This is a genomic window from Myxosarcina sp. GI1, assembly GCF_000756305.1.
GTDB lineage: Bacteria > Cyanobacteriota > Cyanobacteriia > Cyanobacteriales > Xenococcaceae > Myxosarcina.
The window spans coordinates 1-115,343 of record NZ_JRFE01000009.1 but is presented as its reverse complement, the minus strand read 5'-3'; the positions used below and the strand labels follow the sequence as shown (position 1 = coordinate 115,343).

The following is a 115,343-nucleotide window of genomic DNA, read 5'->3' as shown; positions in this document are numbered from 1 at the left end:
CCCTCACTTTTGATATCGATTAGTAGAGTTAGCGGTGTACCGTCGGCATAAACGCCACCGTTATCGTATTCTTCTTTGAATTCTTGCAGGGGTTCTAAATACAGTTCTTCTAAAGTTGGTAAAGTAGTTGGGTCTTCTACGGGGTCGTGTGCTACTCGTAAATTTTCATTATCGTCTGGATAAAGCCAAATATCAGCTTCCACGCTGACAAAACCATAGCTTAGAGCATCATATAGCGGATATTCGTGTTCGTAATCGTTATGAGCGTGGGTATTGGGTAAAGCCTCCTCTCTAGGAGTGGGAAGATCCTCTGAATCTACTTCATAGACAAACAGGCGAGAGGTATCGTCTTCGGGGAGGAAATAAGCTTTTAGTCCCGTCTCGGTAGTTTCCACATAGAAAGGGTTGTGAGTCATTGCCAACTCATAACCTTCTGCGTTTTCCGTCCATAGAGTAATGGGAAGCTGAAAGACTGGTTTATTGCTAGTAAGATCGACTAATTCCAATCCACCCAATTCTAAAGGTTCTTCTGTCTCCGAATCTTGATAGGTTTGAATGCCAGAAAATAAACCCAAGTTGTCTCCTACATACTGAGCGTCCTGATAGTCGATATAGTAAGAGCTATTGTCGGAACGTAAAGTTTCTGGTTCTGCGTCGGCATCGATAACGTTGAGGTCGTCATCGAGATGCCAGGTATACAGACGACGAGAACCCCAACTGACCCCATGCAGAGTATTAGTGTCGGGGTTACGGAATATGCCGCCGATGTGGTCGGGAAAAGTAAAGACCTCTGTTGCTTCCATCGTCTCTGGATCGACGCGATAAATAGTCGATTCGCTGTCGGGACGATACTCGGCGACGGGTACCCAAACATTCTCTCCATCGTAGTCTATTCCCCCTGGATGATAAATATCACCCTCACCCAAAGTAATTGAGTCGATTAAGTTGCCTTCAGTATCCAGCTTGAAGAGATGACCTTCTCCTTCTCCCGCAGTGCGATCGAGTCCATTACGTGGTTCGTCAAATCTTTCAGTGGGAGTAATAATTTCTACTGAAGAAAGAAACAAAGTTTCCTCATCGGTTTTAGTCATTCCCTGGGGATGATAGGTAAAAAAGTCTACTTCCTCGTCGCTTTGTAACTCCCACTCGCTGTTTTTATTCAGGGAGGTAAGATTATCGACAAATTTATCTTCGGAATCTCTTAGCAGAGATTCGCCGTCGAGTTTGCCTTCTTCAATATTTAAATGATCGAGAACGGTTGGTACCACATCGGTTGCAGGTGCAACTGGTGAATTGTCTAGTTCTCGATTGGAGGCAATGAACGTAGTTCTCTCAGAATCGCTTTGTTCGCCGTGGTCGAAGCCTTCTGTAGGTTCGCGTCCGTGGTCGGTAGTAACCAGAACCAACCAATCTTCATTAGGATGTTGTGCTTCTCTAGCTTCTACCGCATCGAGAATCGTACCTATATGACCATCGGCTTGGGTAATCGATTCTAAATATTCAGGAGAAAAACCCAAATCGTGACCGACAACATCGACATTATCGAGATGTACGAAAGTATAATCTGGTGCTTTATCTAAAATAAGATCGGCTACCGTTGGTGCAATAAAATTGTCTTGAGCTAGATTATCATCGCTGGGTTCTGGTGCGGTTAGTTCAAAATCGACAATGGAATCGATATCTTCTTCAAAGTAGTCATTAATAGGACCCCAGTTAACTACCGATGCCAAATAACTGTTTGGGTCGTCATTATTAACGTATTCAAAAATACTTGGATATTCGGGATTGGCTCTTAAAGTATCGTCATTCTCGACAATACCGTGTTTATTTGCCCAGACACCTGTAAGCAGAGTTCCCCAACCAGGACCACTATAGGTTTGCTCTTCGGTTTCCGTACCTTCTACACCACCAGTAAAAGATTCGATGATGTTTAAACTATCTAAATTGGGTGTAAGAGTTTCCTCTAACTTTTCTAACTGCGCTCCATCAATACCGATAACAATGGCTTTCTTTTCACTCATCACCACGTCTCCTGAAATTATTCGGTTAACAAGTTATTAGTTTTGAGATAGATTTTTTAGTAGCAATTATTTAGTATTAAATACTTACTAAAATAAATATCTGTATTAGCACAACAGCATCTTAGATAATTTATAGCCAACAAAAAACTAAGAAGTGGTTAATGTTTGTATAAGTAGTAATTGTCATTTTTAAAAAACTATAATCTAATTTTTATTAGCTATTTGAATACATCAAATAGCTACAACTAGATTGAACATATATCTTAATTAAAAGTAAAGTTTTTTATTTATTGTTCTGGTATATCTCAAGTTTTCCGCTAAATTGCGTACATGCACAAATTAAGAAAAATTAAAAATAAAATTAATTTTAGGTTAATTAAATTTGCGGTCGTTCTAAATCCTTTTGATGGTATAAGTAAATTACCAACTAAACCCCGTCCAGTTTGAAAACTGGAGTTTTGGCTCAAAATCAAATAGGCTGATTAAGAGAAGAAAAATAAGATCGATTTGATGTTAAAAGTAGATTACGCTCGTTGGAATCAAAGCAAAGAGTTATTAAGAACAGAGGCATTGGCTGCCAAACATCCTCGAACAAGAGAGAGACTGATGGCATTGTATGAAATTAGTGAAGGGAAAAGTGCTACAAAGGTAGGGGAACAAACCCGAAGAAATCCCCAAACAGTAATGGAATGGGTGCATCGTTATAATCAAGAAGGTCTCAAAGCCGTCGAGTATCAAAGAACGGGAGGAAGAAACCCTTTTTTTCCGAAACGGTGCGAAAAGATTTAGGGAATCAAATCCAGAAAGCTCTTTTAAGGTCAGCATTAGCACCACAAGAAAGAGGGAGGAAATCTCAAGGGTTTCCACGTTGGACGTTAAAAAGATTCGTCCACTGGCTGAAACAGAAGTGGAAGATAAATTGTTGTCGAGAGACAGTCAGAAAAACTCTTAAGCAGATGGGTTTTTCCTGGAAGAAAGCGAAGAAGTTGCTTAATAAAGGCAATACCGCCAAAAGAGCTGAATTTGTCGAACAAATTACTGAATTATTAGAGGATGCACTTCATCAAAAGCGATTAATTATCTATATTGATGAAGCCCATATACATTTAGATACCGATGAAGGTTACGGTTGGTCAATTCGGGGAGAAAGGTTTTGGGTCAGCTCTAGTTCTCCTGGAAGAAAGAAAGTCTCTTTTTATGGTGTTTACCTCTATAATCAGGCGCAAACCAGAATTTTTCCTTATGAGAAAGCAGAGAAAATTAATACCATTGATGTTCTCAAAAAGTTGCGAGTCGAATTTCCCCAGCAACAAATAACTGTGGTTTGGGATGGCGCACCATATCATCGTGCTAAAGTGGTCACCGAGGCAGCATCAGCAATGGACATCCATCTTCTACAATTACCTGGCTATAGCCCAGATTTTATGCCTGTCGAACATCTTTGGCAATGGCTCAGAGAAGACATAACTTATCATGTTTGTTATGACCAACAACAAGAGTTAATTTCTGCTGTTGCTGATTTTCAGCATCTAATTAATACTACTCCACTGTTTTTAAGCGATCGCTTGTGGGTTAAAAAACACCTCGATCCAGAAGAAGAAAAACTACGGTTTTCAAAGTAGATGCGGTTTAAGTGACAAATAATAGAAATTTTTGCTCGCTCTTTTAATTGGAATAAAGTAACAGATTTAAATTTAAAACTATAAGAATAAATCTAATTTACAAGACAAAAAACAATATTTTCTGTTGCGATCGCAGTCGTGATTTTAAGCTTGGCATTTGCCGAGCGCGTTACTTTGTTGCCCAATTCTTACTTACTCTGGCTATCTAAAACTTCTGGATAGCCCAATCTAACTCACTTAATACATAGCTCGAGAGATAAACAGATATGCCCAATCCAATTCAGTTAGTCATATTTGATATGGCGGGAACCACTGTTAAAGATGACAATGAAATTTTAAGGTGTTTTCTGCAAGCAACGCAAAGCAGTGGTTTGACCGCAGATCGCGAGCGTCTCAACCCGATGATGGGATGGGCGAAGAAGCTAGTATTTCAAACTCTATGGGCAGAACAAATAGGTAAAGAGCATCCAGACTACCAAAGTAAAGTAGAGACTTCCTACAATAAATTTAAACAAGTTTTAGAAGATTATTACCGCACTCAACCAGTGAAGACTACCGAAGGATGTTTGGAACTGTTTACCTGGCTCAAATCTCAAAATATTAAAATTGCCCTCAATACTGGCTTTTATCGCCAAGTTACCGATATCATTTTGCAGCGACTCGGTTGGGATCGAGGTTTAGATAGCAACTATGTTGGTTCGTCAGAGTCTATTATTCAAGCTTCGGTTACACCTTCAGAAATTTACAACAATGAAGGTCGTCCCGCACCATACATGATTCAAAAAGCCATGTACAAACTAGGGATAAAAGATCCTCAAAAAGTCGTGGTAGTAGGTGACACACCTTCAGATATTCAAGCAGGAATCAATGCTAGTTGCTTTTGGTCTATTGGCGTAACTAACGGAACTCATACTAGAGAACAACTAGAAAATTATTCCAACAATAGTTTAGTCGATTCTATTGGCGAATTACAAGCAAAAATTGATAGTTTGCGATCGCTCTAGTCAAAAAATATTTATCACTATTGCAGTTATCAAAAAATTTAAATGAACACTCTCGATCGCACGGTAAATCAAACCGATATTGCTATTGTCGGTGCTGGAATTGTCGGTTTGGCACACGCCCTGGCTTTTGCCAAACGAGGTTATAAAGTAGACGTATTCGAGCGTAATCCCTATGCTGTTGGCGCGTCAATTCGTAACTTTGGTATGATTTGGCCCATCGGACAACCCAAGGGTAAGTTGCGCGATCGCGCCTTAAAATCTAGAGAAATTTGGTCGGAAGTGGCACCCAAAGCTGGCTTTCATTTAGATCGCTGTGGTTCTTTGCATTTAGCCTATCGAGAAGACGAGCTAGCAGTTTTAGAAGAATTTGTAGCTAGTGAAGCTGATAATAGAGCGATCGCTTTATTAACACCTAATGAAATTGCCAAAAAAAGCCCAGCAGTTAATCTCGATGGTTTACAAGCTGGATTATGGAGTGCTACTGAAATGGTTGTCGATCCTAGAGAGGCAATTAAAAAATTACCAGGGTTTTTAGCCAAAGAATATGGGGTAGAGTTTCACTTTAATACGGTAGTAACAAAAATCGAATACCCTAACTTTACCGCAGCAGGAAAAAACTGGACGGCAAACGAGCATATATTTGTCTGTAGCGGCTCGGATTTTGAAACTTTATATCCCGAAGTTTATCAAAAGAGCAACATTACCAAAGTTAAATTACAGATGCTGCGAACCGTTCCCCAACCAAATAACTTTCGGATCGTTTCTCCTCTCTGTGGTGGTTTGACTCTAACTCACTATAGTGCTTTTGCCGATTGTCCTTCTTTACCCACTCTAACCAAAAGAATTGCTACAGAAACACCCCATTTTCCCAAGTGGCATATTCATGTCATGGTGTCCCAAAATGCTGCTGGAGAGTTAATTATTGGCGACTCTCATGAATATAGTGCCAATCCCGAACCTTTTGATAAAGCAGAGATTAATAACTATATTCTCGATTATTTAAATACATTTGTTCGCGTTCCTACTTTAAAAATTGCTGAAACTTGGAATGGTGTGTATGCCAAACTACCAGGAGCAACTGAATTTATCGCTCATCCCCAAGCAGGCGTTACCATTGTCAATGCTCTCAGTGGCGCGGGTATGACTCTATCGTTTGGTTTGGCAGAAGAAATAGCATTGGTGAATAACTAATCGATAGAGTAAAAACCGCTTTTTTCTTGAAAGCTTGACTGAGAAGATAATATAGGATTTATTAATCCGCCTCATGACAAAAAGATTAACAGCTTAATATTTTGTTTGCGAATCAACTCTAAGCTACTACCAAAGCAACGCTCGAACTTTTTAGTTTTTTACCTTTATTTATAGAGATTCGGAGTCAAACTAATAGATTGCTAAAATGAGTCACTTAACAAAAGTAAGAGCGACCATCCTAACAAAGTTATTACTGGAATTATCCAGGAAATAATAACCGAGTAGAAAGCTGACTTTCTAGCTGCTTCAGTTTCTGCCAACAGTTGTCTTTGTCTGGCAAGAGAGGTAGCAGTAGCGTTGACTAAACCTGTAGAAATAGCCTTTAAGTCTGCGTGTTCTTTAGCCATTGCTTCAAGCACCGCATCAAACATTTGCTCTAAATTATTTTGTTTTCCCCTTATTTTATGTATCTGCTCCTCCAGTTGTCGAGTTACCTGAGTTGAAATCGCGATCGCTTTTTCTGTATATTCCTGACTTGCTCTTTCTAAATCTTGCTTCGCTGCTAATATCTTTTCACCCGAACCACCTAATACTTCTACAGCCGCCAAATTCTGAGCCACACAGAAATAAAAATCAAACAACTCATTATCTGTAAAATACTGATTATTACTTAACCACTGATATACCCGTTGCCGAATTTCTGGCTCCTCATTTTTTAACCTCTCGTCTATCAAAGCTCTTAACTCATTTTGTTTTTTAGATAGAGTTCGATTCTTCACATAACTCACCGCTCGCTCCTCAGATTTTCAACACTAAAACCAGCAGCTTCTAAAACTGTATATACCCGTCTTAGATATCCTCGTAAGCCAGCCAACTGAGCCGTACTAAATTCCGAATACCTTCGCGCTGCGGTAAAACTGAGGGCGTTTTTATACACCGTCGTCGCCGTATCGAATCTCAATTTAGGCAAGTCGATTACCTGCAACCGATATTCGTTTACTAACTCAGGAGTAACAAACCGCTCGAAGCTTTCCCACTCTTCGCATCTTCCCAAATTACTTACCAGAATATGTCGGGCATTATTGCCCACAAACTCTAAAGTTCTTAGCAAACCCTCATAGCATTCAGTCGAATCATCTAAGACATACCAGTTTTGCAATTCTACTTCTAAATCTGTGGCAGCTTCTAGAATATCGCTCGCCGTAAGCCAGTGGTTAAACGCCTCTTCTACATTTCCTGGCAAATCTACCAATACCAATTTCTCTAAAGCCAAATCCAAAATACGGTCTGGTATTTTGAGATTTTTATCTAACTCACTAAAGCGAGTCGGCAGGGCAAATTCGGGATAGGCTTTTAAAAAACTCTCCTGTCTGTCTGCATCGACAGCATAGAAATCTAAGCCCGACTCCAAACAATAAGCCGCCTTAAGTTTAGACAGTAAAGTCTTACCGACTCCGCCTTTTTTACAGTTGGCTATCTGAATACCAGGACGAGTGGGAATAAGTTTGGTTTTGGTATCGATTGGTTTTGTACTAGCTTTCATAGTGCGAGATTATTTCTGAGTAAATAATTTATCAATCGCCGATTGTTTTCTATCAGATTTAGTATCGACCTTTTGAGTTTCTTCTGGAGATTCTTCTGGCGGTAAAACCGAACTAACACTTTGAGATATATCTTTCGCTTCAGCTTCTAACTCACGACGATACTCAGTGTGATATTGCTTGAGAGTCGCGGTACTAATCTTGACTCCCGTTTCGCTTATTGCTTTAGCCAGGTCATCATATTCACAACCTCTAGCTAGTGCCGCTTCAATTCTTAGGTGCAGTTTGGTAACTAACTTTCTTAAATATCCTGGTTGGTTTGCTTTATCCTTCGTCCTGTCGATCTTTTTTGCGATTGTCTTTTCCAAAGGACTCAGTTGAGACTGTTTCATCTGCTATTTTTAGAACCTATTATCTTTTTATTTTGCCAAATATTTATGGCGATGATTATTTAATTTAGTAAAAAAGATGTACTTTATACTAAGCAGATCTGTTTCTAGCACTTCAGAAGTATACTCGGATAATTACCACACCTAATGCACCCTTAGCTGCTTGTAAATAAAATAACAGGCTTTAACAAATAAATAATAAATCTGAGGTTTTTGGTTGAGTTTGAATATTCATAAATGTACATATTTTGGCAAAGTATAAATTCGACTATAAATGTTTTTTTGTGTCAAGATAAAACATAACTATTCAAAACCAAGCTATCAATAACTCATTGCAAGAACTACTATGGTTTGCTCGATTGGTAGACTGTATGTGCGAGTCAAAGACTATGCCCAGGATAATTACTACACTCAAGAACGAGGCTTAGAAAATAGCCAGTGGTACGGACGCGGTGCAGAACGGCTCGGTTTATCGGGTCGAGTATCGACTGAAGCCTATAACTGTGCCTACCAAGGATTGGATTTACAAGGAAACCCCCTACGTCAGAGACAGAAAGGTAAAAAACATAACCCAGGTAGAGATCTAACCCTGTCAGCATCCAAGTCAGTTTCGCTGTTAGGTTTGGTACGAGGAGAAGAATCTGTAGTTAAAGCTCACCAGAATGCAGTACAGGCTACGGTGCAATATATCGAACAAAACTGTATCTATACCAGAACGGGTAAAGGCGGAGCCAATCTACAGCAAACCGATAACACTCTCATTGCCGTTTTCAATCACGACGATAATCGCAATCAAGAACCACAACTTCATAGCCACTGTGTAGTCTTCAATCAGACACAAGGAAAAGACGGTAAATGGCGTTCGATGGATAATCGTCAGCTATACCAGCAAAAGATGACCATCGGGATGGTCTACCATCACCAACTAGCTAGAGAACTCAAGCAGTTGGGATACGAACTGACATGGAAGCAAGACGGCACCTTCGATATCTGGGGTTATACTCCAGAACAACTTCAGGCATTTAGCAGCCGCAGAAGAGAAATAGAAACCGCAGTGGGTAAAGATGCTAGTGCCGCAGCTAAAGCTAGAGCCTGTACGACTACCCGTAAGAATAAGGTGCATAAAGCGACTGAAGAACGCGAAACTTTAAAACAGTTATGGCAACAGAAAGCCGAGTCAATAGGTATCGATCATCCAAAACCAAATGATTATCAACTAGAGAAAACTTCGGATCTCAGTAACTTAGATAAACAGACTGAATTAGTAAAAGAAGCGATTGAGATTGTAAGCGATCGCCAGGTAGCTTTTCCCCGACATTTGCTACTGAGAGAATTACTCATACAGTCTCAGGGACACTACAGGCTTGAAGATTTAGAACGAGAGATTGACCAAAATAAAAGCTCGATCGAAACCAACGACGGACGCTTGACAACCACAGCAGCGATTAAAAGAGAACAGCAGATTATTAGTTTGGCTCAAAGTAGTATAAATAAACATCCTTCTCTAGCAGATAGAGAAACCGCACAGAAGCGAGTCAAAAAATTAGGACTAAACGAAGCTCAAACTACAGCCCTAACTAATTTCGTTACCAGTAGAGATGGTGTAATGCTCTGTCAGGGAGATGCGGGGGTAGGTAAAACTTACACGGTTAAAGCACTACAGCAGACGATAAACAACAAAATTTCTTTGAGAGGTTTGGCTCCTAGTGCGACAGCAGCTAACGAACTACAGCAAGGTAGTAATATCCCTTGTCAAACCCTAGATGCCTATCTAAATATTCCTAATAAATCTCTCAAACAAAATGAATTAATCGTCGTCGATGAAGCAGGAATGATTAGTAGTAGCCAGATGGCAGCACTACTAGAAAGAAGTAAGCAAACTAACTCTCGACTAATTCTAATTGGCGATACCAAACAACTCGCCGCTGTTCGAGCAGGTGCGCCTTTTAAATTACTACAGGAAAAAGCCAAATTACCCACCGTTCGCATCGATAAAAATATCCGTCAACAAAACCTTGAGCTAAAAGCAGTAGTAGATTTACTCGCCGCAGGAAATACCGAAAGAGGATACCAACAGCTACAGCAGCAAGGCAGCATTAAACAGATACCCGTAGATAGTCTCAGATTAGAAGCAGTGGTTAAAGACTATTTATCGCGAGACGAAGATAAACAGAGACAGACTCTGATTTTAGCTGGAACAAATCGAGAGAAAGCAGCCATTACCGAACGGGTAAGACAGGGCTTAATCGAGCAGGGCAAACTCGGTGGAGAAAGGATAAATATTTCCATCCTCAAAGCCAAAGATTTAAATAAATTTAACCTCACCCAAGCTAGTAGCTATGACATCGGTGATGTAGTTAAATTTCGTCAGAACTCGGTTAGGTTTAGCTCGGAATTATACTACCGAGTCGATGATATCGATAGCAAAGAAGGCAAGCTAACTTTGAGAGATAGCTACGGAACTACTCAGGTTTTAGAACTCAATCGCTACCAAAACCGAGAAGTCTTTCAATCTCAAAGCCGCCAGCTACGTTCTGGCGAAGAAATGAAGTTTACGCGCAACCAGTATCAGAACCAGCAAAAACAAATAAATGGACAGAGATTTAAAGTCATAGATGTTAAAGAAAATGGACAAATAATCATCCAGACTAAAGGCAAAAATCAAACTGTTAACCCAGACTCCCTTTTATATTCCGATTACCGTTATGCCGATACGGTTCATAGCAGTCAGGGCAAAACAGCCAACTACTGTATCTATGCTGCGGGTAGAGGTAACTCACTAACGGTAGGCAAAGAAAGTTTTTATGTAGCAGCATCGAGAGCCAAACAAGAATTTACAGTTTATACCGCTAATTCTCAGGCTTTAGGAGTGACGGTACAGCAGTCGAGAGCGCAGGAAAACGCTCTGTCTTTAATTGACAACCAAAACCTTACCAAAAAACAATCCCTAACTTCATCTCGAAGTAAAGAGTTCGAGCTGTTAATTGCTGCTAAATATTTAGTGGAACATCGAGGTAAATTAAATCCGCAAGACGGACGAGAAAAAGTTTATCAGGCTGCTGACGGCACTGAAGTTAGACGCAGTAAAGATTATCTAACTATTACCCAAAGAGAAAGCGCAATAAAATTCGACCGCAATAATTCCACTGTAAAAAACACTTTTTCAGCCAGTCAACTAGAGCATCAGGTTAAAGCCAGAACCAGTGAGATGCAACAGTATCTCCAATTCAATCGCAGCCAAACTCAAAGTTTATCACTAAGCAGATGACACAGCGCAAAAACCAAACTCCTAATTCTCTGGGAACAATAGGAACATTTATCTATTTAGCCGTACTTCTCTTAATTCTCTGGGGAGTACAAAATCAAGAAGTTGCTTTAATGCTTATCGAGCATCCCCAACTAATTCTGCCCTACCTAATAGACAAATTTGGACTACTCAAACTAATCCTGGGCGTATTGGGGATAATCTTCTTTCTCTGGCTACTGCTTAATAGTTCTAACGGTAACAATAATGTTCTGAGAGGAGCCAAAGTAGTACCCCGTCGCCAGCTAAAAAGAATACTGAACAGACAACCCAAACCCAAACAACAACCCCAGCTAAAGCTGGCAGAGATGCCTATTCCTGTAGAATACGAAAATCGAGGATTCTTCATCGTCGGTTCTCCTGGCAGTGGTAAGACTCAAGCTATCTCTCAAATGGTTGCCGTTCTCAAACAGAGAAGCGACTTTCGCGGCATCGTCTTCGACCGAGGCGGCGAAATGTTAGAAAAGTTCTATGACTCCGACAGAGATATCATCTTCAATCCCTTTGATGCCCGTAGCTGTCACTGGACTCATCATTACGAATCGGTCAGACCAGAAACGATGGCGGCAGGATTAATTCCCCTCGAATCGTCTAAAGAACCTTTTTTTGCTACTGCTGGTAGAGCGATTATGGCAGAGTTGTTCCGTCAGACTCAGAGCAATCAGGAGTTATGGACTCTGCTTCAGAGCAATTTAGCGACTTTAAGTTCGTTTGTATCGGGGACTCTAGCGGCTAGATATTTGGAAGAGAAAAAAGTAGCCACCTCGGTCTTATCTACCGTAGCTAACTACTCTGAGTTCTATCGTTCTCTATTACAACCTCAGAATAAAGCACTAAGTTTTTCTGACTGGGGTGCTAGCGATAATAGACGTTGGATTTTTATTACTTTGAGAGAAGATGAAGCCGAACTGTTAAAACCACTATATAGTCTGGTATTTGAATTGATGCTTAGGGGTTTGCTCTCTAACGAACAACGGATAAGAAAAACTGCCATAGTCATCGACGAGTTGGGTGCTTTGAATAAATTACCGAGTTTGCATCGTCTGCTCAGTGAAAGTCGCAAATATAAGGGCTGTCCGATACTGGGTACTCAAACTGAGGCTCAAATTACCAGAACCTATGGCAAAGAGAATACCAGGATTATCTTACAGGGAACCAAAACTAAGCTGATGCTAAACTGTGCCGACCCGCAGACGGCAGAGACGATGGCGGCGATTATCGGCAAGCAGGAGTCGATGTATACGACTAATAACCGCAGTCGCAGTCATAACAGAGGTGGTATGGGTAGAACATCGAGTCAGAACGAGCAGCTACGGGAGAGTTATGCGGTTTTGCCTTCCGAGTTGCAGGATTTACCCGATTTAAGGGGGTATTTTAAGCTGGCTAGTTTGCCTGCGGCGATGGTTAGGGTTAAAGTGAAGCGTTTTCCTGCTCTTTCCCAACGTTTTATTGCTTTTAATACTCAAGTCAAGAAGAAAGCAAGTATTCAGCAACAGTGGAAAAAATATCTTTGAAAATTTTGAATTTACTATTCATCAATCGGCTGACTTTTCATATTATCTAGAAGTTTTTGAAAATATCTGATATTAGATACACTCAAACTAGAATTAACTATATTCCATTGCTTATTATAAAAATAGACGCGCATCAATTCTATATCAGCTTCAAAAGTAGTTCTAAGAATAATTTCTTTGTTTATTTTTTCTACAATATAATCTTGATTGACAAATTTGTTATTTTTATTAATATTTAAAACCTCAACAGCAAGTGGAGCTAATATGTCTACTCTTTGTTTTTGCCTTTCTGCTTCTATTTTGGCTAATTGCTTTAAGTTATCTATATCATTGGAGCTGAGATTGCTTTCAGTAATACCTCCTATGATTTCTAAGATTATTTTTTGACTTGCCTCCCCAGACCATACAAGTTGGCGATCTCGAAAATCAGGGATAACTTTAATAAAAAAACGATCTTCATATCTACGAATTTCATGATATGGAGGTATCTGGTCGGTTTCATTAATATTGCAGTATTCACGAAACCCATAAGTATGACTATAATCTCCATATTTATCAACAATAATGCTAGCTAATTTGATAGCTTCTTTCTCTAACTGAAAATCATTAAGAAATTTTTGAGTAATTGAAGGTTGATAACGATGTAAGAAAACTATTTGTGCAGATGCTATCTCTTTTATAGGAAGCCTTTCTCTTCCATTAGGAGCAATATATATATCTTTTGCTTTTGTTTCATTAAAGTTAGTTTCCCAAAAAGAAGCTCCATAAACTAAAGAATCAGATATATCTGTATTATCAAATGAAGCTCGATTGCAATTAGCTTCTCGAAAGTCTGTTCTAATTATCTTAGCTCGATCGAAGTTAGCTTTACTTAAGTTAGCAGAAGTAAAATCTAATGCACTTAATGTAGTTTGTTGAAATTTTATCCCTGTAAGCTTTGCTTCAGTAAAATATGTGAATCGTAGAGAAGCTCCAGTAAAATTAGCTCCGTTTAAATTTGCACTATTGAAATAAGCTTGATTTAAATTAGCTCCGCAAAAGTTAGCATATTTGAAAGAAGAATTACAAGCAGAAAAATGAGACAATTTTGCTCCTCTCAAATCCGCTCGATCTAGATTGACTTCATCTAAAGTATAGTGAGTCAAGTCAGCACCAGCTAATTCTGGAGTTACGTGTTTATTTTTATCTCTCCATTGATTCCAGACTTTTACTCCTCGTTTCAAAATTTGAAGATGTTTTTTGTTAGGAGTAAGTATTTTTTTTTCTACGGGTACGCCATCTAAGTCGAATAGAGGATTTTCAAGCAATTCTAGCAACTCTTCAAATGAAAAATCGATCAAGGCAGCAATTTTAGGAAAATGTATTCTATCGGGTCTCTGTTCTCCTTTTTCCCAACGAGCTACGGTAGATTGAGTAACCGAGGGTTCAAAAAGCTGCCCGAAAGATTCCTGCGTTAGTTCATTTGCACTTCTAATTTTTTTAATCAATTCTGCCAGAAGTTTATCTGGTGAAAATTCTGTTGACGTACTAATGCCTATCACAATCTAGCTTTGTAAACTATAGCTATATTATCTTATCAAAAATTTTTACATACGAATAATATTACAAAAAATATATGTGTAACAACATGAATTTGCAATAAAAAAGTTTGTTGTTATTTAAAATAATCATGTGGTATTTTTAGGTAAGAATCGAATTTATCGATATTAAATTAAAAAAGCCGAGGCAAACTGGGGGGCACCGCCAAAGTACACGCTCCCTTCTGCTCTCGACTCTTTGTTGTCAGCTTTTTTAGCTGCGCTATCTTCATTTTATCTGAATATTAGCCTAGTTAATTAGCTAGCTCCAAAGAGTCTGTTTCGTTTGTACCTCGGCGATACAGAATAGGAGTTACAACCATGACTTTAATTGCACAGAAATCTTTATCACAAGGTAATTGGCTCGACAAACATGCTGCTGCGAACTTACTGAGTATTTCTACTTATACCCTTAATGTTTATCGTAAAAAATACTGGATTTTAGGAATTCATTTTCAATACCTAAACTCTAGAACGATTCGATATCATGAACAACTTTTGCAAGATTGGCTTGTTAATATTTGCGATCCTCAAGCTCATCAACGGGCAATAGAGGTGTATCAAACCTCGCTGCTTTCCAATCAAAATAAGAAACGTGGTCGCAGAGCTAGGTGATTTTCAGACTCTGGCTTAGACAAGTCTTGGTTGCAGATTCTCAAATCTAGATTTGCAACCAACTTTCTGCAAAAAAAGCTTGGCAACTCTCTTCTACTGTCATAGGTTAAGAAAAAAAATACTCCTCAGCATTTCATAATTTTTTGAGGGTATCCGAACAGCATCTAATACATCGCATTTAAACTACTTGACTTATTTGAATAAAAAAAGAAGAGAGTTGCCGACATCTCTTAAATATAGGCACTTTAATGAATAATAATTCCTCTTCGGAGCGGTCTTTCTTCCCCAGAATTGACCGAACTCAGGCGTGCGCTCAACTCACTGCCTTGGGCTATCGAGAAGGTGAAAAAGTTTTCTTGCGTTTCTTTTATCCAGAAGGGCATCCACTGAAAAATAAGGATAAAGGACGGAAATTAGAAGGCATATTTCCTAATCTCCCTTGGCAGAAAATTGAACGGCTACAAATCGAAGGTCGCGGCTGCTATTTTGTCGTCAATGGTGGCGGTCATCGGGATCGAGATGTGGAAAAGGGACGAGCGGTTTTCTTCGAGCATGACGACCTCGATAAACAGGCTCAACGCAAACTTTGGCAACAGTTAAGATTACCAGAACCAACTTTGCAAATCGATACGGGTGGTAAATCTATTCATACTAAGTATAGACTTACTACTCCCTGTTCGGTAGAACAGTGGCGGGAACTGCAAGCAGACTTAATTGAATATGTAGACGGCGATCGCAGCATCAAAAATCCCAGTCGAGTCATGCGTCTGGCGGGAGCCTATCATATCAAGCCAGGGCGAGAACCAATTCAAAGTCAAATAATTCTCAACACGGGTAAATCGTATTCCTATAAGGAGCTAAGAGGTATAATACCCAAGCGTTCAAAGTCTCAATTTCGCCCGCCAATAGTAAGCACTATACCACTATTTCTGTGTCTGACTAAAAGAGATCGCGAAGTAATCGAACATGGTGTATATCAGGGAGAACGCAACTTACAAGCTTATGCTCGTCTGGTTAATATTATTGCCACATCGGAATACTTAGATAGTATAGGACAACCCTATGAAGGTGATCCCCGACAATTATTCGAGCAACTCTGTCGCAATTGCACACCTCCCCTCGAAGCGGGAGAAATGGAATCTATTTGGAGATCGGCGCATCAAAGAGCAACTAACCCTAGTCTATCTACAGAGGCGATCGACAACTGCATTAAAGCCTGGAACCAGAGACAGCAAACTCAACAACTGCGATTGCCAAGTTCTCAACAGATTCGAGATAAGACCGAAGTAAACAAAAGCGATCCGTCTGCTGATGAGCTATCTTTAAAAGCGCAGATTATCAAGATTTTGACTAATAGTTGGGAGGAATTTAGCCAAAAAGAAGCGTTTATTGAACTGTCACGTTCTCAAAACCTTCCGCTGCGTGAAATCGAGCAGTTAGCACTAATAGTAGCTCAGGATCTCGAACGGCAAGAAAGTCGCAATGATAATGCTGGTAAAATTGACTGTCTGCTTCAAGCTTCAGCAGCATCTGTCAATGTACGTTCTTTGTTACCCGAACCTTTAGCCCAGCCTCTATGCCAATTAGCAGAATGGCTCAACCTCAAACCCGAAGTTTATTTGACTATTCTTCTTACTGTCGTATCTACTCTTCATAAAGTAGGAACTACCATCGTTTTCAATCGAGATTGGGATTTTGAGGTTACACCTAATTTGTATACGGCATTAGTAGCCGATTCCAGTCAAAAGAAAAGTCCTATATTTAAAGCCTTAATCTACAAACCATTAGGCGAGCTTCAGGCTAGAGCTAGAGAAGAGTTTCAGGCGGCGACGCTACAATATCGACTTGATGTAGAACGTTACGAAAGCTTGAAAGGAAACGAGCGTCGCGATGCTTTTCCTGAAGGAAAACCAAAAGAACCCCGTCAAAAACTTTACTTCATATCCGATGTCAATGGCGAAGGTACAATCAACCAAATACAAGCACATCCCCAGCAGGGGATTTTACGGGTTCAGGACGAATTAGCGGGCATTCTTAAATCCCTAAATCAGTATCGAAATGGAAGAGGCTCGGATGAAGAAGATTTACTCAGTTATTATGACGGAATTGGCGGTACGGTGTTGAGAGCCGACGGACTGAGAGCCGATCTACAGGGTTCGTTGTTGGGTATACTCGGTGGTATTCAACCTAATATTTTGCGTTCGTTTCTCAAAGACTGCTCTGATGATAACGGCAAGTGGTCGAGGTTTATCTTTGTACAGCAACCTCTAGCAGCATCAACCATGCAAACAGATAGTGGCAGGTTTAATATTACGCCCCTTTTAAGCAAGCTGTATCGTCAAGTTGATGCTTTACCACCTATAACCTATCGATTTGAAGAGTCGGGATTTGCCTATTTTTGCCAGGTTTACAATAGATTAGAACAACGTCGAGTTAAAGATCCCGCTTTGGGAATGCGAGCCGTTTGGGGTAAATCCGAAAGAAGAATTGGCAAGCTAGCAATTAATTTGCACGTTATTCACGAACTGACTGCTGGTAGACAACCTGGGGCGATTATACCCAAGGAGCGTATTGTCGAAGCGGTAAAACTGACTGAATTTTACATCCAACAGGTGAAAGCTCTTTACCTGGAATTTTCTCAGGCTGAAGCTTTAGCTACTCATCTAACAAAAGTAATTCGTCTGTCTAGTAAAAAAGGTTGGATAAAGGTGCGTGATGTGCAGCAAACATATAACAGCAAGTCTCGTCCCCAACCAAGAACGGTTCGTTCTTGGTTTGAGGAGTTACAGACTATGGCTAAGGGCATAACCAGAGGTAGCGATCGCGCTTTAGAATTTAAGGCTAGCTCTAACCATATAGAATAGAGTTGTAATCGATCGATAGCTTATAATTTGCCGTCTATTTTTTTGAGCGGAATGACTACTGTGAATATTTCTCTTCCTGAAGATTTACAATTATTTATTGACGAGCAAATTGCTGGTGGCAACTATAGTACAGCCAGCGAGTATATTCACTATCTCATTCGGCAAGCACAGCAGCAAGCAGAACGAGAACGAATTGAAACTCTTTTACTGGAAGGCTTAGAGAGCGGTGAGTCAGTTGAGATGACTGATGAGTGGTGGGAAGCAAAACGCGCTCGGTTGAAGCTGCGTCAGAATGAGCAAAAATGACGCGACGGATTGTAATTACTCCTAGAGCTAGTCGCGACATAGATGAATTGTTTGAGTATATTGCTCAAAATAATTCAGATGCAGCTTTACGCTTTTTCGATGCAGCGCGACAAACTTTTTCTCAACTGGCTCGAACTCCTGGATTAGGTAGAGCTTATGAGATGTCAAAACCAGAATTAAAGGGCTTGCGTAGATGGAAAATCAAAGGGTTTGAAAAATACATAGTTTTCTATCGATACTCAGAGGATTTTTTAGAAATAGTGCGAATAATTTACGCGGGAAGAGATCTTCGTAGCCTCCTCGAAGATGAAACTGACAGCTAGTGGAGTTTTAGCCGTTAGGGTTAATCGATTGAGTTTTTCTTTGATGGCGAACGCGCCTCGTTAATGTCTGAGGCGATTGGACAATCTTCCTTTATTAAGTTATTAAGTTTTTAGTTGTCAGGGTAGCTTGCGATCGCACTTTAAAATTTAAGGCTCGGAATGTGGACGCAAAAGTGGAACCTGTAGTCCACAATTAAAACTCTTACGGGGTAAGGCTTTTCACCTCTTTGTGGAACATTGGACTAAGTGGACTTAATATTATGTTTCGATCGACCAAAAATATTAATCTATACAAAGTGAGTCCACAGTGTCCACAAGTCCACAAAATGACTAAAAGTCTTTTATTGCCTGCAATACAATAGTGGACTTTTTTGTGGAACGAGTTTATAAATGTTCCACATTTTTTAGTAGATCTCTCGATCTGCGCTACTTAGCATATTTATATCAGCTAAAGTTTTAAGATCGAGGTCGGCATTTTGTAACGCTTTAACTAAGGCACTCTCGATCGCATCCCGATCTAAATAGAAACGAATTCGGCTCAAAATGATTTACCTATTTTGTGTTCTGCTATTATGCGATCGCCTTCTCGTTCGTACTAAGTTAACCCTGCATCCAATAATTACTTTTTTTTCTATTCAAGAATTTCTGGAAGCATCGGACGGCATTTTACATTTCCTGCGTAATTTTCATACAGTGTTTGAACGTCGTGACCAGTTAGTTGAGCTACAGCCACTGGGTTCATACCTCGATCTAAAGCGTGGCTAATCAACGTGTGACGGGTATTGTATGGTTTTCTATATTCAATATCTGCTTTAGCTAAGATCGATTTCCAGGCTCTGTTTCTAAAATTATGGTCATCTATTGATTTACCCCTCTTAGATTGAAAAACGGGTTTTTCTAAATCGCAATCTTGAGGTTTCATAGACTGCAAAAGCGATTGAAGCCGACGGGTTAAGGTAATGGTTCTAGCTCTGTTAGTTTTCGTGGCTTTTCTGGTTTTTCTGCTTAGGCTTTCACCAATCCAAACCGTGGAACAGTCTCGATTTAAATGTTTCCAACACAAGCCAATTGCTTCTCCCGTTCTACATCCCGTACCAAAGAGAAATTCTATAAATTCGAGATAGTAAGAGTAATATCTATCTCGTTTGAAGCCTTCAACGATGGCTTTGATTTCTTCTTGAGTGAAAGGTTTAGGCATTTGCTTGGGAGGTACTTTTACTCTCTTAACGAAAGGCTTCCAAGGATTTACTTCTATTAATTTTTGCTCGATTCCCCATTGCCAACAGGCGGAGAGCCAGACAATTTTTTGTTTCAAAGTAACAGGTGCCAATTTTTCAAGTAAATACTGATAGAATTGCTCCAAATTGTCTTGTTTAAAATCGTTAGCAAATCGCTCGGCTAATGAATGAGTAACTCTTTTGCCTTTCAAAGAGAAAGATTTCAAATGGGTTATAAGAGTTTGATATTTTTCTAAAGAACGAGGCGAAGATACTAACTTAGATTTGTCTTCGATAAACCTCAGTATTAACTCTTCGGCAGTTATAGACTCTGCTTTAGTTTCTCTAACAGTTTTTTGAGGTTTATACTTTTGCAAAGTGGTATCAAAGTTGCCCGAAATGATATCTAGTTCGACTTGCCGTGCTTTTTGTTCTGCAAATTGCCGATTGATACTGGTATCTATCAAGCCTAGAGCTGAAGCTCGTCGTTGACCAGCATAGGTAAATCTCAATCTAAGCCAGCCTTTATCGGTTTCAACTTTTACCGTTCCTTTTTTCTGTCTACCAGTTTGTCTACCAGTTTGTCTACCAGTTTGTCTACCAATAACACTCTGAGTACTTTTATTCATGGGGTTTTTCGGGGCTAAAATCTGTCTACCAATTTTCTACCAATTTTAGCTTTAAACTCCCTGAAAAACCCCTAAAATACGTTGCTTATTGAGAATGAAAGTTTATTATTTTTTTCGGGTAAAAACTACAAAACCCTCTCAGAGAGAGGGTTTTAACTGTATCGGAGCGGCGGGATTTGAACCCACGACCCCCACTACCCCAAAGTGGTGCGCTACCAAGCTGCGCTACGCCCCGTTTTCACGAATACTTATCATAACATTGTTTGGGTTAATAGTAAAAATATTCCGTAAATCCAGTTGATAAAAGTCTTATAGCTGTTTTTAATCAGTAAGAAAAGTAGCTACAGTTTAGTCTTGATAGTCCCATTTGGGTGGTTAATGGCTGTAGTTTTTTGTAATCTCTCTAAAAAGTGGTGCGAAAGTGGTGCGGTTTTTATCAATCGCTTAACGCCATGTATATTAATAACGAAGAGAGAAAAGCCAAAATTGGGATAGTTAGTTTGTCTGCCAGTAGAGATAATTCATTGACTTTATTAGTTTGGTAGGATGCCGACCTAGTGAATGTCACGCTTTGACTTAGAATGATATTAAACGTCGTGTGCAACTTTTAATCAAAGATAATTTCTTGAAAGCGAAGCGGATTATCAGAATAACGATTTAACCACAAAACAACCGTATGAGCTAAAAGTTTACGATTGATACGATTAGTAAAATGCCATAAGTCTCTAGCTCTAACAGTGTCAAAACAAAAACGTTCTGCTAGTAGTTCACCACAATGGTTTTGACAGGTAACTAAAGATTTGAGAAGCTTAACTTAAATACTTAAATACTTCTCGCAAATCATGGCAGTCAAATACATCGTAAATCTATCTGATGAAGAACGTTCTTCACTCTGGAACATCACCTCAAAAGGTAAAACGACAGGAAGAATTGTCAAAAGAGCCCAAATTCTGCTGCTGGCAGATGAAGGACATCCAGACGAGATGATTGCTACTATGTTGAAAGTGGGAGAATCAACAGTTCATCGAATCAGACAAAGGTGCGTAGAAGAGGGAGTGGAAAAAGCGTTAACAGAACGTCCCCGTCAAGGCAGTAAAGCCAAACTAGATGGCAAAACAGAAGCGTTTTTGGTGGCAACGGCTTGTAGTGATGCGCCTGAAGGCAGAAAGCGTTGGACAATGCAGCTACTGGCAGACCGTTTAGTCGCATTGAACTTAGTCGAAAGTATTAGTGATGAGACAGTGCGTAGAACTCTTAAAAAAACCAAATCAAGCTGCGGAATGCAGTCGGACGGCGCACAGCTTGAGGTTGCCTCAAGCTTGCGTCCCGACCTTGGTTAAAGGAACAATGGTGTATTCCCACCATGAGCGCAGAATTTGTCTGGAAAATGGAAGATGTCTTAGATTTGTATAGCCAACCCTATGACCCCTGTTATCCTCAAGTCTGTTTTGACGAACGACGCGGAAGCAAAGCTTCCCAGTCGTCGCTAGACGACGATCTGCGCGTACGCGCTGCCCAATTACTGAGTGAAAAACGAGTTCCTCTTCCTAGCCAACCAAGACAGCTAGAACGCTACGATTACGAATATAAACGAGAAGGAACTTGTAACCTGTTTGCTTTTTTTCAACCCTGGGCTGGATGGAGGCATATTAAAGTAACCAGCCAAAGAACGGCAATTGATTTTGCCCATTGTATGAAGGATTTGGTAGACGAATATTTTCCCAAGGCAACTAAGGTCAAAGTAGTTTTAGATAATCTTAACACTCATACTCCCGCATCACTTTATAAAGCTTTTTCTCCTAAAGAAGCAAAAAGAATTTTAGACCGACTCGAATTTCATTACACTCCCAAACATGGTAGCTGGTGAAGCAGCGCGCGGTCTTGGGGGTTTCCTCCATGAGCGACTGCTGAACCCTTTAGGGTTAAATATGGTCGAAATTGAATTTTCTGTTGTTTCCCGTCAATGTTTGAATCGACGTATTCCTGACATTGAGATGATGAAGCAGGAGACTAGGGCATGGGTTCAAGAAAGAAACCAACAACGAGCAACTGTTAACTGGCGTTTTACAAGCTTTGATGCACGAGTAAAACTAAAGCGATTATATCCTCAACTTACCTGTCAAAATTAAATTGGTCGAGTACTAGTTGTCCAATGAGTGCCGAAGGCACTCTGCCGTGCGAAGCACGTCGAAGCTCTCCAGTTGTTTCAACTAAACGGCGGGTTTTGACTAATGTTTGAACCCAGTGGCGGTCGCGAGAATCAATCAGATTAGAACGCTTTGGAGTTTGAAGATTAAGATTTTGTTCTAATAACTCTTGCTGTAATGAAGAACTAAGATAACCTTTGTCTCCAATTAGTAATCTACTAATTCCATGAATAACATCCCACAATGCTTCTCGCTCGGAGACATTAGCAGAAGTCAAGCTGAAACCAGTAATAACCCCATTAGTGCTGATAACCAAGTGTCCTCGAAAACCATAGTACTTCTCATCTTTAGCTGCACAGTATCCGAAACTCGCTTCTGCTGAAAACAGTCGGCAATTTTTCGCTCTTTGGTAATGGCACAAAGGAATCGGAAAACCGTCAATTAGATGAATTGAATCCTCAAAACCTCCTAACTCTCGCGCCAGAAGTTGCTGTAACTGCTGCTCATAGCACCATAAGTTAGCAAACGCTCCAGTCCGCGTCTCACAAAAGCTGAACGGCTTTTAATTTCGGGAAATAATTCTTGCCAATGACCTCGAAAATAATTCCCGATACCTTTGTCTGCATCAATCCTCAAAAATTCGCCTACGATTTCCATGRTAATAACTTCAYTATCGTTTAAACAAGGAGCAAATCCTCTGGCTCTAACTTGATTACCTTGAGTAATTTGACTCCATAGATCATCTACACAGCAAAAGACAGCAATGATAAAATCTTCAGTACTAAACATTGTCCCATCGAAATTAAAAACATTATCTTCTCAGATGGGATTTTCATTTTCAAATCTAAAGTTGCACACAGCGTTTTCTATACTTCCTTGGTCGAAGCTGCCAATCTAGCTTTTTTATGAATAACGAACAAAAAATTGAGAAGTCATAATAAAAATAGCTATTAAAGCTCTAGGATTACATCCATTTCTTCTAAAGTGCTTAGTTGGACAACTTTCTGACTGTATTTTGGAGCAAGCAAAATTTCAACTTCTACAACGGCATAATCAGAAGCGAGAATGTCATTTTTATTAATTGAAGAGCCAATCTGTTGTACCTTACCCTGTAGCTCTTCGGAAAAAACATCGCTAGTCACTGTTGCTTTTTGTCCTATTTTTATCCAAGCGAGATCGTTTCGCTCTACTTCTGCCACAATCATCATTTGGTCAATTTGACCGATTTCGGCAATACCTTTTTCGTTTAATGCTTCACCAGGACGAGTATGAATATTTATAATTTCTCCATCTATAGGAGCGCGAATATAGGCTAATTCCATATCGGCTTCGGCTTTAACTACAGATGCTTCAGCTTGTCTTAGCTCCCCCTGCGCTCTCTGCACCTCAACAGGACGAACTTGTGCTGTCTCTTCTAAGGTGGCTTGAGCTTCGGCTATATTGGCATTAAGAGTACGTTCCGTTTGCCCAAAAGTTTCTCTGGCTTCGTTTAACCGCTCTCTGGAAGTTTCCCAAGTCGATTTTTTACTATCTAACTCTGATGCAGAAATTGCTCCTCGCTCGAAAAGTTGTTGATAGCGCTGCCATTCTGTTCGAGCTTTATCCAGTTCGGTGACTAGTTCGGCAATAGCAGCTTGTTGAGTTTGTGTCTCGCTAGCTAATTCTGCTTCCAGATTGACGATCGCAGCTTCTTTATCTCTAACTGTATTTTGTTTTGCCTCTGCCTCAGCTTTTGCTAAACGGGATCGAGCAGCTGCCAATTGCGTTTCTGCTTTATCTACTGCCTGCTGTCTTTGACGACCATCAACAATCGCAATCATCTGTCCTTCTTTGACCCGATCGCCAACCTGTACCAGTAGCTGTTCTACCCGTACTGCTTCTAGGGAGGTAGGAGCAAATAGAGACATTATTTCTCCCAATGGTTCAATTCTAGCCATAGCGGCTATTTTTTTTATTTCAGGCAGCTTGGTTTGAGTAGGTGCAGCAGTAGAATTAGAATTCGTTTGAGGCTGAAGACGATTTAAAAAGCGAATCAAAGTTATTGCCACAAGCGATAAAATAGCAACAATAATCGCTCCCCAAACCCAGTATTTCCACAGTTTTAACGAGCTTCCTTTTTCTGGCTGCGGTTGCCGTTCTGATTCACTTTGCTCTACAGACTCAATCAAGTGCGAGTTAGATTCTCCAACTAATACTTTTTTGAGTAATTTCGACTCTATCTGTGAATGACCTTGATATACCGACCAAATTGCCCGTTCTAATTCTTCTGCTGAAGTGTTTTTGAGTAGATAGCCATGCGCTCCTGCCTGTAAAGCTTCTACGACATATTCTCGATCTTCATGGCTGCTAAGAACGAGAATTTTAGTTTGAGGAAACTGCCTGCATATCTTATTTGTGGCAGTTATACCATTCATTTCGGGCATCTCAATATCGAGCAATACGACATCGGGTTCTAGGTGTTCTACTTGTTTTATTGCGCTGTTACCGTCAGAAGCAGTTCCTACTACTTTGAGTTTGGGTTTGGGTTCGAGCAATACTTGAAGTCCTTGCCTGATGATGTTTTGATCGTCTACTATCAAGATGCGAATCATAGAAATATTTTTATTTGGTAGACAAAAGTACGTTAAGCTCTCTATTTTTTAAACACACACAATGTCAACAGAATCTAAGAAGCTTTCTTCTAAAACTTATCTGATTTTCAAGCAATTAATCTGATATATATTTCTCTCTTGATGATAATTTTTTTGCGTTTATCGAGCTAATTTCAACTCAAACATTTTGTCAATAGCGATCGCTTTAAATTTGCCGAGATCTATCTAAATTATCAACCTATAGAGGTATTTCAACGAGTTCGTACTTAGTAAGATAGAAGATAGCCGTACAACCATCTCATCTTCATCATGCAAACCAAAGTCAACCCCTATCTCGATGATAACTTTGCTCCAGTACAGCGAGAAATTACCTCAGACACACTGGAAATAATTGGAGAACTACCCCCGCAATTATCAGGGATGTTTTTACGCAACGGACCCAATCCACAATATTCGCCTATCGGACAGTATCACTGGTTTGACGGAGATGGTATGATACATGGAGTTCGGCTTCACAACGGGCGAGCTAACTATTGTAACCGCTATGTTCGCACTAGAGGCTGGCAGTTGGAACACGAAGCAGGTAAAGCAATTTGGAGCGGTCTGTTAGAGCCTCCCCAACTGGATAATCCTGATGGTCCTACTAAAAATACAGCTAATACGGCTTTGGTTTGGCACGCTGGAACTATGTTGGCAACCTGGGAAGGAGGCGCGCCTCATGCTATAGATGTTCCTACATTAGACACTATTGGTAAGTATACTTACGATGGCAAATTGTCATCTTCTTTTACCGCCCATCCTAAAATTGACCCAATGACTGGGGAAATGATGTTTTTTGGTTACTCTTTTTCTCCACCTTATCTGCAATATAGCGTGGTTTCTTCGGGAGGAAAACTATTGCGGACGGTACCAATCGAGATACCAATGGCGGTAATGATGCACGATTTTGCGATTACCGAACACTATACTATTTTTATGGATTTACCCCTGACTTTTAATCGGGAAAGGATGCAACGGGGAGAACCACCGTTAATGTTTGAAAACAATAAACCCAGTCGCTTTGGTATCGTTCCCCGTCACAGTGACAACAGCGACATTCGTTGGTTTGAAACTTCTGCTTGCTATGTGTTTCACACTTTAAATGCCTACGAAGAAGGGGATGAAGTAGTGCTAATAGCTTGTCGCATGAATTCTACCAATGTGTTGACTGAAAATACAGAATCCGCTCTTGAAGATAGTACGCCCAGATTACATCAATGGCGTTTTAACCTCAACACTGGAACTATTTCGGAAACCATGCTCGATGACGTAGCTGCCGATTTTCCCCGCGTTAATGAAAACTTTTTAGGATTAGCTACTAGATATGGTTACGCTGGTAGAATGACGGGAGGTTCGATGCCTCTATTTGACGGTGTTATTAAGTACGACCTAAATACTGGTAAGTCCCAAACCCATGAATTTGGCTCCGAACGCTTCGGTGGTGAAGCAGTGTTTGCACCACATCCAGATGGGAAAGATGAGGATGATGGCTGGTTGATTACCTTTGTTCGCGATTGCGCTCCGCGCAGTGGCAAAGCCAATCGCCACTCAGAAACTTCAGAATTGGTAATTATAGATGCTAAAGATGTTACCTCCGAACCAGTAGCCAGAGTGTTAATTCCCCAGCGCGTACCCTACGGTTTTCATGGTGCTTGGATTGACGAAGCACAGCTTGAAACTTCTTGTGGGAATTAGAGTTTTTGCTGATGTTTCTGTTTCTACTTGGCAGTAAATAATTTAATCACTCCAAACAATAGTGTCTATCTGACTACGATACAATACCCCATTAGTTATTTAAGGTGACATAAATTATGGGACGCGCAGAAAAAGTAGTATTAGCCTATTCGGGTGGGGTAGATACCTCAGTTTGTATTCCCTATCTTAAAGAAGAATGGGGAGTTAAAGAAGTAATTACTCTGGCTGCCGACTTGGGACAGGGAGACGAATTAGAACCAATCCGCCAAAAAGCTCTGAAATGCGGTGCAGTCGAATCGTTAGTAGAAGATGCAACTGCAAGTTTTGTTAAAGACTATGCTTTTCCTGCCATTCAAGCCAATACTTTGTATGAAAATCGCTATCCACTTTCCACTGCTTTGGCTCGTCCGCTAATAGCCAAGCTATTAGTAGAGGCAGCAGAAAAATATGGTGCGGATGCAGTAGCACATGGCTGTACGGGGAAAGGTAACGATCAGGTACGTTTTGATGTAGGCATTATGGCATTGAACCCCGAACTAAAAGTTCTCGCACCTGCCAGAGAGTGGGGCATGAGTCGGGAAGAAGCTATTACTTATGGGGAAAAATTTGGCATCGAATTCCCCGTTAAAAAATCTTCTCCTTACAGTATCGATCGCAACTTACTCGGTCGCAGTATCGAAGCAGGTCCTTTGGAAGATCCCATGACCGAACCCCCTGAAGAAATTTACCTGATGACCGAAGCAATTGCCAACACTCCCGACGAACCAGAGTATGTCACGATTGGTTTTGAGGCAGGTATTCCCGTCAGTATTAACGGTAATAATCTCGATCCAGTGGCTTTGATCGCGCAACTCAATCAAACAGTAGGCAAGCATGGCGTAGGACGGCTCGATATGATCGAAAACCGCGTAGTGGGCATTAAATCGCGGGAAATATACGAAGCACCAGCTTTACTGGTGTTAATTGATGCCCATCGCGATCTAGAAAGTCTAACCCTCACTGCCGACATCACCCAATACAAACGAGGTATCGAACAAACTTATGGCGAACTAGTCTATCGCGGTCTATGGTACAGTCCTTTAAAAGCAGCTTTAGATGCTTTTATTCAAAAAACTCAGGAACGTGTCACGGGAGAAGTAAGGCTAAAACTCTTTAAAGGTAACGCCACGATCGTGGGACGGCGATCGCCCAATTCGATCTACACTCCCGATCTCGCTACCTATGGTGCCGATGACCAATTCGACCACAAAGCAGCAGAAGGATTTATTTATATTTGGGGTTTACCCACCAGAGTTTGGTCGCAAAAAACTAGATAAGTAAAGGCGATCGCGTAGGGGCAAGTGATTAGCTGTCCCTACTTCAATTGAAATAGATTCTGTATTGTGATAGTAATTTATTATAGATTAGCTTGATAAACACAAAAAACTCACGATTAAAACAACATGGCTTCGCAAAGATTCGGTTTAATCTTTTTTATTCTTTCCAGTGTGTTTATTACTTTTAATTTAGGCTATCTTGCCAGAGCATTTAAGTTTTTTCCCTATCAGTTTTATACTGAAGCAGCAAAAGGTTATCAAGAAATTCGTAAAGCCAACTCAGATAAACTTCCTTGGTACTATAGACGTTTGCAGGAACCATTTCCCAAAGCAGTTAGCAAAACTGGCGAACCATACCCAGGCTTGACCTTAGTTACCAAAATCGCTGCCGATAGCAATTTAGCCGTAGACATTATCGATTTAGAAGGCAACATAGTCCATCAATGGGACATTAATTGGTTTAAAATGTGGCCCAATACCCAATACATACCAGAGAAAGATGTTCCGAAAGCCAAACCAGGAACTAATATTCACGGTATCGTGGTCATGGAAAATGGCGATATTATTTTTAACTTCGAGAGTAGAGGTTTAATTCGCATAAATCGTCAGGGAGATGTTGTCTGGAGATTACCCTATCAAACTCATCACTCGATTCACAGAGACGATAACGGCAACTTGTGGATGGGTGGACTTAAGTTTCGTACCGAAAAAAATCCTCGGTTGCCGAATATGAYCCCGCCATATTATGAGGATACGATTTTGGAAGTTACCCCCGAAGGCAAGATTGTAAGAGAGTACTCTGTTGCGGATATTTTACGTAAGAATGGCTATACTGGTCTTCTCTATCTAGGTACTCTCGGCAATGAATCTACGGCAATACAGGGTCAGGGTAAATTATTAGCCACCGATGACATACTGCATCTCAATGATGTCGAACCTTTTTCTGCCCAAACAATGGAGGAAGGATTCTTTAAGCAAGGCGATGTCATGGTTTCACTGCGTAATATCAACACAGTTTTTGTCTTTAATGCCGAAACCGAAGAAATTAAGTTTATTTCTGTCGGTCAATTCGTCCGCCAGCACGATCCTGACTTTATAGACGGTAATACTTTCTCAGTCTTCGATAATAATAATAACAACGCATCTAAAGCCAAACGCCAAAGCCGAATTGCGATCGTTTCGGCAACAGACAAGAAGGTAAAGACTTATTTCAAAGGCAGTTTAGATCGACCTTTCTTTACTAACGTCATGGGCAAACATCAGTGGCTTCCCAATGGCAATGTACTAATCACCGAAGCTATGACTGGTAGGGGATTTGAGATCGATCGCCAGGGAAATATCGTTTGGGAATATTTTAATTATGTAGATGAAGGAATAGTAGGAGTTGTAGGGGAGTTGCAGCGTTTGCACTCTAAATATACGCAAATATTTCAAGGTAAAAAATAAGGTAATAGCGCGATTTCAAAAAATCTGGGAAAATTTAATTTTCTGAGACTAAAAAAAATGAGAATTGCTTCATTTTTTAACTTGGATGTTGCTTGTAATTGCACTTTAAAATTCAATACTTTAAAACAAGTAAAGTATAAACTGGCAATCGAGTTGAAATTAGCTCGATAAACACAAAAAAATTTCACTATTAGAACAATATGGCTTCGCAAAGATTCAGTTTAATTTTTTTTATTCTTTCCAGCGTGTTTATCACTTTTAATTTAGGTTATCTTGCCAGAGCATTTAAGTTTTTTCCCTATCAGTTTTATACTGAAGCAGCAAAAGGTTATCAAGAAATTCGTAAAGCTAGCTCTGACGAACTTCCTCACTACTATAGGCGATTGCAGGAACCATTTCCCAAGGCAGTTAGCACAACTGGCGAACCATACCCAGGCTTGACCTTAGTTAGCAAAATTGCTGCCGATAGCAATTTAGCAGTAGACATCATCGATTTAGAAGGCAACGTAGTTCACCAATGGGACATTAACTGGTTTGAAATGTGGCCCAATCCCCAACATATACCAAAGAAAGACATTCCGAAAGCCAAACCAGGAGCTAACATTCACGGTATTGTCGTCATGGAAAATGGCGATATTATTTTCAATTTCGAGTACAAAGGTTTAATTCGCGTAGCTCCTAACGGAGATATTGTCTGGCGGTTGCCCTATTCAACCCATCACTCAATTCACAGAGACGATAACGGCAACTTATGGATAAGCGGTAAAAAGTTTCATACCGAAAAAGATCCTCGTTTGCCACATTTATTCCCGCCATATTATGAAGAAACAATTTTAGAAGTTACCCCCGAAGGAAAGATTGTAAGAGAGTACTCCGTTGCCGATATTTTACGCAAGAATGGCTATACTGGACTGCTATATCTAGGTAGTCTTGGTAATGAATCTACGGCAATAAAAGGTCCAGGTGGTCGCGACATACTGCATCTCAATGATGTCGAGCCTTTTTCTGCCAAAACAATGGAGGAAGGATTCTTTAAACAGGGTGATGTTATGGTATCGCTGCGTAATATCAATACGGTTTTTGTCTTTAATGCCGAAACCGAAGAAATTAAGTTTATTTCTAGCGGACAATTCGTCCGCCAGCACGACCCAGACTTTGTAGACGGCAATACTTTTTCAGTCTTTGATAATAATAATAACAACGCCTCTAAAGCAAAGCGTCAAAGTGAAATTGTCTTAGTTTCGGCAACAGACAAGACAGTTAAAACCTATTTTAAAGGTACTTTAGAGCGACCTTTCTTTACTAACGTCATGGGAAAAAATCAGTGGCTCCCCAATGGCAATTTACTAATTACCGAATCTATGCCTGGAAGGGGGTTTGAAATCGATCGCCAGGGAAATATCGTTTGGGAATATTATAACTATGTAGATGAAGGAATAGTAGGAGTTATCGGAGAATTGCAGCGTTTGCCCTCTAAATATACGCAAATATTTCAAGGTAAAAAATAAGATAATAGCGCGATCGCGCTTTATCTGGGAAAATTTAATTTTCTGAGGCTAAAAAAATGAAACAATTATCATTTATCGGTACCTTTATTTTTGTTTTTCTATTAGTTATTTTTGTCCAGCCTGCAATGGCGTATGTCGGACCTGGTACGGGAATAGCTGCATTAGGAGCTTTTATAGCTATTGTAGTTGGTGTCATCGCTGCTATATTTGGCTTTTTGTGGTTTCCTATGAAACGAATGTTACGCAAACGCAAACAGGCAGAGGCTGAGAAGGCAAAGGCAGGAGAAGCTGAATGATTCAGTGGATTGGTGCGATTTTTCTGGTTGTAGGCTTTGTTATTTTATTTCAGCTTCTGGGACTGGTAGAAAAAAGCAAAAATGTTACTGGTATTGCCTTTAAATCTCTAAATATTATCGGTTCTCCAGCACTGAGCGATGAAGAAAAAGAGTCGGAACTGCAAAAGAATTCCCGTAAGTTATTCGGATTATTTTTTATTTTAGCTGGCGGTGGCGCGATCGCTCTTTTATTACCTGTAGGAATACTATGGATAGGCGATCGCCTGGGGTGGCTTTCTCTGACTTCAGTTTTAGACACTACCTTTTCCCCTCTATTTATTATCATCAGTAGCATCATTATCATTGTCGCTCTGTTTTTCAAACCCAAACAGCAGCGTTCTACGGCTCAAACCAGCAGCTATTCTCAACTCGATCGCACACTCCACCAGTTGGCATTCAACACCTACACGGCACAAATAGCACTAGCAGATGCCGAAGATGCTCTTTTTTCCAAACAGCTTGCGGCATATCAAACCGAACGACCCGTTTTTATTACCGCACTGCCGCGAGCGGGGACGACTTTACTGCTAGAATGTTGCGCTAGCTTGCCCGAATTTGCTTCTCACCGCTACCGCGATATGCCGTTTGTAATAATTCCTGTTTTTTGGAATCGCTTTTCTAAAATATTTCAACAAAATGTCGAAACCCAAGAACGCGCTCATGGCGACGGGATGAAAATTAGCCCAGACAGTCCCGAAGCTTTAGAGGAAACGATCTGGAAAACTTTCTGGCAACGTCATTATCACCAAGATCGGATTATTCACTGGGACTACGAAGAAAACAAAGAATTTGAAGAATTTTTTCGCTCTCATCTGCGTAAGATTATCTGGCTGCGCCAAAGTAATTCGGCAGTCGCTCCGCGTTATGTATCTAAGAACAACGCCAACATTGCACGGATCGCAATGTTAAAAAAACTCTTTCCAGATTCTATTATTATTATTCCCTTTCGAGATCCCTTACAACACGCAACTTCTTTACTCGAGCAGCATCTTAATTTTTTAAATATACATGAGAGCGATCCCTTTGCCTCGGAGTATATGAGAGCAATTGGACACTATGATTTCGGACAGAATTTACGCCCGATAGATTTTAATAGCTGGTTCGACGAGCGTAAATCTAGAGATGCTAACTCTTTGGCTTTTTGGCTGGAGTATTGGGTAGCAAGTTACGAGCATCTTTTGCAAGAAAACGCCGATTTAGTAAACTTTTTTGACTACGAGGCTTTATGTAACTCTCCACAGCAAGGACTTAAAACTTTGGCAGAGGTAGTAGCAAGCTCTTATCCTGAAATGCTGATTTCATCAGCGTCTCGAATTCGTCAACCCAGATTGAAAGAAATCGATACAGGTAGTTTACCTGCTTCACTTCTACAAGAAGCTAATCTTGTCTTCAATCGCTTGCAAGAAAAAGCGGTTAACAGTAAAAAGTATCAGTAGCAAACAAACTATTGTTAATTGTAATTTTAAATTTAATATTTATTTTTTAAAGAATTCAGTAATTTTATCGGACGAACAGCTTTAATTACGGGATAATCTTGAGGATAGTTATGATATATATATTGTTCGTATTCGTACCAGTGCTTTTCTCCTTTTTCACGGTTACAGGTTTTGCAAATTACCCACAAATTCGACCATTCTAAAGATAACCAAGGATACTGCGATCGCGGTAATTTATGGTCTATAGTTTTACCGCCGCGATCGCGGTAGTTTTGGCTGCAAATTGGACAATACCAGTCAGAATGCTCTTTTACCCAAGCTTGGCTTTCAGGAGTAGTACCACATTCATAATCGCCATTAATATATCGCCAATAATTAAATTTTAAATAGTCTTGTAAGTCTTTGGCTGTCAATCTATGATATTTTTTGCTACCAATTTTATCGGCTAATTTAAATAGTTCTGATAATTCTTTATCTTCTAAATTCATTATTTTCAATTCAGATTATTTACTATAATCAATTATTTCTACTGTATTGTCGGGATATTGGTTGTCAATAATATCCGCAATTTCATCTAACTCGCGTGCAATTCTTTGATTGCGATAATTAATTTCCTTCTATCTCGCTTAAATTAGAAAATATGATAATGCGCTATACAGCAATTAACGAAAAAAGAATGAACAGTTAAAGAAGTTAAAATTTCAAAAGCGATCGCTTTACCCAAAATGTATCGACGATCGCAGCAAAATATTAAAACTAACTGTTAACTCTAAGTAGGCTTGTTAATTACTGCGTTACTAGAGTCAACTATGTTAACTTGTAATTAGTGTATACAGTATACTTAAAAATTATCTTGCGGTTGCTCGTATGAACTTAATAACTGCACCTCAACTACTCGTCAATGGCGATCGCCTCAACCAAAGTATCGCTCGTTTGGCTCAAATTGGCAGTCTGCCAAACGGGGGAGTAAAACGAATTGCCTACAGCAAAGAAGATATTGAAGCTCGTAATTTAGTAAAGCACTGGATGGAAACCGCCCAGATGCAGGTACGTATCGATGCTGCGGGTAATATTATCGGCAAATATCTTGGCAAAGATCCCAATGCCCCAGCTTTAGCAACGGGTTCTCATATCGATACCGTTCCCTGTGGTGGTCATTATGACGGAGCTTATGGAGTTTTAGCAGGTTTAGAAGCAGTGCGAGTTCTGCAAGAAAATGAGCTTCAACTCAATCGCTCTATTGAAGTAATCGTGTTTACCGATGAAGAAGGCAGCATGATTGGTTCTAAAGCAATTTCTGGTAGAGCGATCGAAGACCCAAATTATTATCGTCGTCCTGATGGTACGGATATTTATACTTGTCTTTCTAAGGTAGGCGGTAACTGGAACGCTCTCAAACAAGCCCGTCGTAGTTCGCGAGAGATAGCGGCATTTGTCGAATTGCATGTAGAGCAGGGACCGATTTTAGAATCTATGGGTAAACAAATTGGCGTAGTTGAAGGCATAGTAGGACAAAGACGTTTTACTATTACTGTCAAAGGCAGTGCCAATCACGCAGGAACGACACCGATGCAGATGCGCTGCGATGCTTTAGTTGCTGCGGCTCAGGTAATTTTAGCAGTCAATCGCCTTGGTAACACTCCAGGTCAACAGGTAGCCACTGTAGGTAAGATGGAAGTCCGTCCTAATGCGGCTAATGTCGTTCCTGGTTGGGTAGAGATGAGTTTGGATATTCGTGACTTGTCTAGTTTGCACATAGATAGTCTGCTAGAACAGCTAGAAATACATTTAGAAGAAATCGCCGTCGCCACTAATACTCAAATTAGGCTAAATTCCTGTTTGCATAACGAACCCGCTTTAGCCGAACCATATATTCAACAGGCGATCGCGCAAAGCTGCGAAGCTTTAAAACTTAGCTACACCCACTTACCCAGTCGCGCCAGCCATGACGCTCAAGAATTAGCGCAAATTACCGATATGGGGATGATTTTCGTTCCTAGCGAACAAGGTATTTCTCACAATGCTAATGAATATACAACTCCCGAACAGTGTATTCAAGGTGCTAATGTATTGCTACAGACATTGATACAGTTAGATCGGCGATAATAAATTAAATTTTAAAAGTAAATTTTTTTATAACAAAGCAATAAACGATCTAGTTTTTTATCCTGCTCATCAAATCGTTTGTTTTGTTTTTCCAAATAAAAAAGTTATTTGGCATTGTATTTTTGTATATAGGCGATCGCAACACGGCTACTTTAATGTTTCCAGCAATGGCGATCGCATTTTTGTTCGTCGGCACCCAATCCTTTTTTTTAGACATTTAGCCGTAGAAACTACCCGACCGATTCCAGTAGATTTTAACCATGTCAGTAGTTTCGCGGTGGTAAAAAGCCTTGGAGGATTTGATACTTACTTAAGTTGCAAGTATCGATCTTCCTGGGCTTTTTGATTGAAGGTTAATTACATAAGCAACTTGCGACGAAAAACAAATAAGCCCAAAAAAACAAATATTATACGGTCACATAATGACCGAGGGTTATTATATATGACAGAAAAACTTCTTTTCTGGGGAATTTTAGTATTTTTATTCGCCACGGTAGGGATTGGAATTTGGGCAGCAAAGTTAATCAAGGGAGACAGTGAAAACTATTTAGTTGCAGGACGGAGACTAATGTTACCCCTGGCAGCAGCAACTTTGATGGCGCAGTCGGTAGACTCCAACGCTACTTTGGGCAATACCGACCTGACATCCGAATTTGGTTTTTGGGCTGGTGCATCTTTACCAATTGGTTTGGCACTGTGTTTGTTTCTTACCGCATTATTCTTTGCCGAACCAATGAATCGCATGGGTTTAATTACCCTGCCAGATTTCTATCGAATTAAATACAATCGCCCAACCGAAGTAACAGCCTCACTGTTGATGGTGTTGAGTTTTTCCTTTCTCTTAGCTGGCAATTTAGTAGCGGGAGGATATTTATTTCAAGCTTTTCTCGGCACAACCTATACAGCAGGTGTAATGCTGTTGGCAATTATCGTCTTTATTTATACTGCTAGCGGCGGTTTATTTGCCGTGGCATATACCGATGCTATCCAAATAGCAATTGCTTTTATCGGTTCTATGGCGTTACTGGCTTTTATAGTATTCAACTTTGGCTTGGATATACCTGCCGATACTGGTCCTCTAGCTTTGGCACAATTGAGCGATCCTGCTGCTGGTGCGGCAATTAACTGGGCGACTCTCTTGGCTTTGGGGTTGGGAGATATTGTGGCGATCGATTTTATGGCAAGAGTTTTTGCTGCCGATAGTCCCCAAACCGCTCGCAGAGCTTGCTTAATCGGTTGCGCGGGAACTCTAATTATTGGCATTCCTTTTTCTTTGATAGCTTTATCTGCTCCCCAAATTCTTGCCGATGCAGGTATTACTCCTGACGGACCAATTCTTTTTGCCTTACTTGATGGTATCGTACCTCCTCTACTGGGATTATTAGTCATTATGGCAATTCTTTCCGCTTCTCTTTCCACAGCAGACGGAGCCATTTTAGGAACGTCGTCGGTAATCGCCCACAATATTATTGGCATTCGCCACGACGATCGCAATGCAGCAGGAGATAGACTATTATCGCTCACTCGAATCATGGCTTTTGTAATTACGGCTTTGGGAGTATTTTTTGCCTTAAAAGTACCTCAGACAGGTGTCTTACTACTGTTAGCTTTCGATTTAGGATTTGCAGGATTACTAGTTCCTTTGGCGGGAGGTCTTTATTGGTCGAGAGCAACCTGGCAAGGTGCAATTTCTTGTATTGTTTTAGGTTCCCTAACCCGTTTGATTTTCTTTGTTTTAATGCCTACTACCTTTGGAATTGACAATACTTTGTTATATATTCCCAATAGTATTTTTACTACAGATTTTGATGGCTTTCCCACACTAATCAGTCCTTTAGTAGGATTGGTCGTGTATATTGTTGTTTCTCAGGTAACTGAAGAAGGTAAACCAAAAGCTCTAAGGATTAAAGAGGAAGAAACAGGACAATAATGACAGACTTAGATAGAGATTAGGCAATAGGCATTGGTGACAAGTTAAGGAACTACCTTGTTTGTCAATCAGTTTGCAGCAGGGCGCAGATGCGCCACCTCTTTTTATCTGTGCATGACGCTGCCGCGTCCAAGTCGCGTCTAGCGACAGGCTCTCCAGCGTGCGGCGCATACGCCCTGCAAAGAAAAGATGCGCGGCAGTAGCCGCCTATGAAGAAGTTAAAATTTTATAATTAAAGAAGCAATAGAGTTTCATTTAGCAGGAATGATAGAAGATGGTGATGATATTCCTCAACCTTCTAGTTTTGTTGAATACATAGAAACCCGAATTCCTGCTTGAAAGGATTTTTAAGGCGATAATTTGGCTATTCGAGCGTTTGCTAATAAATCTTGTCTACTCTTCGACTGCCAGATTATTGCGATGCACTACTGTATCCGCACCGTTGTAGCCCAAAATAGAGCTAATGTTTGCCGAGTGTTGTCCTTTAATTAAATCTATTTCCGTACGGCTGTAATTTACCAAACCTCTAGCAACTTCCTTACCATCGAGATCGCATAGCTGCACGGCATCGGCAGCAGCAAAGTCACCCTCAACTTTAATAATTCCCGCAGGTAATAAAGATTTGCCACGACTGCTAATTGCTTTAACCGCACCGCGATCGAGATATAGTTTACCCATTGGAATTAAGCCATAGGCTATCCAGCGTTTGCGAGCATTTTCGGTTTTTGGTTGGGGTTCAAACTGAGTTCCCAAAGGTTTCCCCTCAAGTATCTCCAGCATATTTTGCGGTTGCTGTCCTTGGGTAATAACAGTTCTAACTCCCGTACTGGTAGCAATTCGCGCTGCGGCTAACTTAGTTGCCATGCCACCCGTACCCCACTGAGAACCGCTGCTACCTGCTTCTACCTGTAATTGTTGAAATTCAGTCTGACTGACCAAACTTATGGGTGTGGCATTAGTATCAGTTCTCGGATCGGCAGAATAAAGACGATCTACATCGGTAAGGAGAAACAGCCAGTCGGCTTCGACTAAGCTAGCTACCAAAGCCGAAAGGGTATCGTTATCGCCAAATCTTAACTCTTCTACCGCTACGGTGTCATTTTCGTTAACGATGGGAATCACTCCCAAATCCAGCAACTCTCTAAAGGTATTAGAAGCATTGACATAGCTGGTGCGTTCCATTAGTTCGCGGCGAGTTAACAAAACTTGGGCGATCGCCTGCTGTAAACTACTAAACATATCGTCGTAAATTCGCATCAACCTTCCCTGACCTACGGCAGCTACAGCTTGTTTGAGAGCCATTTTACGGGGTCGTTCGGTCAGGTTGAGTCTGGCGCAGCCGACACCCACCGCACCAGAAGAAACCAAAACTACCCGATGTCCCTGCGATCGCAATTGGGTTAGTGTTTCTACCAAAGAAGCAATAGTGGCGATCGCAATTTGCCCGTTAGTGCGCGTTAGGCTGGAAGTCCCAATTTTGACAACTATAGTTTGTGCAGACATAAATATTTTGAGGAGACTATAGCCAGGTAGAAACAGATCTTAGTTCTGGCGGAATTTGAGTATCTTCATTAAATTCTAATTTAGTTTCGCTATCGCCCAAATATCCAGACTCGGTAAAAGATAGCAGCATCCGAGATAAAGCAATCCAGACTTCTCTGTCAAATTCCCAATCACCTCCTCTAGAGGTATAGCAGGCAATAGACTTTAATGCCCAAAAATAGTTGTTACGAACTATCGAACCACCCTTTTTAAACGGTGGTACGTCTTCTGAGTCGATAAATAATATATCGTCTTCGAGTTTAACTTTCATGTTGCTTATTCTAAAGTCTACTGCTTCTAAATTAAACAATACTAACAAAGGCTAGCAATTGTAAGGGTTTGAAGGTTGCTAACTCAATGCGTGTATAATAATATATAAAACTTAATAATTTAGGTTAATAGGGAATGCTGCGACTGATTACTGATTTTGATGGACCGATAATGGACGTAAGCGATCGCTATTATTGTGTTTACCAATACTGTCTCGAACAAGTGCAGTTTCCCCAACAAGAAATTCAGCGACTGACTAAAGCCGAGTTTTGGCAGCTAAAACGAGCGCGAGTTCCCGAACGGGAAATAGGCAAACAATCTGGTTTAAATAAAGAGCAAGCCAGAGAATTTGCTCGACTGCGTAGAGTAACCGTACACACTTTACCTTATTTAGTACACGATAAACTCGTTGCTGGTGCCACAGAAGCACTATCTAAAGCTCGATATTTGGGTTTCGATCTAGTTGTGATGACGATGAGACGCGATCGAGAGTTGAATGCAGCTTTTCAACAATACGATATCGAACACTTTTTTGCCGAAAATCGCCGTTACTATTTATCCGACGATTTTGAAAAATCTACTGACGAACAAGACAAACAGAAGCTAATGGCAAGAGCTTTAAAAGAGTTACCACCACCAGCAGATATTTGGATGGTGGGAGATACAGAAGCCGATATTGTTGCTGCAAAAACGCACAACATCAAGTCAATCGGCGTTCTATCGGGAATTCGAGACCGCGAGCGTTTAGAACTCTATCAGCCAAATTTAATTGTCAATGACTTACAAGAAGCTGTAGAAGCGATCGCGACCTCTTATAAATTGTCTTCTCCACCATTAGCGTAAAAAGCAGCTTGCCAGCCAATATAAGCAAAATGTTACTACCGCAGCCGACTGATTGGCATCCAGATTGACAGCTAAATTGGCACTAGCCGTTCCGATCGCAATTCCCAACAATAAGGCTGCCAAACTCATCAGTACGGCTCTTCCAGAACGGTTTTCTTTGCGATTGAGGAAATAAAAGCTGGCAATAAAACCCAATGCCATCAGCAAAGGTAGTGCCGAAGCCTGGTTGTTTTGAGAAAAAACGGCAATACTAACTAATACTAGAAATACTGCCGAGGGCAGCAAAATCTCGGTTTTAGAAGGATTATCGAGAAACTGTCCCAGCCAGTCAGGAGCATTGGTATTAATTGTAGGAACGGGAATGGATGGCTTTTCCCGCTCGCGATCGGGAAAGCGAATTTTTTCAGGAACTTTAATTTTGCCTTCCTGCCGCAATTTTAAACGATCCATAATAATTGAATCATAAGCAGTTTCAACTTTTTCTAAAACATTGCTGTCATTACCGTGTTTTTCATAAAGCCGTTTTTTAGCTGCTTGAATTTCCTCAAAAGAGGCACTTTCATTGACTCCAAGCTGTTCGTATGGATTTTGTTCGCTCACAATTTGCTTTCTCCAGTCTTTAACCGATTTAGATTAACTCTGTTTGTTTGATGTTTAATTGCCCGATGATATCGCGATCGCAGTTATTTAGTATACTTGCCACCAACCAAAGCCAGGACCGATAAATCTAACTGTCACCCAGACGGCGATTGCGATCCCAATTCCCAACCAGGCTCCTGTAGTAGTCCATTTAACAAATTTTTCAGCTTGATTTTTGGTAATTGGCAACCAAGATACGACTTTAGATTCTTGCCCGTACTTTTCTCCTAATGCAGCTTTACGCCTTTTTGCTTCTCCCATAATTTTAATCAACCACTAACAATACTGTTACTCTTCGATCGTAACTTTTTTTGGCGTTGAGGGTGTATCGCAATCTCGTTCGGTTATAACTTTTTTTGCCTTTGAGAGCGACATTATTACTACAACAAAATATTAATATAATACAATGACTCTGTCTCTGCAATTAACTGACCGACGGCAGAAGAGCTTAATGGTTTTAGAGACAAATATAGCGCGATCGCGTCTGGGAAACAATAACTATCTATGCTTCGGCTAAAATTAATAATATTTTGTATTAATTATTTTAATATTACATATGGCTTTTTCCGATCGCATCTACCCTGTAGTTTGGCAACAAAATAAAGTATTGCTTATAGACCGCACTCGTTTACCGAAAGAATACAGCATTGTCGAAATCGATCGCAGTGAAGATATCATCAAAGCCATTGAAACCAAAATCGTTGGTGGTGCTTCGGCAATTGGCATCGCAGCAGCTTACGGTATGTACTTGGGAGCCTTAGAAATTGCTACCAGCGAGCGTCACAAATTTTTACAGCATTTAGAAACGGTAGCCAGAGCTTTACGTCAGACCCGCCCTACTGTAGTAAATTTATCATGGGCTGTATCTCAAATGTTAAAAGTTGCCTATGAATCTTTAGGTTCAATTGCCGAGATCGAACAAAATCTATTAGAAACAGCCCAATCGATACAGCTAGAAAACCTCAAAATTTGTCGGCAGATTGGCAACTGCGGTTTATCGGTTCTGCCAACCAAATCACAAGGCTTAAACCTTTTAACTCACTGTAATGCTGGTGCATTAGCCAGTGCTGGTTACGGTACTGCTTTGGGTGTAGTTAGAGCGGCTTGGCGCGATCGCCGCTTGCAGATGCTCTATGTTGGGGAAACTCGCCCTGGTTTTGAAGGAGCTAAACTTACTGCTTGGGAATGCCTGCAAGAAAAGATTCCCGTTACGGTGATTACCGACAGCATGGCAGCTTACTGCATGAAGCAAAAAGCGATCGATGCCGTTATTGTTGGGGCAGATTCAATTGCGGCAAATGGCGATACCGCCAATACCGTAGGAACTTATGCTTTAGCCATAGCCGCTCAAGCCCAGAAGATACCTTTTTATATCGCTGCCCCTTTTTCGACAATCGATTTTGAATTATCTACTGGAAAGCAAATTTTAGTTAGAGAGCGAGCTGCTTCGGAGATTTACAAGATTGACAGAATTAATATTTGTCCTCCAGAAGCAGAATTTTATAATCCAGATCGGGACGTTACTCCAGCATCTTTAATTACTGCTATTATTACCGAACTAGGAGCGATCGCACCCGATGGTTTGATTGAGTGCCGCGATAAGATCCTCGACGGCGAGTAAAATCATGCTAAAAGTATTTTTGTTCGGTATCGGGACTTTCCATTTTGGGCAAACCCATAGTGTAGTTGCGTACTTTTGACCCCAGGTTATAGGTAATAGTGCCGTCTTGAAGTAGAGAACGAATAAAATGTTCTAAAGTAGAACCAATACGACGCAGGTTATATTCATTTAGCTCCTTGTCATTACTTGCTTCTACTAAATCGTCGAATTTACGATAGACTTTTTGCAGTGCATCTTCACTCCAATTAAATTCATTATCTGGATCGACATCGAGAGTTAATACATTATCGCTGGGAACAAACTCATTATTTTCAACTTCAGCAGTGTAAATGCGAATGTGGCGGGTAGTAGATTTGATATACGTCATCGATCTAGTTATAAAATTAACATTCGAGAATAGAGATCTAGTTTAGTAGAGCGAACATTTATAGACCCAACTAAGCTAAAGATAAGAGGTAAAAGCGAGCTTGAAGACGCTCGTAGGTTAGACAGTTGTTATTAACTGCCAACTAATATCGATATTTTTCGTCTTCAATCTTACTTGCATTTTACAGTAGAGTTTTAAATTCGCTCCGTTTTTCTTACTGTTATATTGCTGGCAAATAAATTATTTATAAGCTTTAATGCACTCTTCTACTAATGGCTTGACTGCATCTACGTCTTTCCAGCCCAAAATTTCGGTGACTTTCTTTTCTAAATTTTTATAAGTTCTAAAAAATTCGGCTATTTCTTCTAAGCGATGAGAGGCAATATCTTTGAGAGAATTGACATCTTTGTAGCGAGGATCGTCATTAGGCACGCAGAGAATTTTTTCATCGCGATCGCCACCGTCGATCATTTCCAACATGCCAATCGGTCTAGAGGCAATTACACAGCCAGGAAAAGTAGGCTGGTCCATAATTACCATACCGTCTAATGGATCGCCATCGTCGGCTAAAGTATTGGGAATAAAGCCATAGTCATAAGGATATTGTACCGAAGCATATAGAACGCGGTCTAAAGCGAAAGCGTTCATATCTTTATCAAACTCGTATTTATTTTTACTGCCTGCGGGAATTTCGATTAAGACATTTACTACATCGGGTTTGGGTTGGGGGGGAATTAGTGATAAGTCCATAAAATCCTGTAACTAAATAACTTTAAGCTGTTTCAAACTGCGATCTGGCAGCCATGAAGCATTTTACCTGAAGATTAAGCATTAATGTTTTTTACTTTTGGTTTAGCGATCGCCCCAGGATCTTTTGAGCCTGGACTTAAATATTGGATTTTGGACAAATCGGTAGTCCATAAAATGCTCGACCAAGCTTGCAAAAGAGCGCAGATCGATGAAAAAACCTCATCCCATTAGCTGTGTAGGTTTTTCACTCCTTTGAGATAGCTTATTTCTTCTTGTTTGAGTTCTAGTTCAGATTCGCTTGAGGCGATCGCAGCCTCAGTTTTTTCTACTGGTGGTAGTGCCTGGGGTGCGGTTGAAGGTAAACATTGCCTAAAAGAACAAAACAGGCAATGTTTAGAGAAGTAATTTAGAAAAAAATTAGCTTCCAATGGGTCTGATAAATATGAAATTGTACTAAGTTGTCCATTGTTGCAAATTTCTTAAGCCTACGCTGAGTAAAATATTTCTCAGCTAATCATTTCAACTAGCCAATTGAAAACTAGCTAATTGAAAGTTCTCTTGCTCTGCATTTTGCTTTGGGTTTGTAACAGCTTTAATTTGTTCTGCCGAGCAGTTTGTAATACTTTTTACTTTTCCATTCAACCTGTATTTTATTTCACAACCTCCAGTAATACTGTTGGCTTCTAGTTTGTTCAGTTCGGCAAATTCGATTGGGAGGTCTGAGATAGCAATATTAGACATTGTGAGTCTCCTTTTTATCGTAATAAATTTTTACTGTTTACAGACAGAATGTATCTGTAAACTACAAAAAGCACTTATTTTGAGCTTCTAAATATTACTTAGGATGTGCTTTTACTTTTATGCAGATTTTTATTTTTCGTAAATTTTTTTTACGTTTAACTGAACAATTAACTTTGCACTATCTTTTTTACTTCTCATATACTGCTCTCTTAAAAGTGCGATCGCACGCTGCATTGCGCTTATTATAAGCGACAAAGGGTTGAGCTACTTTACCAGTATAGGTTTGGTCAATGGGATGTGTCAGTTATTTCCTTTTTTATATGAGCTTTAACTTCTTCGTCAGTACGACCTAAAATATTTTCTTTCAGTGGCTTTTTTATCTGGTAAGTTATTTACATGCAAGTACCCCGATCGTTATTTAGATTGCGCTCCTCAACAAAGCATTAAAAAAAGTTCTTAAATTTTCTACCTCCAACAGATAGGTTTATATACTGAGCGCAGAGTTAGTTGTATCAAATAGCCAATCCGAAAGCGCATTGTTATCGCTATCGTTAAATATAAAATCCTTTTGTCCGTCAAAATAATCAGCTAAACCTGCTTCAAAAATATTATCGGGATTTTTCAATACTAATTCTCTAGTTTCATCTTCGCTGGCAATTAGTATTTGATTATTGTTTTTAGCATCCTTATTATTATTGCCAAATACATTAGCCGTTTGCTGGTTTTTCTGATTGGCTAATACTTCATGATTTTCAAATAGTTCAGAACCTTCGATATTATTATCTAATATTGGTAAAACAAAGTCGTCGATGCCGAACTCAGGATTGGCTAATTCTGCTCCCTCTATTCCTGTCAGTTTATCGCTTATTAGATCGCTAAAGCCAAAGTCAAATTGAATATTCTGACTGATATTTTGCTCTATAATATTATTGTCATTGTCTAAAAAGCTTTCTTGAATGGCAAATTGAACGGGAGACAAATAATCTGATTCTTCGGTCAATTCCTGACTATAATCTTCATCCAGGATAATAAATGTATCAATACTTTGGTCTAATTCTTGAACAATTTTATTGTCATCGCCAAAAACTCTAACATCCTGGACACCAAATTGAGTAGAATCCAGCAAACTACTACTAGCAAAATTTTCCAGAAAATCATCAAAAGCTATACTTTCATCAAACACATAATCTGGGTCGAACCCGAACTCCCCATATCCAGATAGATCGTAAATTCTTTGTTCGGAATAAAAATTCAAACTATTACAGTTGCCTTCGACAAATGCTTGCTGATTAATAAATTGAACAGTATCTAAAACATCATCATTATTAATAAATTCATCAAAATTCCAGCTAAAATTATTACTATCAATAGATTTAGAGTTTGATGGAGAATAGTTAGAAGGAAATAAAGGAAAATCTACTGTAGTTTGATGAATGTTTTGAGAGACCTGATTATCAGTTCCAATATCGCTATCTGTTTGTATAAAACTCTGAATTCCTGTTACATTTTCTAAATCGGGGATTTCTAAGACATGGACAATAATATCTTGATTGATGACCTGTTCGATATAATTATTATCACCTTCAGGAATATCAACTTCTTGGATTGCCAGTTGCGGTATTGCATTTTCAGAGAGCGACATAAATTAACTCCTTTATTTAATCTCTAGTTAACGAATTTATCCGATTATGAGTTCCGTATATCCCATAAAACTTTAATTATTTGACATGAAAAATCAATTGTTGTTGTAGTTTGCCACTACCTTGAGTTTCCTGACTAATATGTGTTGTTTGTCCTTGAAATTCAATTTTTACGAAAGCATTAGCAGGGGTATAATTACCTGAAATTGAAACTACTTGTTTGCCTAAAGTCAAATAAGGAGACAGATCGAGTACATTGTCGTCATTCGTAAGACTTTTTATGTGTTGACCATTAAGGGATACTGTGGCTGTTAATTGAGTTTCTGGTTGTGAAGCACTGATGCTGAGTAAATTTGCTTCATTTAAATCTAATAAGCTTATATCGACTGCTGTTTGTTGCTCTTGATAAGATTTAGATGAATATTTTTTAGAGCTAATTCTTTGCTCGGTATCACTGCCTTCTCGATGTCTTTTTCTAGAGTTAATAACTCTTTCTGCCCTATATGTACTACTAAAAGATCTATCTAAGTTTACTTGACTCGCTGCGATCGATGATTGGCTATTTCTAGCAAAAATTATACTACCAGTAGCTACACAGAAAATAGCTAAACAAGAAAAAAATAAAAAGTATTTTTTATTCATAGCTATACCTTTTAAATTTGTTGCTGCTACAAATTTGAAACTATCTTTTTGACGAGCAATGAGTAAAATAAATAATCTATTGTTAGTTACTCATTACTCGTTTTTGGTAAAACTTTATTTACATGCAAGCACCTTCTATTTTCTTTTAGTAAGGGAAATTTTTAGGAGTCTGTACGTTAACAGGAGCTACCGCATCGACGCTTACTGTAGGACCATTAACTCTAGAAGAATTGCTGCGACCCCGACGAGTTTCATGACGGACTTCTTGATGCTGGCGTGGGTTTTTACCGCCTACATTAACTTGAGTAGAATTGCTCGAACTTACATTACCCGTACAGCTTTCTTCTTTTTCAAATTGAGTATTATGGGTTTGCTCTGCTGGTGTTTTTCCTATATTTAACTGAATCCCTGTATGAGACTGTACGCACTGTGCGGAAGCTGATTCTGCTATTGACAATGGTATGGCAAGTAAACTGGCAATTGTCAATAAACCTGCGTTTAAGCGAATGATTTGCATCTATGTTCTCCTGAGTTTATTATTGGCAAATATTAGTAGATATATTTGTTTGGGTTACTGTTTGTTTCGACCCACTATTGTTGCTCTGGTGAGTTGATTGAACGGTTCTCGTTCTACAGCTAAAATCATGATTTATTTGCCTTGAAGTTGATGAATTAATTGCACTATTGTTAATAGAGTAATCATCTTCTATTTCATGCTCTATAGATCGCTGTGGAACTCGCATTTGAGTATTTCCCGTATCGACTTCAATGCTACCGTTCTCTTCTTTAACAATTGTCACCTCTCCTGCTTCCATTATTATCTGTTCGGCTAAAACGATCCCTGACGAACAAGTAATTGCAATAGCGATTGGAAACACCAGTTTTTTTAGTTTCATTTCTCGTACCCCACATAGTTTTGATTAGTTAGGGAAATTAAGTTAACGACGACTGCGGCGGCTAGAGTTACGCTGATTGACAGTTTGCTCGCTTTGGTTGTCATTTCCTTCTTGTAAGGAATCTTGAAAACTATCTTGTGCATTGCCAACGTTTTCACTGCGTCCGCGACGGTTGCTGTAGTTAGATTGACTGGTTCTTTGAGTTGAGCTATTGCGATCGCCAATTTGTGTAGTTACCTGTTCCGAAGTTTGCACGTTTGCCTCATCTGCTAAAGCAGGTACAGACATTAAACCGATGGTAGAAAGAGCCAGTAGACCAATTACAGAGTTTTTCATGATTTTGTCTCCAATTTTGTTTGATTGAGTTGTATTTTTGTTTCTTGTTTACTTGTATGTCTCGGTGCATAAATTTATGCACTTTTACAGCGGACATTGACTGAAAAAGTGCCGAAATACTCTTAGAAGGCAATGTTTAACGACGACTGCGGCGGCTAGAGTTACGCTGATTGACAGTTTGCTCGCTTCGGTTGTCATTTCCTTCTTGTAAGGAATCTTGAAAACTATCTTGTGCATTGCCAACGTTTTCACTGCGTCCGCGACGGTTGCTGTAGTTAGATTGGCTAGTTCTTTGAGTTGAGCTATTGCGATCGCCAATTTGTGTAGTTACCTGTTCCGAAGTTTGCACGTTTGCCTCATCTGCTAAAGCAGGTACAGACATTAAACCGATGGTAGAAAGAGCCAGTAGACCAATTACAGAGTTTTTCATGATTTTGTCTCCAATTTTGCTTGATTTAAGTGAATTTTGTTTCTTGTTTACTTGTATGTCTCGGTGCATCAACTTATGCACTTTTACCGCAAAAATTTCTTGGAGAAGGCATTATTTCGTTCTAGCATTAATAGCTCAAACTCAATATAGAAAAGCAACTCAGGCAATCAATCAGTTCAAAATTTTCAATAGATTCGCATATGCAGAGGCGATCGCACTTTTTCGGTTAATTATTTTGGCTGCTCTATAGCCACTCATTTCTGATTTAGTAGGGGTAACTTACGATAAATTACATCACTGTCTTGATGCAGTCGCTGCACGAGGCAAAGACAAAAGGTTTGCAGTCTGGAGGCTGCCGACTTTCCTTATGGAAAAGGCGATGTGCGCTCCACGCGACTTGCTTCTTTCAGAGGCTGCGCTCGAAGTACGGCAGCGCATACGCGCAGAGCGTCGCCAGTCGTCGCAGACGACGCTCCCGCGTCGCGCACCGCGCTGCATCGCTTTTAGACTGAAGCCATTTAGTCGGCAGACAAGATTAATGAGCGTCTTTAGAGGTAATGAACAAATGTAACCAAACCAGAATAAGTAGAGGATTTATCCTAATCATTACCTCCAGAGGATTGTACAAAAGTTAAAATTAATTTGGAAAAATCCAGAACAGTCTGGGTATCTATATGTATGGCTTTCGACTTCCGCCCCCCTGTCCCAATCCTTAGTGTCTAAAAGACCAAAGTGAAGCGTCTGGGACAGAAAAGTGTTGTAGCAGTAAAGTTTATTCTCCGTTAGCCAAATTCTGATTAGTTACCGATGGTAATATTGGAGAAACAACATCTCCTTCTAATGTTTGTTGAAATTCAGGCATATTTTTACCTAGCTGCTGCATCAAACTTGCCATTTCCAAAGCGCTGAGAGCATAATTCCAACCAAGGTTACTTTTGATACCGGCTCGTTCGAGAGCTTGCTGCATCGAATCTACTGTGAGAACGCCAAAAACTACAGGTATTCCTGTTTGATAGCTAGCGGCTGCGACTCCTTTGGCTGCCTCAGAAGCGACATAATCAAAATGAGGCGTTTGTCCGCGAATTACCGCACCCAAACAAATTATGGCGTTGTAACGTTGCGAAAGTGCCATTTGGCGAGCCACCATAGCAATTTCAAAGCTACCTGGTACCCAAACGTAATCAACTTGAGTGCTATTGGGATTTACGTCAATTCCGTGACGTTTGAGACAATCTTGGCACCCTGCTAGTAATTTATCAGTCACTAAATCGTTAAAACGCCCAATGACAATTGCCAAACGCCAAGTAGATGTATCTTCTGTAAAAGTACCTTCAAAAATGGTCATGTAAATACCAGGTAATAATTTGCATATTATATTTACCAACGATCGCACATTAATTTACGACCGCGCGAGTAAGTAAACTCTGTTTTATACAGTTTAAACATATTTAGCATTTTGCTTTTTACCTGGTATGAATGAAGCGATCGCTTGAGAGTGAGAAGCAATCGCCACAAATTACGCATTATAAATAACCAAGCTGCTGGTGAGCCACTATTTCCCATCGAAGGTTCTTTGGTTCTTATAGTTAGAAACCTGAAGCTTCAGACGCAATGCGTAAAGCCTCTAAGTTTACTCGTGACAGTCGTCTTAGATAACGAAAAAATTGAGAATTGCCACTAGCACTACTAAAGCAGTCCAAATGCCAGAACCTATATACAACAGAGTTTTAGACTGCTCCCAATTTTGAGGTGAAGCGTAGGCTACAGGTACGCCAATCACCATTACAAATGAAAACAAAACTAACACGGATAATGTCAATTGAAACAAAAAAGTCATAGTTTATTCTCCTTAGACTGTCATGCAAAATTAGCAGAGCGTTTAATAAAATTTTAATTTGGTCAGATAGACTTGACTCGAACAAGAAAAACGAACCTGGTGAGAAAATTTCATCCAAAGAACGCGCTCCAATACGAGGCTTACTCTAACTTCGTAAATTTTTTTTCCTGAGTATTACGCTACCAAAAAGTGGCTACATCTGAGAAGACATATCCAATGTTGAGTATAAATAACTCTTGGAACTACCAAAAATAGATGACGTTTTTTAAAGATTTGTAAATTAAGTTTAAACTGACGCGAGCAAAAAGCTAAGGTGACTGATGAATATGGAGCGGAAACAGTTTTGCGTTAATAAATGTTAGATTCTAGAGCCAGCGGTATTTTATTACATCCAACTTCTTTACCCAGCCGTTATGGTATTGGCGATTTGGGTGAGAGCGCGCATGAGTTTGTTGATTTTTTGGCTGATAGTCACCAGCAAGTATGGCAAATTTTGCCAATTGGACCGACTGGTTTTGGTAATTCTCCCTATTTATCGTATTCGGCTTTAGCAGGTAATCCGCTGTTAATTAGTCCTACTATATTGAAAGTCCAAGGATTGCTGACGGAAGAAGATTTAAACAACTTACCAGAATACCCTGTCGATCGCGTCGATTACGATTTAGTACATGCTACTAAGCTGCCGCTACTAGAAAAAGCCTGTCGAGTGTTTCAAGAACGGGCGACTCACGAACAGCTAGATGACTTTCATCAGTTTGACAATCGCCACAACGATTGGTTGAGCGACTATGCTTTGTTTATGTCCCTCAAAGAAGCCCATAATGGAGGCAGTTGGTATCAATGGGATAAAAGCATCGCCAAGCGTCAACCCGAAGCGATGACCGAATGGGCGAGTCGTTTGAGCGATCGCATTTTTTACCATAAGTTTTTACAGTATCAGTTTTTTCGCCAGTGGCAAGAATTAAAACATCATGCCAATAGTAAAGGAATTAGCATTTTTGGCGATATTCCGATTTATGTCGCTCACGATAGCGTAGATGTTTGGGCGCATTCGGATATCTTCCACCTCGATCCAGTAACGGGTGAAGCCTCGTTAATGGCAGGGGTACCACCCGATTATTTTAGCGAAACGGGACAACTCTGGGGCAACCCCGTCTATAAATGGGAACAACTGCAAAAAACCGACTTTCACTGGTGGGTCAGACGAGTCAGAATTATGCTCGAATATGTGGATATTATTCGCATCGATCACTTTAGGGGATTTGAAGCATTTTGGGCAGTAAAACAGGGGGAAAAAGTTGCTACCAATGGCACCTGGCTCGAAGCTCCGGGAGCAGAATTTTTCACCATTCTCGAACAGCAGATGGGTAAACTACCGATTGTGGCTGAAGATTTGGGAGTAATTACCCCAGAGGTTGAAGAATTGCGCGATAAGTTTAATTTTCCTGGGATGAAAATTTTACATTTTGCTTTTGACGACAATCGCGAAAATGGTTTTCTACCTTTTAATTACGAAAATCATAACTGTGTTGTCTATACGGGAACTCACGATAATAACACTACAATTGGCTGGTTTTACGAGCGATCGCCAGAAGAGCAAGCTAGAGTAGTAGATTATTTGGGTTGCCTGTGCGATGAAGGCATTCACTGGGCTTTAATTCGCCTCGCGCTAGGTTCGGTAGCTAAAACCGCAATTTTTCCCTTTCAGGACATTTTGGGTTTGGGAGCGGATGCTAAAATGAATACCCCTTCAAAAGTAGGTCACAACTGGGAATGGCGTTGCCGTAGGGAAGCATTTAATCAAGAACTAAGCGGTCGTCTGCGCTATCTTACCTATCTTTATGGCAGGACTCCGAAGATAAGTAATAAGTAGAGAGTAGCAAGTAGCAAGCAGCAAGTAGCAAGTAGTCGGTAAAAATAATTTACCCATTACCCATTACCCATTACTTTTCTAAAGCCTAATATTACTTCCTACTCTATACCTTCTACTTTTTTTAACGAGAAATGAACGAGAGAATAGTTCTGGTAACTGGTGCGGCGCGATCGGGAAAAAGTGAGTGGGCAGAAAGTTTGGCAGCTAAAACGAGTAAATCTGTTGTTTACGTTGCTACCTCAATAATCAATCCCGAAGATAAAGAGTGGCAGGACAGAATTCTCAAACATCGGCAAAGAAGACCGAATAAATGGCAAACTGTATCGGCAACGCACGAATTGTCTGCAACAATAACAAAAGCTCTAGCTTCCGAATGTTTGTTAATTGATTCTTTAGGAACCTGGGTAGCTAATTTATTAGAATTAGATGCAGACTCCTGGTCTAAAACTAGCGAGACTTTATTGACTAGTTTGCAAACGTCTTCAGCCAAAATAATTTTAGTTGCAGAAGAAACTGGCTGGGGAGTCGTACCTGCTTATAAATCTGGTAGAATATTTCGCGATCGCCTGGGAGATTTAATCCGACAAACAGGTAGCATTGCAAATACAGTTTATTTGGTTACTGGTGGACACGCTCTAAATCTCAGTGTGTTGGGAACGCCTCTCAAATAATAGACTTCCCTTACTTAAAACATGTTTTTTTTCTCTTGAGTTGAATATTTAACTGTTTGTAATTTAAAAATTTACAGAAAAGGAGTCGGGAGTAAAAAACAAATTTGAAAAAAATATTTCGGTGCAAACAAGTTTGTAAGCCAATAGCGATCGCCGAAAGAAAACAAAAGTCTGTTTTAGGAAAAATTTGGCATTTTCAACTTACAGAAAGATAAAATAAATAAAATTGGTATTGCTAGAGAAACTCAGTGTCTTTGTTGACTTAGCAATATAAGCTTTATGTCTTCTTCTGCTATTTCCCCAACAGCCAAACTTCTCGATGGACCCAAAAAGTTTATTTTTCTCGCTAACCTACGGGCTATTATCGACCAGTTTGGTTCTTTAGATAAATACGAGCAAAAATATGGAGACATATTTTACATTCCCAAGTCGATGGGATTTCCGCCTTTAGTAATTTTTAGCAATCCCCAGGCGATCGAACGGGTATTTACTGCCAATCCTAATTTATTTGAGGTAGGCAAACAAACTTCTGCACCTGTTAAAGCTTTACTGGGAGATAATTCTTTGGTGTTATTAGATGGAGTTCGCCACCAAAGACAGCGCAAGCTATTAATGCCTCCTTTTCATGGCGAAAGAATGAAAAGTTACGGTCGGACAATGGTTGATGTTGTCAATAAAGTTATTAGTCAGTGGCAAGTCGGTCAAACTATCATTATTCGCAACTACACTCAAGAAATTTCACTGCAAGTTATTATACGGACTATTTTCGGTATCGATGAAGGAGAACGATATCTCTATCTCAAAAAAGTTTTGCTTGACTGGCTAGAAATATTTAATTCTCCTGTAAAATCTATTTTTCTCTTTTTCCCCTGGTTGCAAAAAGACTTGGGTGCGCTAACTCCCTGGGGTAAGTTTGTCAGACAAAAGCAAATTATTTATAGTATTCTGCAAACTGAAATCGATCGCCGTCGCCAAAATCTTACTTTGCAAGGAGAAGATATTTTAAGTTTGCTGCTGTCTGTCAAAGACGAAGATGAACAACCCATGAGCGATAGGGAAATTTGCGATGAGTTGATGACGATGCTGTTCGCAGGTCATGAAACAACCGCCAATACACTAGCCTGGTCGTTTTATTGGCTACATTATCTTCCTGAAGTAGGTCAAAAATTGCAAGCTGAGTTAAATAGTTTGAATAAAAATACTGACTCTAACGAGATCGCCAGGTTACCCTATCTAAATGCTGTAGTATCCGAAACCCTAAGACTCAATCCCGTCGTCGCTTTTGTCGGTCGTCAGTTGAAACAACCATTTAATCTAATGGGATATCAGCTAGAAGCAGGTACTTCTTTGTTGCCCTGCATCTATTTAACTCATCAACGAGAAGATATCTATTCCCAACCCAAACAGTTTAAACCAGAAAGATTTTTAGAAAAACAGTTTTCACCTTATGAGTTCATCCCTTTTGGTGGAGGCAATCGTCGCTGTTTGGGTTATGCCTTCGCATTGTTTGAAATGAAGTTAGTTTTGGCAACTATATTGTCTAAAGTAGAACTAGAACTTTTAGATAAACGTCCTTTAAAGTCTTTGCGTCGCGGTATTACTTTTACTCCTGCTGGTGGGGTCAAAATGAAAGTTAAAAATCTAAATTTAGACTTTTAGTTCTTTTAAAATGAGCAATTAGAAAAAACAGGCGATCGACTACAGAATTTTTCTAACTAAAACTACAGGATAGTAAAATACGCGATCGACATCGAATATGAAGCAAGATTTACCAGATTCTCTATTATCCGACACCAAATCTACTTTTTTAGCCGCACGCTACTATACAGATCCAGATTTACTTCCTCAAGAAATGCAAGCCATTTTTCGGCGAACCTGGCTTTATGTAGGAGATGCTGCCAACTTATCTACACAAAATAATGTTTGGGTAACGGAAGCCGCCAACTGTAGCATTCTAGTTACTCGCGACAATAATAATATTCTTAAAGCTTTTTACAACGTCTGTCCCCATCGTGCTTCTGTATTGGTTTCTCAATCTGGAATTCATTCACTTAAAAAAATTGTTTGTCCCTATCATGCCTGGGTTTATGAGTTGGATGGACAGTTACAAGGAACACCTGCCAAAGATGGTTTTCCCGAATGTTTTCACTATGAAGATTTTTCTTTAAAAGCAATTCGTTGCGAACAGTGGTTAGGATTTATTTTTGTTTGCTTTAGCGAAGATGCCCCTAGTTTAGCCGAACATTTGGGAGAAGTTCATTGCAATATAAAACAGCACTATAGCGATCTCACCACGCTATTAGTCAAAAAACAGTATTCTGTAGCCTGTAACTGGAAAAACTATCACGATAACACTCTGTGCGACTATCATGTTCGAGTGGTTCATCCTCATACCCTCGATCCGATTCAGGGTGCAGTACGCCATTACGAACATTTTTTTGATGAATATGTCAATTTACTCTACACCCCAACTACCAAAGAATGGCGATCGCAACATCGGGTTTTAGGTTCTCTCAGCGATCGCGCCAGACAGGGATTTTTTACCTACGGTATTTTTCCAAATTTACATCTATTGGCTTTACCCAACGGTGTTTTGGCTTGGCTGCGTATCGATCCCATGACTGTAGATACTTGTCGGATAAATTTAGAAATTTACGGTATTCCCAATTTTAGTCCTCCTGCCGCCGAACTAGAAAAAGATTTTGAAGCCTTTATGAAAGAAGATATGGAAATTACCGAAGGAGTGCAACAAGGCTATGCCAGTGGTGTTTATTCGGGCGGTATCGCCAATCAATTAGAAGCCCGTATTCTTCATCAGCAACGGCTAATTCGGTGTTTTCTTAATTTGCAGTAACCTTTTTACAGTGATATGGAACTCGCTACCTCTAACTTTCTAGTTTTCACCATGCAACAAGAGATTAATTATGGTCGCAAGTAAGCTTTACGTGGTGCTGGCGGCTCTCTGCTGGGGGTTATCAGGCGGAATCGGTGGTATTTTGATGGCAGACGGCTGGGACGCATTTGTGGTTTCGTTCTACCGAGGCGCGATCGGACTGCTGTTCGTCCTCGTCTGGTTAGCGTTGCGCCCGAACGGCAGTGGATTGGCTAGTCGCCGATTATGGTTCTGGTCAGCGATCGCTGGTCTCGGCGTAACTGGCAACTTCGCGTTTTATTTTATGAGCATGGCGCAGGGCAGCGTCGCGGTTGCGGTTACGTTGATGTACTGCGCGCCAGTGTTTGTGTATCTTGTATCATTTGCACTAAAGCTTGAAAGTCCTACCCCACTGAAGTTGACCGCAATCGCTGTGGTGATGTTTGGCATCGTGTTGCTTACCCAGATTTATGACATCAGCGCAGGCAGTGTCACACCGCTCGGCGTGGGTGCTGGATTGCTTGCCGGTCTGTCCTACGCAGTATTCATTTTCGGCTTTAAGTATGCGGCACCACACGGCAGTCCGCAGGCGATTCTCACGATAGCGTTCGCGGTACTTGCCACCATCACGATCTGGCCAAGCGATGTCGATCGAATCGTTGCAGTGTTGAGCACCCCAGATTTGCCGCTGTTCGCAGCACTGGGTGTCTTTGGCGCGGGATTATCATTCGTTCTTTATATCGTTGGCTTGAACAATATCGCGCCAGCTGTGGCTTCAATTGTGGCAATGCTCGAACCCCTCATCGCATCACTATTCGGCGTAGTGATTTTAAATGAAAGTCTGGTGGGTTCACAAATCTTCGGCATGGGACTGATTTTGGTCACAGTGACTGCATTGAGCTTTGATTCAAACGTTTGACGGACATCTACATCTTCTTAACTACTAGCTGAGTAGCGTTTCTCTCCATGATATAACTTTCTATAATTGTTATTGGCAAGTTTCAGCAGATTGCTAAGAATTGAGCATTAGATTTACTTCTCTGAAAAAGCGACCGCACCTATACTAATTCTAATTTAGGTTATCCAACCGTCTTTACAACTCGAATGTGTTGCGATCGCGCACGATATTTTGTCAGACAAAGCGATCGCTTTTGATGGGTAAGACTAATTCGAGCATTTTAGTTTTTAATCATCACTAATTATCTCAACAATTTTGTTGACTACTGCCTTTAGCTTTTCTGCTTTTAAACTACCTGCTTTGTAGAGAATTATTCCTTTATCGGCAGTAAATAGACGGTTGGGACAAATATTACTATTTTTGTTTAGTCCACCATTAGAAAAGTCGGCGTTTGTAATTGCTACGGCATAACGATCTGTTTTAACTTGACTGGTGATCTGACAGAGAATTAAATCATTTCCTGATAAACTAGCGACAACCAAAGCTGGACGACGTTTGGTTTGGCTTAAATCGGAAAAGCGGTCAGACCCCGCGTCGGCGTAAGACGCAAGGGAATGCTGACCAAGATGGAAAAGGAACGATAACCACATCTCCCTTTACAAATGTTGCCACGCTTCATCCTCTTCTGGAGATGACCAATCCTTAGCTAATGCTGCTTCACTAAGTAAGGTAGTTTCTAATTTCTCTTTTGTAAGATGTTTATATTTTAGATATCGAACAAAATTTAATATTTCTGGATACAGTGATTCTGGAATTTGTTCTAGTTCGGTTAAGAGAGATTCTTTCTCGTTCATGACTATAGCTAATCTGTAAAAATTAATCGCACCCACACTAATTCTAATTTAGGTTATCCAACTGTTTTTATGAATCGAATGTATCGCGATCGCTCACGGTATTTTATGAGACAAAAAGATTTAATTTTTGTGCCGATCGCGAAAATGGGTAAGAAAGTAATGCCACAATCTGCTTCGAGACTGGCAAAAACCAGATTAGTTAAAATGAGGCTATAGATTCGATATTTTACCCATTACTGCAAGTCATGACAGAACTTCTTCAGCAAGTCATTTCAGAAATTCAGAAGCTTCCTGCCGACCAGTAGGATGCGATCGCATCTCGTCTCATGGCTGAATTGAAAGACGAACAGCGATGGACAGAGCAGTTTGAATCAACCACAGATGAACAGTGGGATCGATTAGCCGATCTGGTGCGGCAAGAAATTTTAAGTGGCGACACTTCTTCGCTGGACAAAGTTTTTCCAATTGAGCCATGAAATCAAGCGTTACAAAAGCATTCCGTAAATGCCTCGAGCGACTTCTCGCATCCTTCTAACAACCACGTTGCAGCAGAATGTACAAGTCTTCTTTGTTGAGTTCGAATCGCATTATTTATTTTTATCTCACTGAATTGATTGAGTCTGGCGAGCGCACATACGCTAATTTTAATGGAGTAAAATACAGCTAAAAGCGGTAATGATTAGAGCAAATAAAGGATTGAAAACAATGTCGAAAACCATGACTTTTGAAGAAATTGAGCAAAATTATAATGGGCAATGGGTGTTGATTGCCTATACCGAAACCGATGAAAATTTACAAGTTGTTAAAGGAAAAGTAATAGCCCATTCTGTAAATAAACAAGACATTTATCAAGCTTTAGAAACGGCAGAGGAGCAAGCTCTAGCAATTGAATATCTAGGTCGAGTACCAGAAGATGTAGCTTATATTCTATGAGCAATAAAATTATTTATCGGTGTTATCGACAACAGAATTTATTGTGGTTGAGGGTGGCGGTAGGAAGCAGTGAAAATAAGCCGATAATTGTTAGGCTATTGGTAGATACAGGAGCAAGCTATACAGTCTACCGACACGGATATTGCAAAAAGCAGGCTGTAATTTAGACCGAGCATCAACAAAGAAAAAAATTGTCACTGCTAATGGTACGATTGATGTCCCAATAGTAACAGTGCCTTGGTTTAACTGCTTGGGAATTAAGCGAAAAAATTATCTCGTCGCAGGATTAGATTTACCAGCCAGTAGCTTCGTAGATGGTTTGTTAGGAATAGAGTTTCTAAGAGAAGTAGGCGCGATAATTGATGTTGCAAAAGCCGAAATTAAGGTAGAAAACCAAAACCAATAAAAACCAGTGAAAATTATAATAATACCTAAAGCAACGCGATCGCACTTATACTAATTTTAATTTAGATTATCCAACTATCTTTAGGACTCGACTGTATTGCGATCGCACACGATATTTTATGAGACAAAGCGATCGCATTATTGTCTATCGTGACTCCAGCAATTTATCTACTGTCATGTCAATATCGCTGGCAATTTTTCTTAACAGCGTTGGTGATATATCCTTTCCTTTGTGAAATGGAACTGTCGTACCTCTTCCATCTGGATGACGAAACTGCTTATGCGAACCTTTTTGCCGTATTTCAGCAAAACCAAGTTTATTTAAGATTTTGACAACTTCTTGCGGCTTTAAAACGGGTATATTGCCCATACTAATTAAATTGTAATTAGTTGCGTACCGACAAACTCTGTCTCAAAGTTGGGTTCGTCATCTTCTAAAAGCATTTCAATAACTTCTCTCAAGTTCTCTTGTAGTTCGTCTATGGTTTCTCCTTGAGAATGTGCGCCAGGAAAACCAGGAACATAACCGACATATAAGTTTGTATCGCGGTCTTTTTCAATAATGGCGGTGAATGTTTTCATTTAAGTTTAGAAGTTTGTTCTTATTTTACTAAATTTATCGATCGTGCGATCGCACCTACACTAATTTTAATTTAGGTTATCAAACTGTCTTTACGACTCGAATGTGTAGCGATCGCTTACGACATTTTATGAGATAAAGCGATCGCTTTAAACTGATTAACCACAATATTGGTAAAGTAAAACATCGTTTATTTTACTGCTAACTTGCGAACAAGCTTTTAAAAAGGAAGGTACTCACCATTGCATTCACACTCTTTATTTTTTCTCTTTTGGCAACTATCTATAAACTGAGATCGTTTTTTTTCAATCTGTTTTTTAATTTCTCCTTTTATACTACTATTTATGTACAAATTGTTGATTATTTCACAACTATCATCATTAATTAACTTTTTCAAAAGAAGATCGGGAATTTGATAACTACTTGCTACTTTTGCACGTATGTCTTTGCGTAGGTGATTAGCAGCCCATTCAATAAAAAATGTAGGTATATCTATATATTTTTGATAAAAACAATTAGGAAAAGATTCATATAGTTGTTCTAAAAAATTCTGGTTTTCTATTATTATTAAATCTAAATTACTGTTGGTCAGTACTTGTACGGGAAACTTGGAAAAAAGTTTGATTAATAGTTCGGGCGGTGTATTAGGATGTTGTGCTATTTTGTTATTAATAAAATCGTGACCAACACTAGCTAATTTTATTAATTCTGCTGACGTAGCATTTGTTTTTATTGATGGCTGTCCATAATCAGATTCTGGTGCAGTTTTAAATACAAACAAAGTTTGATGAAACTGGTATATTTTTTCGAGACTTATTGCAAAATCTATATCTTCTCGACAAGCGTAATCACATAATTCATAGTCATGTTGGGGGATAGTGTAGGGTATTTTGGCATAAACGTCATATCTTTTATGTTGGCGACGTATACAAATTTTTCCATTACAAATTTCAACATGAACAATACATTTATGAATTGGTACAGTATCATGTATTCCCCAAATCATAATCAAATAATTATTAAGATCCTCGCTAATCATCAATTTGGAAGTAACATTTTGATATTGGTATGGAGTTTTAATAAATCCTTTAAGAATATTCAAAATTAATTTGCGATATTCTTCTGTACTTTCCATTTTGTTTATCAGTTTTTTAAATTGCTTTGTACGAATTAATAAATATATTTTCTTTTCTTAGTCTCGGTTTAAATTAAACCAATTCCAACTCTGGCAAACCCTTATGAATCGCTCCTAACCATTCAATTAAGTTATCTAACTGTCTTTGCGGTTTAACCACACCCAAACCGCGCACGATGACTTTTTTGGGTGCGTAGACAAAGCGCGATTTTAAATGCGGGGGAATGTTTTCAGCCAAGAGATTCCAGGCGGGTTCTGCCATTGGGGTTTCTAAGACGATGTTTTGCTGTCCTTCTGGTTTAATGCGCGAAAAACCGATCGCTTTGGCAATTTGTTTGAGTTCCATTACCTGGATTAGCTGTTGAGTTGGGGCGGGAATGCTACCGTAGCGATCTTCCCATTCGGCAGCAATTTGCAGTAGTTCTTTTTTAGAGGTGGCGGTAGCGACTGCCCGATAGGCATCCATTTTTTGGTCGGTATCGGGAATGTAGTTGGCAGGAATAAAGGAAGTTAGTTTGAGATCGACTTGGGTATCTTCGACTTTGGGTATTTCTTGTCCCTGAATTTCCTGGATGGCTTCTTGCAACATTTCCATATAGAGATCGAAACCTACAGTGGTCATTTGCCCCGACTGTTCTGCACCTAATAAGTTACCAACACCGCGTATTTCCATATCTCTAGTAGCTAGTTGATAGCCCGAACCCAATTGCGAAAATTCTTGTAATGCCCTGAGTCTTTTTCTGGCAGTGTCGGATAAGGTTTGTTTGCCTGGATAGAGTAACCAAGCGTGTGCCTGGATGCCCGATCGCCCAACACGTCCTCTCAACTGATATAGTTGCGATAGACCAAATTTTTGTGAGTCTTCAATAATAATTGTATTGACGCGGGGAATATCCAAACCAGATTCGATGATGGTGGTACAGACGAGAATATCTGCTTCGCCGTTGCTAAAAGTCAGCATGGTAGACTCTAATTCCGATTCTGGCATCTGTCCGTGAGCGATCGCAATTCTGGCACTTGGTATCATTTCTCTTAGCTGCGCGCTAATTTCTTCGATGCCTTCGACTCTGGGAACGACATAAAATACCTGTCCGCCTCTGTCTAGTTCGTTGCGGATGGCGTTGCGAACTACTTCAGGATTATAGGGGGAAAGATGGGTTTTAATCGGGCGGCGAGATGGCGGAGGGGTAGTAATTAAGCTCATTTCCCGAATACCCGATAGGGACATATATAAGGTACGAGGAATGGGTGTGGCAGAGAGAGTTAAAACGTCTACCTGAGATTTAAAAGCTTTGATTTTTTCTTTTTGATTGACTCCAAAACGCTGTTCTTCATCTATTACCAGCATTCCCAGATTTTTAAACTTGACATCTTTATTTAATAGCTGGTGCGTACCTACTACTACATCTAATTCTCCTGTCGCCAAACGCTGCATAATTTCTTTTTTTTCGGCAGGAGTGCGGAAACGATTAAGCAAGCCAACATTGATAGGATAGGGGGCAAATCTTTCTTTGAGGGTGTGATAGTGCTGCTGGGTAAGAATAGTAGTCGGGGCGAGAAACGCCACCTGTTTGTTGCCGCTAGTAATCACTTTAAAAATTGCCCGAATTGCTACTTCGGTTTTACCAAAGCCGACATCACCACATACCAAACGATCCATCGGGCGATCGCTCTCTAGATCTATTTTGATATCTTGAGTGGCTTTTAGCTGATCTGGTGTGGGTTGATAGGGGAAAGAGTCTTCTAATTCTTGTTGCCAGGGATTATCGTGAGGATAGGCATAACCAGACTGCTTAGAACGTTTGGCGTAGAGTTTAAGTAAATCTACTGCCAGTTTCTTAATCGATTTGCGGACTTTAGTTTTAGTTTTCGACCAAGAAGCGTTTGCCATCTTATTGAGTTCTGGCGGACGGCTTCCCGTCTGACGAAACCGCGACAGCATATCTAAAGAGTCTGCAGGAACGCGCAAAGTACCATCGGCATACTGTACTACTAAATATTCTCTATGTGATAGGGGTTCGAGTTTGAGAAACTTACCGATGCCGTGATGTTTGTGAACCACATAATCACCAGGGCGTAATTTGTTTATGTCTACTTTCTTAGAAGCGGCGCGGCGGCGTTTGCGAACGTAACTTGCAGTAGCTAGAGTTTGCTGTCCGAAAAATTCCCTATCGGTAACGACGACGATACGGAAGGTAGGTAAAATAAAGCCCGATAGTTCTGCTAAACCAGAATATTTCAAAGCGACAGCAGTATTTTGGATCTGGGCTTTTTCAATTGCCCGAAAGTCGCGAGGATTGGAGATAAACTGTACGGGGCAGTCGTGTTCTTGCAGTAGTGCCACAGAACGGGAAGGTTGTGCTGAAACCAGCCAGGTTTGATATTTATCTAAATTCATCTGGCTATAGATTTCTTGTTTGCCTCTAAGAATTGCCGCGAGTTTGCCAAACTGATGGGGGGTAATGGGAATGGGACGGCTATTGAGATTGTGAACCGATACTGCATCGGGGTTAGCTATTGGCAAACGGGGACTTTCTTCAGCAATTTCGGAAAGATAAATACAGGAAAAGCTTTTGGTATCAACTAGGCAGTCTAAAAAGTCGCTGTGAATTTTAGGTAAGTTTGGTTCGATCCTCTGCCACTGTTCCTCGGCTAATTTAATCCAGCGATCGCTATGTGCCTGACACTGTTCGATTTCGTCGATCGCAATTAAAGTATTGTCTGGTAAATAATCTAAAATCGAGGCGGGTTTGGTAAAAGCAAATCCTAAAAAACGTCGCATTCCTTCAGGAGTAATACCTTCGGCAAAAGCTTCTAATTCGGCATCGGTTAAATAAGCATCGATGTTTTTATTAATTTCTAAAATGCGATCGCTAATAATATTGGCAAAAGAAGTCGGCGTTAATAATAATTGCTCGATCTTATCTAAAGATCTTTGGGTAGCAGGATCGAACTCTTGCAGGCGTTCTAGTTCGTCTCCAAACCATTCTAAGCGCACGGGTAATTCTGCCGAAACGGGAAAAATATCGACAATATCCCCCCGTCTACTCCACTGTCCTTCAGTCTCTACTAAAGGAACGCGATCGTAACCTAACTTGGCTAAAGACTCGTCTAACTGCTTAGATTCTAAACTCATGCCTCTTTGCAGTGTCAGACAATAAGCTTGAAATACATCTGGGGATGGTAAATGGGGCTGTAGCGATCGCTCTGTAGCAATAATTGCTAATGGTTGCTCTTTATTTTCTGACTTGACATCAATAACTGACAACACCTGCATCTGTCCCCAAATTATTTCAGATTCGGGGTCGAAAGGGTCATAAGGAGAAGCTTCAGAAGTAGGGTAAAAATTTACCGTCTGCCAGCCCATTGCCTCTAATTGCGCCGTCCAACGCCCTGCTTCTTCCAGAGTCGGACAAACTATCAATAAGTTTTTGTCTTCTGCCCGTGCCAAACTAGAGCTAACTATGCCTTTAGGTAAGCGCGGCATCCCGTTAAGCAGTAAAGATTGATTTTTGTTTAGTTTTGCGATTAATTCTCTAGTTAAAGGCGATTTTTCAACCGCACGAACGATAGATGCAAAAGCCATAATCGAGGTAAATATGAGTGAGCGAAATTATATCTAATGTGCCAAAACAGCAAAAAATAGTCTATAAAGACTCTAACTAATTAGTATAAATATATCGATCGCTTTTATGGTTTATTGAGTTTGACTGTCATAGTGATGCAGTTGCTACAAATTTAGATAAGTCTAAGATTTATTCTCTAAGTTGAATGAAATTGGCATTGCCGATCTAAAGTAACTTAACGAGCTAGTTGCTAAATTTAAAAACTGGCGACCGCTATCTCAAACAAAATACTTTACTATAAACGATATGCAGCTTGACAACTCTCGTCTCGGTCTAGAACAAGAATTTTTCATCGTAGATACCGAGGGTTTTTTATCCAATCGCGCCGATGAATTTTTGCAACTCTGTCATGAAATAGCAGAATCGCAAAACCGTAAGACAGAATGTTTTGCCCCTGAGTTTGTCAAAAGTATTATTGAAATTAACACCGTTCCAGTTAATAATCTTAGCGAATTAACTCAAGAATATCTCGACCTGCTACAAATCTTGCTAAAAGTAGCCGATCGGCTAGATCTAAGGCTTTATCCCCTATCTACCTATCCTTTATACACCACGCCAGTAATGAGGAATAAACCCAACTATCATTTGCAAGTACGTACCGTAGGAGAGGGAAGATTTGACAATGCAGCCAAGTGTACTGGTACTCACGTTCATTTAGACCTACCCGACAACGTAGTAGATCGTAAAGTTGGTATTGCTTACAATTCTTCTCCCGAAGCGCGATCGCTACTGGTAAATATTTACAATCTGGCTACTGCCTTTGATGCGGCAATAATTGCTTTATCCCGCGCCTGTCCTTTTTACGATGGTAAAGTAGCGGGAAAAGCCATGCGAACCATTCACTACCGAGGTAGCGATCGCTATGCCTGGCAGGGTGTGTATACTAAAATGCAAACTGTAGGTGGTTTGCTGCCCTATGTAGAAACAGCAGAAGAACTAAGCGAACAGCTATTCAATCGCTACCATTGTTGGCTACAGGCAATGGATCGCGCTGGAGTACCTAGAGAAATGTTTTTAGACTCTGGCGGCGAACTGTTAACTGCGGGGTGGAATCCCATTCGTCTCAATTCTGTCGGCACTGTCGAACTTAGAGGCATGGATAGTAACTATCCCGAACTTACACTATCACTCGTGGCTTTAGTTTCCGAAGCTGCTAATCGATTGCGCCGTGAAGGTTTGACAGTTAAACCAAAAAAGGGCATTAAGACTTTTAAATTACAAGACAATGAATTAAATGTACCCGATTTTGACTATCTTAATGGTGAGTTACTCTACGCTGCGGTAACAGAAGGAGTTAACAATGCCGCAGTTAGAGATTATCTCGATTCAATTGTAGAATTTAGCTTCGATCGTAGCGAGCTTTCCGATCGCCTGGCTCACTTTAAAACCGCATTGGGAGAATATACTACTACTGAAGCTCAACTATTAAATAAGTTTAGTACGACAACAGGGGAAATAGATCGAGAAGACGGTCTGGCTTTAGTGCGTTACTGTTGCGATCGCCTGGAAGAAGAAGTAGATTATCTCTGTTCGCAACATTCAGCTAAAAATGCTCTATATTCTAGTTTGGATGAAGTGGGTCGAGAGAATTCCTAATAATAAGTTGACGGGCGATCGCCTAAAAATCTAAACAACGACTAAACAGCCATAAAGACATCATTACTAGCAGCGATTAATTTATCGGCATCGATACCTTTTAAAACTGCTAGAGTTCGATCGGCAAAGCTGATTTCCGTATTGCTATTCATTTGGTTAATAGACAAATCTTCGCTAGCAATACCACCATAGAGTACGATCGTATCTTTATCGATTTTTAAATCGGTAATAGTATCGGTACCTTCACCTTTAGCTAAAACAAAAGTATCTTTGCCACTACCACCTCTTAACCAATCGTCTCCCAAACCACCTCTAATTAGATCGTTTCCTGCTCCACCGTAAATTTTATCGTCTTCCGTACCACCAAACAGGCGATCGCTTCCTTTTTGTCCGTAAATTTTATCCTTATCAGGTCCTCCATAAAGCATGTCGTTGCCACCTGTGGAGGATTTGTTTAGATCTCCTCTTATTATGTCATCACCATGACCACCCCAAATAGAATCATCCCCAAGTCCACCACGTATTATATCGTCACCGTCAAAACCATTGAAGCGTTCGTTTCGATCGGTACCTAATAGTTTTTCCCCTGCATCGGTTCCAGAAATTAGATCGGTACTTCCTGAATGATGTCCGCCATGTACGCCTAATTCTTCTGGCGCATAAATGCCTACATCAGGGTCAGTATTAGCAAAAGTTCCCTCTGAATTTAACGAATGAAACCATCCGTGTAACATCCAGAATTTAGCACTAAAGAGTTTATCTGATTCTGGGAATAGTTTAAAATCAACATTTTGTAAGCGTGAAACTGTTGCTTCGATAGGTACCCCTTCTTCAAATCCATATACTGATTCGGAGTTTAAACTTCCAAGTCCTGTCATCCAAAAGTTTTGATGGATATGCCAGTCATCAGCATTTAGAGTATTAAATGAAGAGGGCGGAAAATCATCTGCTGAGTCAACCATAAGATTTCCCAAAGGATTGTCTGGTGTTACTTCCTGTGTATTAGGTACACGTATATAAAACACAGCCAAAAGATTTCCGTCAAAATCGTAGTTCAAACCTACAGGACGTTTAATATCTGACTCTTTTGAATTTGCAATTTCAATAGCCAAAGAAGCGTTAAAGTAGTGAATACCGTGACCTTCTACTTCTTGGGTAAAAGGTATATAGCCATTGGCGATCGCATTTTCCAGACCGTCGGCACCATAATATTTCATGGTGGCTTGAGTCGCCTGGGCAATTTGTTGGTCTATAAGAGGTACATTTTCTCCTAGAGCATGGATTACATTTTCTATGTCATAGCTGTCTATTTCTCCATTAATATTTGTGTCGTATAAAGGATGATATAATTCGTCTCCCTCTACTGCTTCGTAACGAGCGATAATATCTCTGATATCGGCATTGTCTACATTACCGTCTCCATTGAAGTCGGGAACAGTCAATAATGGGGCAGCAGACTTGCTTGTTTCAGTATGATTATGATTGTGATTTGAACTATGATGTGAATGAGTATGAGTACTCATGGCTAATTCTCCCAATTAATTTTCGATCGATAAGTGCGCTACCGAAGCCGCCACTAATTTTCATCAAAAAATAAAAGGACAATTTTTAATTATCTAAAAAACTTGTCTTGTCTTGTTTCGTGCTAAAAGATCGATTAATGGCAGCTATTTGCCTTTAAAACAGCACTGAAAACTAAATACAGACTCTAGGCTATACCATAGATGTTTGTATTGTATTAAAATATACTATTTATTATAAATAATAGAAAATACAAAATATTACAGTAAACAAAAATCTTTACAAAAAATCAGTATAAACTTTTTTTATTTATTAATTTAAAATTGAAAATCAATGCCTATTTCAGTCGCGAAATAATTAAATGCATTTTTATCATCTCCAGCGCGATCGACATATCGTAACTGTCCGAAAATATCTAATTTACGACTAACTGGAATAGATACGCCAGATTTAATTTGCCAGGTAAAACGAGTATCGTCAGAAAAAACTAGGTCGAAATTATCTGCTAGCTCGAATCGAGAATCTAACTGAGATATACCAATTCCTGGACTGATATACAAAGAAACACCATGAGATTTATTCTCAAGCGGTAAGATAAATCTGGAATTTATAAATATTGCTGTCAAACCATAAGTATCAGCCGCCAAACTGGAAATAGTATCCGAACCTTCAACATCACCACCAAATCGACTAATTTCTAGATCGGTGGCTACATATTTATTAAATTTAATTCCAGCATAAATACTGCCACCAAAGTCAGTATTCAGAGAATCATCGTCAGGAAAAAATAAACCTAAACTTCCTCCAACATAGCCATCTATTCCTGCATTGATTTTTTCATCTTGCTCTAAATTTCTTCTAGTAGGCTGCTGTATATTTAGTTCTCGATTGTATCGTTCTTGGTAAATTTCTTGGTAGCGATCGCAGTCGGGGCTTTGAACTTTATATTGATAGGCATAAGAACTACAATATTGCTTATAATCTTCGTAACTTTCAATATCTCTAGCACTTGCAGGATTATAAATACCCAGCACTATGCAGCTTGCCATACCAGTTACTATGGAAGTATTTTTGAGACTCATTCTAAAATAGACTTATTTTTTGATTGCCTTGCTTATACTTCCCAGAAAATTAGTTCAAACGATCGAATATAATTTTGAATTCATTTGGTGCTGTAAAAGAAATTCATTAGTTAACGAGCGGTTTTTGGGCAATCGCCACAACCATTTTGACAATGATAAACCACTGATTTATCTATAATGTTTTTCTCTCGATCTGAAAAATTAGTTTGCCTGGATAAAAAATTAGCATTTAGTGCTGTATATCTTTAGTGGTAGTTAAATCGATGGTTAGTTCGGTTATTACGAGGGGATATTCTGACTTTAGATAGCTGGCTTTGTGAGAAGATGAGGATATAAATTAACTAAAGAAAACAAATAAAAAACATTTGTTTAGCTTAAATCAAGGAGGTTTGAAAACTTAAGTTAGCTAAATAGCTATCACTAGAGGAAAAAATTATGAAATTCACTACCGCAGCAATTTTGGGATTATTCGCTACACTAACTTTAGTCAATCCCGTCAAGGCAGAATCTCAACCAGCCGAACGGCTACTAAACACAGGTGAATGTAGAGGATGCGATCTTTCAGGAGCAGATCTACAAAATGCTCATTTAATTGGTGTAGATTTGAGAGATGCCAATTTGGAAGGTGCAAATTTATCTGGGGCTAATTTAGAAGGCGCAGATTTATCTGGTGCCGATCTAGAAGGAGCAAACTTAGAATCAGCTTTCTTAACTAACGCTATTCTCAGCCAAGCCGATTTGGATCGCGTCGATCTGACTGCTGCCACTATTCACGATGCTGACGTTGCAGGTGCATCTATGAATGATTTAAATCTAACCAACGCTCAAATTTCCAATACTGGAATTGCAGTCGGTGGAGAATAAATAAACTAACAAAAGCTAGCTGACTTGTGGTAACGACATAACTTAAATATGTCGAATACGCCGCGCTTATATTTCGAGCGTAATTGTGAGATAATCTGAAAAACCAAGAACTAAATTAACGTCAACTCTCTGAATCTTCATAACGATCGGTTAAGTTGGCGAAATTTTATTTTATAAAGTTTTCTTATTTTATCGGTCTAGCGCTCGATGCTTCCTCGCCAAGATATAGTTACAATTTTTTCTACTTTTGTTCAGTTTGACTGCGATCGCTTTAATAGTTGGGCAACCGATCCCCGTTTGCGCCGCAGTATGCAGCAACACCATTCACAAGTAGAGCGAGCTTCAGAAAATTTTTGGACAATATACTGGCACAAGCTTTGGCATCAACAACCACAAAGTATAGCCAAACAGCATTTAGCTGCTTATTTACAAGAGGTTTGCTACTGGTCGGCAAGTAAGACAATTACTGGTTTTAGCAATACTCAATATGGAGTTGCCGACTGTTTTCAACTGGCAATTTTAGAAATCGAGCGAGTTCTCAACGGTTTCGATCGCGAACGAGGGTTTAATTTAAAAAGCTATGCCAGCATTACTTTTGGCAATGTTATTCGCGAACTGTTGCGCCAAAAAAAAGAACTCGATATCTGTTCGGATTGGTCGCTGTTGCGAAAACTCAGTCAAAAGCGGTTAACCGAATCTTTGAGCAATGCAGGATTAGATGAAACAGCCATCGAACGCTACGTTTTAGCCTGTAATTGTTTGAAAACTATTTACGTTCCCGAACGAGCAAACTCGACACGCAAACTGCCAAAACCCCAACCAGAGACCTGGCAGGCGATCGCCGAATTATACAACCAAGAGCGACAAAAACTATCTTCTCCTGGAGACTCTGCTACAGCTGCAAGTATAGAAAAAGCGGTATTTGCCTGTGTTCGAGCGGCTCGCTCCTATTTATTTCCCAGCGTTACCTCAATTGACAAACCAAAGCCTGGGTATGATTCTGGAACTATAGCCGATAGTTTAGTAGGAGAAGTAGATGATTCTCTGTTAACTGAAATGATCGCTAGCGAAGAAGTTGCTCGTCGCAGCCAACAGCAGACAGACATCAATCAATTTTTAACCACGACTATTGAGGCTTTAAATGCAGAAGACCGCGAACTACTAGAACTTTATTACGCACGGCAGTTAAAACAATCTCAAATAGCCAAACAGTTAAACACCCAGCAATATAGCATTTCGCGCAAGTTATCAAAAGTCAGAAAAACGCTCCTCAAATCTTTGGCTGTTTGGAGTAAGGATACTATGCATATATCCCTAACCTCGGACATACTAAAAAGCATTAGCTCGTTATTAGAAGAATGGCTAGCTAGTTACTACAGCAAAGAATAAACGCTCGAAATTAACCAGGAGTCCTTCCGCCATGACTGCGATCGATCTTTTCAATCCCGCTCACCTAGTATTAGATTTTCCACAATCTATCTTACAGTCTGCTTGGACTAAAAGTCAGGCGACAGCTAATTCTAACAGTCGTTGGCAATCTTATTTTGATCGTGTTGTGCTAGCTGTTTTTTTACCCTGGTTGCGATCGGAAGCAGAAGGTATTGTAGTCGAGACTTCAACGAACAAAACTACCAGAGAAAGTATTTGGGAACTAGTTGGTGGTACCTCTATAGTTTATGGAGATGCCAAGCTGGTTTTGATTGCTTCGGAAACAGAAGATTTTAGTGAATTTAGAGTGGCTAGAGAGTGGTTAGATATTCCTGAATGGGTAGCAGATTACTACTTAGCAGTACAGGTAAATGTAGATGAAGGTTATCTGCGAGTTTGGGGATATACTACCCATCAAAAACTTAAACAAGAAGGAATTTACAGTCATAGCGATCGCACCTATTCTCTAACAGAAACTCAAATGATTGCCGACTTAGATGTGCTGTGGGTAGCAAGAGAGGTTTGTCCCGACGAACCAACTCAAGCCGAAGCGACAGTTATACCTGAAATATCAGCAGCACAAGCTAATAATTTAATTCAACGTTTGGGCAATGACGATATTATTTTACCGAGATTGGCAATTCCTTTTGAAATTTGGGCTGGATTGATTCAAAATCCCAACTGGTGTCAAAGTTTGGCTAATAAAAGGCGCGGGGCAATTTCTTCTTTTTCTGTAGCTCGATGGTTGCACAATGAAATATCTAATTTGTCAGAAGAAGTATCCAAACTAACAGAGTTGGGCTGGCGACAAATTCAGTTTCAACCCAGCGCGATCGGTGCTAGAGATGCAGCAACCGCAAGCGATACTGCTTTGGCTTTAGTCAAACAGCTTACGATTGAGAACCGTCCCTACGAACTAAAAATTATGCCTATAGTCGAAGAACGAGGAACGTGGCGGTTTGAACTGCGAAGCCTCACTTTAGGCGGTACGATTCCCAAAGGGTTTAAACTCAGACTACTAACTGAGGATATGCAGAATTTTCCCGATAACGAAGATGTAGCAATTGAAGCTGTAGAGTTACTTTACCTTGAAGTTAGCTTGGACTCTGGCGAAGGTTTAGTTTGGCAGGTAGAACCAAGTCCCGACAACGAGCGATCGGAAATATTGCGTTTTTGAAATACGAGCGCAACTTTGTTTAAGTTTTGTTGACAAGCTACAATCTGTTCTTTTTAATAGCTATCATATAGCGGTGAGAATAAAAAGATTAACGATAAAGTTTGCATTTCAGTATTGAGTTTTTCCGCGAAGTATTGAGCTAGTTCTTTTTCCGAGTAATCTTGTCTCTCGAAACACAACGATCGCTGAGAAGGCAACAAAAAACTTATGTCAATTTATGTAGGCAATCTCAACTATGAGATTAACAAGCAAGACCTAAGCGAAGTATTCGCTGAATATGGCACTGTCAAAAGAGTTCATCTACCAACAGACCGCGAGACAGGTCGTGTTAGAGGTTTTGGCTTTGTAGAATTAGAAAACGAAGCTGAAGAAGAAAAAGCAATTGCCACTTTAAACGGTGCAGAATGGATGGGACGCGAGCTAAAAGTCAATAAAGCTAGACCTCGTTAAGCTCATATATTAATCTAAATCACGCTCCTAAAAATGTTAGATTTACTCTGTCATTTTTGGGAGCTTTTTTGTTTTTCTTAATATCTTAAATAGAATTCTTATTTCTAAATAGTGTTACAATCCTCTCAGATGCTAGGGGTGCCTGATGCTGATAGTGGCTGAGATATACCCTCAGAACCTGATCTGGTTAGAACCAGCGTAAGGGAAGCTGTTTATTAAGGAAAAAATTAATAATATGAGACAAGAATGGGTCGCCAAGCGGCGCGGACAAGGCAACGTATCCCAGATGCACTACGCTCGTCAGGGATTAATCACCGAAGAAATGAACTATGTTGCTCGGCGGGAAAATTTACCCGTAGACTTAATCCGCGAGGAAGTAGCAAGAGGTAGAATGATTATCCCTGCTAATATCAATCATGTTAATTTAGAGCCGATGTGTATTGGTATTGCTTCTTCTTGTAAGGTAAACGCTAATATTGGTGCTTCTCCTAACTCATCAGATATCAATGAAGAAGTAGCCAAGCTAAATTTGGCGGTTAAGTATGGTGCCGATACCGTAATGGATCTTTCTACTGGTGGCGGAAATCTCGACGAAATTCGTCAAACTATTATTAATGCTTCTCCAGTACCCATTGGTACAGTACCGATTTATCAAGCTTTAGAAAGCGTACACGGCAGCATTGAAAATCTGGCTGCTGAAGATTTTCTACATATAATCGAAAAACATGCTCAGCAGGGTGTGGACTACATGACCATTCATGCAGGTATCCTGATTGAGTATTTGCCCTTAGTTAGAGATCGTCTGACAGGTATTGTCTCTCGCGGAGGCGGTATTATTGCCAGATGGATGCTGCATCATCACAAACAAAATCCTCTCTACACTCATTTTGACGACATCATCGAAATTTTTAAAAAATACGATGTTTCTTTTAGTCTGGGTGATTCTCTACGTCCAGGCTGCACTCACGATGCTTCTGACGAAGCGCAGCTAGCCGAATTAAAAACTTTAGGGGAACTAACCCGTCGCGCTTGGAAACATGATGTACAGGTAATGGTTGAAGGTCCAGGGCACGTACCGATGGATCAGATTGAGTTTAATGTTAAAAAGCAAATGGAAGAGTGTAGCGAAGCACCTTTCTACGTACTAGGTCCTTTAGTGACCGATATTGCCCCTGGTTACGATCATATTACTTCAGCGATCGGAGCGGCAATGGCTGGCTGGTATGGTACGGCAATGCTTTGTTATGTTACCCCTAAAGAACATTTAGGGCTACCCGATGCTGAAGACGTGCGTAGTGGCTTGATTGCTTATAAAATAGCGGCTCATGCGGCTGATATTGCCCGTCACCGTCACGGTGCTAGAGATAGAGACGACGAGCTTTCTAAAGCACGCTATAACTTTGATTGGGAACGTCAGTTTGAACTTTCTCTCGATCCAGAACGAGCTAGAGAATATCATGACGAAACTCTTCCTGCAGATATTTATAAAACTGCGGAATTTTGCTCGATGTGCGGTCCTAAATTCTGTCCGATGCAAACTAAAGTCGATGCCGATGCCCTAACCGAGTTAGAAAAGTTTCTAGCTAAAGAAAGTGCAACCGTAGCTCAAAGTTAATTACGCTGAATTAATGATTTGTATGTAAACGCTGTATGGTTTTGCTTACAGCGTTTATTTTTTTAAGGAATTTTAATTCATGCCTTAAATAAAGGGCATGGAATGCCCATTGCCAACCTCACTACTGCTGCTAACAGAAGTAAGAAACAAATTTTTCCTTTACTTGACAGTGTAAAACTCAAAATCCTCAAGCCAGGTAATCCAAAAAGAAGAGTTAAAATTTTAGCGGCACCCCATTGGTTACGACTCGAAAGAAAAGCGTTCTGCATTAAGAATTAAAGATATTCGTTCCCAATTTCCCAAACCAAGCTACCAAACCCAGAAAAATCGAGGTAGACCAATTAAAATATCTGTTCCCAGATTTAAACAAGAGTGGTGTTTTGCTTGGTATCAAAGAAAATATCGTCGCCTTGTCATTAGATGGGAGCGGCAAAAAGCTAATTTTGATGCCTTCTTATTTCTAGCTACTATCCACATTTGGATCGATCGATTATTAGTGGGATAGGTTCATAAGAAATAAAGATCGTAGAATCATACCTAAAGCCAGCAACGCCATAATCAAGTTAATAAATTTAATCACTATGTCTAATATCCAAAATCATGCAGTCACTATTGCTCCTTTAGACGAATACAATCGACAACTGCTGGCAAATGTTCATCCGCCTGAGTGGCAAAATCCCAACCCAGCCAGTTGCTATGACTTAGTTGTAATTGGTGCTGGTACCGCAGGTTTAGTTACTGCCAAGGGAGCAGCAGGCTTGGGTATTGGGGTCAAAGTAGCTTTAATTGAAAAAAATCTCATGGGAGGAGACTGTCTTAATGTCGGGTGCGTACCATCAAAATGCATCATTCGTTCTTCGCGCGTGGCAGCAACAGTAAAACAAGCCGAAGCTTACGGCGTGCGGTCGTCCAACGAGATCGATATTGATTTTGCTAAAGTCATGTCTAGAATGCGCGCCATTAGAACTAAAATCAGTCCTGTTGATTCGGCAGCTAGTGCTAAAAAGGATGGGGTAGATGTCTTTTTTGGCGAGGCTAGTTTTGCTGGCGACAATAAAATTACTGTCGGTAACCAAACTCTAAAATTTAAAAAAGCTGTAATTGCCACTGGAGCTAGAGCCGTAAATCCTCAAATTGAGGGTTTGGCAGAAGCTGGCTATTTAACTAATGAAACCGTTTTTTCCCTAACCGAACTTCCTCAAAGATTGGCAGTTATTGGCGGTGGTCCTATTGGTTGCGAATTAGCACAGGCGTTTAGGCGGTTGGGTGGTGAAGTTATTTTGTTGCATAAAAGTTCTCAAATTTTAAATAAAGAAGATCTTGAAGCTGCCTCAATGGTGAGCAAAGTATTTACCCAAGAAGGTATTAGTTTGGTGTTGGATTGCCAGATACAAAGAGTAGAGTTAACTGACGAAGGTAAAGAAATTTATTTTAGCAGCGGCGGTCGAGAAGATTCAGTTTTAGTCGATGAGATTTTAGCTGGTGTGGGAAGGCAACCTAATGTAGAAGGTTTGAATTTAGAAGCAGCAGGAGTAGAGTACGATGCAAAAAAAGGAGTAAAAGTTAACGATAATCTGCAAACTAGCAACCCTAAAATATATGCTGCGGGGGATATTTGCATGAGTTGGAAATTTACCCACGCTGCCGATGCCGCAGCTAGAATCGTCATTAAAAATACTTTATTTGCTCCTTTTGGACTGGGACAATCCAAACTTAGCAATTTAGTGATGCCCTGGGTAACTTATACCGCTCCCGAAATTGCTCATGTAGGAATGTACGAGCATGACGCTCGGTCTAAAGGTATAGATTGCAATACTATTAAAATCGATTTTGACGATGTAGACCGCGCTCTAGCAGACGGAGAAGCTGGGTTTTTTAAAATAGTTCATAAACGAGGTTCGGACAAAATTTTAGGAGCGACTATCGTAGCCAATCATGCTGGAGAAATGATAAGTGAAATTACAACTGCTATGGTAGGTGGTCTGGGTTTGAGCGATCTGGCTGCCGTTATTCATCCCTATCCCACGCAAGCCGAAGCCATAAAAAAAGCCGCCGATGCCTATCGACGTACTTTACTAACTGCCAAAACTAAAACTTTTTTAAGATTTTTGACCAAGTTATCTTAAACTGGCATCTAGCTTATTTTTCAATCGTAGCTGTAGCGATTGCCAAAGGTTTGCGGAGAACAAATAAGGCTAGTAATGCAAGCAGATGAACCGACCAATGAGCAATGACCAAACCCCAAATCAGGCAGGCAATCGACATTCCTACAGCCAATAAGCCATAAATTTCATAGTTAGTGCGTAGGTATAAAATTATGCTAACTAATGCGGCTGCAAATAATAAAATTGGAAACATGGGGATCGCCACTCTCGACCTCCTTTTTTAGTAAGGGAACAAAAAGTTATTTGGTAATTAGATAAATTATTTTTATATATTTTATTTATCTTTCTTATATTATAGTTCAGCCGTCGATTGAAAGTGTTAAATAAATAGCAAAATATTGATAACGACAAACTTCTTTGCAAAACTTTAAATCGTCTAGCGATCGTGTTAAATCTGTCGATCCCCATATATTTCATCTGTGGTTTTTAGCTTCGACACTCCCTCTTTATTTATCTGTTGGAGAGCAATTTCGGCGGCACGTTTTTGAGCTTCTTGTTTGCGTCTTCCTTTACCAATACCGTAAACTTTGCCATTAACTAGCACTCTTGCAGTAAACTGCTTGGCATGGTCTGGTCCTGTGGCATCAATAATTTCATAGGTAGGAGTCGTACCGCAATTTGATAATGCCCATTGCTGAAAGCGATTTTTACTGTCGATAAAAGTTTCTGTCTTTCCTCGAACGCTAGCTCCCAGATTGTAATCTCCCACTTGTTCTCTGGCTAGAGCGGTAAATATTGGCGTGACATAAGCGCGGACGGCATCTATCCCCGCATCTAAAAAATATGCCCCAATTACGGCTTCAAAAGTATCGTTGAGTAAAGAAGGATTACTTCTGCCACCCATTTTTTCCGCTCCTCTACCCAGGCGCATCAGTTCACCCAAACTCAACTCCGCACCGAGTTTTCCCAACTGTTTTTCGTCTACCAAACGCGATCGCAAGTGAGTTAACTGTGCTTCATTCATCTTTGGATAGAGTTGGTAGAGCATCTCTCCTACCAAAAAACCCAATACCGCATCGCCCAAAAATTCCAGACGTTCGTTATCTCCAAAAGTCCCAGAATTCTCGTTGACATAAGAACGGTGAGTTAAAGCCAGATCGAATAAAGCGCGATCGCGCAATATAGGAAGTTTGGGATTCATATTTTCAGCAACATTAAGCAATGAGCAATGAGCAATGAGCAGAACTACAATGAACAATTCTTTATTCAACAGCTAAACTCAGCAGTTAAGTCTAACTGCTTACTGTTCATTGTTCACTGTTAAAGTAACTTTTCCTATTGCTTTACCCGATTCTAACAGTCGATGGGCGGCGGCAACTTCTGCCAGAGTAAATGTATGGCGATCGACAAGGGGTTTTACCTGACCCTCATCGACAGCTTTTACCAATTGAGTCAAAATTTCTCCGTGATGCTCTTTACCAAGTTTATGCAGCATGGGAATTAACATAAACACTAAATGCAGAGTTAATCCTTTGGCATGAAGTAATGACAGATCTGGCGACGAACGAGCCACTGTAGAAACTACTGTTCCATTCAAAGCCGCTGCCTGAAACGCACTTGACAAATGGTCGTTACCAACAGTATCGAAGACAACATCAAAACCTTTGCCGTTGGTATATTCATCTATGTATGCTTCTACCGACTGTTGGCGATAGTTAATAACATAGTCCGCACCGAGTTGATTAGCGAGTTGGGCTTTTTCTGCATCGGAAACGGTAGCATATACCGTCGCACCTGCCCATTTGGCTAACTGTACCCCTAGATGACCGACTCCGCCAGTTCCGCCATAGACTAAAACTTTTTGCTGCGGACGCACTTTAGCGCGATCGATTAATCCTTCCCAGGCGGTAATCGATACTAAAGGTAAGGCTGCTGCCTGTTGCCAATTAAGAGATTTAGGTTTGCGAGCAATTAAGCTCACGTCGGCAACCATAAACTCTGCTAACGCTCCTCCATAACCTTTTACTCCGCCAGCGCAGCCATAAACTTCATCTCCTGGCTGAAATTCGGTAACATCTGTACCAACGGCTTCGATAACACCTGCCACATCTCCGTGTAAAACAGCAGGAAAATCTGGGGCAATTTGAGGAGCTTTGCCACTACGAATTTTACAGTCTACGGGATTGACGCTGGTTGCCATAACGCGAATTAACACCTGACCTAGATTAACTTCTGGCTGCGGTAGCTCTCTTGCTTGGAAAACATCAGGATCGCCAAACTGTTCGATTATATATGCCTGCATAGTTATTATTTTGTCTAAAAACTGCTTTGTAATTCTGCTGCTGCTTGTTTAAGGGGTTCGAGTAAACTAAGAGAAAGCTGAAATTTATTTAATCGATACTTTTTAGGCTCGGATGAATCTAAATTGAAACCATGATAATCTACTCCACCAGTAACCAATAAATTGTTAGCGCGACAAAACTCTCTTAATTTATTGATTCTAATTGCAGAATGATGGGGATGATATACCTCAATTCCTAACAACCCCCCAGCCAATAATTCTGGTAACACCTCTTCAAATTTACCACCGCGAAATAAATAGGGATGCGCCCAAACAGGTACGGCACCACAGTCTCGAAGTAGAGCAATACCTTCTATTACCGAAAATTTTTCGTAATGAACGTAGGCAGGTTTATCTTCACCTAAAAAGCGATCGAATGCTTCTTTAGTTGACTTGACATAGCCTGCTTCTACCATAGCGCGAGCAATGTGGGGACGAGCAATTGCCATGTTGCCCGACATTTCAGGTAAGGTAATGGGAAATCCCATTTCAGCTAGAATAGCTATCATTTCTGCGGCTCTTCTTTTTCTGCCTGCTATTCTTTCTGTTACGGGTTCGCTTAATAACTCCGCTTGAGGATAATAACCTAAAATATGCAGCGATCGCCCATTGTGAACTGTACTGAGTTCGATTCCAGGCACGATTTCTATCTGGTACGATCTAGCTGCCGTCTTAGCTTCATCCCAACCCGCTATCGTATCGTGGTCGGTAATAGCTAAAGCTTTGACACCAGCATTAGCCGCAGCAGAAACTAACTGTTGTGGCGTTAATGTTCCGTCAGAATAAGTAGTGTGAGCGTGTAGTTCGAGCATGGTTATTAGTGGCAACTATAGCAAAAGTCAAAAGTTAAAAGTCAAAAATCGCGCCCTAAGATGTTTAACTTGTTGACAATTGACAGAGCAATTATTGTTAAGCATTTATCGACTGTAGTGTTCACTGTTCTCTGTTCAATGATACCGAGGTGTCCTATTTCTTCTGTCTACTGCTATAACTACTAGTTTAATTAGATTGCGCCACAATTTGCCGTACTAGAGCGATCGCGTCTCGGGCGTTGTTAGCAATTAAGACATTTTCTGGAGACAAATTAGTAAAAAACTCCTTACTAGAAATATCTTCGGTTAGCAAAATGACCTTTTTACCGTTTTTTATGGCTAAAGCCACTTCAGAAGCCGTTCCCGCACCCATTCCGCAGGCAATTACTACCTTAGCAGTAAGCACGTTAATATTATTACGAGCATTTCCCAAGTCGGTAATAATAGCGAGATCTACAGCTTCGGAAATGTCTGTAGTATCTTTGCCAGGCAAGATCCCAATCGTCAATCCGTCTGAGGCTTTTGCTCCTTTACTAGCGGCATCCATTACGCCAGCTTTCCTGCCTCCAGTCAACAACACCCAACCGCGATCGGCAATTAATTTACCTAACTCATAGGCGTTTTTAATATCCAGGGCAGTGGCTTTTTCTCCCGCACCCATTACGCCAATAATTAATTTGGGCATAATAATTCAAAATTTAATTAATCTAACTAGCTACAGCAGTTTCGGGAGTAGTTTCATTGCTGGCATCAAGCAGGGGCAAAAACTTACGGATTAAGCCTACAGTAACCGCAGGCAGTTCTAATTGAGGGGTAAATCCGACATCATCTAAAGTGTACAAAATGCGAATTGCCTGGGGATTTAGTTCTGCCAAACGACTACCGACTTCGGGACCCGTGAACTTAGAAGACCTTCCCCAAATCAAGGCAGTAGGAACTGTTAATTGAGAAATATGCTCTGCCAGATCGAAACAAAGATCGCCTCTGACAAATGAAAGTGCCGCATATTCAGCATTGGGTTGTCGAGCCGACTGCAAGTAAGCTTCTACCATTTCTGGATAGACCCGATCTTTATTCGCAAACTGTCGCTGTTCGAGAAAACTGCGAATGCCAAAACTATTAGCAACACCAGTAGTGTAAAGGACGCGGTCGATAATTGGCGTACCTGCAAGTTGAGTAAAAAAGTTATCTTGATAATTGTTACCAAACTCTAATAAACCTGCTGCCGTAGTCAAAATTAACGACTTAAATAATTCGGGACGGGAGATCGCCACCTTAATCGTAAACGCTGCCGTCAATGCCGAACCAATTACCGTAACGGGACTAGTACAAGCTTTAGCAATAAATTCTTCAATAGTAGTAACGTAGTCTTCTACTTTATAGTCTCGCTCTGGATGTTCCGATCTTCCCCAACCCAGCATATCGGGAGCGACAATACGATATTCTGCGGCAAAAGCTGGATAAACCTTCGACCATTCATAAGCAGAAGAACCGCCTCCCAATCCATGCAAAAACACCAAACTCGGTCTTATATCGTTACTGTTGTCATTACTATCCCAAGGTTGTCCTTCATTAGTGTAATAAACGATTTCACCTAAACTGGTATTTAGAGATTTTTGCTCGAAACCTGGTGGTATAAACATAGCGATATCCTACTAACAATAAATGGTCACAAGCTAAAATATTTCTCGACCATCTTGTTTTAAGAATGTCTTAAAGCCGACTAGATAAACATCACCCCAAAGTCGTAGAACAATGAACAGTGAACAGTGAACAGTTGCTCATTGCTAAATGCTCATTGCTCATTGATTTAAATTGAGTCTATTGGTTTTGTAGATCGATGAGAATATTTTGTACTTGCTGATAAAAATCATCGCCGCGATCGTAATATTGTTTTAATTCGTTAAACCGATCTATAGTTAGGTTGTGTTCTCTAACAATTTGCCGCGATTCATTACAGTAACGCTCGGCAATTTGGCGAACTTGGCGATCGAGATCTTGAAGAGTTTCGGGTTGATTGCAGACGATATTGGGTGGCGCTCCAGAGATTGACGATTTAATTTCTTGATATGCCTTTTGTCTCAATAATTCCACTTCAAAACCCGCTCTAGCATAATTACGAGCTTCATCTTCGGTATAATCTCTTGCATAAGCGTAAGTAATGCCAGTAAGAGGAAAAGAGCGGACAGATACTTCTGGTATTAAGCCGCACATGATCCCCATTGCCGCCATAATGCCCGTAGTAGAAATACGAATTAAAATTTTACTTGAGTTACCAATAGACATAATCGCGAACACAAAAATTAAAACGGATTGCTGTATTATTTTGAGTTGTTTTTTACTGTATATGTTCCTGATTTTTGTTTTTGGCTAAAACAAAATTTAGAGATTTACCAAACCTCTACAAATCGAGGCGATCGATACGCCCTCAAAGTTACATCAAAAAATTTAAAGTGTCGAACTCTTTCTAGTTTTATTAAAAACCATTATAAGTATTAACAACAATACTAAGTACTAATGAAAAATGCTTTACCACCTTGATTTTCGGGTAGAATATCCAGCTACTATGAGTCAAAAAGATTTATTTACTATTTGGACGCAAGAAGCAGAAGCAGCTTTAGAAGCTAAAAAAGCAGGTACGATTGTAGATCTGTGGAAATGTGTCGGTACTCGTCGGGTTATTGCTATAGTCGATATTGATTCAAATGACGCTTTAGATACTCTGCTGCTCGATTTACCAATTATGAAAGAACTAGGTCATCACGTACATCTTGTCGTAACACCACTACGACCTTATGAAAACTATGCTGCCGATCTGAAAAAAAGATTATAACAGCAAAATTAATAATCATTGTTACTTGAGTTATTATAGATTCTGTCCTGAAAGTAAAAGCTAGAATAACGTAGATTCGTTCACAATTCTATTTTCATTTTTGGGTTGTGAATGACAGTTCATGGCATCTCTTGCAGTATTTCGATTACATCGAATAACTTTAAAATTTCGTATTTGCTAGGCTGCCAAGTAGGGCAAAGTAATGATAAAAGTAGTACCCACTCCTATTTCGCTTTCAACCGAAATAAAACCGCCATTTAAATCTACTGCTCTTTTAACAATAGGCAAACCCAATCCAGTACCTGGAATTAAACCTACATTATTGCAGCGATGAAAAGTTTCAAATAATCTGTCTTGTTCTGAGGGAGGAACCCCAATCCCAAAATCCCGAATTTGAAAAATTGCTCGTTCTGGTTCACAGCACAAATCAAAATTTACTTTGTTGCTGTTAGGTGAATATTTGATCGCATTAGAAAGTAAATTTTGCAAAATAAGCCTGAGTAACTTTTTGTCTAAACACACATTGTTTATATTTAATGGTTGCTTTGAAACGGTTTCGTCTTGTGGAAGGCAATTGCCGCCAAATTCTGAATAACTATTATTTTGAAACATAATCTGATGTGTCTTGGTAGTCAACTGCATTTCTTCGACTAATTCATAGCAAAATTGGAGCAAATTTACTTCGGTTGGGTTTAGCTCTAGTTTTCCTGCGTCTGCTTTACCTAATAACAGCACATCGTTTAATAATTCGGTCATGTGTTTGACAGAACTTTGAATACGGCGTAAGTGATTGAGCTTTTTTTCTTCGTTCCATTTGTAGCCATAGTGTTCGAGTAACTCGGTAGATGTCAATATAGATGTCAGAGGCGTACGTAGATCGTGCGATGCCATATTAACAAAGCGGCTTTTAAGCTCGTTAAGTTTCTTTTCTTGTTCTAAAGTATTGCGAATTTCTTGCTCTATGCGTTTTTTTTCGGTAATATCGCGAATAATCGCCATTAGTTCTCTAGCGTCACTAACAGCTATCCGAGCCTCGTAATATCGAGTTTCACCGTCAATTGACAAGTGATACTCGCAAAGCTGAACTTTCTGAGTAGCTAAAGCTGCGATGATACTATTCGTCATAACATCGGCTACTTCTGGAGGCAAAACTTCGTCTAGTCTTTTGCCAATAATGTCGCTCGTACATGTAAGAGGAACTCTAGTATCTTTAGAAGCTTTAAAATTGATTAATTTACAATCTTCACTAATCCGAAACATCCAATCAGGAATAGTATCGAGCAAGGCGCGATTGGTTGCCATGCTGGAGCGCAGTGCATCCTCAGATTTTTTCTTTTGCAGGATCGAACCTATTTGAGAAGCAACAGATTGAAGTAAGCGCAGCGTTTCTTCATTTTCTGGGCGATTGGCAAAATCAAAGAAGATAAATACTGCAACAACTTTCTCATCAGCAATTATAGGAACTCCTAAAGCAGTTTGTAGTTGTAATCGACTAATTGTTTTTTCTCTATGGGAAACTATCTCAATCATTGTGGTAGCAAGATCTTCAATCCATACTAGCTGTTTGGTAGCCCAAACTTGCCCTGGAATACCAACGTTGCTAGCAAAACTAATTTTTTGACTAATTTTTCTTAAAATAGCGATTTCTGATGTATTGCTAAAGTAAGCTGGACTCAGTTTAAGTTTGTTCTCTTTTAAATCTGGAATCCAAGCCTCAGCATAAGCCCAGCTAATATATTCACTTATTTCCTGTAAAGCAGAAAAAATTGCTTCGGTAAAGTCTTCAGCTTTTGATGCAGATTGAATAATTTGATGTAAGAAACGTATTTCGCGCTCTACTTGCTTCCGCCTAATAATTTCAGATTTTAAGTTTTGATTACTTGCGGCTAATTGTGAAGTACGCTCTACAACTCTATTTTCTAGATCCTCATGTGCTTTTTTAAGATCGTTTTCTGCTTGTTTGCGCTCGGTAATCTCAGAGAAATAACATCTAATTGTTTGGCTACTGGCAATTAGATGTATGGACTGCTCAAAAATTCGTTTGTCTACTGTAACTTCACGTACCGAAACGTCTTGCTCTGCTTTTTCTACCAGCGCAATTATTCCAGATAAAACTGGATGTTGCAATTTATTTTTTTTGATGTCTGGAAAATATTTTAGTGCGACTGGATTGAGATAAGTAATGTTACCTTTTAAATCCATTTCCACAATTGGCGCAGAAAACAGTTCGGGAATAGAAGCTAATCGTTCTAGAGAATTTTGAATGAGTTCTCTGCGTTCTTCAGCAGATATAGCTCCAGTTTGATGAGATGAAGATTTAGCTCTATCCGAACTAGACATCAGACAAGTAACTTCTTCATCTGGTACAAAATTATAATTATTTTGTTCTATAGAGATATTGTAAGTAGCGGTAATATCATCGGCAAAAGCAATGCGGTCGCCATCCTCTAAATCGTATGAGAGACAAACATTCCCATTGACTTTAAAACCGTTCGTACTGCGATTTCCTTGAGGATCGCCATCAATAATGCGAAACTGATAAGCGTTATTTGTTATGGGAATTCGGAGCAAAAAAGCATGGTAGCGAGAAATTTTTGTAGAATTTAAGACAATTGTGTTGCGAGGATCGCGTCCGATAGAGCAGGCTTCAGACTCTAGTTTAATAATACTTTTGCTTTTACCATCTTCAACAATCAAGAAATGTCTGGCGTTATCAAGATTATTAATTGACATTTAGCTTAAAATTTAAATAGACTTAATATACATTAAGATTCCCAAAAGCAACTGATAAATTACTATCGTCCGACAGGTTATTGATATACTGTTAAATTCATCCCAGGTTGCTTACGACTTGGAAGGAAAAGTCTCGGTCGTTAATAGTCAATGGTCGATCAAATGTGCTAAAGAGAAGAAAGTAATGAGATAAAATAAAAACAATCGCGTTTCCGATTACATTTTAGAAAGCATGCTTTTCTTGCTGCTTCTCCTCACTGTGTTTTTTTAAGCTTCTAAATCGATCGCTTTTAAAGTTTCCCCTAGCTTGTCAGCTATGCCCTCAATCCAGCGTTCATCTTGCTTGGTATAGCTGCGGGGCGCATTTGCCCCTAAGATCAAAACGCCATGTTTGCCCAAAGGCTGACAGATTACTCCTTGCGTATTTTCTGGTAGATAATCAAATTCAACTCTGCCAGGGTAGAGAGCTAGATTGACTAAATAAACGGGTTGTTGCTTGTCTAAAACTCGCTGTAAAATTGCCCCTGGTTTGACTGTGGCATTTTTTCCCAAAACACCGCGCCGCAATAAAGTTTTGCCTCGGTCGTATACGACTAGAGATCGCGTTGCCGTATTACTTAAAAGTAAATGAGAAGCCCAGGCTAGCTCGGTTTTAATTGGCTCGGAAAGTTCGGGGGCAAATTCTAACCCTCGTTCGCCAATTAAAGTTACCACATCTGGCGATCGCGGCTGAATCTGCTGCCAAATCAAGCCAACTAAAATCAATACTGCTGCTTCAATAACTCCCACGACATCTGAGCGAGCTTGTGCATCGGTTAGCCCAACACTTAGCAAGCGATTTATTAATAATAGTAGTCCTCCCAATCCGCCAGCAAAAATTGGTAACAAACGTAAAATGCGATTGGGATCGTTCATAAGTAGCAAGTAGTGAGTAGCGAGTAGAAAGTAGTGAGTAGCGAGTAAAAACTTTATGCTCTTGCCTGTTGCCTATTCCCCATTCCCTGTTCTCTAGCCCCTAAATTACTCTCTACTTCCTACTTTCTACTTTTTTTACTGTTCCCCATCTTCTAGAATACGCTGGAATAAGTAACCCGTTCCTCTAGCTGTAAGAATCAGTTCTGGATTACTAGGATCGTCTTCTAGTTTGGCACGAAGGCGAGAAATGTGAACGTCTACAACGCGAGTGTCTACATGACGTTCGGGAGTATACCCCCAAACTTCCTGCAAAATTTCCGAGCGAGAAAAAGGTTCTCCAGAGCGACTTACCAATAGTTCTAAGAGACTAAACTCCATACCAGTTAGTCGAATGCGTTCGTCGCCTTTGTATACCTGTCTTTTGTTGGTATCGATTCTAATCGAACCGACGTGAATTACTCCCGAACTAGGAATGCCTGGTGCGCCATCTTTGTCTACCCGACGCAAGACCGAACGAATTCTGGCTTCTAATTCCTTGGGTGAAAAAGGTTTGACTACGTAATCATCGGCACCCAACTCCAAACCCGTAATGCGATCGGCAACATCACCTAAAGCTGTTAGCATAATAATGGGGATATCTGACTCTTTACGTAGTTCCTGACAGACACCATAGCCATCCAACTTAGGCATCATTACGTCTAGAACTACCAAACTAGGTTCGCTGGTGCGGAAAGTTTCTAAAGCCTCTTCACCATCTGCTGCGGTAACGACATCATAGCCAATCATTGATAGGCGAGTTTCCAAAATGCGGCGGATACTAGCTTCATCATCAACAACTAAAATTTTTTCTTTATGAGTTTCCAAACTACTACTCTCTCCTTATTTAAAGTAAAATTTTTAATTTAGTTTCTGTTTTTTATGCTTGAATTTTAGACTACCTTTTTATCAACTAACTATTGAGGTCAGGTATTTATTCTATTGCAATTGCGATCGCTACCCCTGGCTTTTTTTAGATTGAATTTAGCTTTAAAACCATTTGAATTTTTCTGAGATTTATATATATATGTTTATTGTCCGACATTTAATCGATCTATCCAAGATATTTTCACAATATTTTTTTATAACCCTAGATTACGATGGCTAAATCCAAACAAATATATGTTTGTAGCGAATGTGGTGCTGAATACACTCAATGGTTTGGACTTTGTAAGGAGTGTAATGAATTTGGCACGATTTCTGAAGAACCAATAGAAGTTTCTCCTAGTGGCGGCTATAGTCGCGCTGGCTGGCAATCTCAGACTAGAGGAACTGCCAAAGCTGCAACCCCTGCTAAGCCAAGGGTATCGTTAAAATTTTCCCAAATTAATAATGACGTACAGGCTCGTTTTCCGTCGGGTTATGGCGAATTAGACCGAGTTTTGGGAGGTGGAGTCGTACCTGGTTCCCTGGTCTTGATTGGGGGCGATCCTGGCATTGGCAAATCGACATTATTATTACAAGTAGCCAATCAGCTATCTTATCGTTTGCCACGTATTCTATACGTTTCTGCAGAAGAATCGGGACAGCAGGTAAAATTAAGGGCATCGCGATTGGATGTAGATAAAACACCCGAACCAGTTTTAGTAGAATCTCGAAATAATGGTAACGGTAAGTTAGATAGGGCGAGTGAATTGTCAGAACCCGAAAGCAACCTCTATGTAATGCCAGAAACCGACCTGGAGGAAATTTTGCGGGAACTAGAATCTTTAAAACCCCAGGTAGCGGTAATTGATAGTATTCAAACTCTACATTTTGCGGCATTGACTTCCGCACCAGGATCGGTAGCGCAGGTAAGAGAATGTACTTCGGCATTAATGCAGGTAGGCAAAAGAGAAAATATCACCCTATTAATTGTCGGTCACGTAACCAAAGAAGGCGCGATCGCAGGTCCCAGGGTTTTAGAACACTTAGTAGATACAGTACTGTATTTTGAGGGCGATCGCTATGCTTCTCATCGTCTCTTGCGTTCGGTTAAAAACCGCTTTGGGGCAACCCATGAAATCGGCATTTTTGAAATGGCAGATAAGGGTTTGGTCGAAGTAGACAATCCTTCCAAGCTGTTTTTGGGCAACCGCGATGAAGTCTCCCCTGGTACCTCAATCGTCGTCGCCTGTGAAGGTACTCGTCCTTTGGTAGTAGAAATTCAGGCATTAGTCAGTCCTACCAGCTATACTTCACCCCGTCGTTCTACTACGGGTATCGATTACAATCGCCTCCAGCAGATTTTGGCAGTATTAGAAAAAAGAGTCGGCATTCCCCTGTCCAAACTAGATGCTTACGTATCTTCCGTAGGAGGATTGGGAGTAGGAGAACCCGCCGCCGATTTGGGAGTAGCGATCGCCATCGTTGCCAGTTTTCGCGATCGCATCGTCGATCCGCGCACCGTGGCTATCGGCGAAGTCGGTTTGGGAGGACAGGTAAGATTGGTATCGCAGATGGAATTGAGGCTTAAAGAAGCAGCAAAATTAGGCTTTAGAAGGGCGATCGTGCCTAAAGGACAAAGCCTACCTGACGATATCGGACTAGAGATAGTAGCTATTTCTAGAGTGATCGATGCTATCATCGCCGCAATTCCTTCAGAGCGATCGCCCGAATGAATTAGCGATCGCTTAAGGAGAACAATGCAATTTTTGCAATCGTGATATATTTTTTAAGAATAGTAACTATTATTTTACAAACGGCGATCGAATTAGAATTAATAAATATTTGAGGAGACTAAAAATATGAGTGAAGGATGTTTGCGAGTCGGACAACAAGCTCCCGAGTTTACTGCTACGGCTGTATTCGACCAAGAATTTAAAATTGTTAAACTATCTGACTATCGCGATCGCTACGTAGTTTTGTTTTTTTATCCCTTAGACTTTACTTTTGTTTGTCCGACAGAAATTATTGCTTTTAGCGATCGCTATAACGAATTTCAAGAGCTAGATACAGAAATTTTAGGCGTATCTGTAGATAGCGAATTTTCCCATCTAGCCTGGATTCAAACTCCCCGTAAAGAAGGCGGTATTGGTGATATCGAATATCCTTTGATTTCTGATATCAAAAAAGAACTTAGCACTGACTACAACGTTCTCGATCCAGAAGCGGGAGTTGCTTTAAGGGGATTATTTATCATCGACCGAGATGGTATTATCCAACACTCGACAATTAACAATCTTTCCTTTGGTCGCAGCGTTGAAGAAACTCTCCGTACTCTCAAAGCAATTCAATACGTTCAGGCTCATCCCGAAGAAGTTTGTCCTGCTGAATGGGTAGAAGGCGACAAAACCATGATTCCCGATCCCAAAGACTCAAAAGTTTATTTCTCTTCAACTAATTAAACTAGCCGTTAATAATAAAAATTGTCCAAAAACAGCTACTAGTTTAAATTAATGGCAATGAATCTAGATCGAATCGTTCCTTTTGGGCGATCGTTAGATGAATACAGACAGATGTTTGCTCTTACTTCACAAGAGCTTGCCAGCAAAAAAATTTTGGGGGTGGGTGATGGACCTGCTAGCTTTAACGCCGAAGCTACTCAAATTTCGGCTTGCATTACCTCAATAGATCCAATTTATCAATTTAGCGGTGCGGAAATTCAGCGCAGATTTGACGCTGTAGTAGATAACATTATCACTCAAGTTATTAATAGTCCCAATGATTGGGTATGGTCGTATCATAAATCTCCTCAAGCTTTAAAAACCAGTCGCATCCGCAGTCTTAAAACCTTTTTAGCAGACTACGAACGGGGCAAACGAACAGGAAGATATCAAGTTCGAGCTTTACCAAAATTAGAGTTTAGCGACCTCAGCTTCGATTTAGCTTTGTGTTCCCATTTGTTGTTTTTATATTCTCAACAGCTAGACCGCACCTTTCATCTAGAATCAATTCGCGAACTACTTAGGGTTAGCCGAGAAATACGAATTTTTCCCCTACTAACTCTAAATCTAGAATTATCTCCTTATCTTGAATTAGTAACTTTGGAATTTCTAGATCGAGGCTACGATGTCGCGATCGAACCAGTAGCTTATGAATTGCAAAAAGGAGCTAATTCGATGCTAGTCCTCAAGCATTGCGAATAAATAAACAACTGCAAATATTTGGTTTCGATAACCAAAACTACAGCTTTGGCTAGATACTCTATCAAACTATGTGGCTTTATATTTGCGATCGACCGCAATTAAGAGGAAAAAATTTTATGGGTTTTTTAAGTAAGCTATTCGGCAAAAAAGAAGAAGAAAAAGCAGCAAAATCGCCAAAGGTATCGGTTTCATCAGCCGCCAAGGAAAATTCTATTCCTCCAGAGAAAGTAGGATTAGACGGCAAATTTGATGAAAGCGGTTTGGCAAAGCGAGTTGCCAAAGCTTTAGATGATGCCAATATTTCCGATGAAGTAGGACTCTGGGTAGCTCAGTCAGGCAGCAAAGTCATACTAAAATATAATGAAGATGCTAAAAGTATCTTAGATAGAGCAGAACAAGTAGCTAAAGGTGTAGACGGAGCATCTGGGGTAGAAACTATGCCCAACGCCTAACTTTTAGTACGAGTCGGCTAATTAAATATTAATTTAAATACTAGAATGCCTCGTTGCATCTAGTTTTTTGTTTTTTGTCGATAGCGTATTTACGCTCGATCCAGTTCGGGATGGCTGTGGGGAGCTAAAGAACCATCTGGTAACAGGGCAATAGAAAAATAACGTATGCGAACTCGTTGAGCTTTGGTACGAGCAATATCCATTACGTCTCTAACTTTTACAGGCATTACTCCATTAACAGGATATGCCCACCACTCTCCTACCAGACAAAAAGGTTCGCAATAGCCATGCTCCTGACACCATCGCAGGCAAACTACTTTGGCAGCAGTTGTAAGATCGGGATATACAGTAGTTCTATCTATGTTGTTGTCCAGCACGATCGCCCCATAGATTAATCAGTAAGTAATGTGTAAGTATAAAATTTTTATTTAGAGTCAATACATAATAACTAAAAAGCCATAACGCAATCGCACTCTATCAAATTAAGTCAATAAAGAAAAAGATATAATATCTTTAGTTAATAGTTAATATTGCCTAAAAACTGCTTCATGCCCGTAGAACTTCAAACCGAAATCGAACAAGCCGTAGCCAGCCGTCGTAATTTTGCAATTATTTCCCACCCCGACGCAGGGAAAACCACCTTAACCGAAAAATTATTACTCTACGGAGGCGCGATCCACGAAGCGGGTGCGGTAAAAGCCAGACGAGCGCAGCGCAAAGCAACTTCAGACTGGATGGAAATGGAGCAACAACGGGGTATTTCGATTACCTCGACTGTATTGCAGTTTATTTATAACGACTATCAAATCAATTTATTAGATACCCCAGGACACCAGGACTTTAGTGAAGATACCTACCGTACCCTGGCAGCAGCAGATAATTCAGTAATGTTAATTGACGTGGCAAAAGGTCTGGAGCCACAGACGCGCAAACTATTTGAAGTTTGCCAGATGCGATCGCTGCCAATTTTTACCTTTGTTAACAAGCTAGACCGCCCTGGACGCGAAGCATTTGAACTAATCGACGAAATCGAACAGGAACTCGGACTACAAACTTATGCCGTCAATTGGCCTATCGGTATGGGCGATCGCTTTAAAGGAGTGTTCGATCGCCGCAAACGACAAATACACTTGTTTGAGCGTCGCGCACACGGTAGTAAAGCCGCACAAGACTTGGTTATCGACCTTGGCGATCCGCGCATCGAAGAGTTTTTAGAACAAGACCTCTACTATCAGCTAAAAGAAGAATTAGAAATTCTCGACGAAGTCGGCTCTGACTTTGACTTAGAACAGGTACAGGCGGGAAAAATGACCCCTGTATTTTTTGGCAGTGCCATGACCAACTTTGGAGTAGAGTTATTTCTAGAGGCTTTTTTAGAATATGCACTACAGCCAGAACCCCACAATTCATCTATCGGAGAAGTCGAGCCTACCTATCCCGAATTTACGGGATTTGTATTTAAGCTTCAGGCGAACATGGATCCCAAACACCGCGATCGTGTAGCTTTTGTCCGTGTCTGTACGGGGAAATTTGAAAAAGACATGAACGTACAGCACGCCAGAACGGGTAAAACGGTGCGTTTATCCCGTCCTCAGAAGCTTTTCGCGCAAGGTAGAGAATCATTGGATGAGGCATATCCAGGAGATGTTATTGGTTTGAATAATCCTGGGGTATTTGCGATCGGCGATACAATCTATCAGGGTAAAAAGCTAGAGTATGAGGGCATACCTTGTTTTTCTCCCGAAATGTTTGCCTATCTTAAAAATCCCAACCCTTCTAAATTTAAACAGTTTCAAAAAGGTATTAAAGAACTGCGAGAAGAAGGCGCGGTGCAGATTATGTATTCTACCGACGAATTCAAACGCGACCCGATTTTGGCAGCAGTAGGACAGCTTCAGTTTGAAGTAGTCCAGTTCCGCATGAGTAGTGAATATAACGTAGAAACTAAATTAGAACTATTACCCTATAGTGTGGCGCGTTGGGTTGAAGGCGGGTGGTCGGCTTTAAAGAAAGCAGGCAGAATCTTTAATGCGATCGCTGTTAAAGATAACTGGGGCAGACCTGTATTACTGTTTAAAAATGAATGGAATTTACGTCAGGTACAGCAAGACCAACCAGATTTAAAGCTTAACTCTACTGCACCTGTAGGCGCGGGTTTAGAACCAGAGAAGGACTGATAAATAAATACTGAATTGTTAATTTAATTCAATTTAAAGCTTTTTCGCGAATGTAGATGAGGCTGGTATTTTCAAATGCTGCTGACTCAACTTTACTTTCGGGAACGGGAAGAGCTATTTCTCCGAGCAAAGCTTGAGTACGAAGTCGATTGCTTATTAGTTCGAGACTTATTTCCAGACCGCCAATGTCGGCAGAATCGTTCACACTCCAGTATTTTGATTCTAAGAAATTACTTTTGTTTGCCTTTGAGATCGCGCGAGGTTGCTTTTTAATAGTACGCATTTTAATTTACCTAACTGTTTAAACTTAGAAAATTATAGTATTCGATTTCCTGAAGTGATTTGCCCTTATTTAAAACTAAAGTTGTGTCATGCTCTTGACGAGAATGTCTCAATGCTGTCAAATTTTGCTTGATGAGGTAGCTTTTTAAATATTCCAAGCTTTAGGCTTCAGACATAACTAATGTGAAAATTGCTATAAGTTGGCAACGTCGCGATCGCTCTTTAAAAGCTCGAACTACAAATTTATTTTTTTGCCACAGAGTTTTGATTAAATTGACACTAAATCGACATATATGCTCCATAAACTAATAAATGTGCGGATTTACAAGGAAAAAAGCTATATTTAAGCCAAACTTCTTCATTTAAAGCAGATTAACTAATATAAGAAGAACCGCTTAATATTAAATTTTGTTAGAGCTTCAATTTCCTTGGTTAAACCACTTCTCTTTTATTGGAGCTTAATAACCATGTCATTCAAACTTGTTCCATTCGTTCCCATAGCAGCAGGTTTGGCTATTCTAGCCACTCCTCTAGTTGCTTCGGCACAAACTAATATTTCTGGACGAGAAAATAACTATTCCCAAACAACTGTGCCTCATAGCTATCCCGATACAATTAACCCCCAAGATTCAACTGACTATCCCGTCAATACTCCTCAAGATTCTTTTGACTACGAGAAACCAGTCATACCACAAAATCAAAACTACACCAATTCTAGTGAAACTACTGAGCCCATAGTTCCTAATTACGTAGGATTGGGTGGTAGTAACCGCGGTATAGCTTTAGATTCCAAGTTTGCTTTAAGCAACCGTTTTTCTATAAGACCGATGGCAATTGGCGATTTAGATTCAGACAATCAAAATGGAGATTTTACGGTGCCAGTTACCTACGATTTTCAGCCAGTTTTTGGTAACAAACTTCAGCCTTACGCTGGCGCGGGATTGGGTGGTAGTACCGAAAATGATGGTAGCGTCGGCGGAGTTATAACTGCTGGTGTAGATTACCCAATTAATAAACGTTTAACAGCTAACGCCAACATCAATTACGATGCTTTTGGCAATGATGATACCAATGCTGTAGTCGGTGTTGCTGCTAATTTCAACGGTTAAAAATTTAGAGCGCATTATGCGATAAAAAGGTCTTCTATATGAAGACCTTCAAAGAGCTACCTCGATCTAATGCTAAGTGTTCAAAGGTATTATAATTAAATTACTAATGTGGCTAAAAATATCCCAATTAAGATTAAAGGTTCTTCAGTTATAAGTATGCCAAATGTTGCTGATGATGTGTTAGATTGCTCTATCCATAATTCAACTATTTGAAAACCATTGCTAAAAACTAGCTCAACCATTTAACACTCGCTGATACACCAAAAATCACTAAAACTAGTTAACCTTTATCCTGCATTCCATCTAAAACTGGTTGATGACGATGGGAATTCTGAGCCAAAATACCGTACTTGGGAGCAAATATCATTGCAACCATAAACAATACCGTTAACAGTACCACGATCGCGCCACCTGTAGATACGTCAAAATGGTAGCTAAGGTAAGTTCCACCTACGCAAGAGAAGACGCTGGTAGCAATTGAAATCCATAGCATACGGTCAAAGCGGTCTGTTAGTAAATATGCCGTCGAGCCAGGGGTTACTAACATGGCAATAACCAGAATAATACCTGCGGTTTGCAGAGCGGTGACAATGGTTAAAGCCAGTACCGAAAGCAAAGTATAAAACATAAGCTGGGTGTTTAGACCAATGGCTTTGGCGTGGTTGGGGTCGAAACAGAATAGCAACAGGTCTTTGCGGCGGATCGTAATTATTACCAGAGTGATAATACCTGCAATTAAAGTTTGAATGATATCTTCTTGAGAAATACCCAGCACATTACCAAATAGAATGTGAAACAGGTCGATGTTGCTGGGAATTTTGGTAATCAACACCAAACCGAAGGCAAAAAAGCCCGTAAAAACTACGCCAATAACTGCATCTTCTTTGAGACGAGTTTTTGATTTGATGTAGCCAATGGCAACAGTTGCCCCAAACCCAAATAGAAAGGCTCCAATAGCAAAGGGAATGTTTAGAGCATAGGCTACTACTACCCCTGGTACGACCGCATGAGAAACCGCATCTCCCATAAGCGACCAACCTTTAAGAGTAATATAGCAAGAAAGTACCGCACAGACTAAACCCACAAAGGCACTAACCCAGATTGCCCGAACTAAAAAAGGATACTGTAAGGGTTCGATCAGCCAGTCGATAACGGGAATGGCAACCATTATATCGCTCATTACTCTACCTCAGAGTTTTGGTATATATTCAAAGGATAACCGTCGAAAGTCATGCTGATATCGAGGTTTGGAGTTACTGTTGACATGATTTTATTACTGCTTGCCAGTGTTACTACCCGCTAATAAGCCATTGGTAATGGTACGGGCATCGTATTCGAGCAAATCAATAAAGGTGGGAACGGCTCCTTCTTTATTAGAAAGGGAATCTACATAGAGGTTGCCCCCAAAATTTGCCCCCGTTGTTTGAGCCACTTGTTTTTGTCCTTCATCGCTGACGGTAGTTTCACAAAAAATCGTGGGTATATTATTAGTTTTTACTTCCTCAATTACCCTTTGTATCTGCTTGGGAGTATACTGCTGTTCGGCGTTTATAGGCCAGATATAGATTTCTTCCATATCATAGTCGCGAGCCAGATAAGAAAACGCACCTTCGCAACTTACTAAATACCTTTGCTGTTCGGGTACTTTACTTAAATCTGCCTCTAGCGTTTCATCAATGGTGCTGAGCTTTGCGCTGTAGGCTTTGGCATTAGCATTATAAGTATCGGCATTTTCGGGATCGAGTTTGACAAAGGCTTGACGAATGTTCTCCACGTAAACTAGCGCGTTGCGAGGGGACATCCAGGCATGAGGGTTGGGTTTGTTAGTGTAAGATCCTTCAGAAATTGGGATTGGCTCGATACCTTCTGTTAATAATGCCGAAGGGACACCCTTTACATTACCTAAAAACTGCTCGAACCAACGCTCCAAATCCATACCGTTGTAAAGAATTAAGTCGGCATTCTGGACTTTAACAATGTCGCTGGGTGTGGGTTCGTAGCCGTGAATTTCCGCACCGATGCGCGTAATTGACTCTACATTTAGCTTATCCCCTGCTACGTTTTGAGCAATATCGGCTAAAACGCTAAAGGTAGTTAAAACTTTCTTTTTATCAGTTGATGAGTCACTGGCAACATCAGTGGTACTGGTACTGTTCGAGCTAGCTGTTGACGAAGTTTGCTCTGTTCCATCACAGCCTGTAAGCCACATACTTAGTGTGATGCTAAAAAACAAAATAATGCTTCGCCTGAAAAAAGTTTCCGCCATATAAAAAGTAAGTGACCCTCGATTTCATCATTATATCGTTTTTTCATATTTATCTCATAATTGACTTTTCGTAGAATTTTTTTATTTGGTCATTTAACGCGAACTAATTAAACTAAATTTATAATTTACGATGCAAAGTAAAGTGTAAAGTGATTTCGGCTTTAAACTAGAACTAATCTTATGGATAGCAATTCAAAAACTGGATTATAAGCAAATTGAAGCTCAAGATATTAAATTAATTATCGTCGATCCCATTACTGAGCTTTGTTCGGAACTACAAGAGAGATTTGCACAAATTGAATCTGTTTTAGTTATAAACGACCGCTTTGAAAATATTCCAGAATATGATTGTATGGTCAGTGCTGGTAATTCTTTTGGCTTGATGGATGATGGAGTAGATTTAGCTATTATCCGTTATTTTGGAATAGATTTAATGGATAAAGTACAGGAATACATCATTAGAGAATTTCGTGGCGAACAACCAGTAGGTACTTCATTTATTATTGAAACAGGACATCCTCAACATCAAACGATATCGCATTATCAAACATCTTTTGGTTCAATTACGAGTTGAATTCCCGCTAAAATCTGCTCGATTCTTACCTTACTTAAAGTTCCAATTTTCTGCTGTAGCTGTTCTTTGCTAACAGTAAAAATCTGCGATACGTTAACGATACTCTGTTTGGGCAAATTAGCCTCGTCTTTTTCTAATAAAATATTTCCTGGTGCATTGGCTCTTTTTAAATTAGAAGTTAAAGCGCAGACAATTACAGTAGCAATGCGCGACTGATTAAAAACATTATTTTGAATAACTACATGAGGATGACGATAAGCGGACTGTGCGCCAATAGGTTCGCCTAAGTCTATCCAATAAATATCGCCTTGTTTGATTACCATTCTTCAACGACAGACTGGTGAACGGACTTCATCTGTCGAGTCAGTTCGATCTCATCGGCTGAGTCTTCGCAATACACAGCGTCCAATTGCGCTAACATCTGTTGATTTTGATGGCGAGAAATAAACTCTGATAAAGCAAGTTCAAATATTTGACTGCGGGAAGTCGATAGCGATTCTGCTAGTTTGTCAGCATTTAACAATACTTCCTCTGAAAGGGATACTGCGGTTTTGACTTTAGCCATTTTTTAAGTTTTACCAATAATTATACTTTTAATTATACTATTTGGTAATTAAGCCTCGATAGAAAGATTAAAAAATCCGAATTTCTCTGAATTCACGACTTTTAATACTTAGCTGTTAACAACTGATGCCTGTAAGAAGTGTATTGCAGCCAAACGAGAATTGCTACGTTAGTATTCGATGATACAGTGAAAAACTTTGACCTGAACGTAAATAAAATTACGACTGTCTTGTACTAAGTATCCCGTGTACGAATTAGGTTCGGCTTTTTTAGATCCGACTCGGCTGTTATTCGAACTGCAAAACATCAATCGGTTAAATCAAAGTTTGGCAGGCAATCTCGAACCAGAAGCGATCGCCCGTCGCATAACTGATGGTTTGGTAGATAATTTTGACTGTGCGTTTGCTCGTATTTGGCTAGTAGACAGCGATCGCAACGCACTAACCCTGGTAGCCTCATCGGGAATGTATACCCGTCTTGATGGTGAATTTGCCAAAGTGCCAATGGGCGCCTATAAGGTAGGCAAAATAGCGCAACACGGTATTCCTTTTTTAAGCAATCAGCTAGCGGCAGAATCATGGGTTAAAGATCGGCAGTGGGCAATTGCTAACAATCTTTGTGGTTTTGCAGGTTTGCCCTTAGCAATAAGTGACAATACAGAAAAAATTGCCGATCGCGTCATTGGAGTACTGGCAGTTTTTAGCCATCAGCCAATGAATGCAGAATTTTTAGAAGCCTTAAGAATTCTCTGTAGTTCGGTAGCTGTAGCGTTAAATAACGCTCGATTGTATCGCCATAAATCACAGGATATTGACTCGGAATCTCTGCTAGATACGCCACTTTCAGAACAAATATCAGAAATTTTGAGCGAGGTGCGGTTAACTCTGGTAGGTACAGAACAATCTCTAACTATTTCAGTTAACTATATCTTGCTACGCACCGCAGAAATCCTTAAAGCCAACAAGTGTAGTTATTGCCGTTTGACTTATGAAGGAGATCGCCTGTGTTTGGAGGCAATGTCGCTTTCAGAGACAAATTTTCAGCAACAAGCAGCTTGGAAAAACATTACTTTAGTAATTACTAGCATGGGGGGTGAAGTACAAACTGCCAAATCCGAACGTAATTTAGTCAGGTTGAGATTATTTATCCCCTACACCTACAAATCAAAAACAGAGTCTTCTCTTTCTCATCGAGAACGAGAAATCGTGCAACTTCTAGCTGAGGGACTGCGCGATCGCGAAATTGCTCAAAAATTATTTATCAGCGATCGCACCGTCAAGTTTCACGTTAATAATGCCGTAAATAAGCTTCAGGCTCGTACGCGCATTCAAGCTATATACAAAGCATATTCAAAAGGTTTTTTGGGTCTATAAATTATGTAGAATCTTACGGTAATCTAACTAACACTCTAATGTCTTCAAGTGATAAATATGCTTTGGCACTGCATACTACTACGCCCTATTTAGGTATAGCAATCGATAATCGTCTGGGCGATTGCCGAGAACAAACCTGGAATTTGGGACGAGATCTATCATCGCACTTACACCTATATCTTCAAGAAATGCTGCAACCGCAGACTTGGCAAGATCTTAAATATGTTGCCGTTGCTAGAGGACCTGGAGGCTTTACGGGAACTAGAGTGGGTGTGGCTACTGCTCGTACTATTGCCCAACAGCTAGACATTCCCTTATTCGGCATTTCTACTTTAGCCGCTATAGCTTTTGCCGCCGTTAAAAATTACAACTCTAATAAGCTTTTGGCAGTTCAAATGCCAGCCAGACAGGGACAATTGTTTGTAGCGATATATCAATTCGACTCTAGCCACACTTTGCAGGTACGGCTAGCAGACACGACAATGACCCTAGAAAACTGGCAAGCAACTTTAGCTAGTTTGACCGAACCATACCAAACAATAGAAGCTCCAGAAAATTTGGCAACTACCGTCACTGCACTGATAGAACTAGCAGAGCAACAATGGCAACAGCAAAAATTTTCTTATTGGTCGGAAGTCATACCTTTTTACGGACAAAGTCCAGTCTAAAGAGCGATTAGTTTTTAGATCTTTATTAAATAAGTGTCAAAATGTAGAAGCGTGTCGAGGCAGCAAACAGGCTCGACTGCGATTTATAATGTAACTCCTCGCGTCCAATTCGAGCAGAATGACCTCCAATCTTATCACCAAACCGCAATTAAACGCTCCTACAGTTGAAAAACTAGATAATGGTTTGACTGTAATTGTCGAACAAATGCCAATCGAAGCAATAAATCTCAATGTCTGGCTTAATGTTGGTTCGACTAGAGAAACTGACGAAATTAACGGCATGGCGCATTTTTTAGAGCATATAGTTTTTAAAGGCACTCCCAGCCTGAAAATGGGAGAGTTCGAGCATTTAATTGAAGAAAGAGGGGCAGTTACCAACGCCGCTACCAGTCAAGATTACACTCACTATTACATTACTACTGCTCCTAAAGATTTTGCCGAACTAGCACCCCTACAGCTAGATGTAGCTCTAAATCCCAGTATTGAAGATGAAGCGTTCGAGCGTGAAAAATTAGTCGTTTTAGAAGAAATTCGCCGTTCGGAAGATAATCCTAGCAAACGTACTTTCTATCGTTCGATGGAAACTTGTTTTGAGACATTGCCCTATCGCCGTCCCGTATTGGGTCCCGCATCGGTAATTGCCAACATGCGATCGCAACAAATGCGCGATTTTCATGCTTCCTGGTATCAGCCTCAGTCAATGACGGTAGTAGCGGTAGGCAATTTACCCGAAACCCAGCTAATCGATATTATTGCCAAAGCCGCGTCAGAAACCAAAGCCGATACTAATATTGTTGAAACTAACTATCGTCAGGAACGGCAGCAAAATTCTAGATCTTTAGCAGCAGAACCTGCTTTTAAAGAAATAGTGCGTCGCGAATACACCGATGAAAATTTACAGCAGGCGCGACTGGTAATGATGTGGCGCGTACCTGGCATGATGGAATTAGAAGCAACTTATGCTTTAGACGTGCTATCGGCAATTTTAGGACAGGGTAAAGTTTCGCGTCTGTTCAGAGACTTAAGAGAAGAAAGAGGTTTGGTTTCGCAAATTGGCGTTAGCAATATGACTCAAACCTATCAAGGTGTATTTTATATCTCAGCGCGATTGCCAGCGGCAAATATTTCCGCAGTAGAAACAGCAGTTGCCGAACATTTGCAAACAATTTGTACCGCAGGTGTTTCCGAACCAGAAATTGCTCGTATTCGTACCCAAGTTGCCAACCGTTTTGTCTTCGCCAGCGAACGACCGAGCGATCGCGCCAATCTTTACGGTTATTATTATTCTCAACTGCAAAGTTTGACTCCAGCCTTAAATTATCCCGATCGCGTCCGCACCGTAACCGCAGAAGATTTACAGGCAGCAGCACAAAAATACCTCGATCCCCATGCTTATGGTGTTGTGGTAATGAAACCTGCATAACTGGCTGCGAACTAATTCAACAATGAATAGTGAACAGTTAACAATGTTTACCGCTCCGTTGCTCATTGCTCATTGCTCATTGATAACTGCTAAGTTCGCATAGTTCTAGCTTATTTATTAGTCTGTGGCTATTTTTTCTTTTTTAGACATTTTGTCTTTAATCGACTGATAAACTATCTTATCTCTCAATTTTTCTTCTTTCAATTTCAATTTTAGAATTTGTACTTGGCGAATACTTAAATTTTCTCTCTCGCTATCTGCCAAGCAATGTAGAAAAAATAATTGATGTTTGCTCTCTGGTAAATATGACATTTTTACCTCCTATGCTAAAAATTTGAAACGATGAGGAATAGCCTCGAACTTATTTTTAATTTTGTTCGTTAGCGAAATAGGCATAAGTGCCGATGGTAACAGCTAATAACCAGCCCAAAAACAAAACGCTTGCTAATATTGTTGTCACAATTTTGCTCCTCGGCAAACAGCCGATCGAGTACATCCACAATCTAGCAGCTATGTCTAGCTTTTTTGATGTTTTTTAATAAATACCCAAAATTGTCACATACAGCAACAACATTCTCAGACTGGTAAAGATATTGATAGTTAAGCATTACAATCCTGGGATCGCCAACACTTGACACCTGGGGAAGGTTAGACGCTCTATACTATAGCTCGCTCGTAATGAGAAATAGACCGTACAGATCGCACTTTATGAGTTGGGGATGATAATCAATTAATCTAGCGCGATCGCCTTATTGCCCATTAAATTAATTGAATAAATTAACAGCAGATTCAATCTAGACCCGATCGCTTGACTTTGTAGGGTATCTCCTCAATAGGTAGGGAATCTCCATCGAGGTTGTTGTAAATTAACTGAAGCCGTCGTTCCCCTGCATATTTGACTAACTTACCACTATATAGTTCGGCTTTAGTTCCCAAGCTTTGAATCCGTACTTTACCCCCAAATACCGTAGCTCTGGCTAAATAGATTACTAAATCGTCTCTTGAGGGACGATTGACAGTGGTGCTGGCGGTTAAATGAGCGACCCCTCGCTCGTCTATTTCCTGGGTCATTGCCATTGCCGTATTGCGAATGCCTCGAATCGCCACAATTGCCGACGCTACTGCCATTGTGATGTCTGTACCATCCTCGGTAAAAATTTTTTGGTTGGAAAGATATTGAAAATTTCGTTCGCTTAAATCGTCACGAATACGCTGATGGATTGTATTGTGAGGATGATAGTCGGTTAATGCTCCGACAATCGCACCACAGGCATTACGAGGTTCTCGCCAGGGAGATTCGCGAGTTTTACCATAGATGCGTTTTTCTCCTTCCTCCAAACGACCAACATGAGTTTTAAGATCCGTTGCCACCAGGACAATCGATTGGGGATTTCCCTCATATAGTCGGCGGCGTAGCAGTTCGTCTAGCTGATGGGCAACGGTAACGTGTGCCAGAGTCGCACCGTTGTCCGTGCCGCCACCTGCGGGGAAAAAAGCTTCAAGTTTGAGTTCGCCAATTTCCGAAAGAGTAGCAAAACGAGCCGCCACTACATCGCGATAGCGTTTGGTAACTTCTCCCTGATGGATGCGATCGCCACAGTTGGTATAGGCTAAGGTAGTAACTACGCTAGGCAAACTCAAATCCGCCCCACAGGCGTGCATATCGGTAGGATGAGATGCCGCAAACTGAAGTTCGTCCCGTAGCAACTGCAAGCCATTAATCAAAACGTAGCGATCGCTGACAATTTCGTTGAGATAGTTGTGATATGCCGTTCTTTCCATACCAAAGCTAGCAGGAAGACACCAAAAGCGATCTATTCTGGCATAAGTTGAGTCGGCATCAAAAGGAAGAGACATAAACTTTTAAAGCATCGGGAACAAGGAAAGTAGAGGAGCAGGGAAAAAAATAAATCCAAGTACGAGACAAACTTTTTTTGCACCTCTATCCTTTAGTACCACAGACAATTTTAATTGTCTCTACTTACTTATTGATAATTGTTTGGTGAATTTATGAGCGCGTTTTCCTTCGATTGTTAAAGGAACGCCATTATGAGGGGCGACTGTAGCACCGCGACGTTTGGGAACTGAGGGATGTTTACTAGCTAAATCCAATTTCCACTCGGTTAAAATCTTAGCCAAAACTAGTTTCATTTCTAGTAAAGCCAGAGCATAACCGATACAGCGGCGATTTCCTCCACCAAAAGGCAAAAACTCATAGGGGGAATACTGTCTTTCTAAAAACCTTTCTGGTTTGAATAGATGGGGTTCGGGGTAAAGATCTTCGCGTCGGTGAGTTAGATAAATTGCGGGAGCCAACATAGTTTCAGGGGAAATTTGATAACCCATAATTTCTACGGGCATCTTAGCTATTCGTAAAAAAGCCATAAAAGCGACGGGATAAATCCGCAAAGTTTCATTACATACGGCAGTTAAATAGGGCAAACGAGAAATGGCTAAGGGATCGATATTGTCATCTACACTATCTAATTCGGCTAATAACTTTTGTTTGACTTCGGGCTGCTTGTGAATCCAATATAAAGCCCAGGCTAGAGCAGTAGCAGTGGTTTCGTGMCCTGCCACTAAAAGAGTCATCATCTGGTCTTTAAGCTCGATATCGCTCAAGCCTTGTCCCGCTTCGTCGCGAGCCGACATCATCAGACTGAGAACGTCTTGTCCCATCGCTTCTGGGTTGTTTCTTCTTTGGTCGATTTCGGCTTGCAATAGATTATAAATTTCTCTTTTGCACCGCACGACTTTACCCCAAAGACTCCACTCACCTAAATCCTGTTGTAAGAGCGGTAAAAAAATTACGCTAGCTTTGAGAGGCGAACCAGTCAGATCTAATAATTTGATTAACGAAGGTTTGATTTGCTTATAACGTTCTCCTTCACTCAAACCAAAAACAACGTGCAAAATTGTTTCTAGAGTGATATTTTGCATAGCTTTGTGTGCCACAACTGATTGCTGCTGCGACCATGTGCTGGCTACTTTATCGGTAATTTGGCAGATTGTCTTAGCATAAGATTTAACTTTTTCCCCATGAAAAGGAGGCATCATCAATTTGCGCTGTCGGCGGTGAGACGAGCCATCTAATAAAACTAGAGAATTGTCTCCTAGCAAACTACTGGCGAGTCCGTTGGTGCGTCCTACATCAAACTTTTGGGCATCAACGCTCAAGATATCCTGAATTCCCTGGGGATTGCTTACTACTATAAATGGAGGCAAACCTAGCAAGTTTAACTCAAAGATATCTCCGTATTTGCTGGCGCATTCTTCCAAATAATTTAGAGGACGAAAGATCCAGTTACCTAACTGGATTAGCGAGGAGCTTTTGGGACCATTTATCATCGCTTGCATTGGGAAAGGTGACAATATTATTTTAGATATTTATAAATTTTGGGTGGAATACAGTTATTCAACCAATTCAGAATTATATTCGTTGAAAGAACGCCGCTTTAATTCTATTGACTCCGAACGAGGCAAGAGATCGAATACTTCTCTTAACCTATCGTCTATTTGTTCGTAAGGAACTTGTCCTTTAGCTTCATAAACCTTTTCGCCCTGTCCGTTTAAAATTACGGTCTGAGGTACGACACCAGAATAATAGTAACCTGGTTCCTGGGGAGTATAATCGGATTTAGCTAATAAAGAATCTACGCTCACAGGAATGACATTAGCTGCCCGACCGTAAAATTCTTGAATGCGAGAAACTATTAACGAAAATTCTTTGCAGTCTCTACTGTCATCTACATAAAAAACCAACACGGCAGGAATTTCTCGTTGTAAAGACTCTTTTAAATTAAGCCGAGGGGGAACTAAAGAGCCATTTCCTGCATACAAAATAAAGATATTACCATCATAGCGGTCGTCATCGATATTAGCTAAAGCAGGTGTTCCATGTCCAAATAATGCGATCGCACAAATTGCTAGTACCAAGCCTAACTCAACTAAAGATTGTCTGAACCGAGATAAAATATTGCGATCGCATCTAAATAACTCAATCAAAATCATATATAAATAAGTTTTTATTTAAAATTGCTGCAATATATAAGTTTATCTTGCTTTTACCAATGAATTTGACTGAGAATATAGCGCAGGCGATCGTAATCGTCTTTTAACAGTACGCTGAGATTTCTACCTACGCTAACCAACCAGTCTCGATTCGCCTGACGCAACTGATACACATCTCTTACCGCAGCTGCTACCAAAGACTCGACGGGAATATCTCTAACCTGTAACAAAGTGCGTAAAAAATCTAGTTTTTCGGTAAAGTGAATGACTTCTGCTGGTTCGCAACGATAGACGGCTTGATGTATTTGTGGCGGACGTGGGGGTAAATATTGAAATACCTTGCCCAGGTTTTTGCCGTTACCGTTCTGGGTATTGTTGGGTACTTCGTAACCGACAATTGCCGCTTTAAATTCAGTTTTAAGCATGGCAAAAATCTGTGGCTGCTGTTCCCGCAATTCTGCTAACGACAACCCCAAAGCCCTAGCGCGATGTACCGAGTCGATTGGCGTAGTCGTAACGTGGGTAACTACCGCCAAAATCTTATTGCCCGACTCCTCATCAAAAGAGGCGAGCCAACTACCAAATGGCGGCATTTTAGGAAATTTAAGATCTTCTGGTTCGAGACACTGTGCCAAATACTGCGTGGTGGAAGTTTCAATTACTTCGGCAATATGATTGGGATGGCGATCGCCTACTGTAAACTGAGGTAGGGGAAGACGCATAAGGCGTTAATTAAACTATTTTTTCTTAGACAGGTCTACTGCTTCAACTTCTGATAAGTTAAAAGTAACTAATTTATCCCAGTTACCGCCTTCAAATAACACTGCTACTTTATTATCGTCAATGCGCTGTACCAGACCCTCAAATTTGTAGTAGGTATCATCGGGGTTAGTAACTTTAACGGTTGCTCCTGGTAAGATCATCATAATTTTTATTCGTGGCGCGATCGCACCTTGCTAAAATTTGCTGTTATCTAGCTTATAACAAACAAATGTCGCTGTCTTTATTTAATTAAAAAGGCGAACACTGTTCGCCTCTAACAACAAAGTGGTTAACTATAATTAGCCTGGTTCTTCCTCATATTCAGGTGCTTTCTGTTTTTCAGGAATATTGACTGGCGGAGGATTGTACGGTTCTGGTTTGATATCATCATCCCAGACATCTTCGGGAGGAGTACTATATTCGTACTCTTTTACTGGAGTTTTAGTTTCGTATACTGGAACATCGTATACTTCTTCTTCAGGTGTCTCTTCCCAGTTACTTTCTTCGTATTCTTCATAAGGTACTGCCTCTGCTTTTTGGCTTACAGGTGGAACCGTGCTAGCTTCTTGCCATTCATCTTCATCCCAGCGTTCCTCCATTACGGGAGTTCGTTCGGGAATGGGATTGGCGATGGGAGTGTTTATTGGCGTACCAGTACCCAGTTGGTTCTCTGCTTTAACTGTCTGAGGATAATATTCTTCTGGTTCTCTTTCCCATACGGGACGACCGATACCCAGACGCTCCAAAAGTCCTACTGAAAGTTGAGTAATTCTTTCTTCCGAACCCTCAAAGACAATGAGTCTATTGGGTCCGCTACTGACTACTTCGTCGATAGATAGTTCGTAAGTACTGATAAGGCGATCGGGAATTTGGGTTATTCCCAATGAAGCAATAATTATCGAGTAAACTTTGCCGTCGCGAACGTCAAATTGAAAATCTCTTACTCTACCCAGAGGTTCTCCAGCTTCTGTAATTACTTCGCAGTTAATCAACTTGCTAAAAGTTTCTATGTCAATATCTTCGATTACATCTTCATCATCTACTAAAATGACATCTCCAGTTTGGCGGATGCTGTCGAGATACATATATTTTGGTATACCAGATACCGAGAGTAAGTTGTCTCGTAAACCCAAGGCTATTACTTCTCTGCGGTCTATATCTACTAATATTTCTTTAACTACTCCCAACCGCTTACCACTATTGCGAGCGATTACCTGAGTATTGAGAAATTCAGAACGTAGATGTGTATTTTCGGTTGTCATTTTATTGTTTGATTTATAAAAGCTGCTGCTTGCGCTTGCTGTTTTTTAAAGTAATTTTAAAATTGCGATCGGCAGTTACGGCTGCTGTTAAAAAAAGTACTAAAAAAATTGCTATGGAGACTACCTATCGCCTTGATGTTGTTTGTCGATTTACCAGGCAAAAGTTAGTTTTTAAAGATTAAATTTTTACTTTAATTGCTTTTTTGCCTTGCATAACTGCGGTTATTCGTTACTATCCAATTTTAGTTTCTACATATCGCTCCGAATGTTACTTAATAACTTTACGATCGTATAACCATTTTAGCTAATCCCAAAGTGTTTGCCTCATTGGAGCATGAATATTGTTTTTTGGCAAGCAAAAATATTATTGCTACTGAAGTTGCAGCAGACTATGACGATTTGAAGTAATTTTTAGCGTTTAGTCTACTAGTTAATTAAAGGTAAAGCGTTAATTAATGAGGGATAAGCAGGTAGAGAGCATCGCTTAATTTGGAAGCAGGAAGCAAGGGTATTTCGCAGCAACTTAGCAATCAATAGCGATAATAATAACAAAATTGGTAGTTAGTTACTGCAAGTGGGTACTCTAAAGTTTGTTGCCTCCAAAGTTTTCCTGAGAACCCATGAACCGCGATCCCATTGCTCCAGAATTTAAAAGTTTACCATTTACTCCCGATATTTTAGAAAGACTATCCAAACAACAGAGCGAATCATCGGCAAGTGGTTGTTTGGAACTAATATTTGGTTCGGTTCGATTTTTTGTTTATCTCAATCGAGGAAAACTGCTTTATGCTACTAATTCTATAGATCCCTTTGAAAGATTAGAGCGTCATCTGCGTCGCTTGAGTCATCAAAATGACGGGCTCGATAGTAAAGTTGTCAAACAACTATGCCAACAATACCAAAATGAGACAGATTTGCAGTCCGATTTTCCTTTGGACTATCAGAGTATTTTAAAACTGTCACAACAGCAATATTTGAATTCTCTAGAAACAGCAACTCTTATAGGCAGAATCACCAGAGAGGTGTTTGAAGCTATATTATGTTTGCCTGATTCTTGTTATTGTAGGTTACTCGCTCCCAACAAACAGTTACCAGAATTTTGTAAATTTGACTTGGCTTTACATCTTCAACAGTGCCACAAAAGACTACAAGCCTGGAAAACTTTTACCGCAGAATTGACTTCTACTTACCAGCGTTTGTATTTGGTAACAGAAAAAAATAAATCTGTTACCAACTTGCCTACCGAACAAAATGAGACGATTTGTAAATTTCTTAAGGGTTATAATTTTCGTCAGATTGGAGCTTTACTCGATCGCGATGAATTAATTGTGGCAAAAATTCTCTATCCTTCAATAGTTAACAAAACTATTGTTCTTAGAGATCCTCAATCTCCCTTCGATTTATTACCACCACTGCCAACACAAAATATTTTTGCTCCGTCTGAAGACTCTATTGAGTTTGGTGCGCCTGTCGAATATTCTCCAATAGATAGAAGCAGCTATCGTCTACGTAGTTCGAGCAGTCAGGAGACTTTAATCTCGATCGAAAAAACTTGGAAAATAGTTTGTATAGACGATAGTAAAGCAATTCAAGAAGATATTCAAAAAATTCTCGACAACAAATTATTTAAAGTTTTGGGAATTGAAGATTCGGCAATTGCTGTCGATTGGTTAAACAAATATCAACCAGACTTGATCTTGTTAGATGCAAATATGTCCAATACTAACGGATATGAACTTTGTTCTTTACTGAGAAACGAGCGTAACTTTAAAACCACTCCGATTATAATCTTAGCCCAAGAGAGAAGTTCGCTCGATTCTACTAAACTAAAATCGGTAGGAGCGACTGACTGTTTATCTAAACCCTTCGATCGCACACAGCTTTTTAATATTATTTTCAAATATATTTAATAGTATAATTTTAGGCGAATCACGGTTTATTTTGTTGGGTATTGCTATAAAAATGTCTGCGCCAGCAATTGTTTGAAGCGATCGAGATTAGGTAGAGAAGTTTGTGCGCCATTTTTAGTCACAGCTAAGGCACCAGCAACCGTACCCCAGCGAACTGCTTCTGCCAGAGATTTTCCAGAGGCTATGGCTACTGCTAAAGCTCCATTAAACGCATCGCCCGCAGCTACTGTATCGACTACCGAAACCGATATTGGTTCTACCCAAAAACTATCGGTAGCACTACTACAAAATGCTCCCTGACTGCCCAAAGTAACAATTACGTTTTTAACACCCATTTGATGCAGACAAAATGCTGCCTGTCTGGCAGTAGTTACGCCATCAACTGTAAACCCTACCAACTGACTAGCCTCTATCTCATTGGGAGTGATAAGATCGATCGCCCGATAGAGTTCGTCGGGTAAATTTGACATTGCAGGAGCGGGATCGAGTATCGTAAAACAATTATTGGCTCTAGCTTCTCTGGCTGCTGCTAATACGGTAGCCAGGGGAATACCCAACTCCATCAATACCACTTTGCTTTGAGAGAGCAACCCTCGAAATTTTTTAACTTCTTCCTCTCTGACCAAATTGTTTGCGCCAGCAGCACAGGCAATAGTGTTATCTCCTTTTTCATCTACTACAATTGAAGCCACTCCTGAATGAGTATGAGGGTTAACGGTTACTCCTTCAATATTTACACCTGCATTAGATAAATTTTCTAACAAAGTTTGACCGAAGCGATCGCCCCCTACCTGTCCGACTAAACTGACTGGAGTTCCTAATTTAGCTATTGCTACGGCTTGATTGGCTGCTTTGCCTCCCGCAGCCGAAAAAAAGCGATTGCCAATTACGGTTTCTCCCTTACTCGGTAATCGAGAAACTTCTACTACTAGATCTAAATTAATACTGCCAAAGACAACGATGGTCATTATAAAAAGTTTATAATCTCAATGCTATAAATTGCTGTTTGATTGTCGCTACTACAATTTAGCTACCTCAATTATCGCCGATCTCCAATAAAAAGCCTACCAGCTAAAAACCAGAACCTTCATCAGGAATAATTATTTCAACCTAGTTACTTTGATGTCTACAGCATGAATAATTACCATAAGTCGATTTGGAATTTTAAATTTATCGCTCGCTCGATATTTATTTGGTTAATAGCGATCGCTATTGTCGGTTTGGGTTTTACTATAGCGCGAGCGCAAAATGCTAATGCTCAATTAGCTAAAGAAGTATATCTCGATAACTGTAGTAGCTGTCACGTACCTATTCCTGCGGAAGTTTTACCAACCAAAACCTGGGAACAGATTTTAAACAACCCTGAAAATCATTACGGTGCGTCTTTGACTTTACCAGATAGGGTGAGTACGCTTTTGATCTGGAGTTATTTGAAAAACAACTCTCGTCCCTTAATTACAGGAGAAACTGCTCCTGAATACGTTACTAATTCTCGTTATTTACAAGCTTTGCATCCCCAGGTAGATTTGCCCAAACCAACTACCCATCAAAGCTGTATTCTCTGTCATCCCAATGCAACAGAGTTAGACTATATTACGATTAAAGATTAATCGCTCTCAATTTCATCAAATGTGGCGATCGATTGCTGGTAACGATTTAAACTTTTCTAGCTCGACTGGTTTTTCTGCTTTGAGACGCGCGATTTCTGCTAATATCTGCTGCTGTTGTTTTTGAACGAGATCGAGGCGATCGCAAATTGCTGATAACTGTTCGGAGTTAGTTGTTAGTTCGTAGTTGGTAACGGTTTTGGTAAGATTTTTATCTTTTACTCTAACTTCCCAACCAAACAGCTTTTTGAGTAGCAAAAATGGAGCTTGTAAAATCCACAACCACAGGCGATCGATTGAGGTAGTGATTAACTTATAAACAGCGACAAATAATCTAATCATAAAAATTGTCGCGATCGCCATCCCAACTACGGTAATTAGAGGATGATGAACTAACCATAAAATTAATGGATGTTCGGCAAACCAACTGTTTATCGTATAGTCTAAAGAGCTTTTAAACTTATCTAACATGTAGTCATTAGTAGTTGTCTTAAAAGTATCTAACTGGCGGTTTGTAGTTTGGGTAACTGTATCGGCAAAGTTTTCTGCCGCTGAAACTGTCTTATTCAAAATATTCATTATCTTATCTTTGCTAAAAATTCAGACAGCTATAATCGAACCAACGCAAATTGCTACGAAGTATTGGGGTAATTAGCTACTTACTGTGGATAAAACTAAAATTTATTTCTATTATAATTTCAAAACTTTGACCGATCCGAGCGATCGCCACAGACCGAAACAGGTAGTGATTCTACGCCATAGCAGCAGGTAGACTAAAACGCTGGGAAACTAGGCAAAATGGTAACATTATTTTATAGAAGGTCATTCAGGTTCGTGGTTTTCCAGCCAGATCCAGTCTTTTTTCAACAGCAAGGTGTTCTACTAAAGCAAATTCCCAAGCTGCGATCGCAACTCGCCAAGATAAATAAAAATACCGATAAATCGATTTATTATGTTTAAAAAACTGTTTGGAGATCCCAACGCTCGTAAACTCAAACAATTTCAGCCTACAGTAAAGGAAATAAATTTACTAGAAGAAGATATCAAAAAGCTTTCTGACGACGAGCTTAAAGCCAAAACCTCAGAATTTAGAGAGCAGTTAGCCGAAGCTAAGACTGAGGAAGAAACTAAAGAAATTCTCGAAGATTTGTTACCTGAAGCTTTTGCTGTAGTAAGAGAAGCAGCAGTTCGAGTTTTAGGGATGCGCCACTACGACGTACAGCTTTTAGGTGGTATCGTTCTTTATAAAGGGCAAATTGCTGAAATGAAGACTGGGGAAGGTAAAACTTTAGTCTGTACGCTTCCAGCATATCTCAATGGTTTGACGGGTAAAGGAGTTCACGTAGTTACAGTTAACGACTATCTGGCAAGAAGAGACGCTGAATGGATGGGGCAAGTACATCGCTTTCTCGGTTTGACTGTCGGTCTGATTCAGTCGGGAATGAATCCGATGGAGAGAAAGAAAAACTATGGCTGCGACATTACCTATACAACCAACAGCGAACTAGGCTTTGATTATCTGCGAGATAATATGGCTACTTCTATGGAAGAGGTCGTGCAGCGTCCTTTTAACTACTGCGTGATTGACGAAGTCGATTCGGTTTTAATCGATGAAGCTAGAACCCCGTTAATTATTTCGGGACAGGTAGAACGTCCGACAGAAAAATATTTGCAGGCAGCGCAGATAGCAGAACAGTTGGTTCAACAAGAAAACGAAGAAGATGAATCAGGCGACTACGAAGTCGATGAAAAAGCCCGCAACGTTTTAATGACCGATATAGGTTTTGCCCGCGCCGAAGAAATATTGGGCGTTAGCGATTTATACGATCCAGAAAATCCCTGGGCGCATTATATATCTAATGCGATTAAAGCTAAAGAACTATTTACTAAAGACGTTAACTACATGGTGCGTAATGGCGAAGTAGTGATCGTCGATGAATTTACGGGTAGGGTACTGGCAGGAAGACGCTGGAGTGATGGTTTGCACCAGGCGATTGAAGCTAAAGAAGGAGTAGAAATTCAAAAAGAGACTCAGACTTTAGCTAGTATTACCTATCAAAACTTTTTCTTGCTGTATCCGACTCTAGCAGGAATGACGGGTACGGCAAAAACCGAAGAAACCGAGTTTGAGAAAGTCTATAATCTTCAGGTTACGATTATTCCCACTAATTTACCGTCTAAGCGCGCAGATCTTTCCGATGTAGTTTATAAAAAAGAACTCGGTAAATGGCAGGCAGTAGCCCAAGACTGCGCCAACATGAACGAAAACGGTCGCCCCGTACTGGTGGGAACTACCAGCGTGGAAAAATCAGAGTTGCTTTCCAAGCTGCTGCAAGAAAAAAATATCGCTCATAATTTGCTCAATGCCAGACCCGAAAACGTCGAACGGGAGTCAGAAATTATCGCCCAGGCAGGTCGCAAAGGTGCGGTAACTATTGCCACTAACATGGCGGGACGCGGTACGGATATTATTTTAGGTGGTAACTCTGACTACATGGCGCGGTTGAAGATCAGAGAATATCTCATGCCCAGAATCGTCAGACCTGAAGATGACAGTCTGATGGTAGGAGTTCCCCAATTCAATGGTAAACAAGCCCCTCAAGGTTTCGCCGCCAATGGCAAGAAAAAAGCTAAAAGCTGGAAAGCATCGCCGCAAATCTTTCCTACGGAATTATCTACCGAAACCGAAAACTTACTAAAAGAAACGGTTAAGTTTGCCGTACAGCAGTATGGAGAACAAAGCTTGCCAGAACTAGTAGCAGAAGAAAAAATCGCGGTAGCAGCAGAGAAAGCCCCTGTAGAAGATCCCGTAATTCAAAAGCTAAGGGAAGTTTACAATCAAATTTTACAAGAATACGAGCAGTTTACCGCTAAAGAACACGAAGAAGTTGTAACTAACGGCGGACTACACGTAATCGGTACGGAAAGACACGAATCTCGCCGTATTGACAACCAGTTACGGGGACGGGCAGGCAGACAGGGCGACCCTGGTTCCACTAGATTCTTTCTCAGTTTGCAAGATAACTTGTTAAGAATTTTTGGTGGCGATCGCGTCGAACGGTTGATGAACATGATGCGAGTCGAAGACGATATGCCCATCGAATCAAAGATGCTGACCAATTCTTTGGAAGGGGCGCAAAAGAAAGTCGAAACTTTTTACTACGACACCCGCAAACAGGTATTTGAATATGACGAGGTGATGAATAACCAGCGTCGGGCAATTTATGCCGAACGCCGTCGGGTACTGGAAGGATTCGACCTCAAAGAACAGGTTATTCAGTATGCCGAAAAAACCATGAGTGAAATCGTCGATGCCTATGTCAATCCCGAACTTCCTCCCGAAGAATGGAAACTAGATAAAATGGTTGATAAGGTCAAAGAGTTTATCTATTTACTAGAAGATTTAGAACCAGTCCATTTAGAAGACATGACCGTAGGCGAAATTAAGACTTTTCTTCATGAAGAGGTTCGTAAAGCTTATGACCTTAAAGAAAATCAGATCGATAGCATCCAGCCTGGCTTGATGCGACAAGCCGAACGCTTCTTTATCCTCCAGCAAATCGATACTCTATGGCGCGAACACCTCCAGGCAATGGATGCCCTGCGGGAGTCTATTGGTTTGCGGGGTTACGGACAAAAAGATCCTCTGATTGAATACAAACAAGAAGGTTACGAGATGTTTATTGAAATGATGATCGATATTCGCCGTAATGTTGTGTATTCACTGTTCCAATTCCAGCCACAACCACAACCGCAAGCAGTATAAAAGATGATATTTATGTATGGGTGAGGCATGCCTTGCCCCTACTGTCTGGCATTATTTAGCCCAAAGAAAGCGAAAAGTCGTCCCGCGATTTAGTTCGGATTCTACTTCGATCGCGCCGTTTTGATTTTCTACAATTTTTTTGACAGTTGCCAGACCGATTCCCGTGTTGCGTTTATCATTTTGTTTGCCTAAAGTTTGAAAGATATCAAAAATTTTCGCCTGTGCTTTAGCAGCAATGCCAGGTCCATTATCGCTAACGGCAAATTCGTAAAACTTCTCTCGTTCTAGAACTGAAATGACTATTTTTCCCTGAGAAGGATTGTGATGATGCTTGATGCTATTGCTAATTAAGTTAGAAAAAATCTGGCTTAAAAGCAAACGTTGAGTTTCAATTATTGGCATTTCTCCTTCTATTGCTATCTTAAACTCTGGGGGAGGAGCTAGAAGATCGACAGTTTCCTCTATCAGTTGTCTGACATCAACTTTTTCTTCGGAGCTTATCTGCCTGCCTGCGCGAGCATATTGTAGCAGCCCTTCAATCATGTTTTCCATTCTGCCAACTCGCTCTCTCAGTAAATTCATCTGCTTTTGAGTATCTGGGGTGAGTTTACCTTCTAAGTCTTCTTCAATCCACAAAGAAAGATTGCTAATTGCTCTAAGTGGTGCTTTGAGATCGTGAGATACGATATGGGAAAAATCATGAAGTTCCTGGTTGCGTTCTGCCAGGGTACTATTAATTTGAACTAAAGTTTGATTGAGACTGACAAGTTCTCCCGCTCTTGCTTGTAGTTCCATTCGTCTATTTTCTAGCTCACGCTCTAATAGATCGAATAAACATAGTGCTGCCAAAAAACCGAGAAGACTAATAATAGCAACACACCACAATAAAATGTTTGTCGTTTTTCTGACATCGAAAAGTTTTTGTCTGTGAGTATTTAGCAACTCCCACTCTTCCGTTCTTAAGGTATTAGCATTAACTTTAATAGCATCTAAAGTAGTTTGGCTTTGAGAAAATAAATTATCGATCTGAGAAGAACGCGGACTGGTTCGATTTGTTGCTGCTACTGTTTGCGCTAACAAACTCATTTCTCTTCGTATGAGTTTGGTAATTTGCGCCACATCTGGCTGTTGTGAAGTGTCGCGGTGTAAATCTTCAAGTTTGGTCAGGCTATTTGGCACCTCTTTAGTTGCCTGCTGGTAAGATTCGAGAAAATCGGGTCGACGAGTAATTACGTAGCCACGAATCCCCGTTTCTGCGCTATTGATTAAAGAAAGTACATTGTTAGTTTCAATAATCGCCATCTCGCTGCGATCGATTTGTCGATGAACGGCGATCGCATCTTCTCGCGACCAAATCCAGGTTACTAAGATAGTAAAAGTGCAAATTGCTGGTATGGAAAGAATTAATGCTCCTCGATAACGAATTGGAAGTTTAGACCAGCGGCAGTTTTTACCAACCGAACCCAAAAATTGGAGCATTGTTATTACCTCTCAAATAGATAATAGTTATTATCTAACACAAAGCTTTGGCTCGTTTTACCGCAGCTCGATATCGAGCCAATTGGCAATAGGCATTGGTGACAAGTTAAGGCTCTGTGTCGGTTGTCAAGAGGGATTCGGAGACAAGTCCAGAGGTGGCATAGCTCTTTTAGGGCGAGGGGATTTGACTATCCCCAAGTCGCGATTTTCAGGTGCAGTTAGATAGGCGACAATATTGGTGACATTGCCTTGATTTAATGCTTGGGTAAAATGATAAATTCCGCGAAAAACCATTTCTACAGAAATAGAATTTATARGTAAGGTAAGCTCGTCAGCAATCTCATCAGAGAGAGCGAGGAGAAGAGCAGAGAAAAGCCATGTTGCCCAGATTTGTAATTTAATCCCATTAATCGAACGCCACTTGCTTCAAGTCGGGGAACCCGCCCAACGCAGTGGCTCACCAGTCCACAAGTAACTCAAACCTGGCAACCGTTTAAGTAGAAGAAAACTTTCTTCGATTCGCCAGCGACGTGAGTAGAGAGCGCCAACCACAAAGGGAGGTAAAATCTTGGGGTCAAGTACCGAAGTAAGATATCGATACCAGCTACGACCATGACGAATCTCAACTAAACGCAAATCCAGAATGGGATTACCTTGATAACCAGTACCGAGGCGAATCAATCGGCAAAGCCGATTCGCCGACCGAAGGTCGTGTGCGATTCGTTCTTCTGAAACCTAGATTAATAGGGGGATAGAAGGCATTTCTAAAGTAACCCACAATGGGTCGAGTTCGCACTTTCAATCCTTTAGAAATGACAACTTACATATCATCAATGTGAGGTAATAACTAACAATAGTAAAATCCAAGTCATTGCGCCCTTGTGCGGGGCGAAAAGCATACAGCGTCCCCTTCGGCGACGAAGGAGAGGAGTTTCCCTTAAATCTGGGCTGATAATTCAGATTTAATCTGCGGGAGTAATAGCGGACAGAGCGACGCAGCCCCGAATGGGGCAAAG

At 40.2% G+C, this 115,343-nt stretch carries 113 protein-coding genes, 1 tRNA gene, 2 pseudogenes and 1 riboswitch (1 of these 117 running past the window's edge); of the genes and pseudogenes, 52 read left to right on the top strand and 64 right to left on the bottom strand.

What is annotated here, in order from left to right; genetic code table 11:
• Nucleotides 1-2,021, bottom strand: the 5' portion of a protein-coding gene (locus KV40_RS31855; RefSeq protein WP_052055363.1) for a DUF6454 family protein. It extends 1,774 nt beyond the left edge of the window; 2,021 of the gene's 3,795 nt are visible here — the first part of the coding sequence; the start codon lies at nt 2,019-2,021; its stop codon lies off the left edge, out of view.
• A 510-nt stretch (nt 2,022-2,531) separates the two neighbouring features.
• Between KV40_RS31855 and KV40_RS04865 the strand changes: the two genes are divergently transcribed.
• The 4 genes from KV40_RS04865 (at nt 2,532) to KV40_RS04850 (ending at nt 5,838) form a co-directional block, all read left to right on the top strand.
• The gene (locus KV40_RS04865) at nt 2,532-2,810 is read left to right on the top strand and encodes a helix-turn-helix domain-containing protein (RefSeq protein ID WP_036476788.1); all 279 of its coding nucleotides are present in this window, start codon (nt 2,532-2,534) and stop codon (nt 2,808-2,810) included.
• Nucleotides 2,795-3,643 (top strand): IS630 family transposase, encoded by an 849-nt coding sequence (locus KV40_RS04860; protein ID WP_072013741.1) that lies wholly within the window; start codon nt 2,795-2,797, stop codon nt 3,641-3,643. Before KV40_RS04865 ends, KV40_RS04860 begins: the two co-directional genes overlap by 16 nt.
• Before the next feature lie 266 nt (nt 3,644-3,909).
• Nucleotides 3,910-4,647, top strand: coding sequence for an HAD family hydrolase (locus KV40_RS04855; protein WP_036478430.1), 738 nt, complete (start codon nt 3,910-3,912; stop codon nt 4,645-4,647).
• Nucleotides 4,648-4,689: 42 nt separating this feature from the next.
• Entirely contained in the window at nt 4,690-5,838 is a 1,149-nt protein-coding gene (locus tag KV40_RS04850; RefSeq protein WP_036478429.1) for a TIGR03364 family FAD-dependent oxidoreductase, read from the top strand.
• A gap of 200 nt (nt 5,839-6,038) precedes the next feature.
• Here KV40_RS04850 and KV40_RS04845 read toward each other — a convergent pair whose 3' ends face one another.
• From KV40_RS04845 to KV40_RS04835, 3 genes are read right to left on the bottom strand one after another with little or no spacing between them, the layout of a single operon-like run.
• Nucleotides 6,039-6,617 (bottom strand): hypothetical protein, encoded by a 579-nt coding sequence (locus KV40_RS04845; protein WP_036478428.1) that lies wholly within the window; start codon nt 6,615-6,617, stop codon nt 6,039-6,041.
• A gap of 5 nt (nt 6,618-6,622) precedes the next feature.
• A complete protein-coding gene (locus tag KV40_RS04840; RefSeq protein ID WP_036478427.1) occupies nt 6,623-7,381 on the bottom strand; it encodes a hypothetical protein in 759 nt (252 codons plus the stop codon).
• A 9-nt stretch (nt 7,382-7,390) separates the two neighbouring features.
• Nucleotides 7,391-7,771 carry a hypothetical protein gene (locus tag KV40_RS04835; RefSeq protein ID WP_036478426.1) on the bottom strand — a complete coding sequence of 127 codons (381 nt, stop codon included), beginning with the start codon at nt 7,769-7,771 and terminating at the stop codon, nt 7,391-7,393.
• Between the two features lie 343 nt (nt 7,772-8,114).
• On the opposite strand from KV40_RS04835, the gene mobF reads away from it, so the two are divergent.
• Nucleotides 8,115-11,036, top strand: coding sequence for a MobF family relaxase (gene mobF / locus KV40_RS04830; RefSeq protein ID WP_081942761.1), 2,922 nt, complete (start codon nt 8,115-8,117; stop codon nt 11,034-11,036).
• Nucleotides 11,033-12,586: a type IV secretion system DNA-binding domain-containing protein gene (locus KV40_RS04825; protein WP_052055361.1), complete on the top strand. Its 1,554-nt coding sequence runs from the start codon at nt 11,033-11,035 to the stop codon at nt 12,584-12,586. Before mobF ends, KV40_RS04825 begins: the two co-directional genes overlap by 4 nt.
• Before the next feature lie 14 nt (nt 12,587-12,600).
• Here the strand turns inward: KV40_RS04825 and KV40_RS04820 are convergent, their stop codons facing one another.
• A complete protein-coding gene (locus tag KV40_RS04820; RefSeq protein WP_036478425.1) occupies nt 12,601-14,127 on the bottom strand; it encodes a pentapeptide repeat-containing protein in 1,527 nt (508 codons plus the stop codon).
• A 357-nt stretch (nt 14,128-14,484) separates the two neighbouring features.
• On the opposite strand from KV40_RS04820, the gene KV40_RS04815 reads away from it, so the two are divergent.
• The 4 genes from KV40_RS04815 (at nt 14,485) to KV40_RS04800 (ending at nt 18,271) form a co-directional block, all read left to right on the top strand.
• Nucleotides 14,485-14,778: a hypothetical protein gene (locus tag KV40_RS04815; protein ID WP_052055360.1), complete on the top strand. Its 294-nt coding sequence runs from the start codon at nt 14,485-14,487 to the stop codon at nt 14,776-14,778.
• A 248-nt stretch (nt 14,779-15,026) separates the two neighbouring features.
• Nucleotides 15,027-17,642 (top strand): DUF3987 domain-containing protein, encoded by a 2,616-nt coding sequence (locus KV40_RS04810; RefSeq protein ID WP_081942760.1) that lies wholly within the window; start codon nt 15,027-15,029, stop codon nt 17,640-17,642.
• Nucleotides 17,643-17,693: 51 nt separating this feature from the next.
• Nucleotides 17,694-17,948 carry a type II toxin-antitoxin system ParD family antitoxin gene (locus KV40_RS04805; protein ID WP_036478423.1) on the top strand — a complete coding sequence of 85 codons (255 nt, stop codon included), beginning with the start codon at nt 17,694-17,696 and terminating at the stop codon, nt 17,946-17,948.
• Nucleotides 17,945-18,271 carry a type II toxin-antitoxin system RelE/ParE family toxin gene (locus KV40_RS04800; RefSeq protein WP_036478421.1) on the top strand — a complete coding sequence of 109 codons (327 nt, stop codon included), beginning with the start codon at nt 17,945-17,947 and terminating at the stop codon, nt 18,269-18,271. The genes KV40_RS04805 and KV40_RS04800 overlap by 4 nt, the downstream gene beginning before the upstream one ends.
• A 404-nt stretch (nt 18,272-18,675) precedes the next feature.
• On the opposite strand, the gene KV40_RS36040 is transcribed toward KV40_RS04800, so the two are convergent.
• The 3 genes from KV40_RS36040 to KV40_RS04790 all read right to left on the bottom strand — a co-directional run bounded on the left by KV40_RS36040 (nt 18,676) and on the right by KV40_RS04790 (nt 20,352).
• Nucleotides 18,676-18,813, bottom strand: a complete 138-nt coding sequence (locus KV40_RS36040; RefSeq protein WP_156113944.1) for a hypothetical protein — start codon at nt 18,811-18,813, stop codon at nt 18,676-18,678.
• 89 nt (nt 18,814-18,902) lie between these two features.
• Nucleotides 18,903-20,117, bottom strand: coding sequence for a site-specific integrase (locus KV40_RS04795; protein WP_036478420.1), 1,215 nt, complete (start codon nt 20,115-20,117; stop codon nt 18,903-18,905).
• A 161-nt stretch (nt 20,118-20,278) separates the two neighbouring features.
• Nucleotides 20,279-20,352, bottom strand: a tRNA-Pro gene (locus tag KV40_RS04790).
• A 607-nt stretch (nt 20,353-20,959) separates the two neighbouring features.
• Between KV40_RS04790 and KV40_RS34060 the strand changes: the two are divergent.
• A pseudogene (locus KV40_RS34060) lies at nt 20,960-22,246 on the top strand (IS630 family transposase).
• On the opposite strand, the gene KV40_RS31840 reads toward KV40_RS34060, so the two are convergent.
• From KV40_RS31840 to KV40_RS04770, 3 genes are all read right to left on the bottom strand, one after another.
• Complete coding sequence (locus KV40_RS31840) at nt 22,230-22,748, bottom strand: IS982 family transposase (protein ID WP_081942759.1); 519 nt, start codon at nt 22,746-22,748, stop codon at nt 22,230-22,232. The pseudogene KV40_RS34060 and the gene KV40_RS31840 sit on opposite strands and share 17 nt — an antisense overlap.
• Nucleotides 22,733-22,921, bottom strand: coding sequence for a hypothetical protein (locus KV40_RS36035; protein WP_156113943.1), 189 nt, complete (start codon nt 22,919-22,921; stop codon nt 22,733-22,735). Before KV40_RS36035 ends, KV40_RS31840 begins: the two co-directional genes overlap by 16 nt.
• Before the next feature lie 293 nt (nt 22,922-23,214).
• Nucleotides 23,215-24,855: a response regulator gene (locus KV40_RS04770; RefSeq protein WP_052055355.1), complete on the bottom strand. Its 1,641-nt coding sequence runs from the start codon at nt 24,853-24,855 to the stop codon at nt 23,215-23,217.
• Nucleotides 24,856-25,161: 306 nt separating this feature from the next.
• Here KV40_RS04770 and KV40_RS04765 point away from each other — a divergent pair, with 306 nt between their 5' ends.
• The 6 genes from KV40_RS04765 (at nt 25,162) to KV40_RS04735 (ending at nt 32,630) form a co-directional block, all read left to right on the top strand.
• The gene (locus KV40_RS04765) at nt 25,162-26,589 is read left to right on the top strand and encodes a carotenoid oxygenase family protein (RefSeq protein ID WP_036478419.1); all 1,428 of its coding nucleotides are present in this window, start codon (nt 25,162-25,164) and stop codon (nt 26,587-26,589) included.
• A gap of 116 nt (nt 26,590-26,705) precedes the next feature.
• Nucleotides 26,706-27,905, top strand: coding sequence for an argininosuccinate synthase (locus tag KV40_RS04760; RefSeq protein ID WP_036478418.1), 1,200 nt, complete (start codon nt 26,706-26,708; stop codon nt 27,903-27,905).
• A gap of 126 nt (nt 27,906-28,031) precedes the next feature.
• Entirely contained in the window at nt 28,032-29,351 is a 1,320-nt protein-coding gene (locus KV40_RS04755; RefSeq protein ID WP_036478417.1) for an arylsulfotransferase family protein, read from the top strand.
• Nucleotides 29,352-29,551: 200 nt separating this feature from the next.
• Nucleotides 29,552-30,859 (top strand): arylsulfotransferase family protein, encoded by a 1,308-nt coding sequence (locus tag KV40_RS04745; protein ID WP_036478414.1) that lies wholly within the window; start codon nt 29,552-29,554, stop codon nt 30,857-30,859.
• Nucleotides 30,860-30,915: 56 nt separating this feature from the next.
• Nucleotides 30,916-31,155, top strand: coding sequence for a DUF6223 family protein (locus KV40_RS04740; RefSeq protein ID WP_052055354.1), 240 nt, complete (start codon nt 30,916-30,918; stop codon nt 31,153-31,155).
• Nucleotides 31,152-32,630, top strand: coding sequence for a sulfotransferase (locus KV40_RS04735; RefSeq protein WP_052055353.1), 1,479 nt, complete (start codon nt 31,152-31,154; stop codon nt 32,628-32,630). The genes KV40_RS04740 and KV40_RS04735 overlap by 4 nt, the downstream gene beginning before the upstream one ends.
• Before the next feature lie 32 nt (nt 32,631-32,662).
• On the opposite strand, the gene KV40_RS04730 is transcribed toward KV40_RS04735, so the two are convergent.
• Complete coding sequence (locus tag KV40_RS04730) at nt 32,663-33,118, bottom strand: HNH endonuclease (RefSeq protein WP_036478413.1); 456 nt, start codon at nt 33,116-33,118, stop codon at nt 32,663-32,665.
• Between the two features lie 379 nt (nt 33,119-33,497).
• Between KV40_RS04730 and KV40_RS04725 the strand changes: the two genes are divergently transcribed.
• The gene (locus KV40_RS04725; protein WP_036478412.1) at nt 33,498-34,736 is read left to right on the top strand and encodes a Zn-dependent hydrolase; all 1,239 of its coding nucleotides are present in this window, start codon (nt 33,498-33,500) and stop codon (nt 34,734-34,736) included.
• A gap of 49 nt (nt 34,737-34,785) precedes the next feature.
• Here the strand turns inward: KV40_RS04725 and KV40_RS34630 are convergent, their stop codons facing one another.
• Nucleotides 34,786-34,953, bottom strand: coding sequence for a hypothetical protein (locus KV40_RS34630; protein ID WP_156113942.1), 168 nt, complete (start codon nt 34,951-34,953; stop codon nt 34,786-34,788).
• 225 nt (nt 34,954-35,178) lie between these two features.
• Here KV40_RS34630 and KV40_RS04720 point away from each other — a divergent pair, with 225 nt between their 5' ends.
• Nucleotides 35,179-36,666 carry a sodium:solute symporter family protein gene (locus KV40_RS04720; protein ID WP_036478411.1) on the top strand — a complete coding sequence of 496 codons (1,488 nt, stop codon included), beginning with the start codon at nt 35,179-35,181 and terminating at the stop codon, nt 36,664-36,666.
• 393 nt (nt 36,667-37,059) lie between these two features.
• On the opposite strand, the gene proB is transcribed toward KV40_RS04720, so the two are convergent.
• Both proB and KV40_RS04710 read right to left on the bottom strand, forming a co-directional pair.
• The gene (proB, locus tag KV40_RS04715) at nt 37,060-38,169 is read right to left on the bottom strand and encodes a glutamate 5-kinase (protein ID WP_036478410.1); all 1,110 of its coding nucleotides are present in this window, start codon (nt 38,167-38,169) and stop codon (nt 37,060-37,062) included.
• Between the two features lie 16 nt (nt 38,170-38,185).
• A complete protein-coding gene (locus tag KV40_RS04710) occupies nt 38,186-38,479 on the bottom strand; it encodes a hypothetical protein (protein WP_036478409.1) in 294 nt (97 codons plus the stop codon).
• 134 nt (nt 38,480-38,613) lie between these two features.
• Between KV40_RS04710 and KV40_RS04705 the strand changes: the two genes are divergently transcribed.
• The gene (locus KV40_RS04705; protein WP_036478408.1) at nt 38,614-39,321 is read left to right on the top strand and encodes an HAD family hydrolase; all 708 of its coding nucleotides are present in this window, start codon (nt 38,614-38,616) and stop codon (nt 39,319-39,321) included.
• Here the strand turns inward: KV40_RS04705 and KV40_RS04700 are convergent.
• Both KV40_RS04700 and KV40_RS04695 read right to left on the bottom strand, forming a co-directional pair.
• Entirely contained in the window at nt 39,313-39,921 is a 609-nt protein-coding gene (locus tag KV40_RS04700) for a CPP1-like family protein (protein ID WP_036478407.1), read from the bottom strand. The genes KV40_RS04705 and KV40_RS04700 overlap by 9 nt on opposite strands.
• An 87-nt stretch (nt 39,922-40,008) precedes the next feature.
• A complete protein-coding gene (locus KV40_RS04695) occupies nt 40,009-40,221 on the bottom strand; it encodes a DUF2839 domain-containing protein (protein WP_036478406.1) in 213 nt (70 codons plus the stop codon).
• Between the two features lie 295 nt (nt 40,222-40,516).
• On the opposite strand from KV40_RS04695, the gene mtnA reads away from it, so the two are divergent.
• The gene (gene mtnA / locus KV40_RS04690; RefSeq protein WP_036478405.1) at nt 40,517-41,581 is read left to right on the top strand and encodes an S-methyl-5-thioribose-1-phosphate isomerase; all 1,065 of its coding nucleotides are present in this window, start codon (nt 40,517-40,519) and stop codon (nt 41,579-41,581) included.
• A 7-nt stretch (nt 41,582-41,588) separates the two neighbouring features.
• Here mtnA and KV40_RS04685 read toward each other — a convergent pair whose 3' ends face one another.
• Nucleotides 41,589-41,948, bottom strand: coding sequence for an NAD(P)H-quinone oxidoreductase subunit M (locus KV40_RS04685; RefSeq protein WP_036478404.1), 360 nt, complete (start codon nt 41,946-41,948; stop codon nt 41,589-41,591).
• A 240-nt stretch (nt 41,949-42,188) separates the two neighbouring features.
• A complete protein-coding gene (locus KV40_RS04680) occupies nt 42,189-42,698 on the bottom strand; it encodes an inorganic diphosphatase (RefSeq protein ID WP_036478403.1) in 510 nt (169 codons plus the stop codon).
• An 84-nt stretch (nt 42,699-42,782) separates the two neighbouring features.
• Here KV40_RS04680 and KV40_RS34625 point away from each other — a divergent pair, with 84 nt between their 5' ends.
• Together KV40_RS34625 and KV40_RS36900 are read left to right on the top strand one after the other, a co-directional pair.
• On the top strand, nt 42,783-42,929 hold the full coding sequence (locus KV40_RS34625) for a hypothetical protein (RefSeq protein WP_156113941.1): 147 nt from the start codon (nt 42,783-42,785) through the stop codon (nt 42,927-42,929).
• 45 nt (nt 42,930-42,974) lie between these two features.
• A complete protein-coding gene (locus tag KV40_RS36900; RefSeq protein WP_256381103.1) occupies nt 42,975-43,103 on the top strand; it encodes a hypothetical protein in 129 nt (42 codons plus the stop codon).
• 114 nt (nt 43,104-43,217) lie between these two features.
• Here the strand turns inward: KV40_RS36900 and KV40_RS04670 are convergent, their stop codons facing one another.
• From KV40_RS04670 to psbZ, 9 genes are all read right to left on the bottom strand, one after another.
• Nucleotides 43,218-43,439 carry a hypothetical protein gene (locus KV40_RS04670; RefSeq protein WP_036478401.1) on the bottom strand — a complete coding sequence of 74 codons (222 nt, stop codon included), beginning with the start codon at nt 43,437-43,439 and terminating at the stop codon, nt 43,218-43,220.
• A gap of 484 nt (nt 43,440-43,923) precedes the next feature.
• Complete coding sequence (locus KV40_RS04665; protein ID WP_036478400.1) at nt 43,924-45,081, bottom strand: hypothetical protein; 1,158 nt, start codon at nt 45,079-45,081, stop codon at nt 43,924-43,926.
• Between the two features lie 76 nt (nt 45,082-45,157).
• Nucleotides 45,158-45,721, bottom strand: coding sequence for a hypothetical protein (locus tag KV40_RS04660; protein ID WP_052055352.1), 564 nt, complete (start codon nt 45,719-45,721; stop codon nt 45,158-45,160).
• Between the two features lie 145 nt (nt 45,722-45,866).
• Nucleotides 45,867-46,238 carry a hypothetical protein gene (locus tag KV40_RS04655; RefSeq protein WP_036478399.1) on the bottom strand — a complete coding sequence of 124 codons (372 nt, stop codon included), beginning with the start codon at nt 46,236-46,238 and terminating at the stop codon, nt 45,867-45,869.
• Between the two features lie 19 nt (nt 46,239-46,257).
• A complete protein-coding gene (locus KV40_RS04650; protein ID WP_036478398.1) occupies nt 46,258-46,617 on the bottom strand; it encodes a hypothetical protein in 360 nt (119 codons plus the stop codon).
• A 42-nt stretch (nt 46,618-46,659) separates the two neighbouring features.
• Nucleotides 46,660-46,953, bottom strand: a complete 294-nt coding sequence (locus tag KV40_RS04645; RefSeq protein WP_036478397.1) for a hypothetical protein — start codon at nt 46,951-46,953, stop codon at nt 46,660-46,662.
• Nucleotides 46,954-47,089: 136 nt separating this feature from the next.
• Nucleotides 47,090-47,383: a hypothetical protein gene (locus KV40_RS04640; RefSeq protein WP_036478396.1), complete on the bottom strand. Its 294-nt coding sequence runs from the start codon at nt 47,381-47,383 to the stop codon at nt 47,090-47,092.
• Nucleotides 47,384-48,155: 772 nt separating this feature from the next.
• Nucleotides 48,156-48,728, bottom strand: a complete 573-nt coding sequence (gene ribH / locus KV40_RS04630; protein WP_036478394.1) for a 6,7-dimethyl-8-ribityllumazine synthase — start codon at nt 48,726-48,728, stop codon at nt 48,156-48,158.
• A 303-nt stretch (nt 48,729-49,031) separates the two neighbouring features.
• Complete coding sequence (psbZ, locus tag KV40_RS04625; protein ID WP_036478393.1) at nt 49,032-49,220, bottom strand: photosystem II reaction center protein PsbZ; 189 nt, start codon at nt 49,218-49,220, stop codon at nt 49,032-49,034.
• Nucleotides 49,221-49,575: 355 nt separating this feature from the next.
• Between psbZ and malQ the strand changes: the two genes are divergently transcribed.
• From malQ to KV40_RS04600, 5 genes are all read left to right on the top strand, one after another.
• The gene (gene malQ, locus KV40_RS04620; protein WP_036478392.1) at nt 49,576-51,093 is read left to right on the top strand and encodes a 4-alpha-glucanotransferase; all 1,518 of its coding nucleotides are present in this window, start codon (nt 49,576-49,578) and stop codon (nt 51,091-51,093) included.
• A gap of 131 nt (nt 51,094-51,224) precedes the next feature.
• Entirely contained in the window at nt 51,225-51,764 is a 540-nt protein-coding gene (cobU, locus tag KV40_RS04615; RefSeq protein WP_036478391.1) for a bifunctional adenosylcobinamide kinase/adenosylcobinamide-phosphate guanylyltransferase, read from the top strand.
• Nucleotides 51,765-52,043: 279 nt separating this feature from the next.
• Nucleotides 52,044-53,423 (top strand): cytochrome P450, encoded by a 1,380-nt coding sequence (locus KV40_RS04610; protein ID WP_036478390.1) that lies wholly within the window; start codon nt 52,044-52,046, stop codon nt 53,421-53,423.
• A gap of 97 nt (nt 53,424-53,520) precedes the next feature.
• Nucleotides 53,521-54,618 carry an aromatic ring-hydroxylating dioxygenase subunit alpha gene (locus KV40_RS04605; protein WP_036478389.1) on the top strand — a complete coding sequence of 366 codons (1,098 nt, stop codon included), beginning with the start codon at nt 53,521-53,523 and terminating at the stop codon, nt 54,616-54,618.
• Between the two features lie 70 nt (nt 54,619-54,688).
• Nucleotides 54,689-55,555, top strand: coding sequence for a DMT family transporter (locus KV40_RS04600; protein ID WP_036478388.1), 867 nt, complete (start codon nt 54,689-54,691; stop codon nt 55,553-55,555).
• A 266-nt stretch (nt 55,556-55,821) separates the two neighbouring features.
• On the opposite strand, the gene KV40_RS04595 is transcribed toward KV40_RS04600, so the two are convergent.
• Together KV40_RS04595 and KV40_RS04590 are read right to left on the bottom strand one after the other, a co-directional pair.
• A complete protein-coding gene (locus KV40_RS04595; protein ID WP_253274165.1) occupies nt 55,822-56,184 on the bottom strand; it encodes a type II toxin-antitoxin system PemK/MazF family toxin in 363 nt (120 codons plus the stop codon).
• Nucleotides 56,185-56,190: 6 nt separating this feature from the next.
• A complete protein-coding gene (locus KV40_RS04590; protein WP_036478387.1) occupies nt 56,191-56,388 on the bottom strand; it encodes a DUF2281 domain-containing protein in 198 nt (65 codons plus the stop codon).
• 245 nt (nt 56,389-56,633) lie between these two features.
• On the opposite strand from KV40_RS04590, the pseudogene KV40_RS37220 reads away from it, so the two are divergent.
• The 3 genes and pseudogenes from KV40_RS37220 (at nt 56,634) to KV40_RS34055 (ending at nt 57,727) form a co-directional block, all read left to right on the top strand.
• Nucleotides 56,634-56,864, top strand: a pseudogene (locus KV40_RS37220) (hypothetical protein).
• Nucleotides 56,865-57,063: 199 nt separating this feature from the next.
• Complete coding sequence (locus tag KV40_RS04580; RefSeq protein ID WP_216595525.1) at nt 57,064-57,321, top strand: hypothetical protein; 258 nt, start codon at nt 57,064-57,066, stop codon at nt 57,319-57,321.
• Nucleotides 57,322-57,463: 142 nt separating this feature from the next.
• Nucleotides 57,464-57,727 carry a hypothetical protein gene (locus KV40_RS34055; RefSeq protein ID WP_052055351.1) on the top strand — a complete coding sequence of 88 codons (264 nt, stop codon included), beginning with the start codon at nt 57,464-57,466 and terminating at the stop codon, nt 57,725-57,727.
• Nucleotides 57,728-57,871: 144 nt separating this feature from the next.
• Here KV40_RS34055 and KV40_RS04570 read toward each other — a convergent pair whose 3' ends face one another.
• The 4 genes from KV40_RS04570 to mfd all read right to left on the bottom strand — a co-directional run bounded on the left by KV40_RS04570 (nt 57,872) and on the right by mfd (nt 63,027).
• The gene (locus KV40_RS04570) at nt 57,872-58,096 is read right to left on the bottom strand and encodes a type II toxin-antitoxin system HicA family toxin (protein ID WP_036478386.1); all 225 of its coding nucleotides are present in this window, start codon (nt 58,094-58,096) and stop codon (nt 57,872-57,874) included.
• A 5-nt stretch (nt 58,097-58,101) separates the two neighbouring features.
• Nucleotides 58,102-58,308, bottom strand: coding sequence for a type II toxin-antitoxin system HicB family antitoxin (locus tag KV40_RS04565; protein ID WP_036478385.1), 207 nt, complete (start codon nt 58,306-58,308; stop codon nt 58,102-58,104).
• A gap of 218 nt (nt 58,309-58,526) precedes the next feature.
• On the bottom strand, nt 58,527-59,441 hold the full coding sequence (locus tag KV40_RS31825) for an element excision factor XisI family protein (RefSeq protein ID WP_052055350.1): 915 nt from the start codon (nt 59,439-59,441) through the stop codon (nt 58,527-58,529).
• A 73-nt stretch (nt 59,442-59,514) separates the two neighbouring features.
• Complete coding sequence (gene mfd, locus KV40_RS04555) at nt 59,515-63,027, bottom strand: transcription-repair coupling factor (protein ID WP_036478384.1); 3,513 nt, start codon at nt 63,025-63,027, stop codon at nt 59,515-59,517.
• Nucleotides 63,028-63,313: 286 nt separating this feature from the next.
• Here mfd and KV40_RS04550 point away from each other — a divergent pair, with 286 nt between their 5' ends.
• Nucleotides 63,314-64,663, top strand: a complete 1,350-nt coding sequence (locus KV40_RS04550) for a glutamate-cysteine ligase family protein (RefSeq protein WP_036478383.1) — start codon at nt 63,314-63,316, stop codon at nt 64,661-64,663.
• Between the two features lie 41 nt (nt 64,664-64,704).
• On the opposite strand, the gene KV40_RS04545 is transcribed toward KV40_RS04550, so the two are convergent.
• A complete protein-coding gene (locus KV40_RS04545; RefSeq protein ID WP_036478382.1) occupies nt 64,705-66,186 on the bottom strand; it encodes a dockerin type I domain-containing protein in 1,482 nt (493 codons plus the stop codon).
• Nucleotides 66,187-66,501: 315 nt separating this feature from the next.
• Nucleotides 66,502-67,266, bottom strand: coding sequence for an outer membrane beta-barrel protein (locus KV40_RS04540; RefSeq protein WP_036478381.1), 765 nt, complete (start codon nt 67,264-67,266; stop codon nt 66,502-66,504).
• Between the two features lie 435 nt (nt 67,267-67,701).
• On the opposite strand from KV40_RS04540, the gene KV40_RS04535 reads away from it, so the two are divergent.
• From KV40_RS04535 to KV40_RS04510, 6 genes are all read left to right on the top strand, one after another.
• Nucleotides 67,702-68,130 carry a pentapeptide repeat-containing protein gene (locus KV40_RS04535; RefSeq protein WP_036478380.1) on the top strand — a complete coding sequence of 143 codons (429 nt, stop codon included), beginning with the start codon at nt 67,702-67,704 and terminating at the stop codon, nt 68,128-68,130.
• Nucleotides 68,131-68,337: 207 nt separating this feature from the next.
• Nucleotides 68,338-69,519: a sigma-70 family RNA polymerase sigma factor gene (locus KV40_RS04530; RefSeq protein ID WP_036478379.1), complete on the top strand. Its 1,182-nt coding sequence runs from the start codon at nt 68,338-68,340 to the stop codon at nt 69,517-69,519.
• A gap of 31 nt (nt 69,520-69,550) precedes the next feature.
• Entirely contained in the window at nt 69,551-70,735 is a 1,185-nt protein-coding gene (locus KV40_RS04525; protein ID WP_036478378.1) for a DUF1822 family protein, read from the top strand.
• 207 nt (nt 70,736-70,942) lie between these two features.
• Nucleotides 70,943-71,185 carry an RNA-binding protein gene (locus KV40_RS04520; protein ID WP_036478440.1) on the top strand — a complete coding sequence of 81 codons (243 nt, stop codon included), beginning with the start codon at nt 70,943-70,945 and terminating at the stop codon, nt 71,183-71,185.
• 124 nt (nt 71,186-71,309) lie between these two features.
• Nucleotides 71,310-71,408: riboswitch (TPP riboswitch) on the top strand.
• A 12-nt stretch (nt 71,409-71,420) separates the two neighbouring features.
• The gene (gene thiC / locus KV40_RS04515; protein WP_036478377.1) at nt 71,421-72,800 is read left to right on the top strand and encodes a phosphomethylpyrimidine synthase; all 1,380 of its coding nucleotides are present in this window, start codon (nt 71,421-71,423) and stop codon (nt 72,798-72,800) included.
• A 581-nt stretch (nt 72,801-73,381) separates the two neighbouring features.
• Complete coding sequence (locus tag KV40_RS04510; RefSeq protein WP_036478376.1) at nt 73,382-74,926, top strand: mercuric reductase; 1,545 nt, start codon at nt 73,382-73,384, stop codon at nt 74,924-74,926.
• Nucleotides 74,927-74,939: 13 nt separating this feature from the next.
• Here KV40_RS04510 and KV40_RS04505 read toward each other — a convergent pair whose 3' ends face one another.
• The 7 genes from KV40_RS04505 to KV40_RS04475 all read right to left on the bottom strand — a co-directional run bounded on the left by KV40_RS04505 (nt 74,940) and on the right by KV40_RS04475 (nt 80,344).
• On the bottom strand, nt 74,940-75,158 hold the full coding sequence (locus tag KV40_RS04505) for a hypothetical protein (protein ID WP_216595524.1): 219 nt from the start codon (nt 75,156-75,158) through the stop codon (nt 74,940-74,942).
• A 195-nt stretch (nt 75,159-75,353) separates the two neighbouring features.
• Nucleotides 75,354-76,106 (bottom strand): ribonuclease III, encoded by a 753-nt coding sequence (gene rnc / locus KV40_RS04500; RefSeq protein ID WP_036478374.1) that lies wholly within the window; start codon nt 76,104-76,106, stop codon nt 75,354-75,356.
• Nucleotides 76,107-76,205: 99 nt separating this feature from the next.
• Nucleotides 76,206-77,207 (bottom strand): zinc-dependent alcohol dehydrogenase family protein, encoded by a 1,002-nt coding sequence (locus tag KV40_RS04495; protein WP_036478373.1) that lies wholly within the window; start codon nt 77,205-77,207, stop codon nt 76,206-76,208.
• Between the two features lie 14 nt (nt 77,208-77,221).
• Nucleotides 77,222-78,058, bottom strand: coding sequence for a PHP domain-containing protein (locus tag KV40_RS04490; protein WP_036478372.1), 837 nt, complete (start codon nt 78,056-78,058; stop codon nt 77,222-77,224).
• A 187-nt stretch (nt 78,059-78,245) separates the two neighbouring features.
• Nucleotides 78,246-78,743, bottom strand: a complete 498-nt coding sequence (locus KV40_RS04485; protein WP_036478371.1) for an LOG family protein — start codon at nt 78,741-78,743, stop codon at nt 78,246-78,248.
• 22 nt (nt 78,744-78,765) lie between these two features.
• Entirely contained in the window at nt 78,766-79,701 is a 936-nt protein-coding gene (locus tag KV40_RS04480; RefSeq protein ID WP_036478370.1) for an alpha/beta fold hydrolase, read from the bottom strand.
• Nucleotides 79,702-79,879: 178 nt separating this feature from the next.
• On the bottom strand, nt 79,880-80,344 hold the full coding sequence (locus KV40_RS04475) for a DUF4168 domain-containing protein (RefSeq protein WP_036478369.1): 465 nt from the start codon (nt 80,342-80,344) through the stop codon (nt 79,880-79,882).
• A gap of 238 nt (nt 80,345-80,582) precedes the next feature.
• Here KV40_RS04475 and KV40_RS04470 point away from each other — a divergent pair, with 238 nt between their 5' ends.
• Complete coding sequence (locus KV40_RS04470) at nt 80,583-80,891, top strand: muconolactone Delta-isomerase family protein (RefSeq protein ID WP_072013773.1); 309 nt, start codon at nt 80,583-80,585, stop codon at nt 80,889-80,891.
• Between the two features lie 177 nt (nt 80,892-81,068).
• On the opposite strand, the gene KV40_RS04465 is transcribed toward KV40_RS04470, so the two are convergent.
• The 3 genes from KV40_RS04465 to rpaB all read right to left on the bottom strand — a co-directional run bounded on the left by KV40_RS04465 (nt 81,069) and on the right by rpaB (nt 85,403).
• Entirely contained in the window at nt 81,069-83,624 is a 2,556-nt protein-coding gene (locus KV40_RS04465; protein ID WP_156113940.1) for an ATP-binding protein, read from the bottom strand.
• Nucleotides 83,625-83,891: 267 nt separating this feature from the next.
• Nucleotides 83,892-84,539, bottom strand: a complete 648-nt coding sequence (locus tag KV40_RS04460) for a cofactor assembly of complex C subunit B (RefSeq protein WP_036478367.1) — start codon at nt 84,537-84,539, stop codon at nt 83,892-83,894.
• A gap of 135 nt (nt 84,540-84,674) precedes the next feature.
• Nucleotides 84,675-85,403, bottom strand: coding sequence for a response regulator transcription factor RpaB (gene rpaB / locus KV40_RS04455; RefSeq protein ID WP_036478366.1), 729 nt, complete (start codon nt 85,401-85,403; stop codon nt 84,675-84,677).
• A 272-nt stretch (nt 85,404-85,675) separates the two neighbouring features.
• Here rpaB and radA point away from each other — a divergent pair, with 272 nt between their 5' ends.
• From radA to KV40_RS04435, 4 genes are all read left to right on the top strand, one after another.
• Nucleotides 85,676-87,175: a DNA repair protein RadA gene (gene radA, locus KV40_RS04450; protein WP_036478365.1), complete on the top strand. Its 1,500-nt coding sequence runs from the start codon at nt 85,676-85,678 to the stop codon at nt 87,173-87,175.
• Between the two features lie 126 nt (nt 87,176-87,301).
• Nucleotides 87,302-87,901 carry a peroxiredoxin gene (locus KV40_RS04445; protein ID WP_036478364.1) on the top strand — a complete coding sequence of 200 codons (600 nt, stop codon included), beginning with the start codon at nt 87,302-87,304 and terminating at the stop codon, nt 87,899-87,901.
• A 51-nt stretch (nt 87,902-87,952) separates the two neighbouring features.
• Nucleotides 87,953-88,642: a hypothetical protein gene (locus tag KV40_RS04440; protein ID WP_036478363.1), complete on the top strand. Its 690-nt coding sequence runs from the start codon at nt 87,953-87,955 to the stop codon at nt 88,640-88,642.
• 68 nt (nt 88,643-88,710) lie between these two features.
• Nucleotides 88,711-89,094: a hypothetical protein gene (locus KV40_RS04435; protein WP_253274163.1), complete on the top strand. Its 384-nt coding sequence runs from the start codon at nt 88,711-88,713 to the stop codon at nt 89,092-89,094.
• An 89-nt stretch (nt 89,095-89,183) separates the two neighbouring features.
• Here KV40_RS04435 and KV40_RS04430 read toward each other — a convergent pair whose 3' ends face one another.
• Nucleotides 89,184-89,471 carry a hypothetical protein gene (locus tag KV40_RS04430; RefSeq protein WP_036478362.1) on the bottom strand — a complete coding sequence of 96 codons (288 nt, stop codon included), beginning with the start codon at nt 89,469-89,471 and terminating at the stop codon, nt 89,184-89,186.
• Between the two features lie 171 nt (nt 89,472-89,642).
• Here KV40_RS04430 and prfC point away from each other — a divergent pair, with 171 nt between their 5' ends.
• On the top strand, nt 89,643-91,271 hold the full coding sequence (prfC, locus tag KV40_RS04425; protein WP_036478361.1) for a peptide chain release factor 3: 1,629 nt from the start codon (nt 89,643-89,645) through the stop codon (nt 91,269-91,271).
• A 28-nt stretch (nt 91,272-91,299) separates the two neighbouring features.
• On the opposite strand, the gene KV40_RS04420 is transcribed toward prfC, so the two are convergent.
• A complete protein-coding gene (locus KV40_RS04420; RefSeq protein ID WP_036478360.1) occupies nt 91,300-91,554 on the bottom strand; it encodes a hypothetical protein in 255 nt (84 codons plus the stop codon).
• A gap of 466 nt (nt 91,555-92,020) precedes the next feature.
• Between KV40_RS04420 and KV40_RS31820 the strand changes: the two genes are divergently transcribed.
• On the top strand, nt 92,021-92,662 hold the full coding sequence (locus KV40_RS31820; RefSeq protein WP_052055349.1) for an outer membrane protein: 642 nt from the start codon (nt 92,021-92,023) through the stop codon (nt 92,660-92,662).
• A 280-nt stretch (nt 92,663-92,942) separates the two neighbouring features.
• On the opposite strand, the gene KV40_RS04410 is transcribed toward KV40_RS31820, so the two are convergent.
• Nucleotides 92,943-93,842, bottom strand: coding sequence for a metal ABC transporter permease (locus KV40_RS04410; RefSeq protein ID WP_036478359.1), 900 nt, complete (start codon nt 93,840-93,842; stop codon nt 92,943-92,945).
• Nucleotides 93,843-93,935: 93 nt separating this feature from the next.
• Entirely contained in the window at nt 93,936-94,928 is a 993-nt protein-coding gene (locus KV40_RS04405; RefSeq protein WP_036478358.1) for a metal ABC transporter substrate-binding protein, read from the bottom strand.
• Between the two features lie 352 nt (nt 94,929-95,280).
• Here KV40_RS04405 and KV40_RS36030 point away from each other — a divergent pair, with 352 nt between their 5' ends.
• Complete coding sequence (locus KV40_RS36030; protein WP_052055348.1) at nt 95,281-95,502, top strand: macro domain-containing protein; 222 nt, start codon at nt 95,281-95,283, stop codon at nt 95,500-95,502.
• Here the strand turns inward: KV40_RS36030 and KV40_RS04395 are convergent.
• Together KV40_RS04395 and KV40_RS04390 are read right to left on the bottom strand one after the other, a co-directional pair.
• A complete protein-coding gene (locus tag KV40_RS04395; protein ID WP_036478357.1) occupies nt 95,472-95,825 on the bottom strand; it encodes a type II toxin-antitoxin system PemK/MazF family toxin in 354 nt (117 codons plus the stop codon). The two genes, KV40_RS36030 and KV40_RS04395, sit on opposite strands and share 31 nt — an antisense overlap.
• The gene (locus KV40_RS04390; RefSeq protein WP_036478356.1) at nt 95,819-96,067 is read right to left on the bottom strand and encodes a hypothetical protein; all 249 of its coding nucleotides are present in this window, start codon (nt 96,065-96,067) and stop codon (nt 95,819-95,821) included. The genes KV40_RS04395 and KV40_RS04390 overlap by 7 nt, the downstream gene beginning before the upstream one ends.
• 244 nt (nt 96,068-96,311) lie before the next feature.
• Here KV40_RS04390 and KV40_RS04385 point away from each other — a divergent pair, with 244 nt between their 5' ends.
• The 3 genes from KV40_RS04385 (at nt 96,312) to KV40_RS04375 (ending at nt 99,530) form a co-directional block, all read left to right on the top strand.
• A complete protein-coding gene (locus KV40_RS04385) occupies nt 96,312-97,439 on the top strand; it encodes a LuxR C-terminal-related transcriptional regulator (RefSeq protein ID WP_036478355.1) in 1,128 nt (375 codons plus the stop codon).
• A 38-nt stretch (nt 97,440-97,477) separates the two neighbouring features.
• Nucleotides 97,478-98,107 carry a tRNA (adenosine(37)-N6)-threonylcarbamoyltransferase complex dimerization subunit type 1 TsaB gene (tsaB, locus tag KV40_RS04380; protein WP_036478354.1) on the top strand — a complete coding sequence of 210 codons (630 nt, stop codon included), beginning with the start codon at nt 97,478-97,480 and terminating at the stop codon, nt 98,105-98,107.
• 118 nt (nt 98,108-98,225) lie between these two features.
• Complete coding sequence (locus tag KV40_RS04375) at nt 98,226-99,530, top strand: pitrilysin family protein (RefSeq protein ID WP_036478353.1); 1,305 nt, start codon at nt 98,226-98,228, stop codon at nt 99,528-99,530.
• 117 nt (nt 99,531-99,647) lie between these two features.
• Here the strand turns inward: KV40_RS04375 and KV40_RS04370 are convergent, their stop codons facing one another.
• The 7 genes from KV40_RS04370 to KV40_RS04340 all read right to left on the bottom strand — a co-directional run bounded on the left by KV40_RS04370 (nt 99,648) and on the right by KV40_RS04340 (nt 105,565).
• Entirely contained in the window at nt 99,648-99,842 is a 195-nt protein-coding gene (locus KV40_RS04370) for a hypothetical protein (RefSeq protein ID WP_036478352.1), read from the bottom strand.
• Nucleotides 99,843-100,319: 477 nt separating this feature from the next.
• Nucleotides 100,320-101,387 carry a hypothetical protein gene (locus KV40_RS04365; RefSeq protein WP_036478351.1) on the bottom strand — a complete coding sequence of 356 codons (1,068 nt, stop codon included), beginning with the start codon at nt 101,385-101,387 and terminating at the stop codon, nt 100,320-100,322.
• A 120-nt stretch (nt 101,388-101,507) separates the two neighbouring features.
• A complete protein-coding gene (locus KV40_RS04360; protein ID WP_036478350.1) occupies nt 101,508-102,887 on the bottom strand; it encodes a cytochrome P450 in 1,380 nt (459 codons plus the stop codon).
• Between the two features lie 54 nt (nt 102,888-102,941).
• Nucleotides 102,942-103,541, bottom strand: coding sequence for a thylakoid membrane photosystem I accumulation factor (locus tag KV40_RS04355; RefSeq protein WP_036478349.1), 600 nt, complete (start codon nt 103,539-103,541; stop codon nt 102,942-102,944).
• Nucleotides 103,542-103,594: 53 nt separating this feature from the next.
• The gene (locus KV40_RS04350) at nt 103,595-104,263 is read right to left on the bottom strand and encodes an HAS-barrel domain-containing protein (RefSeq protein ID WP_036478348.1); all 669 of its coding nucleotides are present in this window, start codon (nt 104,261-104,263) and stop codon (nt 103,595-103,597) included.
• A gap of 15 nt (nt 104,264-104,278) precedes the next feature.
• Nucleotides 104,279-104,464, bottom strand: coding sequence for an NAD(P)H dehydrogenase subunit NdhS (locus tag KV40_RS04345; RefSeq protein ID WP_036478347.1), 186 nt, complete (start codon nt 104,462-104,464; stop codon nt 104,279-104,281).
• A gap of 138 nt (nt 104,465-104,602) precedes the next feature.
• Complete coding sequence (locus KV40_RS04340) at nt 104,603-105,565, bottom strand: PRC-barrel domain-containing protein (protein ID WP_036478346.1); 963 nt, start codon at nt 105,563-105,565, stop codon at nt 104,603-104,605.
• A gap of 620 nt (nt 105,566-106,185) precedes the next feature.
• Here KV40_RS04340 and KV40_RS04330 point away from each other — a divergent pair.
• Nucleotides 106,186-107,475, top strand: a complete 1,290-nt coding sequence (locus tag KV40_RS04330) for a response regulator (RefSeq protein WP_036478344.1) — start codon at nt 106,186-106,188, stop codon at nt 107,473-107,475.
• A 44-nt stretch (nt 107,476-107,519) separates the two neighbouring features.
• Here the strand turns inward: KV40_RS04330 and rbsK are convergent, their stop codons facing one another.
• Nucleotides 107,520-108,443 (bottom strand): ribokinase, encoded by a 924-nt coding sequence (gene rbsK, locus KV40_RS04325; RefSeq protein WP_036478343.1) that lies wholly within the window; start codon nt 108,441-108,443, stop codon nt 107,520-107,522.
• Between the two features lie 165 nt (nt 108,444-108,608).
• Between rbsK and KV40_RS04320 the strand changes: the two genes are divergently transcribed.
• Entirely contained in the window at nt 108,609-109,085 is a 477-nt protein-coding gene (locus KV40_RS04320; protein WP_052055347.1) for a hypothetical protein, read from the top strand.
• Nucleotides 109,086-109,100: 15 nt separating this feature from the next.
• On the opposite strand, the gene KV40_RS04315 is transcribed toward KV40_RS04320, so the two are convergent.
• The gene (locus KV40_RS04315; RefSeq protein ID WP_036478342.1) at nt 109,101-109,661 is read right to left on the bottom strand and encodes a hypothetical protein; all 561 of its coding nucleotides are present in this window, start codon (nt 109,659-109,661) and stop codon (nt 109,101-109,103) included.
• Nucleotides 109,662-110,034: 373 nt separating this feature from the next.
• Between KV40_RS04315 and secA the strand changes: the two genes are divergently transcribed.
• Nucleotides 110,035-112,848, top strand: coding sequence for a preprotein translocase subunit SecA (secA, locus tag KV40_RS04310; RefSeq protein WP_036478341.1), 2,814 nt, complete (start codon nt 110,035-110,037; stop codon nt 112,846-112,848).
• Nucleotides 112,849-112,899: 51 nt separating this feature from the next.
• Here the strand turns inward: secA and KV40_RS04305 are convergent, their stop codons facing one another.
• The 3 genes from KV40_RS04305 to KV40_RS31810 all read right to left on the bottom strand — a co-directional run bounded on the left by KV40_RS04305 (nt 112,900) and on the right by KV40_RS31810 (nt 115,008).
• Entirely contained in the window at nt 112,900-114,327 is a 1,428-nt protein-coding gene (locus KV40_RS04305) for an ATP-binding protein (protein ID WP_052055346.1), read from the bottom strand.
• A 126-nt stretch (nt 114,328-114,453) separates the two neighbouring features.
• Nucleotides 114,454-114,621 carry a hypothetical protein gene (locus tag KV40_RS34620; protein ID WP_156113939.1) on the bottom strand — a complete coding sequence of 56 codons (168 nt, stop codon included), beginning with the start codon at nt 114,619-114,621 and terminating at the stop codon, nt 114,454-114,456.
• A 132-nt stretch (nt 114,622-114,753) separates the two neighbouring features.
• Nucleotides 114,754-115,008: a transposase gene (locus tag KV40_RS31810; RefSeq protein ID WP_052055344.1), complete on the bottom strand. Its 255-nt coding sequence runs from the start codon at nt 115,006-115,008 to the stop codon at nt 114,754-114,756.
• Nucleotides 115,009-115,343 lie beyond the last annotated feature (335 nt).

Excerpts from the sequence above, each read along its gene's own strand:
- KV40_RS04865 (WP_036476788.1), top strand. The coding sequence starts at position 2,532 with ATGTTAAAAGTAGATTACGCTCGTTGGAATCAAAGCAAAGAGTTATTA.
- KV40_RS04855 (WP_036478430.1), top strand. The coding sequence starts at position 3,910 with ATGCCCAATCCAATTCAGTTAGTCATATTTGATATGGCGGGAACCACT.
- KV40_RS04850 (WP_036478429.1), top strand. The coding sequence starts at position 4,690 with ATGAACACTCTCGATCGCACGGTAAATCAAACCGATATTGCTATTGTC.
- KV40_RS04840 (WP_036478427.1), bottom strand. The coding sequence starts at position 7,381 with ATGAAAGCTAGTACAAAACCAATCGATACCAAAACCAAACTTATTCCC.
- KV40_RS04835 (WP_036478426.1), bottom strand. The coding sequence starts at position 7,771 with ATGAAACAGTCTCAACTGAGTCCTTTGGAAAAGACAATCGCAAAAAAG.
- mobF (WP_081942761.1), top strand. The coding sequence starts at position 8,115 with ATGGTTTGCTCGATTGGTAGACTGTATGTGCGAGTCAAAGACTATGCC.
- KV40_RS04825 (WP_052055361.1), top strand. The coding sequence starts at position 11,033 with ATGACACAGCGCAAAAACCAAACTCCTAATTCTCTGGGAACAATAGGA.
- KV40_RS04815 (WP_052055360.1), top strand. The coding sequence starts at position 14,485 with ATGACTTTAATTGCACAGAAATCTTTATCACAAGGTAATTGGCTCGAC.
- KV40_RS04810 (WP_081942760.1), top strand. The coding sequence starts at position 15,027 with ATGAATAATAATTCCTCTTCGGAGCGGTCTTTCTTCCCCAGAATTGAC.
- KV40_RS04805 (WP_036478423.1), top strand. The coding sequence starts at position 17,694 with ATGACTACTGTGAATATTTCTCTTCCTGAAGATTTACAATTATTTATT.
- KV40_RS04800 (WP_036478421.1), top strand. The coding sequence starts at position 17,945 with ATGACGCGACGGATTGTAATTACTCCTAGAGCTAGTCGCGACATAGAT.
- KV40_RS04795 (WP_036478420.1), bottom strand. The coding sequence starts at position 20,117 with ATGAATAAAAGTACTCAGAGTGTTATTGGTAGACAAACTGGTAGACAA.
- KV40_RS36035 (WP_156113943.1), bottom strand. The coding sequence starts at position 22,921 with ATGGAAATCGTAGGCGAATTTTTGAGGATTGATGCAGACAAAGGTATC.
- KV40_RS04770 (WP_052055355.1), bottom strand. The coding sequence starts at position 24,855 with ATGATTCGCATCTTGATAGTAGACGATCAAAACATCATCAGGCAAGGA.
- KV40_RS04760 (WP_036478418.1), top strand. The coding sequence starts at position 26,706 with ATGGGACGCGCAGAAAAAGTAGTATTAGCCTATTCGGGTGGGGTAGAT.
- KV40_RS04745 (WP_036478414.1), top strand. The coding sequence starts at position 29,552 with ATGGCTTCGCAAAGATTCAGTTTAATTTTTTTTATTCTTTCCAGCGTG.
- KV40_RS04740 (WP_052055354.1), top strand. The coding sequence starts at position 30,916 with ATGAAACAATTATCATTTATCGGTACCTTTATTTTTGTTTTTCTATTA.
- KV40_RS04735 (WP_052055353.1), top strand. The coding sequence starts at position 31,152 with ATGATTCAGTGGATTGGTGCGATTTTTCTGGTTGTAGGCTTTGTTATT.
- KV40_RS04730 (WP_036478413.1), bottom strand. The coding sequence starts at position 33,118 with ATGAATTTAGAAGATAAAGAATTATCAGAACTATTTAAATTAGCCGAT.
- KV40_RS04725 (WP_036478412.1), top strand. The coding sequence starts at position 33,498 with ATGAACTTAATAACTGCACCTCAACTACTCGTCAATGGCGATCGCCTC.
- KV40_RS34630 (WP_156113942.1), bottom strand. The coding sequence starts at position 34,953 with ATGTCTAAAAAAAAGGATTGGGTGCCGACGAACAAAAATGCGATCGCC.
- KV40_RS04720 (WP_036478411.1), top strand. The coding sequence starts at position 35,179 with ATGACAGAAAAACTTCTTTTCTGGGGAATTTTAGTATTTTTATTCGCC.
- proB (WP_036478410.1), bottom strand. The coding sequence starts at position 38,169 with ATGTCTGCACAAACTATAGTTGTCAAAATTGGGACTTCCAGCCTAACG.
- KV40_RS04710 (WP_036478409.1), bottom strand. The coding sequence starts at position 38,479 with ATGAAAGTTAAACTCGAAGACGATATATTATTTATCGACTCAGAAGAC.
- KV40_RS04705 (WP_036478408.1), top strand. The coding sequence starts at position 38,614 with ATGCTGCGACTGATTACTGATTTTGATGGACCGATAATGGACGTAAGC.
- KV40_RS04695 (WP_036478406.1), bottom strand. The coding sequence starts at position 40,221 with ATGGGAGAAGCAAAAAGGCGTAAAGCTGCATTAGGAGAAAAGTACGGG.
- mtnA (WP_036478405.1), top strand. The coding sequence starts at position 40,517 with ATGGCTTTTTCCGATCGCATCTACCCTGTAGTTTGGCAACAAAATAAA.
- KV40_RS04685 (WP_036478404.1), bottom strand. The coding sequence starts at position 41,948 with ATGACGTATATCAAATCTACTACCCGCCACATTCGCATTTACACTGCT.
- KV40_RS04680 (WP_036478403.1), bottom strand. The coding sequence starts at position 42,698 with ATGGACTTATCACTAATTCCCCCCCAACCCAAACCCGATGTAGTAAAT.
- KV40_RS34625 (WP_156113941.1), top strand. The coding sequence starts at position 42,783 with ATGTTTTTTACTTTTGGTTTAGCGATCGCCCCAGGATCTTTTGAGCCT.
- KV40_RS04670 (WP_036478401.1), bottom strand. The coding sequence starts at position 43,439 with ATGTCTAATATTGCTATCTCAGACCTCCCAATCGAATTTGCCGAACTG.
- KV40_RS04665 (WP_036478400.1), bottom strand. The coding sequence starts at position 45,081 with ATGTCGCTCTCTGAAAATGCAATACCGCAACTGGCAATCCAAGAAGTT.
- KV40_RS04660 (WP_052055352.1), bottom strand. The coding sequence starts at position 45,721 with ATGAATAAAAAATACTTTTTATTTTTTTCTTGTTTAGCTATTTTCTGT.
- KV40_RS04655 (WP_036478399.1), bottom strand. The coding sequence starts at position 46,238 with ATGCAAATCATTCGCTTAAACGCAGGTTTATTGACAATTGCCAGTTTA.
- KV40_RS04650 (WP_036478398.1), bottom strand. The coding sequence starts at position 46,617 with ATGAAACTAAAAAAACTGGTGTTTCCAATCGCTATTGCAATTACTTGT.
- KV40_RS04645 (WP_036478397.1), bottom strand. The coding sequence starts at position 46,953 with ATGAAAAACTCTGTAATTGGTCTACTGGCTCTTTCTACCATCGGTTTA.
- KV40_RS04640 (WP_036478396.1), bottom strand. The coding sequence starts at position 47,383 with ATGAAAAACTCTGTAATTGGTCTACTGGCTCTTTCTACCATCGGTTTA.
- ribH (WP_036478394.1), bottom strand. The coding sequence starts at position 48,728 with ATGACCATTTTTGAAGGTACTTTTACAGAAGATACATCTACTTGGCGT.
- psbZ (WP_036478393.1), bottom strand. The coding sequence starts at position 49,220 with ATGACTTTTTTGTTTCAATTGACATTATCCGTGTTAGTTTTGTTTTCA.
- malQ (WP_036478392.1), top strand. The coding sequence starts at position 49,576 with ATGTTAGATTCTAGAGCCAGCGGTATTTTATTACATCCAACTTCTTTA.
- cobU (WP_036478391.1), top strand. The coding sequence starts at position 51,225 with ATGAACGAGAGAATAGTTCTGGTAACTGGTGCGGCGCGATCGGGAAAA.
- KV40_RS04610 (WP_036478390.1), top strand. The coding sequence starts at position 52,044 with ATGTCTTCTTCTGCTATTTCCCCAACAGCCAAACTTCTCGATGGACCC.
- KV40_RS04605 (WP_036478389.1), top strand. The coding sequence starts at position 53,521 with ATGAAGCAAGATTTACCAGATTCTCTATTATCCGACACCAAATCTACT.
- KV40_RS04600 (WP_036478388.1), top strand. The coding sequence starts at position 54,689 with ATGGTCGCAAGTAAGCTTTACGTGGTGCTGGCGGCTCTCTGCTGGGGG.
- KV40_RS04595 (WP_253274165.1), bottom strand. The coding sequence starts at position 56,184 with ATGTGGTTATCGTTCCTTTTCCATCTTGGTCAGCATTCCCTTGCGTCT.
- KV40_RS04590 (WP_036478387.1), bottom strand. The coding sequence starts at position 56,388 with ATGAACGAGAAAGAATCTCTCTTAACCGAACTAGAACAAATTCCAGAA.
- KV40_RS04580 (WP_216595525.1), top strand. The coding sequence starts at position 57,064 with ATGATTAGAGCAAATAAAGGATTGAAAACAATGTCGAAAACCATGACT.
- KV40_RS04570 (WP_036478386.1), bottom strand. The coding sequence starts at position 58,096 with ATGGGCAATATACCCGTTTTAAAGCCGCAAGAAGTTGTCAAAATCTTA.
- KV40_RS04565 (WP_036478385.1), bottom strand. The coding sequence starts at position 58,308 with ATGAAAACATTCACCGCCATTATTGAAAAAGACCGCGATACAAACTTA.
- KV40_RS31825 (WP_052055350.1), bottom strand. The coding sequence starts at position 59,441 with ATGGAAAGTACAGAAGAATATCGCAAATTAATTTTGAATATTCTTAAA.
- mfd (WP_036478384.1), bottom strand. The coding sequence starts at position 63,027 with ATGGCTTTTGCATCTATCGTTCGTGCGGTTGAAAAATCGCCTTTAACT.
- KV40_RS04550 (WP_036478383.1), top strand. The coding sequence starts at position 63,314 with ATGCAGCTTGACAACTCTCGTCTCGGTCTAGAACAAGAATTTTTCATC.
- KV40_RS04545 (WP_036478382.1), bottom strand. The coding sequence starts at position 66,186 with ATGAGTACTCATACTCATTCACATCATAGTTCAAATCACAATCATAAT.
- KV40_RS04540 (WP_036478381.1), bottom strand. The coding sequence starts at position 67,266 with ATGAGTCTCAAAAATACTTCCATAGTAACTGGTATGGCAAGCTGCATA.
- KV40_RS04535 (WP_036478380.1), top strand. The coding sequence starts at position 67,702 with ATGAAATTCACTACCGCAGCAATTTTGGGATTATTCGCTACACTAACT.
- KV40_RS04530 (WP_036478379.1), top strand. The coding sequence starts at position 68,338 with ATGCTTCCTCGCCAAGATATAGTTACAATTTTTTCTACTTTTGTTCAG.
- KV40_RS04525 (WP_036478378.1), top strand. The coding sequence starts at position 69,551 with ATGACTGCGATCGATCTTTTCAATCCCGCTCACCTAGTATTAGATTTT.
- KV40_RS04520 (WP_036478440.1), top strand. The coding sequence starts at position 70,943 with ATGTCAATTTATGTAGGCAATCTCAACTATGAGATTAACAAGCAAGAC.
- thiC (WP_036478377.1), top strand. The coding sequence starts at position 71,421 with ATGAGACAAGAATGGGTCGCCAAGCGGCGCGGACAAGGCAACGTATCC.
- KV40_RS04510 (WP_036478376.1), top strand. The coding sequence starts at position 73,382 with ATGTCTAATATCCAAAATCATGCAGTCACTATTGCTCCTTTAGACGAA.
- KV40_RS04505 (WP_216595524.1), bottom strand. The coding sequence starts at position 75,158 with ATGTTTCCAATTTTATTATTTGCAGCCGCATTAGTTAGCATAATTTTA.
- rnc (WP_036478374.1), bottom strand. The coding sequence starts at position 76,106 with ATGAATCCCAAACTTCCTATATTGCGCGATCGCGCTTTATTCGATCTG.
- KV40_RS04495 (WP_036478373.1), bottom strand. The coding sequence starts at position 77,207 with ATGCAGGCATATATAATCGAACAGTTTGGCGATCCTGATGTTTTCCAA.
- KV40_RS04490 (WP_036478372.1), bottom strand. The coding sequence starts at position 78,058 with ATGCTCGAACTACACGCTCACACTACTTATTCTGACGGAACATTAACG.
- KV40_RS04485 (WP_036478371.1), bottom strand. The coding sequence starts at position 78,743 with ATGCCCAAATTAATTATTGGCGTAATGGGTGCGGGAGAAAAAGCCACT.
- KV40_RS04480 (WP_036478370.1), bottom strand. The coding sequence starts at position 79,701 with ATGTTTATACCACCAGGTTTCGAGCAAAAATCTCTAAATACCAGTTTA.
- KV40_RS04475 (WP_036478369.1), bottom strand. The coding sequence starts at position 80,344 with ATGTCTATTGGTAACTCAAGTAAAATTTTAATTCGTATTTCTACTACG.
- KV40_RS04470 (WP_072013773.1), top strand. The coding sequence starts at position 80,583 with ATGCTTTACCACCTTGATTTTCGGGTAGAATATCCAGCTACTATGAGT.
- KV40_RS04465 (WP_156113940.1), bottom strand. The coding sequence starts at position 83,624 with ATGTCAATTAATAATCTTGATAACGCCAGACATTTCTTGATTGTTGAA.
- KV40_RS04460 (WP_036478367.1), bottom strand. The coding sequence starts at position 84,539 with ATGAACGATCCCAATCGCATTTTACGTTTGTTACCAATTTTTGCTGGC.
- radA (WP_036478365.1), top strand. The coding sequence starts at position 85,676 with ATGGCTAAATCCAAACAAATATATGTTTGTAGCGAATGTGGTGCTGAA.
- KV40_RS04445 (WP_036478364.1), top strand. The coding sequence starts at position 87,302 with ATGAGTGAAGGATGTTTGCGAGTCGGACAACAAGCTCCCGAGTTTACT.
- KV40_RS04440 (WP_036478363.1), top strand. The coding sequence starts at position 87,953 with ATGGCAATGAATCTAGATCGAATCGTTCCTTTTGGGCGATCGTTAGAT.
- KV40_RS04435 (WP_253274163.1), top strand. The coding sequence starts at position 88,711 with ATGTGGCTTTATATTTGCGATCGACCGCAATTAAGAGGAAAAAATTTT.
- prfC (WP_036478361.1), top strand. The coding sequence starts at position 89,643 with ATGCCCGTAGAACTTCAAACCGAAATCGAACAAGCCGTAGCCAGCCGT.
- KV40_RS04420 (WP_036478360.1), bottom strand. The coding sequence starts at position 91,554 with ATGCGTACTATTAAAAAGCAACCTCGCGCGATCTCAAAGGCAAACAAA.
- KV40_RS31820 (WP_052055349.1), top strand. The coding sequence starts at position 92,021 with ATGTCATTCAAACTTGTTCCATTCGTTCCCATAGCAGCAGGTTTGGCT.
- KV40_RS04410 (WP_036478359.1), bottom strand. The coding sequence starts at position 93,842 with ATGAGCGATATAATGGTTGCCATTCCCGTTATCGACTGGCTGATCGAA.
- KV40_RS04405 (WP_036478358.1), bottom strand. The coding sequence starts at position 94,928 with ATGGCGGAAACTTTTTTCAGGCGAAGCATTATTTTGTTTTTTAGCATC.
- KV40_RS36030 (WP_052055348.1), top strand. The coding sequence starts at position 95,281 with ATGGTCAGTGCTGGTAATTCTTTTGGCTTGATGGATGATGGAGTAGAT.
- KV40_RS04395 (WP_036478357.1), bottom strand. The coding sequence starts at position 95,825 with ATGGTAATCAAACAAGGCGATATTTATTGGATAGACTTAGGCGAACCT.
- KV40_RS04390 (WP_036478356.1), bottom strand. The coding sequence starts at position 96,067 with ATGGCTAAAGTCAAAACCGCAGTATCCCTTTCAGAGGAAGTATTGTTA.
- tsaB (WP_036478354.1), top strand. The coding sequence starts at position 97,478 with ATGTCTTCAAGTGATAAATATGCTTTGGCACTGCATACTACTACGCCC.
- KV40_RS04375 (WP_036478353.1), top strand. The coding sequence starts at position 98,226 with ATGACCTCCAATCTTATCACCAAACCGCAATTAAACGCTCCTACAGTT.
- KV40_RS04370 (WP_036478352.1), bottom strand. The coding sequence starts at position 99,842 with ATGTCATATTTACCAGAGAGCAAACATCAATTATTTTTTCTACATTGC.
- KV40_RS04365 (WP_036478351.1), bottom strand. The coding sequence starts at position 101,387 with ATGTCTCTTCCTTTTGATGCCGACTCAACTTATGCCAGAATAGATCGC.
- KV40_RS04355 (WP_036478349.1), bottom strand. The coding sequence starts at position 103,541 with ATGATTTTGATTGAGTTATTTAGATGCGATCGCAATATTTTATCTCGG.
- KV40_RS04350 (WP_036478348.1), bottom strand. The coding sequence starts at position 104,263 with ATGCGTCTTCCCCTACCTCAGTTTACAGTAGGCGATCGCCATCCCAAT.
- KV40_RS04345 (WP_036478347.1), bottom strand. The coding sequence starts at position 104,464 with ATGATCTTACCAGGAGCAACCGTTAAAGTTACTAACCCCGATGATACC.
- KV40_RS04340 (WP_036478346.1), bottom strand. The coding sequence starts at position 105,565 with ATGACAACCGAAAATACACATCTACGTTCTGAATTTCTCAATACTCAG.
- KV40_RS04330 (WP_036478344.1), top strand. The coding sequence starts at position 106,186 with ATGAACCGCGATCCCATTGCTCCAGAATTTAAAAGTTTACCATTTACT.
- rbsK (WP_036478343.1), bottom strand. The coding sequence starts at position 108,443 with ATGACCATCGTTGTCTTTGGCAGTATTAATTTAGATCTAGTAGTAGAA.
- KV40_RS04320 (WP_052055347.1), top strand. The coding sequence starts at position 108,609 with ATGAATAATTACCATAAGTCGATTTGGAATTTTAAATTTATCGCTCGC.
- KV40_RS04315 (WP_036478342.1), bottom strand. The coding sequence starts at position 109,661 with ATGAATATTTTGAATAAGACAGTTTCAGCGGCAGAAAACTTTGCCGAT.
- secA (WP_036478341.1), top strand. The coding sequence starts at position 110,035 with ATGTTTAAAAAACTGTTTGGAGATCCCAACGCTCGTAAACTCAAACAA.
- KV40_RS04305 (WP_052055346.1), bottom strand. The coding sequence starts at position 114,327 with ATGCTCCAATTTTTGGGTTCGGTTGGTAAAAACTGCCGCTGGTCTAAA.
- KV40_RS34620 (WP_156113939.1), bottom strand. The coding sequence starts at position 114,621 with ATGGTTTTTCGCGGAATTTATCATTTTACCCAAGCATTAAATCAAGGC.